Origin of the sequence: Variovorax sp. V35, assembly GCF_041154465.1 — a bacterium.
GTDB classification, from domain to species: domain Bacteria; phylum Pseudomonadota; class Gammaproteobacteria; order Burkholderiales; family Burkholderiaceae_C; genus Variovorax; species Variovorax boronicumulans.
The window spans coordinates 3,222,426-3,337,768 of the sequence record NZ_AP028666.1; the positions used below are offsets into that span (position 1 = coordinate 3,222,426).

Consider the following 115,343-nt stretch of genomic DNA (forward strand, 5'->3'; position numbering starts at 1 on the left):
TAGCGCCTGCCAGCGCCTCCTTCCGGGTCGCCGTCCTGAATCCCACGTTTGAATATCACTTGATATTTAGAAACGGTGAAGGTACATTCAAAACTCGTTTGATTTTTGAAGTTCGATTGATATGGAAAAACCGAAGCCCTTGAAGACCGCGTTCGTCACTGGTGCGACCGGCCTTCTCGGCAACAACCTCGTGCGCGAGCTGGTCGCGCGCGGCGTCTTCGTCAAGGCCCTGGTTCGCTCGAAGGCCAAGGGCCAGCAGCAGTTTGCGGGGGTGAAAGGCGTCGAGCTGGTGCTGGGCGACATGGCCGACGTGCCTGCGTTCTCCAGCGAGCTGCAAGCGTGCGACGTGGTGTTCCACACCGCCGCGTTCTTCAGGGACAACTTCAAGGGCGGCAGCCACTGGGCAGAGCTCAAGCGCATCAACGTGGACGGCACCCGGCAGCTCATCGAGCGGGCCTACGGTGCCGGCATCCGGCGCTTCGTCCAGACCTCGTCCATCGCGGTGCTGAACGGCGAGCCGGGCGTTCCCATGGACGAGACCTGCCTGCGCGACCTGGCGGATGCCAGCGACGACTACTACCGTAGCAAGATCATGGCCGACCAGGTCGTGCTGGCCTTTCTGGGCGCGCACCCGGACATGCACGCGAGCTTTGTCCTGCCCGGATGGATGTGGGGGCCGGCCGACATCGGTCCCACCTCGTCAGGACAGTTCGTCAACGATGTGGTGCTCGGCAAACTGCCCGGGCTGGTGCCGGGCAGCTTTTCCGTTGTCGATGCCCGCGACGTGGCCAAGGCGCAGATCTCTGCCGCGGAACGCGGCCAGCGCGGTGAGCGCTATCTGGCAGCCGGGCGCCACATGACGATGCAGGAACTGGTGCCCCTGGTTGGAAAGATCGCGGGCATCCGCACGCCGACACGCCACTTGCCCTTTCCGCTCCTGTACCTGCTGGCGGCAGTGCAGGAACTCTATGCGCGGGCCACAGGCAAGCCCATCTTGCTCAGCCTGGCCACCGTGCGGCTGATGCGCAAGGAGGCGGGGCGCAGCCATTTCAACCACACCAAGAGCGAGCAGAAGCTTCAGCTGAAGTTTCGCCCGATCGAGCAAACCGTGGCCGACACGCTCGCCTGGTATCGCGGCAATGGCTGGCTGCCTGGTGTGCCGACCCGAACCGAATCCTGAACAAGAGGAAAAACCGTGACGAACAGATTGATCCTGAAACTCTCGACAGCCTTCGCGGCTGTTCTTTGCATCGCGGCAACGCCGCAAGCATCTGCGGCCCGAAGTCTCCCGGCCGCCAAGACCGCGGACAGCATGGCCGAGTTCTGCAGCAAGGGGCAGGCGGAGTATCCGCAGGGCATCGCCCGCATGCACCCCTCGTTCAAATTCAACATCTGTTGGTGGCTCGAGGACGCCGGCATCGAAGCAAGCACCTTCGACGAAATCGCCGCAGCGCTGCCGGAACACGCCGGGCCGTCGCAGGCGATCTGGCAGGCGACGTTCAACCAGCCCGCCCAACTGCACCTGGAACGAGCCCGCGCCTCCGAAGCGCGAGGAAACAACGCTGCCGCATCGGTCGAATACAAGAAGGCCGCCTTCTACCTGCGGATGAACCGGCTTCCCAAGCGGGTTCCCACCGCCGATCTGCAGGCAACCGAACGAGCCCATGCGCTCATGGGAAAGCCGCTCCAGCGCATCGCCTTCAAGACCGGCGCGAAAGAATTTACCGGCTACTTCCGGGCGCCGCCTGCACGAACAAGTCGCAACGAGAAACTGCCGGTGCTGGTGATTCTCGGCGGCCTCGACAACCTGAAGACCGAGATGATCCGGCACAGTGATTACTTCATGGGTCGGGGCTTCGCCACCATCATTGTGGAAAACCCAGACACCGGGGAGAACCAGTTGGGGTTCCGGCCGGAGTCCCATGTGATGTTCGACGCCGTGGCGGACTACATCAAGGCCCGCAGCGACCTGGACGCAAGCCGGGTGGCCTTGTATGGATGGAGCATGGGCGGCTATCTGGGAACGCTTGGCGGGCTGAGCAACGACCTCTACAAGGCGGTGGTCAATGTGGGCGGCCCCAGCGATGCGAGCTTTGGACAAGCGCATTGCAAGGTGGCGCCTGCCTGGATCGTCGCGCCCTACACCGTGTTTGCGAACATGAATCCGCAGACCACACCGCGTGAAGCGATGTGCGAATACTACGAAGCCTTCCAGCTCTCGCGCCAGTTGAAGATGCCGACCGCGGCGCAGCTGCGCAAACCCATTCTCATGGTGAACGGCGCGCACGAAGATCTCGTCTCCAGAGACGAGCCCGCCGCTCTGGCAGCGCTAGGCTTCAACGTGACCCAACTGGTGTTCGGGGATGACGGCCACACGGCGGAATCGAACATGCGTGAGCACTTCGAGTTCACGGCAAACTGGCTCACGCGGCGACTAAAGATGGAAAATCTATCCGACCACTGACGACCATTTTTTGAGACCGGCTCTACCTGACCCTGCCTTGATTTCACGTACAGCAAGAAATTGATAACTTCAGAGGTACGGAGAATCGAGATGGGAGAAGGTAAGCTGCCTAAGAGGCAGTACAAAGGGGAATTCAAAGCCCAGGCTGTCAAGCTCGCGGCGTCGGTTGGTGGCCACGAGGCCGCACGACGTCTTGGTGTGCCGGTGGCCACGTTGGGCAACTGGTCCAGGCGAGGCATTGCATCGGCCGGTGCCAGCGACGCGGCAGTGTCTGGTGAGGCGCCTGCGCGTCGCCTAATCAGTGAACGGGAAGCTGAGAACATCCGGCTGCGCAGGGAATTGGCCGACGTGAAGCTGGATGTCGAAATCCTTCGAAAAGTGACGTCGTACTTCGCCAGGGGGCGCGATGAAGTACGCCTGGATCGACGAGCATCGCAACCAGTACGCCGTCAGCCGGCTTTGCCGAGTCCTGGGCGTGTCTCGCAGCGGCTATTGCCAATGGCGCGTGCGCCCGCCCAGCCCCAGCACACTGGCCAACCAGGCTCTGGACGCCAAGGTGGCAGTCATCCATGATGTCAGCCGCCGAAGCTATGGTCGCCCTCGGATCGTTCAGAGACAACAGGGCGAAGTCGTCAGTGCCGACCGTGAGGCGCGACGCCTCTCATCGGCGCCGGATGAACCGGGTCTGAAGCGCTGCGTAGCCTCCGCCCAGTGCGATCAGGCCCATGCCTGTCCAACTGGTCGCATCGGGCCAGTGGCCGAACACCATCCACCCGAGCAGGGCGGCCCACAGCATCTGTGAGTACGAAAACGGCGCGATCGCCGAGGGCGGCGCAATGCGGTAGGCCAGGAGCACCAGCCATTGCGCGGCGCACCAACTGAGCGACATGAGCGCCAGACGCCACCAGGCGGTGCCGATGGGCGACCAGTCCATGGCCGGGAGCAACAGACTCAGGCCCAGTACACCGATCGCGGATGAATAGAGCACCGTGGTCGCGGTGTGCTCTGCGGCGGACAGGCGGCGCGTGAGGATGACCGCGCATGCCCAGGACATTGATGACAACATCGGAAAGATCTCGGCACCGCCGAAGGCCAGCGTACCGGGCCGCACCACGACCAGCACTCCCGCGAAGCCGCACAGCACCGGCAGCCATCGCTGCAAGTCTGCGCGCTCACCGAGCACCACCCGCGCCAGCAGCATGACGAATAGAGGTGACGCGAACACCATGGCCGTCGCTTCGGCCTGCGGTATCGATCGCAGCGCGTAGAGAAAGAAGAGGGCGGAGCCAACCAGTGCCACTGCGCGCAGCACCTGCAGGCGCGGCTGGGCAGTGCGCAGCAAGGCGGGCCTGGTGAGCACCAGTGGCAACACCAGGGCGAAGAGGCCCAGGTAGCGGAACCAGGCCAGCAGGAACGGGGGAAAAGTGCTGGCCAGTCCCTTGGCCCACATGTCCGAGAGCGCGAAGCCGGCCATGGCCGCGACCAGCAGCGCGCCGCCCGCGGCGGGGCGATGGGAGGAGGTCACGGCAAGCTCAGGCCAGGTGCGCCTTGACGCGCATGCCCGCAGCGTCGTCGTCGTCCGCGCCCGCCCACTCGATGAGCCAGTGCTTGGCCGCGACGGTGGTGCCCGCCATCGTGGTATGAGGCCGCGCCCCCAGGTGCCAGCCCTGGTCGGAGCACGCCAGCACCTCGCCCTGCGCGACACCCTGGTCCGAGAACTCGATGGTGACCGTATCGCCGGCATGCAGGGCATGGCGCAGCGCCGGGTCCAGGCCCTGCATCCTCGCGCCGGGGTACAGATGCGTATTTCGGGCCGCGATGCGCCAGGCGTGCATGGGCAGTCGTCTCGGCGTCAGTCGTCGCGCAGCGCGTCCGCGACGATGCTCATCGTCGTCTGGATGTGCTCGCGCGTGGCGCGCTCCGCGCGCTCGCCATCGCGGTCCTTCAATGCCGAGAGGATCGCATGATGCTGCTCGGACGAACGACCCAGCTGGTCCTTCATGAAGATCACCGGCAGCCGCAGGTTCCAGTATTGAAACTGCGTGCGCTCGTGCAACTCGGCGAAGAAGGGGTTCTCCGAGAGTGCGACGATCTGCCGATGAAATGTCTGGTTGAGCCGATTGATTTCGCTGCGTGGCAGCTCCTCGCCGCGGTCCATCTCGGTGACCAACTGTTCGAGCTCATCGAGCGCCGCAGGCGTGGCGCGTTCGGCAGCCAGTCGCGTGGCATAGCCCTCGATGGCGATGCGGCTCTCGAAGATGGTCCGGAACGACGCAGGATCGCTGGCCTCGACGACCCAGCCGCGGTCGCGACTGACTAGGCCTTCGCCCTGCAGTCGAAGCAGCGCCTCGCGCACGGGCGTGCGGCCGGCTTCCAGCCAGGCCGACACCTCGTCCTCCACCAGCCGTGAGCCCGGCTTGATGTCCAGGGTCAGGATCTTTGTTCGCAGCTTCTGGAAAACATCTCCGGCGATCAGGTCGTTGCCGGTCTTCTTGAGTGCCATTCGGCCTCCTGCAATATTGTTCAAGCGCTCTTGCGCACTTCTAGTACCACCCCGGCCTGCGCACGCGTGTCGAAGTAGGCAAAGCCCGAGCCGTCCGCACGTGCACCCCGGGCGGTCACGCCAATGCCCCGTGCACGCGCGGCGGCCTCGGCTGCGTCGCGATCCGCAACCTCGAAGCCCAGGTGATACACGCCTTCACCATGCTGGTCCAGGAAGCGCCGCTGCGGCGAATCGAGTTCCGAAGGCTGGCAGATCTGGATCTGCACATTGTCGAGGTCGACGCATTTGTAGCGCATGGCATCGGAGGCCGCCCGGTTCGGCACATCGAATTCGACGTAGGGCCCCGCCTTGGGGTAGTCGAACCAGGGGCCCACGCCGAGCTTTTCGTAGTAGTTCACCGTCTTGTCCAGATCGTGCACGACGATGCACACATGGTGGAGGGTCTTGAAGAATTGTTTCATGAAGCCGTTGTTTCCAAAGAAGCGGGGGCGTCCGCGTGGTGCGCGAGGAACTGCTTGCTGCGCTCGTGCCGCGGGGCTTGGAAGAAGTCGCGTGCCGGCCGGTCCTCGACCAGCTCGCCATTGACCATGAACAGCACCCGATGCGCGAAATCGCGCGCCAGCGACATCTCGTGCGTGGCGATCATGAGCGTGATGCCGTCCAGCGCGAGCTGACGGATGGCGGCAATCACCTCATGCGACAGCTCGGGGTCCAGCGCGCTGGTGGGCTCGTCCAGCAGCATCAGCCGCGGCTTGAGCGCCAGTGCCCGCGCGATGGCTACGCGCTGCTGTTGGCCGCCTGAGAGCTGGTTCGGGTACGCGCCGGCCTTTTCGGCCAGGCCCACGCGGGACAGCAACTCCATCGCCAGTGCCCTGGCCTGGGCATTCGTCTGTCCCAGCACATGGACCGGACCGGCCATCACGTTGTCGAGAACGGTGATGTGGCGAAACAGATTGAAGCTCTGAAACACCATGCCGATGCGCCGGCGTTGCCGGCTGATCTCGCTGTCCGGCAACTCGATCAGCGCGTCGCCTCGTTCGCGATAGCCGATGAGTTCGCCGCTGACGAAGATCTTGCCGCCGTCGATGGTTTCCAAATGGTTGATGCAGCGCAGCAGCGTCGACTTGCCTGCGCCGGACGGGCCGAGCACAGCCACGACCTGGCCCTCGGACACATCGAAGCTCACGTCGCGCAGGACGGCCTGCGTGGCGCGATACTTGGTCACGCCGACCATGCGGACGGCCTGCGTGACGGGGCGGGAGGTGGGCGTAGTCATCGGTGTGGGAATCGCTTCTCGAGCGACGTTTGCAAGGCGGTGGCGAAGGCGGTCATGACCAAATACCAGAACCCGGCCACGGCCAGCAGTTCGACCACCCGGAAGTTAGCCGCGTAGATGTCGGTGGAGATGCGTAGCAGCTCGAGGTAGCCGATGGCAGAGGCCAGCGAGGTCGACTTCAGCAGCATGATGTACTGGTTGCCCGTGGCAGGCACGATGATGCGCGCCGCTTGCGGGATCACTACCTTGCGCATGATCATGCCGTGCGTCATGCCGATGGAGCGCGCTGCGTCGCGCTGGCCGTTGTCCACAGCGATGAATCCGCCGCGGATGATCTCGGCCATGTAGGCGCCTTCGGCCAGGCTCAGCCCGGCCAGGGCCGCCGCGTAGGGCGTGATGACCTGCGTCATCGGTAGGTCCAGCAGCACGAGGCCGGTGAACGGCACCACCAGATGCAGCTGCGGAAACATGATCGGGAACGCGTTGAACCAGAAGATCAGCTGGATCAGCATCGGCGTCCCGCGAAATAAGTACACGTAGCTGGCGGCGAAGCCCACGAGGATCGGGTTGCCGCTCACGCGCATCATGGCCACGATCAGCCCGACCGCCACCGCCAGCAGCAGCGCGATGGTGCCGAGCATCACGGAATGGCCGGCACCGATGAGCACGTTGCGGCTGAACACGTAGCTGGCGAACACGCCGACGTCGATCACCTTGGAGCCGACCGCGGCCGTGACCAGCCAGGCCAGCGCCAGCACCACGACCGCGCCGAAGCACCAGGCACCCCATTGGCGCCGGTGTACCACGCGGCGCACCGGCAGCGCAGCCGATGCAGAGGAAGTAGGAGTGGAGTTCACTTGCGCTTGCTGGAGGGCAGGTTGATGCTGATCGTCGGCAGCGCGGCGCCGCCGACATTCCACTTGTCCAGGATCTTTCTGTAGGTGCCGTCTTCGAGCATGCTCTGCGTGGCTTTCTGAACCGCATCGCGCAGGCCGGTCTTGCTCTTGGCGAAGCCCCATGAGGTGATGTAAGGCGTGAGCATGTAGTTGCCGCCCACGACCTTGTACTTGCCCGGGAACTGCGAGCCCATGTAGACGAGTGCCGGGTAGTCTCCGATGTAGCCGTCGACGCGCTTGAGATCCAGCTGCATGCGTGAATCGGGTGCGGTGGGCAACTGCTCAGCGCGGATCGGTGCCTTGCCGTTCTTCGTGCAGCGTTCCGAGGCCGCCTCCACGGCGGTCATGATGGTGCGTCCACCGAGCATCGTGGCGATCCCCTTGCCGCAGAAGTCATCGATGGTCGAGAGCTTGTCGGTGTTGGCGGACAGCACCAGGATGCTGCCGCCGGACTGCATGTAGTTCACGAAGTCGAGCTTCTGTTCGCGCTCCTCCGTGTCGCTGATGCCGCCGGAGGCGACGTCGAAGCGGTCGGCTTCCACGCCGGAGATCAGGGAGGCGTACTCGGACTGGATGTATTCGAGCCTCAGGCCCAGACGGCGCGCCACGTCCTCGAGCAGGTCGCGGCTCACGCCCGAGACGCTGGTGCCGCCGGGTTCACGAAACTCGACGGGAGGAAAGGTCTGCTGCGACCCCACGCGCAGCACGCCACGCGCCTTGACGTCGGGGGGCACGGCCCGTGCCGCTTCGGTGGCGGGTGATGCCGCGGGCTGGGCAAGGCCGCACAACGGCGACAACGCCGTCAGCAGCAGAGTTGCCCGAAGAGATGACATGAACGTTCGCATGATTTTCTTTCTCGGTGATTTCTTGAGATGCTGACGGCGTAGGCGCAGTCGTGGTTAACGCGAGTCGGCGGACTTGCCAGGGATTGCGGAAGGATTCGGGCGGTCCGCGCGTGGGCAGGGCGCTGCAGCTTCGTAGGTGGCCTGAACCTTGGCGATGTAGTCGGCGGAGAAGCCCTCGGACTTCAGACCGTCGGGAATGTGCTGCCAGTAGAAGTTCGGCGGGCGCATCGCCATGCCGGGCGAGGTCATGCGATAGGTCCAGCAGTTGTAGGTCTTGCCATCTTCCCCGAGGACGGTGATGGCGAAGCGCTCGAAATCGTCGTAGTCGTCGGTCAGGCCGTCGTCTTCGAACACGAGGCCTTCGCATTGTTCGCTCCACGCTTCGGGCAGGCCGTTCAGGTGGCACCAGCCGCGGTCGGTGCGGCCGGCAGCGGCATGGAATTCCAGGCGGTAGTTAGGCAGCACGGCCTTGGCAATCTTCTTGCATCCGGGCATGTAGCGTTTGATTTCCGGATCGTTGATCCAGGTGCAGTAGGCGAAGTAGTACATCAAATCTCTCTGGCAAATGAGGAACAAAGGCCCTGGCAAGAGGGCCCCCTGGCAGAAGAAAACCGCGTCCGGCTTCTTCATATACGCAAAGATATACGAAGAAATATACGAAAACAAGGCGGGGTTTACGCGCGCAACGCGGCTCGCCGGCGGAACGCCGCTGGAGTGGTCTTGCGCGATGGCGGCTCAGGTGGGCGGGTCGCTCCGCGCGCTGCGCTCGAAGCCGGCATCGATGCTGCAGACCGTGGCCTGCGAGGACGCGGCCGGGGGCCGGATGCATCGCCAACGCACGGCCGCACCGTGCTTTGTGTGGTGTCGATGCGCATCTTCGAAACAATGCTCGGCGAGGGATGCGTAGATTTGGTGTAGCCGGCCATGGAGTGTTGCCACAGAGGCATCCCCCTGCATTTCTTGCCGGCGCTTCCCTTATCGCCAGAGACTTTGCTGCCGGGGTCTTCCGTGCACGCAGCATCAACCCAGACTTCTCATGAACTCAGAATTTTCCAAAGCACAAGCCGGCTCGTACGCCTTCATCGGCGGCGGTCAGATGGCGACGGCCCTGATCAGCGGCCTGATCAGGGCGGGGCTGCCGCCCCGGGCCATCGTGGTGTTCGACCCCGACGCGGCGCAGCAAGAGCGCCTGCACGCCTCGCTGGGCGTCGATGTGGGAGGCCGCGTCGACGATCGTCTGGCGGGTGCCGAGGTGGTGGTCTGGGCCGTCAAGCCGCAGGTGCTGTGCCAGGCGGTGCAGCAGGCCAGCGCGCACCTGCGGGCACCCCTGCACATCAGCATCGCGGCGGGGATCCGCTGCGTCGAGCTGTCGGGTTGGCTGGCAAGCGCGCGCGTGATTCGCGCCATGCCGAACACGTCGGCCCTGATCGGTGCCAGCGTGACGGGCCTGACCGCCGCGCCGGAGGCGGCGCCGGCCGACCGACGCGTCGCGCAGGACGTGCTGGCCACGACGGGCCATTGCTTCTGGGTCGAAAACGACGAACGACTGAATGCTGTCACGGCCGTCAGCGGCAGCGGCCCCGCCTACGTGTTTCATTTTCTGGAGGCGTTCCAGGCCGCGGCCCAGGCGGTGGGCTTCGACGAGGTGACGGCGCGCGAGCTGGTCCTCAAGACCGTCGCTGGCGCCGTGCAGCAGGCGCAGTCAGGCGATGCATTCGGGACGCTGCGCGAGCGCGTGACGTCCAAGCATGGAACCACGGAGGCTGCGCTGGCGCAACTGGACGCGGCCCGGACTGCCCAGGCCCTGAAGGATGCCGTCGCCGCGGCCTGCACGCGGGCCGAGGTCATCTCCAGAGAGTTCGCGCAGCAGGCCTGAGCACGAACGCGTTGCACGGCCGCCTGGCGGGCACGCCGCACCGACAATGGCATGCCATGAAGCGTGCGCGACTCCCCTCCATCACGGCCCTGACAGCCTTCGAATCGGCTGCGCGACATCTGAACTTCCGGCGCGCGGCCGATGAGCTGCACTTGACGCAAGGCGCAGTGAGCCAGCAGGTGCGACAGCTGGAGGAGAACCTGGGCGTGGCCCTGTTCGCGCGTGTGCGCCAGCGGGTGCTGCTGACGGGGCCGGGCGCACGCTACCTGGAAGAGGTCCGGCGCATCCTGAAGGACCTGGGCGAGGTCACCAACCAGGCCATGGCCACGGGTGACAAGGAGATACTGAACCTCGCTTCGGTGCCGACCTTTGCCGTCAAGTGGCTGATCCCGCGGCTGCCCACGTTCCTGGCGATGCACCCCGAGGTCAACGTCAACCTGGTGTCGCGCAGCGCGCCGTTCGATTTCGCGAAAGAGCCTTTCGACGCTGCCATTCACTATGGTGAGCCCGCCTGGCCCGGTGCGGTCGCAACGCTGCTGATGGGCGAGGACATGATCCCGGTCAGCAGCCGGACCTACCGGCAGGCGCTGAAGCTGCGCACGCCGGCCGATCTTGGACGGGCCATGTTGCTGCAGCAATTCACGCGACCTTCCGCCTGGCAAGACTGGTTCCGCCATGTCGAGGTGGAGCCGCCGAACGCATTTCGCGGGCCGCGCTTCGACAGCTTCAACATGATCCTGGAAGCGGTGCTGGCCGACATGGGGGCAGCACTTCTGCCGCGCTTTCTGGTCGCGAGCGACATCGCACAGGGCCGGATCGTGCAGCTGTCCCGCTTTGGACTGCCGAGCTCGCGCGGCTATCACTTCGTGTGTCCCGAGGCGCGCCGCGACGCCCCGGCGGTGGCCGCCTTCCGCGAATGGCTGTTGGCGGCCGTCGTAAGTTGATGAGATAACCTCATCGGTTCATCAGTAATCGTCGCTTTCGCAATAGAGGTGAGCTTCGGAAAATAGCAAAGATTCGCAGCAAATCTGCACTTTGACCCTGAAGCCACCATGTCTGCCACACCTCCCGATCGCCGCTGGAAGCGACCCCTTGCGCCATTCCTGATCCAGCCGCACGCCGCGCCGATCGATGCCGCCTGCCTGGCGCAGCTGCGTGCGGCCGACGTCACCCGCCTGAGCGATCTGGTGGGGCGCATGTACACCTGCGCGCCCGAGGTGCGGCCCCTGGTGCTGCCGGCCCTCCCGATGGCAGGTCCTGCGTTCACCGTCAAGTGCCCCCCGGGCGACAACCTCGGCGTCATGGCCGCGATCCGCCGCATCCAGCCTGGCGACGTCCTCGTGGTGGACGGCCAAGCCTTCACGCGCTGGTGCATGGGAGGCTTCGAACTGCTCAAGGTGGCGCGCGACGAATACGGCATGGCCGGCCTGCTGGTTAATGGCGCCTGGCGAGACATGGCAGAGGCCCAGGAGGCCGGCATCCCGATCTACGGGCTGGGTATCTCCCCCCATTCGGGACCGAAGCTCGGGCCCGCCGAACTCAACGTGCCGGTGGCCTGCGGTGGCGTGATCGTCAGCCCGGGGGATGTGATCTGCGCGAGCGTCGAAGGCGTCGCGATCGTCCCGCGCCGCAGCATCGACGCGGTGTGTGCGGCGCTGAGCGTGCAAGTCGGTGGTCATGGCATCCATGGCTTTCTCGACGAGATGGAGGCGCACGTCGCCGCCTGGCAACCGCAGGGCGACGCCGCATGAGCGCCGCGTCCTGCGCAGGTGAAGCGGAGCAGCCTCAGGGCCTGACGCGCGCTTTCGCGGCCTTTGTCCAGTCCGCTGCCTTCGATCACATGCCCGTCTCTGTGCACGCCGAAGCGCAACGCGCGATCGCCGACTGCCTGGGGGGCGCGCTCGCCGGTGCCGGTGAGCCTGTCTCCATCCAGGCGGCCCGGCTGGCCGAGACCGGCACCGGGCCGTGCACCCTCTGGGCCCAGCCGCGGCGCGCCTCGGCGCGCGATGCCGCGCTCATCAACGGCTGCGCCGCGCACGCACACGCCATCGACGACACCAACGAATCCATGCGTGGCCATCCCTCGGCGCCGATCGTTCCGGCCGTGCTGGCGTTGGGCGAAGAGATCGGTGTCGCGGGGCCAGCGCTCATCGAGGCCTACGTGGTGGGCGTTGAAATCGCAGCCAAGCTCGGGCTCGCCGTCAATGACCGCCATTCGCAGCTGGGGTGGCACACCACCTGCACGCTGGGCGCCGTGGGGGCCGCCGCATCCTGCGCGAAGCTGCTGGGGCTCGACGAGATGCGCACCGTGCACGCACTGGGTATCGCGGCATCGATGGCGGCAGGCTTGCGCGTGAACTTCGGCTCCATGACCAAGCCGCTGCATGCGGGGCTGGCAGCCCACAACGGCGTGCTGGCCGCGCGGCTGGCCGAGGCGGGCGTCACCGCCAGTGCCCAGGCGCTGGAGGGGCACGAAGGATTCCTAGCCCTGTTCTGCGGTGACGACGCGCGACCGCAGCGCGCCCTGGCAGCCTTGGGCCAGCCGTTCGAGCTGGTGGCCCCGGGCATCGTCTACAAGCAGTACCCCACCTGTTCCTTGATGCATGCGCTGGTCGACATGGCGATCGAGACGCGGGCCCACCGCCTGCCCGAGTTGGTCGGTGCCAGCCGGATCCGCTGTGGCATCAGCACGCGGCTGGGCGCTGCGCGCAGGACGGTCTGGCCGACATCGGGGATGGAGGCCAAGTTCCATGTCGAATACTGCGTCGCCGTGGCGCTGCTTGGTGGGGCGCAGGGGCTGACGGATTTCGTGGATGCGGCGCTGGAGCGCCCCGACGTGCGTGCCTTGGCGCAGCGCATCGAAGTCGCACCGGGCATCGACTTCCCCGCGGGCAACGGCGACTTCGCCGAGCTTCATATCGAAGTGGATGGCCAGACGGTGTTCCATGACCGTCGCGCCAAGCCGCGAGGCCATCCATCGCAACCTCTGAGCGATGCCGAGCACCGAGACAAATTCATGGCCTGCGCGAGCTTGGCGATGGACGGCGCAGCGGCTGCCGAGCTGCTCAGTGCACTGCGCGGCACACCGTTTCCCGATGCGCGAACACTGGGCCGTCTGCTGGCTGCCACGCACTGACCGCCGCATTCGTTCATTCATCACATCGATTCTTCTGGAGTACCCGCCATGCCCACCATTTCACGCCGCCAACTGCTTGCCTGCGCCGCGTTGCCGTTGCTGGCCTCGAGCAAGCTCGCCCACAGCCAAGGTTCTAAGGACATGACGATCGTGGTGGGCTACCCCGCGGGGGGCTCGCTCGATGCCATGGCACGCGCGCTGGCCCAGAAGCTGTCCGCGCTGCGCGGCCATGGCGTCATCGTCGACAACCGGCCCGGATTTTCCGGGAACATCGGCGCCCAGTACGTGGCGCGCTCGCCGGCCGATGGCCGCACGGTGCTGATGTCCGCGCTGACCACCTACGCCATCAATGCCAACCTCATGGGCAGCAGCGCCGGCTATGACCTGATGAAGGATTTCGAGCACGTGGCCATCGTGGGCAACCTGCCGAACGTGATGGTTGTGCCGTCCTCGCTGCCCGTGAAGACGCTGCAGGAGTTCATCCAAGCCGCAAAGAAGAACCCTGGCGGCTATTCGTATGCGACCACGGGCAATGGCTCGCTCGAGCACGTCGCGGGCGAGATGCTCAAGCGCGCTGCGGGCATCGATCTGCTCGCAGTGCCTTACAAGGGGTCGACACCGGCCCTTACCGACCTGATCGGCGGCCAGATTCATGCCATGTTCGTCAACACCTCGACGGCCATCAACAACCTAAAGGGGGGCCGCATCAAGGTGCTGGCCATCGCAGGGCCGGCGCGAAGCCCTGCATTGCCCGATGTACCGACCTTGCGCGAGAGCGGCGTCAAGTTGACCAACGATGTCGTTTCCATCTTCGGCATCTCTGCGCCGCGCGGCACCTCCAAGGCTGTGGTGGATCAGCTCAATGCAGACCTCAACACTGCCTTGAAGGACTCGCAGGTGCATCAGCGGTTCGAGGCCTTGGGCATCGAGGTGGTCACGCAAAGCCCCGCTGAGGCACGCAAGAAGATCGGCAGCGAGGTGGCGACCTGGGCGAAGGTGCTTGGCGAGACCGGTATCACGCTCCAGTGAGATGGGTCGGCGCGGGCAGGGATGAGGTGCGTTCGAGCGTCGCGCACGCGGTAAACTGGGCAGGCTCGCCGTTGCAACAACGGCGCATGGCCCCGAGGGGCGCTTCCTCCACTTCAGCTCTTCCGCGCAGATGCCCAGTCCGTCGGATCCTTCTCCCGAGATCCCCTCGGAAACCCAGCAAACCAGGCGTCACGGCCATTCGTCGCTGTTCATCGGCTCGACGGAAAAGGCCTTCCATGTCCTGGATGCATTCAATGGAACGCGTGGTCACCTGACCATCGCAGACATTGCGCGCGCGTCCAACCTCGACCGCAGTGCGACGCAGCGCGTGGTCTACACGTTGGAGAAGATCGGCTACCTGCGCCGCATTCCCGACACGCGTCAATATGGACTCACGTCCAAGGTGCTGCAGCTGTCCTACAACTACCTGCGTGCCAATGCCTTGGTGGACAAGGCGTCGCCGTACCTGCTGGACATCAGTCGCACGCTCGGAGAGACCACCAACCTGCAGGAACTGGACGACACCGAGATCGTGTTCGTGGCCCGGTTTCCCGGCAAGCACCTGGTCAACGTCGACATCGCGGTGGGGAGCCGGCTTCCTGCCTTCTGCACCGCCTCGGGCACCTCCATCCTGGCGCGCATGGAGCCGTCGCAGCGCGTCGAGGTCTTGCAGCGCTCACGGCTGACGGCGATCACGCCTTATACCGAGACGCGCATGGATGAGCTCCTTGCGCGCATCGAACGTGCGGCCGAGCGCGGCTATGCCGTGATCACCAACGAGACGGTGATGGGGGACATCTCCATTGCCGCTGCGATCACCGATCATCGGGGAGTTGCCGTAGCCGCGGTCAACATCGCCGTGCCGACGACACGCTGGACGACCGAGCAGGTGGAGGCGCAGCTTGCACAGCACGTGCAGGTGGCCGCCACCTCCATCTCCAAGGCCAAGTTCGCGGGCTACGGCGAGTAGCGAGCGGCGACGCTCTGCAGGTATGCCGGCGATTCCGGCATGCAGGCCTCAGATCGTTCTCAGGCGTTCTTCCCATCCGGGCTGAAAGATCGAAGGCGTCAGTTCCGCCGCACGGGGACACCCGAGCAGGCGAAGGGTCGTTTCGCATTCGTTGCGCAGGATCTGCAGCACTTCGGACACGCCGCGGGGACCTCGCGCGGCCAGACCGTACAGCGGCGCGCGTCCGAGCAAGACGGCCTGCGCGCCCAGGGCACGCGCCTTGACGATGTCGCTGCCGCGACGGATGCCGCCGTCCATCATGACCGTCAATGCCGACCCCACCGCCTGGGTCACAGCCGGCAGCAGCTCGAGGGGACTGGGGGCGCTTTCCAGCTGACGACCGCCGTGGTTGGACAGCACGATGCCATCCACACCCGCCGCGCGTGCGCGCAGCGCATCGTCCACCGACAGGATGCCCTTCACCAGCACACGGCCCGACCAGTGCGCGCGCAACCAGTCGATGTCCTGCCAGCGCAGCGACATGTCCATCTGGCGGCTCATCGCGCCGGCCTGCGCGGCCAGGTTGACCGCCATGCCCGTGCTTCGTGCCAGGTTCACCAGTTGCGGTGAGCCGCCCTGGCGCAGCATGCGCATGCACCAGCGCGGATGGGTCATGACATCGGCCATCAGCCGCGGCGTGATGCGCAGGGGCATCTTGAAGCCATTGCGGATGTCGTGATCGCGCACACCGTGCACGGGCGTGTCGACGGTGAGCATCAGCGTGGTGTAGCCGGCGTCACGTGCGCGCTGCATCATGCGTTGGGCGATGCTGCGGTCACGTTGCACATACAGCTGCAGCCAGAGCTCGCCGTCGCTGGCGCGGCGCACGTCTTCCAGCAGCGAGGTGGAGGCCGTGGAGAGCACGAACGGCAAGCCGGCGCGATGTGCCGCGACGGCCAGTGCCTCCTCGGCGCGCGGGTAGTACAGGCCGTTCAGACCCGTGGGGCCCACCACCGCGGGCATGGCCAGATGCTGATCGAGCACGTCGACGCCCGCATCCACCGCGCTGACTTCGGTGAGCACGCGCGGCTTGAACAGCAGCGCGTCGTAAGCGCGCCGATTGCGCGTCAGCGTGCGTCCATCTTCCGCGCCACCCTCCAGGTAGTCGCCGGCGATGCGCGTGAGACGCTTGCGTGCCAGGACGCGGTAGTCCTGTACTGCAGCGAGTGCCGCCATGGCCGCTGCCGATCAGCGCGCGATCGCCAGTTGCCGCGACAACTCCGCGCGCATGGCCTGTTGCAGTTCGGGGGCGGGCGGCACCAGGGGCGCCAGCATCTCGGGGGCATTCACGCCGATCAGGTCCATGACGGACTTCATCGGCCCCGGGTTGGTCTCGGCGAATGCCAGGTTCATCAGCGGCATCAGGTCGCGGTGCAGGGACAGCGCCTCGTCGGTACGGCCCTCGCGCGCGGCGTCATAGATGTTGCGCCAGGCGCGCGGCAGCAGGCTGGCCGTCACGACGATCCCGCCGCGGGCGCCGGCCGCCACGTGCAGGGGGAACAGCGTGTCTTCGCCGCTGAGCACGGCAAAGGAGTCGTCGACGCCCGCGATGGTGCGCAGGAAGTGGTACATGTCGGTGTTGCACGCCTTCATGCCGATGATGCGTTCGTGGTGCGACAGTTCATGCAGGATTTCCGGTGCAATCGCAATGCGGGTGCGGTAGGGAATCTCGTAGATCATGATCGGCACTGGCGAGCTGTCGGCGTAGCGCAGGAAGTAGTCACGGATGCCGGCCTGCGTGGGGTTTGTGTAGTAGGGCGTCAGCACCAGCAGCGCATCCGCGCCGACATCGGCAAAGGCCTTGCCGGCATCCATCGCGTCGTGGAACCCGGGGTCGAGCACGCCGGGGATCACCGGCACCTTGCCCGCCACGGCCTCGACCGTCAGGCGTGCCATCTTGACGCGCTCGGCACGCGCCAATGCGCCGTACTCCCCAGTGCCGCCCAGCGGCAGCACGCCGTCGATGCCCTGCTCGAGCAGATGGGCCAGCAGCGCCTTGGTGGCGTACTCGTTGATCGTGTCGTCCGCGTTGACGGGGGTGGGGATGGCGGGAATGATGCCCCGCAGCTTGGATGCGTCGATGAAGCTCATGAGAAATGTCTTTGAAGTGGAATGGATGGAGGAGGGGCCGGTTCAGCGCGCCAGGCTGGCGCGGCGCAGCCGGTCAGCGACCCAGATCAGCGCCGCGATGAAGACAAACAGGCAGGTCGAGACCGCCGCGATGACGGGTGACAGCTGCAGCGTGACTTCGTCCCAGAATTGCTTGGGCAATGTCGAGTTCAAGCCTCCAGAGGCGAACAGCGAAATCGTCAGTTCGTCGAAGGACGTGGCGAACGCGAACAGGAAGGACGACAGCAGGCCGGCCGCTAGGATCGGGAAGGTCACATGCCGCAGCGTGGCCAGCGGGCCTGCGCCCAGGCTTTGCGCTGCCAGGTCGAGCCGCGTGTCGTAGTTGCGCAGCACGGCCATCATGGTCATCACGACATAGGGAACCGCCACCACCGTGTGGCCCAGCACGAGGCCGATCCAGGTGCCGACCAGGCCGACGCGCGCAAAGAAATAGAACATGCCAACGGCGATGATCATGCGCGGCACGATGATCGGCGACAGCACGAACGCCAGCATGGCCGACTTGCCGCGCATCTGCCCGCGCACCAGCAACAGGGCGGCCGGCGTGCCGATCAGCATCGACAGGAAGCCCGCGCCCAGCGCCACGGTGAGCGAGCGCACCACGGACTGCATCCACAGCGGCGAATCGAACATCTGCTGATACCACTGCAGCGAGAAGCCCTTAGGTGGCCATGCCAGGCCGGAGCCCCCGCTGAAGGACAGCGGAATCATCAGGAATGCCGGCACGCTGAGGAACACCAGAAGGGCCCAGACCAGCAGGTTCCAGCCGCGCGAAGGACCTTCTGCATGGGCTTGGCGGCGCGGCAGCCAGCTGATGAGAAGGTCGCAAGCGCGGCCCAGCGCGATAAGCAGCTCGCTGCCCTGGCGCTTGATCCAGCGGGTGCTGACCGAGTCGGCCGCGGGGCGCGTGCGGCTGGGCGCGCTGCCCGTCATGCTGGACAGGCCGAGCAGCTTGTCGTAGAGCGCGAACACCGCCAGCACCACCACCAGCAGCAGCACCGAGATGGCACCGGCAAAGCCCCAGTTCATCGTCTGCTGCACCTGGTCGATGATGATCTGCGTGATCATGGTCTCCTGGCGTCCCCCGAGCAGCGCGGGCACGATGAAGAACCCGATCGCGGTCACGAACACCATGATCGCCGCGGCCGCCACGCCGGGGAGCGACTGCGGAAAGTACACGGTCCAGAACGCCGTGCCCGGGGGCGCGCCCAGCGTGGCCGCGGCGCGCGGGAGGTTGCGGTCGATGTTCTCCATGACCGACAGCATGGTGAGCACCGCCAGCGGCATCAGGGCATGGACCATGCCGACCAGCACGCTGCCCACGCTGTAGAGCAGGTTGGCCGGCGCATCGATCACGCCCAGGGAGACCAGCAACTGGTTGATGACACCGTTGCGGCCCAGCAGAACCACCCAGGCGAAGGCACGCACCAGGAAGCTGGTCCAGAACGACAGCAGCACCCAGAACAGCAGCGTCGCCTTGCGTTTCGGTGACGATGCCGAGATGAGGTAGGCCACCGGATAGGCGGCCACCACGGACAGCAGCGTTGTCCACAGCGAGATCTTGAGCGTGATCAGCAGCACGTTGATGTACACCGACGAGGCGAACAGCTGCCGGTACGACGCGAGGCTGAAGCCTTCGTCGTTCTGGATGCTCAGCAGCAGCAGTTGCCCGACCGGATAGACCAGCAAGGCCAGCAACAGCAGCACCAACGGCGTGGCCATGAGGGCCTGCCGCCACGACGCGCCCAAGCGGAATCCGGGCGCCTTCACACGGTTGTTCATGGCATCACTCCGCGATCACGACGGCGTCGTTCGCATGCCAGTGCAGCGACAGCGTCTGGCCCGTCTCGTAGCGCTCGGCGGACTGGCAGGTCGGGAAGGCCGCCACGATCGGTTCGGCCTGCTGCGTCGCCTGCAGATAGAGCTTGGTCAGGCTGCCGGTGATCATGATGTCGATCAGCTGGCCCGATAGTTGGCCGGGCGCAGGCGCCGCCGAGGAGACGTTCAGGTTCTGGGGACGCACCATCACGCGCACCGCATGGCCGCGCGCCAGTGCGGTGCCGTTGGACACGCCGCGCGCCGTGATCTCGCTGCCGTTCAGGGCCACGTGCACGCCGTCGGCGTCGACCTCGGCGATGGTCCCAGGCAGCAGGTTCGATTCGCCGAGGAAGTCCGCCACGAACAGGGTGCGCGGGCGGAAGTACAGGTCGGCGGGCGTGCCCAGCTGTTCGATGCGTCCGCCGTTCATCAGGCAGATGCGATCCGACATCGTCATCGCTTCTTCCTGGTCGTGCGTGACGTAGACGATGGTCGTGCCCAGCTCGCGGTGGATGCGCTTGATCTCCAGTTGCATCTGGTCGCGCAGCTTCTTGTCGAGCGCACCCAGCGGCTCGTCCATCAGGATGATCGAGGGGCGGTAGACCATGCAGCGCGCCAGCGCGATGCGCTGCTGCTGACCGCCGGAGAGTTCGCGCGGATAGCGCTTGGCGACATGCGGCAGGCGGATCATCTCCAGCGCCTCGGCCACGCGCCGCCCGATCGAGGCCTGCTCCTGCCTGCGCATGCGCAGCGGGAAGGCGATGTTGTCCTCCACCGTCATGTGCGGAAACAGGGCGTAGTTCTGGAACACCATGCCGATGTCGCGCTCGTACGGCGCGCTGCGCGTGGCATCGACGCCGTCGATGAGCATCTGTCCCTCATCGGGCTGGGCCAGGCCGGCGATCAGGCTCAGCAGGGTGGTCTTGCCGGAGCCCGACGGGCCCAGCAGGGTCAGGAACTCGCCCTGGGCGACGTCGATGTTCGTCGGTGCGAGCGCAACGAAGTCGCCGTAGCGCTTGGAGAGTCCGGAAATTTTCAGACTGGTCTTGGACATGGTGCAGGAGCAGGCAGGTAAAGGATGGCAGGCGCAGCGGCGCTTACTTGAGAATCCAGGCGTTGAACTTCTCCAGCACCTGCGCCTGGTTCTCCTGCCAGTAGCGGGCATCGATCTGCAGGCCGTTCTTGATGTTGTCCGGGTGCGTGGGGCAGCCCTTTGCCAGTTCCGGCTTGACGAAACTGAAGGCGGCGGGCTGAGTCATGCCGGCCGGAAAGTACTCGGTGAGCGCGGCCATGCGCTTGGGGTCGGAGGCGAACTTGATGAATTCGCGGCAGGCGTCGGCGTTGGGCGAGCCCGCCAGGATCGACCAGCTGTCGCAGCCCCACAGGTTCTGGTTCCAGACGATCGAGACCGGTGCGCCATTGGCAATGGCCGATTGCGCGCGCGAGACCCAGGTGGCCACCATGTCGACCTCGCCGTTGCCCAGCATCTGCTCGACCTGCGCGCCGGATGTCCACCACACGTCGACGGCCGACTTGACCTTGTCCAGGCTGGCAAGGGCACGGTCCAGGTTGCACGGGTAGACCTGGCCGTTGGGCACGCCATCGGCCATCAGCGCTTCCTCGATGGTGTCGAACGGGTGCTTGCGCAGGCCGCGGCGGCCCGGGAAGTCCTTCACGTTCCAGAAGTCGGCCCACGAGGAGGGCGCCTTGCGGCCCTTGAACTTGTCGGTGCGGTAGGCCAGCACGGTGGAGTAGACGTTGTTGCCCACGCCGTAGGGCGACATGTATTGCGCCGGAATGGTGGCGACCATCGGGTCGGCTTCCAAGCCGTGCTTTTCCAGATAGATCTTGCTGCCGCTGGTCAGGGTGCGGATGGCGGGCTGGCTGATCTTTGCCATGTCCCAGGTGTAGTTCTTGGTCTCCACCATGCTGCGGATCTGGGCCGTGGGCTCAGCGTTGGCCTGCACTGCCACCACCTCGATGCCGGTCTTCTCTGTGAAGGGGCGATAGAACACCGCCCCGTAGGCCTTGGTGTAGATGCCGCCGTCATCGCGCACGACGATGCGCTTGCTGGCGGCCCGTGCGGGCGTCCAGATGGCGGGGGCTGCCAGGGCCACGAGCCCGGCGGCAGCGGACTTCAGGACCACGCGGCGCGAGGAGGGGTGATTGGTTTTCATGACAACTCCAGGATGAGAGTGATGGACGGAAGGAAGAAGAGAAAGAGCAAGAGATGAGAACGGGCGTGGACGGGGTTCACTCTGGCGGCAGCAGCCGGCCGGGGTTGAACAGGTGCGCCGGGTCGATGGCGCGCTTGATCGCATGCATCAGCCGCAACTCGACGGCGGGCTTGTAGCTGCGCATCTCCGCCAGCTGGGTGCGGCCGACACCGTGCTCGGCGCTGAAGGTGCCGCCCAGGGCGTGGGCGATGTCGTTGACGGCGTGGCGCACCGCCTGTGCCGCGCCCTCCTGGTCCGGCAAGGCGTTCCATTGCGCAAACGAATAGAAGGGAATGAAGTGCGCGTTCCCGTCCCCCAGATGGGCGACCACCGCGACCGGCATGTCCGGCACGATCGCGCGCACCGCCTGCGTGGCTTGCGCGATGAAGGCCGGCACCGCCGATACCGGCACGGCGCAGTCGGTGGTCAGGCCCATGCCGGCCTTCTTGTTGGCTTCCGACACGCTGTGCCGCACTTCCCACAGGGCCGCGCGCTGTGCCTCGGTCGTGGCCAGCACGGCATCGCCGAGCAGCCCCTTCTCGCTGGCGTCTTCGAGGACATCCTGGAGCACCTGGTCGAGCGCCGCCGAATCTCCGGTGTCGGCCAGCTCGACCAGCACATGCCAGGGGTGGGGTGACGGGAGCGGATTGCGACGCCCCGGCACATGGGTGAGCACCAGGTTCAACTGGTGCGCATCGATCATCTCGAACGCCGAGAGTTGCGAGCCGCAGCGCGCCTGGAACAGGCCCAGGACCTCGACGGCGGCCTGCGGATCGGTCGGCGCGAACCATGCCATCGCATGGCTCGTCGGCAGCGGGTGCAGCTTCAGGGCGGCGGCGGTGATGATGCCCATCGTGCCTTCCGCGCCGATGAACAGGTGCTTGAGGTCGATCCCGGTGTTGTTCTTGCGCAGCGCATACAGGCCGTCCCAGACCGTGCCGTCGGGAAGCACGACTTCCAGTCCGAGCACGTTGTCTCGCGTGCCGCCCCAACGCAGTACACCCGTGCCTCCGGCGTTGGTGGCGATGGTGCCGCCGATCTGGCAGGAGCCCTCGGCGCCCAGGCTGACCGGGTAGAGGCGCTGGACTTCCACAGCCGCTTGCTGGACTGCGGCGAGCACGCAGCCAGCTTCCACGACCATGGAGTTGTTGGCCGCATCGATCGAGCGCACCTTGCGCATGCGGTTGAGCGACACGATCACCGGCAGGGCCTGCGCCTCGTCCGGTACGGCGCCGCCGCACAGGCTGGTGTTGCCGCCTTGGGGCAGCACGGCGGTGCGGTGCTGCGCGCACAGGCGCACCACGGCGGCGACCTGCGCGGTCGAAGACGGCAACACGACGCAGGAGGCGGCCCCGCGATAGCGGTCGCGCCAATCCTGCGTGAAGCCTGCCGTGTCTGCTTCATCCTGGAGCACGGCGTCCCGGCCGAGCAGTTCTATCAGCGCGTCAACGAGCTTCATTTCGGGTCCTTTGCACTGTTTGAGGGATCGAAGGACGTCCAAGGACGCCTCGGCCTGACCTGAGCAATTAACAGGCCAGTAATTGCAATGCACTCTAGTTAATCGATATACGATTATTATTTCGACTTTAGGAAAATGGAATCGGGGTTAGCACCCATGACCGCCCAAAGCGACCCAGGTCGGGCGTTCGGAGTGGGAGGAGTGCGAACAAGGGCGCCTATGCGAGGCGGGCCCCGGGGTGGACATGCGCACGCGCAGCCCCGGCTGGTACGGTGCATGTGGACCGTGCTTCACTGAATGTCGTCGAGTGCGGGTGGCCAGTGGCGCTCGTCGCGAACGGTTTGCCCGGTGATGTCGTGGCATCGGTCGATGAAGCGAGGGTGCTCGCACACAAGCTGGACCCAGCCGTCCCGACCAGACGTGGGCGCACCTGCGCGGGCTCGCAGGCGGGTTCGCACAGGGCGCAGGCACCCTGTCGCAAGTGCGTTCGAAGTGTTCGGTCGCGGCTGTTCGGGCCGATGTGCTTCACGGCACTGGGCACCATTTCGCCGTGCCGGGTGGCGTTGTGCGCCAAACCCGTGCGCGGGGGGGCGACAGTGGCGCACGCCATGGCCCGACGTCGGGCGACGACGTGGTGTCCTCACGCCCATCACGCCGGAGCGCTTGCCACCCAAGGCCGCATGCTCAGGGAGCTGGAGTGAACCCCATCGACTGGACCACTGGGGAAAGATGAACTGATACGCTGGCTGGGCCTTCATAGAAGGAGAAGGTCCATGTCCGCAAGAGGTCCGTATCGCAGGCACTCTGCGCAGTTCAAGCTGCAGTTGTGTCAAGAAATTCGCTCTGGCGCCCTGGGTCGTCGCGACGCCCAGCGTAAGTACACCCTCTCAGCCAATCTCATCCAGATGTGGCTGACGCAGTTCGATCGCGGCGAACTCAGCAACGAGGAAGCCGAGGCCGCTGTTGTGGCTGACTACGAAGCGAAGATTGCAGCCTTGGAGCGCAAGGTCGGGCAACTCACGATGGAGCTCGAGCTGGTCAAAAAAACGCCGCGCCTGCGCCTCGTGAGCGACAACGAGAACTCCTCCATCATCAGCGGCCCGAAGCCTGCTCCATCCGACGGGGGTGCGAAGTGATCGAACTGCCGCGCAGCACGTTCTACTACCGAGCCAGCGAAGCCGGCAGCGTCCTGAGCGACCTGCAGGTGGTGCAGCTCATCGAAAGCATCCAGGACGAACTCCCAGACTACGGCTATCGCCGCGTGACACAAGAGTTGCGTCGTCGCGGGCTCCTCATCAACCACAAGCGGATCTGGCGCCTCATGAAGAGGCACGGCTTGGGGATCAAGCCGCGCCGACGCTTCGTTCGCACCACCGACAGCGACCACGACTCGCCGATCTTCCCGAACCTTTATCGCAACGTGATCCCGAGCCGTCCGGATCTCGTGTGGGTGGCGGACTTCACGTACATCCGCATCGAGACCGGGTTCTGCTATCTGGCAGTCATCCTCGATGCATGTAGCCGCAAGGTCGTGGGCTATGCGATCTCGCGGCGCATCGACACACCGCTTGCGTTGGCTGCACTGCGTTCGGCCGTCCGAAGCAGACAGCCGCAGCCGGGTTGCATCCACCATACGGATCGCGGTTGTCAGTACGCCAGCGAGACGTACCGACGCGCATTGCAAGAGGCCGGGCTTCGAGGCTCCATGAGCTCACCGGGCAATCTGTATCACAATGCCCAGGCCGAGAGCTTCATGAAGACGCTCAAGGTCGAGGAGGTGTACCTGGCTGGCTACGAGACGTTCGCTGACGTGGCAACACGGCTGCCGCGGTTCATCGAAGAGGTCTACAACGCCAAGCGGCTGCACTCGGCGCTCGGTTACCGTCCACCCAACGAATTCGAATCCCAACTCGCCCAGCAGGCGGCTTAGTTCTGACGACCCCAGTGGTCCAGTCGATGGGGTTCACTCCAATCTAGGGTCAGAGATCGGCGAAATCCAACAGTCGGGGCGCAATCGACCACGCCGCGGGATTGAGCATTTCACACCGATAGAACCGCGCCAGCTCAGACCTGCACTTCCGGCAGCTGAACAACGATGCCGTCCAACGCGGCCTGCATCTTGATCTGGCAGCACAGCCGGCTGCTTTCGCGCGGCTCAGGCACGCCCTCGAGCATGAAGGTCTCCGTCTCCGAGAGCGTGGGCAGTTTGTCGGCCCAGCGCGCATCGACGTATGCATGGCAGGTGGCGCAGCTGCAAGACCCACCGCAGTCGCCCAGGATGCCTGGCACTCCGTTGTCCAGGGCAATTTGCATTAGCGTGCGTTCGAGAGGGGCGGGCACAAGGTGCGTGGTGCCATCGTGCTCGATGAATGTCACTTGGAGCATGGTTTTCTTTACATCTCATAGAGGTTGATCGGGGGCCGTGAGGGCTGGTCCTGGGGCGGCCAACAAGGTCGCTTTGTGTTGTTGACATAGACCGTCCAGTCGGACTATTATCGACCCAACAACAGCGCATCGCAATGCATTTGCGCCTTGCAGAAACACTCTTCGTGAAGGTGACAACATGAGTACCTGTGCCCCGGTGATTCCCATCACCCGCGCCAATCCCGAGCCCCGCGCGTGGGGCGATCTGGTCCGAGAGAACGAGGTGCACGGTTCGCTCTACACCGACCCGGCGATCTTCGAAGAAGAGCTGCGCAAGATCTGGTTTCGCACCTGGGTCTATGTCGGCCATGAGAGCGAAGTGCCGCAGCCCAACGACTACGTGATGAAGTCGATCGGGCCCGAGCCGATCCTCATGACGCGTGACCGCGAAGGCCGGATCCATCTTCTGCACAACCGCTGTCCGCACCGCGGCAACCGGGTGTGCATGACCGAGAAGGGGTCAGCGCGTTCGTTCACATGCCCGTACCACGGCTGGACGTTCACCAACGATGGCGCGCTGCGCGGCTATCCGTTTCCCTCGGGCTACGAGGGCGTTGATCGCTCGGAGCTCGGGCTCGGCAAGGTGGCGCGTGTCGCTTCCTACAAGGGCTTCGTCTTCGGCTCGATGGCGGAAGAGGGGCCTTCGTTGGAGGAGCACCTCGGTGCGGCCATGGCGGCCATCGACGCGCTGTGCCTGACCTCGCCCGAGGGCGAGGTGGAAGTCACGGCCGGCTTCCTGAAACACAAGGTCAAGTCGAACTGGAAATTTCTGGTCGAGAACGAGACCGACGGCTATCACCCGTCGTTCGTGCACGCCTCGATTTTCGAAGTCGCGAAGAGCGGCATCGGCGCGCTCTACAGCAGCGACTCGACGGCGGTGTCGCGCTACTTCGGTCGGGGGCATTCCGAGAACGACCTGCGGCCCGAGTTCCGCAAGCGCGATGTGCCGATGAGCTGGTTCAACACCACAGCCGAGCGCCTGCCCGAGTACACGCAGCGCATGGAAGCCGCCTATGGCGTGGAACAGGCCCGCAAGATCATGATCGACGGCACGCCGCACATCATGATCTACCCGAATCTCTTCATTGCGGAGATCCAGATCTTCGTGATCCAGCCGCTGGCGTTCAACGAGTCGGTGCAGCACGTCACGGCGCTGCAGTTCAAGGGGGCGCCCGACCTGAACCGTCGCTTGCGTCAGCAAACGATGGGCTCGGTCGGCCCGGCCGGCTTCCTGCTGGCCGACGACGCCGAGATGTACGAGCGGACCCAGCTCGGGGTTCAGGCGAAGCGCCCCGAATGGTTGTATCTGGGCCGTGGCAAGCACCGCGAGCGCACGGACGAAAACGGTTACCTGATCGGCGACGCCACGGACGAGACGCCCACGCGCGGCATCTGGCGGCACTACCGCTCGCTCATGGAGGCGGCGTGAACATGAATGTCGAAGACCTGCTGCTTCACCACGAGGTGTCGCAGTTCATCTACCGCGAAGCGCGCCACCAGGACAACCACGAGTACGACGCCTGGGAGGCCTTATGGACCGACGACGGCGTCTACTGGATTCCCGCCAACGGTGAGGCCGGCGACCCGGAGCAGGAGATGTCCATCATTTATGACAACCGCTCGCGCATCGCGCTGCGGGTGCGCCAGTTCCACACCGGAAAGCGCTACAGCCAGTCGCCGCGCTCGCCGCTACGCCGGGTGATCTCCAACGTAGAGATTCTCGAAAACGACGGAACCGATCTGGTGGTCACCGCCAACGCGATCGTGTTCGAAGCGCATGCGCGCGGCGACACGATCTGGGGTTCTCGCAACGAATACAGGCTACGTCGCGAAGACGGCGTGTTGCGCATGGCCGGCAAGAAGGTGGTGCTGACCAACAACGAGCGAGCCCTCTATTCGATGGCCTTCCTGATCTAGATCCCTGAACCCGAGCCCGCATACCCCACGCCGCGAGGCAGGAGAAAAAACATGACTGGAGACACGCGAAGCGACGGCACCTCGATCGAGGTGCTGGTTGCCGAGGGACCGGCACGCCTGGAGCTGCATGCCGACGGCGTAGCCCACGTGCGGCTGAACCGACCCGAAGCCTCGAACGGCCTCAACATGGAGTTGCTCAAGGCGCTGCACGAGGTGCTGATGCAGGTGCACGGCGACGGCCGCGTGCGCGCCGTGCTGCTCACGGGGGAAGGCAAGAACTTCTGTGCCGGTGGCGATGTCCACACCTTCCTGTCGAAGGGCGAGGCACTGCCCGACTACATCCGCATGGCGACCTCCTACCTGCAGTTGGTGGTGGCGCTGCTGATGCGGCTCAACGCGCCGGTTGTCTGTGCGGTGCAGGGCTTCGCGGCCGGCGGCGGCGGCATGGGGCTCGTGTGCTCGTCCGACGTGGTCGTGGCGGGCGAATCGAGCCGCTTCCTGGCCGGTGCGACGCGCGTGGCGATGGTGCCCGACGCCGGCGTCTCGGTGACGCTCACGCAGCTGGTGGGCTTTCGCAAGGCCATGGACATCCTGCTGTTCAACCCGGTGATCGACGCCGCCGAGGCGCTGCGCATGGGGCTGATCTCGCGCGTGGTGCCCGACGAAGCACTGGCCGACGAAGCGCTGTCGTTGGCGCGCCAACTGGCGGCAGGTGCTCCGGCCGCACTGGCGGCCACCAAGCGGCTGCTGTGGAACGGGATTGGCCTCGGCGCCGAGGCTGCCATGCCCGAAGAGAACCGCACCCAGGCCCAACTGGCCGGCATGAAGGATGCGTTGGAGGGCCTGGCGGCGGTGATCGAAAAGCGCGCGCCGCGCTTCACCGGGCAATGAGCGCCATGCGCAGCGTGTTTCTCACCGGTGGTGCCAAGGGTATCGGCGCAGCCATCGCACGTCGGCTGGCGGCTGATGGTGCGCGCGTGACGATCGCCGACCTCGACATCGCGAGCGCGCAAGCGCTGGCCGCGGAGATCGGCGCTACCGCGGTGGCACTCGACGTGGCCGACCTCGAACGCGCGCAGCGCACGGTGCTGGAAACCGGGCCGCACCAGATCCTGGTGAACAACGCCGGCATCGACCAGCACGCCTATTTCACGCAGACCCAGATTGCCGACTGGCGCCGGCTGTTGGCGGTCAATCTCGAATCGGTGTTCGCCACCACGCACGCGGCCTTGCCCGCGATGCAGGCGGCGGGCTTCGGTCGCATCATCAACATCGCGTCCGAGGCCGGCCGCATGGGCTCGCGCGGCGCTGCCGTGTATGCCGCAGCCAAAGGCGGCGTGATCGCCTTCACGCGCTCCATCGCACGGGAGAACGGCCGCAAGGGCATCACGGCCAACGTGATCGCGCCGGGGCCGATCGACACACCGCTGCTGCGCGAAGCCGTGGCCGCCGGTGGCGACAAGCTGCTGGACGCCATGAAGGGCGCCACGCTGACCGGCCGCTTGGGCACGGCCGAAGAGGTGGCCGCGGCGGTCGCCTTCCTGGCGTCCGATGCGGCGGCGTTCATCACCGGCGAGACCCTGGGGGTTTCCGGCGGCATGGGGTGCGGCCAATGAGCGAGCGCAAGATCGCCGCTTCCGACGAACAGCTCGACGGCGTCATCCGCCGCGTGTTGTCGGTCTACCGAAGCTGGGGCCGCAACACCACGGTGGCGCAGATGCGCGCCGATTGGGACGCGCTCTTCGGCGGCAAGCCCGTGGAGGCCGCGGCGCAGCCGGTGACGATCAGCGGCCTGAACGCCGAGTGGATCGTCGTACCAGAGGCGGATCCACAGCGCGTGGTGCTCTACTTTCACGGCGGCGGCTTCCAGGTCGGGTCGGTGCATTCGCACCGCGAGTTGATGGCAGGAATTTCCGAAGCCACGGGCTGCCGCGTGCTGGGCCTGGACTACCGGCTCGCGCCCGAGCACCGCCATCCGGCCGCGCTCGACGACGCTTGCGCCGCGTACGACTGGCTGATGGCACAGGGCACGCAGCCCGCCGACATCGTCTTCGCGGGCGACTCGGCGGGCGGCAGCCTCGTGCTGGCTGCCTTGATCAAGCTGCGCGACGCAGGCCGCGCACTGCCCGCGGGTGCCGTGCTGATGTCTGCCTGGACCGACATGACGGCCTCGGGCGAGAGCTATGTCTCGCGCGCCCAGAGCGACCCGATCCACCAGCGTCCGATGATCCTCGCCATGGCGCGCAACGCCCTCGGCGCCGAGGGCGATCCCCGACATCCGTGGGTGTCGCCGCTGTTCGCCGAACTGCACGGCCTGCCTCCGCTGCTGATCCAGGTCGGCGACCGCGAGACCGTGCTCAGCGACTCGGTCGACTTCGCCGCGAAGGCGAAGGCGGCCGGCGTCGACGTGCGTCTGGAGGTGTGGGACCGAATGATCCACGTCTTCCAGCAATTCCCTGACGACCTGCCCGAGGCGCGCGAAGCCCGGCGCGCCATCGGCGCCTTCGTTCGAAGCCTTTTTTAACCCCTTCCTTCACGAGAAAGTCCTGACCATGTTCGGAATCGTCGGATACGGCGGCTATGTGCCCCGCCTGCGGCTTATGCGCCGCGCGGCGGCCGAGGCCAACGCCTGGTACGCCCCTCAGTTCGTCAACGCTGCCAAGGGCACTCGCGCCTTTGCTAACTGGGACGAAGACAGCATCACGATGGCGGTGGCCGCAGCGCGCGACTGCCTCGGCGCGGCGGATGATCGCTCGCGCATCGCCAGCGTGCTGCTGGCATCGGGCACGCTGCCCTTTGCCGAACGGCTGAATGCTGGTGTGGTGTGCGAGGCACTCACGCTGCGCGACGACGTGCAGGCGGCTGATGTCACCGGCTCGCAGCGCGCCGGCTTGTCGGCGCTCGCGCAGGCCGTGGCGCAGGTGCGCAGCGGCGGCGGCGATGTACTGGTGCTGGCATCTGACAACCGCAAGACACGTGCGGCCAGTTCGCAGGAACTTGACTTCGGCGATGGCGCTGCCGCGCTTCAGATCGGCCGCGACAAGGTGCTGGCCGAGTACCTGGGCGCCGGAACGGTCACGGTCGATTTCGTCGACCACTTCCGCGCCGCGGGAGAAGACATCGACTACGCCTGGGAAGAGCGCTGGGTGCGCGACGAGGGCATCACCAAACTCGTGCCGCGGGCCGTGAAGGCCGCGCTGGCCGAAGCGAAGGTCGAAGCTTCGCAGATCGACCACTTCATCTTCCCGACCACCTTCCAGAAGATGGACCAACAACTGGCCAAGGGCTGTGGCGTGCGCGCCGAGGCGGTGGTCGATTCGCTGGCCTCGCGCGTGGGCGACACCGGCCTGCCGCACGGCATGCTGCTGCTGGCCCACGTGCTCGAGCGCGCCGTGCCCGGCCAGCACATTCTGCTGGCCCAGTTCGGCAGCGGGGCACAGGCGATGGTGTTCCGTGTCACCGACGAGGTCCGCAACTTCCGCCCGGCCAAGGGCGTGAGCGAATGGGTCCGCCGCGGCGTCGAAGAAACGGCGTACACGCGCTTCCTGTCCTTCAAGGACCAGCTGGACCTGGAGCGCGGCATGCGCGGCGAACAAGACCGCAAGACCGCATTGTCCACTGCCTACCGCCATCGCAGCGCGATCCTGGGCCTGGTCGCCGGACGCTGCGAGGTGACCGGCAGCGTGCACTTCCCGCCGTCGCGCATCTCGTACGACCAGGGCAAGCCGCTGCAGGACACGCAGAAGCCCTACAAGCTGGCCGAGCGCCGCGGTTCCGTGCTGAGCTGGTCAGCCGAGTTCCTGTCGTTCCACCGCTCACCGCCGCACCGCTACGGGCAGGTCGACTTCGAAGGCGGTGGCCGCGTGCTGATGGAGTTCACCGACACCGGCGACGGCGAAATCGACGCCGGCAGCACGGTCGAGATGACGTTCCGGATCAAGGACATCGACGACCGCCGCGGCTACACCCGCTATTTCTGGAAAGCCACCCCGGTGCGCACCGCCGCAACGGAAAAAGGATCGGAGTAAATCATGGCCGCAGGTATTAAGGACAAAGTCGCCATCCTCGGGATGGGTTGCAGCAAGTTCGGCGAGCGCTGGGACGCGAGCCCCGAGGACCTCATGGTCGAGGCCTACAACGAGGCCATGGCCGACGCCGGCATCGCGCCCGAGCAGCTCGATGCTGCATGGTTCTCGACCCACATGGACGACGTCGGCACCGGCCGTGGCGGCACACCGATGGGCATTGCACTGCGCCTGCCCAACATCGGCGTGACGCGCGTGGAGAACTTCTGCGCCGGCGGCTCCGAGGCCATCCGCGCCGCGGTGTACGCGGTGGCCGCCGGCGCGTGCGACATCGCAATCGCGCTGGGCGTGGAAAAGCTCAAGGACACCGGCTACGGCGGCCTACCGGTGGCCACGGTCGGCACCTACATTCCGCAGTGGTATCCCAATGCGGTGGCGCCGGCCAACTTCGCGCAGCTGGCTTCGGCCTACCGCAGCAAGCATGGTGTCGATGCGGCGCTGCTCAAACGGGCGATTGCGCATGTCTCGGTCAAGAGCCATGCCAACGGCGCGAAGAACCCGAAGGCGCACTTCCAGAAGGCCGTGAGCGAAGAGACGGTGCTGAAGGCGCCGATCATCGCCGAGCCGCTGGGCCTGTTCGACTGCGCGGGCGTGTCCGACGGCGCGGCCGCCGTGATCGTCACGCGGCCCGACATTGCACGCAGCCTGGGCAAGCGCGACCTCGTGACCTTCAAGGCGCTGCAGATCGTGACCTCCAACGGCTGGGAGCTGCAATCCAACGAATGGGACGGCAGCTACGTGCACACCGCGCGCATCGCGGCGAAGCGCGCCTATGCCGAGGCCGGCATCACCCGGCCGCGCGAGCAGATCAGCATGACCGAGGTGCACGACTGCTTCTCGATCACCGAGCTGGTGACGATGGAGGACCTGGGCCTGTCCGATGTGGGCGGTGGTGTGAAGGACGTGCTCGACGGCATGTTCGATGCCGACGGAAAGATCCCGTGCCAGATCGATGGCGGCCTCAAGTGCTTCGGCCACCCGATCGGCGCCAGCGGCATCCGCATGCTCTACGAGATGTACCTACAGCTGCAGGGCAGGGCGGGCCCGCGCCAGCTGAGCAATCCCTCGGTGGGCCTCACGCACAACCTCGGTGGCCAGCCGTCGCAGAACGTCTGTTCGGTTTCCATCGTCGGCCTCGAAGGCGCCTGAGCGCCCGCCGTTCGCCCCCACCTCGTCCACGTGCAGATCATGACCGTCAGCATCACCCAATCCATCCACCGCGCTTTGCAGCAGAACCCGCAGCGCATCGCAACGATTGCCTACGGGCGTCGCCAGACCTACGCAGAGTTTGTCGGCCGCGTTCAGCATCTGGCCGGCGGCCTGCGCAGCCTTGGCGTCAAGAAGGGCGACCGGGTCGGCATCCTGTCGCTCAATTCGGACCGCTACCTTGAAGTCTTCATGGCGGTGTTCTGGCTTGGCGCGGCAATCAATCCGGCCAACACGCGCTGGAGTGCGAAGGAGCTCGCCTTCTCGTTCAACGATTGCGAGACCACGCAGCTCTTCGTGGACGACGCCCATCTGCCGCTGATGGACGAGGTGCGAGCTGAATCGCGCACGCTGCGCGAGATCATCTATCTCGGTAATGAGGCGTGTCCCGCGGGCATGGTCGACTATGAGCAGTTGATCGCGCAGTCCGACCCCGTGGACGACGTGGGCGCAGGCGGCGCCGACCTGGCAGCGGTGTTCTATACCGGCGGCACCACGGGTTTTCCCAAGGGTGTGATGGCCTCTCATGACAGCCTGATGGGTGCGGCTCTGAACCGGCTGGCCATGGGCTATCCCGTGGGCCCGGTGTACCTGCACGCCGCGCCCGTCTTTCACCTCGCGGGTGCCATGGGCGTCTGGTGGCAGTTCATTGCCGGCGGTACGCACGTCCTGCTGCCGACCTTCAACGCGCTGCAGTTCATGGAGACGGTCCAGAACGAGCGGGTGACCGACACGTTGCTCGTGCCGACCATGATCCAGATGGTGCTGGACCACCCCGAGTTCAGCAAGTTCGAACTGAGCAGCCTGAAGTTCATGGTGTACGGCGCATCGCCCATCGCCGAAACGCTGCTCGACCGCCTGACCGTCGCCTTCCCGCAGCTGGCACTGATGCAGGGCTACGGCATGACCGAGCTCTCGGGTTGTGTGAGCTATCTGCCGCCGCACTACCACACGGCCGACGGGCGTGCGCTGGGCAAGCTGCGTTCGGCCGGGCGTGCGGCGGCGTTGGCCGAGATCAAGATCGTCGGCGCCGACGGCAAGGAACTGCCACGCGGCACGGTAGGCGAGATCGCCGCACGGGGGATGTCCGCCATGACGGGTTACTGGAATCGCCCGGCAGACGATGCCATCACCCTGCGCGACGGCTGGGTGCACTCCGGCGACGGCGCCTACATGGACGAAGAAGGCTTCATCTTCATCGTGGACCGCATGAAGGACATGGTGGTCAGCGGCGGCGAGAACGTCTACTCGGCCGAGGTCGAGAACGCCGTCCTTAAGCACCCGGCCATCGCGGCGTGCGCCGTGATCGGCGTCCCGAGCGAGAAGTGGGGCGAGAGCGTGCATGCGGTGGTGGTACTCAAGCCGGGCCAGAGCGTGTCGGAAGCGGAGCTGATCGCCCATTGCAAGACGCTCATCGCGGGCTACAAGTGCCCGCGCAGCGTCGAGGTGCGCACGGAGCTTCCGCTGTCCGGCGCAGGAAAGATCCAGAAGAACAAGTTGCGCGAGTCGCACTGGGCCGGCCGCGGCCGCCAGGTCGCCTGAGCAGGCGCACCGACCCCTTCCTTTAAATGAAACGCCAAGGCATATGACTGTCCCTGCGAATCCGAACCCGGTGGTGTTGCTGGACCGGCCGGCCCCCCACGTGGCGCGCCTCCTGATCAACCGCCCCGACAAGCGCAATGCGATCGACCACGATGTGCGGCAAGCGCTCACCGCCGCGATCGCCGGCATCCGTGACGACGCCAGCGTGCGCGCGCTGGTGTTCGGTGGAACGGCGGGCGTGTTCTCGGCCGGCGGCGATGTGCCGAGCATGCTGGGCCTGGACGAGGCCGGCGCGCGGGCACGCATGCGGCACGTCGCGGTGCTGTGCCGCATGGTCGCGGCCTTGCGCATTCCGGTGGTCAGTGCCGTCGAAGGCATCGGCGCCGGCGCGGCTGTCGGCCTCGCGCTGCTGGGCGATCACATCGTCGTGGGGGCGGGCACCCGCATCCTGTTTCCCTTCCTCCAGCTCGGGCTGGTGCCGGACTGGGGGCAGATGCTCACGCTGCCGCGCCGTGTCGGCGTGCGCGAGGCCCGATGCATCCTTACGGCGGGCGTGCCTGTGCGCGGCGAGGAAGCGCAGCGCATCGGTCTGGCCGACGTGCTGGTGGCCGACGACCAGGTGATGGCCTGCGCCATCGAGAAGGCGAGTGAACTCGCGCGGCTCCCGATGGGGGCTTTTGCGCGGATGAAAGACCGGCTCACGCGTGTCTCTTCCTCGCTCGATTTCGAGCTGCAGCGCGAGGAAGACGACCAGGCGGTGAGCCTGACCAGCGACGAATTTCGCGAGGGCTACGACGCCTTCAAGAACAAGCGGCCCGCTGATTTCATCGCGATGCCGGGAGTGAAGGCATGACGGGCGCCGCCATCGGGCCGACACCGGAGGGCGTGCGGGTCGAGCGCGATGGCGCCGTCGGCATCGTCGTGCTGAACCGGCCGGAGAAGCGCAATGCTCTCGACATTGCCATGCGCCGCGCGATTGCCGAGGCGGTCATGGCGTTGGACCACGACGACGCGATTCGCGCCATCGTCATCACCGGCGGCACCGTGTTCGCGGCCGGCGCCGACCTGAACCTGCTGGTCGACAAGGGGGCGCAGCAGGTGGCCGGCATTGACCTGGGCCAGTACTGGGCGCCTGTGGCGCAATGCAGCAAGCCAACCATTGCAGCGGTCGCCGGGTTCGCACTTGGTGCGGGCTGCGAGTTGGCAATGATGTGCGACTTCATCGTGGCAGACCCGACCGCGCGCTTCGGCCAGCCGGAGCTGGCGGTGGGCATCATGCCCGGCGCCGGTGGCACCCAGCGCCTGCTGCGTGCAGTGGGCCGGCCGGTGGCTGCGATGCTCTTGCTGACCGGTGAGCAACTGACGGCCGATCGCGCCTTCCAGCTCGGCCTGGTGGCTGAACTGGTGGAGGAGGGCCAGGCACTGGAGCGCGCAACCGCGTTGGCCCGCAAGGCCGCGCGCATGCCGCCCAAGGCGGTCGCCGCTACGCGCCGCATGCTGCGCCAGGGCCCCGACCTGCCGCTCGACGCGGCCCTCGCGCTGGAGAACCGCGAGTTCCTGCTGCTCTTCGACACCCCCGACAAGACCGAGGGCATGCGTGCCTTCCTCGACAAGCGACGCCCGGAATTCACCGGCAAATGACCATGACAGACAAACTCAAGATCGCCGTCATCGGCGCCGGGACCATGGGTCGCGGCATTGTTCAGCTCTTCGCCCAGGCAGGGCACCGGGTGCATTGCTTCGACAGCTTCGAAGGCGCCGCAGGCAAGGCGGTGGAATTCGTCGTCGGCATGATCGGTCGCGGTGTCGAGAAGGGCCGCATCAATGCCGATGAATTCGAGCGTATCCGCGGTCAGATCCATGCCGCTGCGACGATGCAGGACCTGGCGGATTGCGACGTCCTGATCGAAGCCATCGTAGAAGACCTGGAGACCAAGCGCGCGCTGTTCCGTAGCCTCGAGGCTGTCGTGTCGCCGCAGGCGATCCTCGCGAGCAACACCTCGTCGCTCGTCGTGGCCGAGATCGCAGCCGCGTGCGCGCATCCGCAGCGGGTGGCGGGACTGCATTTTTTCAATCCGGTGCCGCTCATGAAGGTGGCCGAGGTGATTGCCGCGGTGCGTACCGCGCCGGCGATGGTGACCACCTTGCGCGACCTGGTCGCGGGAGCGGGCCATCGCGCGGTGGTTGCAGCGGACCAACCGGGGTTCCTCGTGAACCATGCGGGTCGCGGCCTGTACACAGAGGGGCTTCGCCTGCTCGAGGAGCAGTCGGCCAGCGTGGACCAGATCGACCTTGTGCTGCGCGAGGCGGCTGGCTTTCGCATGGGGCCTTTCGAGCTGCTCGACCTCACGGGGCTGGACGTGTCGAGCAAGGTGATGAGTTCGATCTACGAGCAGTTCCAGCAGGAGCCGCGCTTTCGTCCTTCGTCGCTGGTGCCGCCGCGGGTGGCGGCCGGGTTGTTCGGTCGCAAGACAGGGCAGGGCTGGTATGCCTACGAGGGCGATGCGCGACAGGTTCCAACGACGCCTCCAGTGCCGGCGCTGCCGGCCGGCCTTGAGGTCTGGGTGGCACCGGAGGCCACCGAGCGCGACGCATTGAAGGCGCTGGTGGAGGCCGCCGGCGCACGATGGGTCGAGCGCCCGACGCCCGAGGCTCTTCTGATCGTCCAGCCCTGGGGCGGCGACGCCACAGGCGAGGCGGTGGCGCTCGGGCTCGATGCTGCGTGTTGCGTCGCGATCGACCCGCTGCCCGGCCTGGGGCGCCATCGCACCCTCATGCTCACGGCGGCCACCGCGCCGGCCATGCGCGACGCCGCGCATGCGCTGTGCGCAAGCGACGGGGTGGGCGTCACGGTGATCAACGACAGCCCCGGCTTCATCGTGCAACGCGTGCTGGCGACCGTCGTCAACATCGCGGCACAGATCGCACAGCGCGGCATCGCATCGGTGGACGACATTGAAGACGCGGTGAAGCTGGGCCTCGGTTATCCGCAAGGCCCGCTGTCCTGGGGAGATCGTATCGGCGGTGCGCAGGTGCTCGCGATCCTGCGACGCATGCAGGCGGTGACGGGCGATCCGCGCTACCGACCCAGTCCCTGGCTCGAACGGCGCGTGGCGCTGGGCTTATCCCTGTGCACGGCCGAGGCCGCACGCCGATGACCGCTGTGCCGAAGGTCGGCACCGCTTACCCGCGCGCATCGCGCCGCGCCGCCGCCATGCCTTACCCAACGAATCCATCCACAGGAGAAAAATCATCATGAGCGAGACCGTGATTCACCCCATCAGCTACGACGCCGTCGTGATCGGCGCCGGTGCCGGAGGCCTCAGCGTGGCCGCGCGCCTCGTGGCCGCTGGCAAGAAAGTGCTGGTGGCCGAGAGCCTGAGCCGCGTGGGCGGCCGCGCCTCGAGCGAGCAGATCGACGGCTTCACCGTCAACATCGGCGCCATCGCGATCGAGAAGGGGTCCACCTTCGAAGAGACCTTCGCCTTGCTCGACGTCGAGCTCGACCTGCGCGAGCCCAACCCCGCGACCGTCTTCCTGATCGATGGCAAGATCATCAACGTCGCCAAGGGCGGCTGGGGTATGCTGCTGGGCGGTTTCACCAAGCAGGCGGCGAAGATCGGTGCCAAGTTCGCGGATGCGCGCGGCGGCGACCTGCCCGAGGCCAAGCTCACCACCAAGGAGTGGTTGTCGCAGTACACCAAGAACGAGACGGTGCATGCGATCTTCCGGAACCTGTGCGCGGCCATCTTCGCGGCCAACTCGGACGAGTTGCCCGCGCGGGCCTTCCTGACCTACTTCGCGGTCAAGGGTGCGTTCAAGCGCTTCGGCTTCTGCCCGCGCGGCACGGTCGGGCTGTGGAACGACCTGACCGATGCGATCCGCCGCCGTGGCGGCCAGGTCTGGCTCGACGCGCCGGTGGCGGCACTGAACATCGAGAACGGCCGAGCGACGGGCGTCGACCTGGTCAAGGACGGCGTGACGCTGCGCGTCAATGCGCGCGCGGTGATCAGTAACATCGGGCCGCATGCCACGGCGCTGCTGCCGGGCGCAGAAGCCTTCGGCGGTGAGTACATCGCGTTGGCGACCACCGGGCCGAAGCCGGCCGCCAACATCGTCATCAACTTCGCGACGCGCGAGCGCCTCTACGATGCGCCGGGCCTGCTCACCTTCGGGCGCACGCGCCGCCTGTGCAACATCGGTGAGCTGACCGCTACCTGCCCCGAGCTGGCGCCCGCAGGCTGGCACCAGTACGTGGCCTATGCCGTGCCGCACCCCGCGCTGGGCGACTTCGACAACGACGCCGAGGTTGAGGCCTCGCTGCAGGACCTGCGCGATCTTTTCCCGGGCTTCGCGAACGCGAAGATGCTGTCGGTGCGCGTCATGCGCGACGGCTGGCCGGCGCAGCGTTCCTGCGGTGGCTACGACCTGCCGCAGACCACGCCGCTGCCGAACTTCTGGCATGTGGGCGATGCGGTCAAGCCCTACGGCGACGGCGGCACGCAGGCCTGCGCGGACACAGGCCGTTCCGTGGCCAAGCTGGCGCTTGATGCGCTGGCCGCGGCGTGAGGCGGAACGCCATGGCCGCGAACCAAGACACCCAGGCCTGCGCGTCGCTGCTGGCGCGCTTGCGCCCGCTCTTCGAGCAGGCCACGCAGGCGCTGGCGCAATCCTGCGCCGAAGACGGCGTCTTCAGTGCGCATCGCTTCGATGCGCAGCAGGTCCCCAGCTACGAGCTGGCCTGGGCCAGTGCTGACTTGCTCGCGGCAGAAACGGCCATCCAGGGCGTCGGCAGCGGTGCGAATGCGCTTGAAACCGGCCTGGCGCTGGTCTTCGGCGTCGATGCCATCGGTTCGGTGCTGGCGCGCACGGAAATGCTCTTTCTCGAGCTCGGCCTGGACATCGCGCCGGTCCAGGCCTTTGCATCGGATGCCGCGTGGGCGGCCTTGCGCCGTTCGGCCGGCAGTGCGGCCGCGCTGCAGGCGACGGGCCGGGCGTTGGCCGATGCCGACGGCGAGGTCGGGGGCGTGGTGCTCGACGAGGCACATGCGATGGCGCAGGATGCTTTCCGCCGCTTTGCCGCCGATGTGGTGGCGCCGCAGGCGGAAGCACTGCACCGCCACGACCTCACGGTGCCCGAGAGCCTGCTACAGCCGCTGCGGGAGATGGGCGTGTTTGGCCTGTCGGTGCCCGAGCGCTTCGGCGGCCACGCGCCGAACGATCGCGACGACACACTGCTGATGGTGCTGGTCACCGAGGCCCTGTCCGAAGCGTCGCTGGCGGGCGCCGGCAGCCTGATCACGCGACCCGAGATCCTGAGCCGTGCGTTGATGGCCGGCGGCACCGAAGAACAGAAATCCCATTGGCTGCCGCGCATCGCGGCAGGTGATCCGCTGTGCGCGATTGCGATCACCGAGCCGGACTACGGTTCGGACGTCGCCAGCCTGATGCTGCGCGGTACGCGTGTCGAAGGCGGGTGGCGCCTGGACGGTGCCAAGACCTGGTGCACCTTCGCCGGCAAGGCAGGGCTGCTGATGGTGGTGGTGCGCACCGACCCCGATCGCTCGGCCGGCCATCGCGGACTGAGCCTGATGCTGGTGGAAAAGCCGTCGGACGACGGCCATGCATTCGCCTATCGCCAGAGTGAAGCGCAAGGTGGCGGGGGCCTGACCGGCAAGGCCATCGCGACCATCGGCTATCGCGGGATGCATTCGTTCGAGCTGTCGTTCGACCACTTGTTCGTGCCCGACAGCCATGTGATCGGCGGCGCGGCGGGTCTGGGCAAGGGTTTCTATTTCACGATGGCGGGCATGATGGGCGGGCGCATGCAGACCGCAGGGCGGGCTTCGGGCGTCATGCGCGCTGCCATCCGTGCCGCCTTGCGCTACACCGAGGATCGCAAGGTCTTCGGCGCGCCGTTGCTCGATTGTCCGCTGACGCTCGCCAAGCTGGCGCGCATGGGCGCGCGCTATGCCGCGTGCCAGCGGCTGGCCTACGCCGTGGCGCGAACCCTCGACGAGGGTGGAGGCCGCATGGAGGCCAGCCTGGTCAAGCTGCTGGCCTGTCGCTCGGCCGAGTGGGTGACTCGCGAGGCGCTGCAATTGCATGGCGGCAATGGCTATGCAGAAGAGAGCCCGGTGAGCCGCTACTTCGTCGACGCGCGCGTGTTGTCGATCTTCGAGGGCGCGGAGGAGACGCTGGCGCTCAAGGTCATCGCACGCAGCCTGCTCGAGCAGGCACTGGCCGACGCCACCCCTGCCCGATCGGTCGCCCCCGTGCATTGAGGAGCGGCGCGATGGACAACGCCAACCTGCTGGAGGACATGCGCGTGATCGAGGCCGCCGCCTTCGTGGCGGCGCCGCTCGGCGGCATGACGCTGGCCCAGATGGGCGCGGAGGTGATCCGCATCGATGCGCTGGGCGGCGGCCTGGACTACCGGCGCTGGCCGGTCACCCAGGACGGCACCAGCTTGTTTTGGGCCGGGCTCAACAAGGGCAAGAAATCCGTCACCCTCGATCTCGGCTCGCCCGAGGGCCGGGAGTTCGCGATGGCACTCATCGCTGCACCCGGTGAGGATGCGGGCATGCTGCTTACCAACTTCCCGCCGCGCGGCTGGCTGGACCACGGGAGCCTTCGCGAGCGGCGCAGCGACCTGATCCAGCTGACGGTGCAGGGCGACCGCCATGGCGGCTCAGCCGTGGATTACACGATCAACCCCCGCATGGGCCTGCCGTACCTCACCGGCAGAGGCGGGGCCGAAACGGTCATCAACCATGTGCTGCCGGCGTGGGACCTCGTCACCGGCCAGATGGCTGCGGCAGGGCTGCTGGCGGCGGAGCGGCATCGGCGGCGCCTGGGCGTGGGCCAACATGTGAAGTTGGCGCTCGAAGACGTGGCGCTCGCTGCCGTGGGCAGCCTGGGCTTTCTGGCGGAGGCGCAACTGGGGCAAGAACGAGGCCGCCACGGCAACCACCTGTTCGGTGCGTTCGGCCATGACTTCCCGACCTCGGACGGCGTGCGTGTGATGGTGGTCGGCCTCACAGGAAAGCAATGGCGTTCGCTCTGCGACGCACTGGCGATGGGGGACGAGATGGCCGCGATCGCGCAGCGCAGCGGGCTCGACCTTGCGCGCGAGGGCAACCGATTTCTCGCGCGCGAAGAGATCGCTGCCGTGGTCGCACGCTGGATGGGCGCCAGGCCGTTCGCGGACGTGGCCGCACAGCTCGATCGCCACGGCGTCTGCTGGGGCAAGTATCAAACCGTGACCCAGCTCGTGAGCGGAGACGAATCCTGTTCTTTGGCCAACCCGATGTTCGGCGAGATCGCGCAGCACGGCGTGGGTTCCCTGATCGCGCCGGGGCTGCCGCTCGATTTCTCTGCCGTGCCTCGGCGTGCAGTGCAGCCGGCGCCGCGGCTGGGAGCGGACACGGAGCAGGTGCTGTGCTCGGTGCTTGGCGTGGACAGCGCTGAGTTCGGTCGACTGCATGACAGAGGCGTGGTCGGCGGGTGATTTTCGACGTCCTCGCATGTGTGCCCCAACCCAATGAAGAACATCATGGAAAAAAAGTTTGCACTGCGTGTGCACGAGAGGTTCGCGCATGGCTGAAACCTCGCTTGCATTCGACACGCTGCGTTCGCTGCTGAGCGAACGCTACAGCTGCCGCGCGTTCCTGCCGGTGCCACTCGCACGCGGGCTGATCGAGCGCGTGCTCGATGCGGCCCAGCGCACCGCCTCCTGGTGCAACGCGCAGCCCTGGCAGGTCTACATCGCCAGCGGCCCGCGCTTGGAGCGGCTGCGCACGGCGCTGCTGGCCGCCGCGTCCGACGCACCTGCGCCCGACCTGTCGTGGCCGCGTGCGTACAACGGCATCTACCGCGAGCGTCGGCGCGAGTGCGCCATGGGTCTTTATGCGGCGGTCGGCATCGCAGAGGGCGACCGCGCGGCATCGGCGCGGCAGGCGAACGAGAACTTCCGGTTGTTCGGGGCGCCGCACCTGGTCATCGTGACGGCAGACGAGGCACTTGGCACTTATGGTGCCATTGACTGCGGCGCGTACGTCGCCAACTTTCTGACAGCCGCGCAAGCGCTGGGCATCGCGGCGATTCCGCAGGCGGCGGTGGCTGCACATCCCGCCGTGCTTCGTGCGCACCTCGCTATTCCGCAAGAGCGCCGCATCGTGTGCGGCATTTCATTCGGAATGGCCGACGCATCGCATCCGGCGAACGGCTTTCGCACCGCGCGCGCGCCGGTCAGCGACTGCGTGGTGTGGGTCGGCGAGGGTGACGAGGAGGGCAGTTGATCCCGCAGCTCAGCGCTTGGGCGGGGCAGGCGGCACGAAGCGCTGCCCTTTGAACCCGTACACGAACAACTGCGAGATGCGCGCGGCCAGTTCGCGCGGCGGTATCGCGCCGCTCTTCTCGTACCAGGTGAAGGTCCAGATGATCATGCCGAACAGCAGCATCGCGTAGGGGCCGCGTGGCGAGCGCGCGGGCATCAGCTCGGGGTTGATCTCGTGCAACACGCTCACGAGCAGGTCCACGATACGGTTCTCGAGCTTGCGCACTTCACGCCTTTGCGCGTCGGGCAGGAACTTGATGTCGTTCATCAGCACCAGGTGTTCGTTGCGCGAGTTGGCCCCCCGCGCAACGAAGGTCTCGACATACCGGTTGAAGCGCTCTTCGGCCGGTAGCGCCTGGGTCACAACGGTCTCGAGCTCGTCCAGTTGCGCCGTGATGTGCACGCGCACGATCTCGAAGAGCAGGTCTTCCTTGCGAGCGAAGTAGTGGTAGAGGTGCGACTTCGAGGCGCCGCAGGCTTGCGCGACCTCGATCATGGTGGATCCCTCGAAACCTTTGCGGGCGAACAGCGCCGCGGCCTGGTCCAGGATCGACTGTCGTTTGTCGTCGTAGTCGTCTGCGCGTACCCGTGTCATGGCTTGGTCCTGTGATGTGTGGATGCAGTGGCAGCGCTGGCCGCGAGTCCTCCGAGGAGACGCGGGCGCAGCTTGTCAATATTCCGCTGAGGTTCTATTATTAGACCGACGAGACGGTCTATATGCGATTTGTTTGGATGTGGATGGTCGAAATTCTTTGGGGACAGCATGCGTGAAAACGAAATTCTTCTGATCGTGGGTGCCGGTCATGCCGGTGCCGAGTTGGCGGTGGCTGCGCGGCAGCAAGGCTGGCTCGGTCGTATCGATTTGATCGGCGACGAGGCCATGCTGCCGTACCAGCGACCCCCGCTGTCCAAAGCATACCTGCATGGTGCCGCGAGCTTTGAGTCGCTTGCACTGCGGCCTGCGTCGGCCTATGAGGCGGCCAGGGTTCAAGTGCATTCGGGCGCGCAGCTCGTCCAGATCGACCGGGCGGGTCATCGTGTCCATCTCCAGGACGGCCGGGTCATGCCCTACACGAAGCTGGCGTTGTGCATGGGCGGGCGCCCGCGCACGCTCGTGTTGCCTGGGCTGGACGCAGGTGCGAAGCCGCGCAACCTGCACTACCTTCGAACGCTCACGGATGCCGATGCGATTCGCGCCGGGCTGAAAGAAGGCGCACGCCTGGTCGTCTTGGGCGGTGGCTATGTCGGACTCGAGCTGGCGGCGTCGGCGCGAAAGTTCGGCGCCGAGGTGACGGTGATCGAGGCACTGCCGCGTGTGCTTGCACGGGTGACCGGTGCGCAGGTGGCGGCCTTCTACGAAGCCGTGCATCGCGAGGCGGGCGTGCAGCTGCGCACCGGGCTGTCCGTCGAACGCGCAGAACTGGCGGACGATGGCGCAATCACCGCGCTGGTGTGTGCTTCGGGCGAACGCATTGCCGCCGACATCGTGGTCGCCGGCATTGGCATGCTCCCCAACGTGGAACTGGCGCAGGCGGCTGGACTCGCCATCGACGGCGGGATCGTGGTCGACGCGTTCTCGCAAACCTCCGACCCCGACATTTTTGCGGCGGGCGATTGCACCGCGCATCACAGTGCGCTCTACAACCGGCACATTCGCCTCGAGTCCGTACCGAACGCATTGGAGCAGGCCAGGGCCGCCGCCTCGGCGTTGTGCGGCAAGCCCAAGCCCAACCACGCGGTGCCGTGGTTCTGGTCGGATCAGTACGACCTCAAGTTGCAGATGGTCGGCTTGTCGCAGGGCCACGACGCCTGTGTGCTGCGAGGCGATCCCGCATCGCGGCGCTTCATCGCCTTCTACCTCAAGGAGGGGGTCGTGATCGCGGCCGATGCGGTGAACCGGCCAGCCGATTTCATGCTCGCGAAGCGGCTGGTTGCCGCGGGTGTGAGGGTGGATGGCCCCGCGCTGGGCGACGAATCCGTGTCCCTCAAAGATCGTCTGCCGGCTTCGCCAGCAGCGCCTGCGACTGTCGCGCAGCTGGGATAAGCCGCGGCGGCCCCTGTTGAGACCACTTTCCACTGACTCACTGCAACAACGAAATCACGAGGATGCCTATGAACATACTGATCGTCTACGCCCACCCGGAACCGAAGTCCTTCAACCGCGGCCTGCTGAACCGCTCGATACAGGTTCTGCAGGAGGAGGGACACCAGGTCGTGGTGTCCGACCTCTATGCCATGGGCTTCAATCCGGTCGCCAGTGCCGAGGACTTCCGCGAGCGGCGCTTCCCCGATGCGCTGCAGTACGACCGTGAGCAGAAGCATGCCCACGAACACCAGGCCTTCGCGCCGGACATCCAGGCGGAGATCGACAAGCTGCTCGCGTGCGACATGCTGATCCTGCAGTTCCCGCTGTGGTGGTTCTCGGTGCCGGCCATCATGAAGGGCTGGTTCGACCGCGTGTTCGTCAATGGCGTGGTGTACGGCAAGGGCCGGCGCTTCGACGCCGGCGGCATGAAGGGGCGGCGCGCGCTCGTGTGCACCAGCACCGCGTGCCTGCCCGGCATGGTCGAGCCCGACGGCCTGCTGGCCCATCTGGACGTGAATCTGTGGCACCTGCTCCATGGCACGCTGGCCTACGCGGGCTTCGAGGTACTGGCGCCGCATGCCTCGTGGTCCATCCACTACACCACACCCGAGACGCGCGCCGGCTACATCGATGCGTTCTCCCTGCGACTGCGTGGCATCGGCCAGGAAGCGCCAATGCCGTTGCACCGGCTCGATGAATTCGGTGCGGACTGGCGTCTAAAGCCGGGCATCGCACCGCGCACGAACGGCCATCGCCGGCCGGAGCTGACCGCGGAATGAACGACGCGGCTGTGGACAGCGCCCTCACGCTGGCGCAGCGAATGGCGTTGGACCGGATTGCGCCGCAGACCTGGCGCAGCCGCTACAGCGACTCGAACCAGAACGGCCGCTCCTATGGAGGTCAGTTGTTGGGGCAGGCGTTCCATGCGGCGTTGCTCGATGCGCCGCCGGAGCGAGAGCCCACGGCGATGCAATTCCTGTTTCTGCAGGGCGCGATGCCGGACCAACCGGTCGACTACACGGTGTCGGAGCTGCAGAACGGCAAGCGTTTTCACTCGGTCGGCGTGCGCGGGGCGCAGGGTGAGCGCACGGTGCTCCAGGCCCAGGTGAGTTGCGCGTTGCCTCTTGATGGGCCGACGCACGCGCGGCCAAGCCTGGCGCCCGCCGACGAAGCGCCCGAGCGCCTGTCTCGCCTGGCGCAAGTGTCGCCGACGCTGCGCGACCAGTTGGCGCTGATGGGCGGGTATGGCCGCGATGTCAACGACTGCATCGAGTTCCGCATTCCGGACGCAGAACGCCAACTGGACGGGGCCACGGCAGACCATCGATTCCGTTACTGGATGCGGGTGCCGCACAGCCTGCCCGATGCGCCGCGGGTGCAGGCCGCGTGCTTTGCCTATCTGTCCGATTGGTGGCTCAACTTCTGCAGCATGGCGCCGCATCTGAAGCGGGCGGGTGAGCGGCCGATCTACATCACCAGCCTCAACCATGGCGTGTGGCTGCACCGGGTGCCGCGCTGCGATGGCTGGCTGCACGTGGCGTCCGAGAGCCTGCATGCGGCACATGGGCGTGGACTCTCCATTGCCCATTACCACGACCTCGAGGGGCGTCATGTGGCAACGGCCACTCAGGACTGCCTGCTGGCCTACGCGGACTGATTGAGCGGCACGCAGGCATGTGCGGGAGACCGTGCAGGGCGCCAGATATTCCGATTCGCGAGAACACGGTCCCTTCGAGGGTAATCCCCAGCGTCGGGGCTCTTGAAGGCTCTCATAATTCGCGCATTATCAGACCGACGAGACGGTCTATAAAAGAGCATATTCCTTTTCACAAGGCCGGCGGTGCCGGCCTCAAATTTCTCGATGTATGGTCATCACTCAACCTTCAGGCGACCCCCCGAAGCCCGCGCTTGCCATCCACAACATCCAGGTGGTCTATGGCGGAGCCATCGAAGCCGTGCGTGACGTGTCGCTGGAAGTCCGGCCAGGTCAGATCGTGGCCTTGCTGGGCTCCAACGGCGCGGGCAAGTCCACGGTCCTCAAGGCCGTGTCGGGCGTGCTGGATGCCGAAGACGGCGAGATCGAGAAGGGCTCGATCCTGCTGAACGGCCAGGCCATCGAAAAGGCGCTGGCGCCCGCCATCGTGCGCCAGGGCATGGTGCAAGTGCCCGAAGGGCGCCGCTTGTTCGCCACGCTGACGGTGGAAGAGAACTTGATCGCAGGAGCGCATCTGCAGTCTGCAGCCAGCCTCGCGCGTGGGCGTGAGGAAGTGTTTGCGCTGTTCCCGCGGCTGGCCGATATGCGTGGCACTGTCGCGGGCTACCTCTCCGGTGGTGAGCAGCAGATGGTGGCCATCGGGCGTGCGCTCATGAGCCGGCCGCGCGTGCTGGCGCTCGACGAGCCTTCGCTAGGCCTGGCGCCGCTGATCGTCAGCGAGATCTTTCAGAGTATCCAGAAGCTGCGTGACACCACCGGCCTGACGATCCTGCTGGTCGAGCAGAACGCCAACCGGGCCCTGGCCATTGCCGACTACGCCTACATCATGGAGAACGGTCGCGTCGTGCTGGACGGCACCAGCGAGCAACTGCGCCGTAACGCCGACGTGCGCGAGTTCTACCTTGGCCTGAGCTCGCAGCCCGGGCGCACCAGCATGAAAGACGTCAAGCACTACAAGCGCCGCAAGAGGTGGCTGTCATGAGCACGCTCGCGCAAACCCCGGTCCTGGAGGCGATCGGCATCTCCAAGCGTTTCGGCGGCGTCAAGGCCGTGAATGGAGTCAGCCTGAAGGTGATGCCGGGCGAGATCGTGAGCCTGATCGGCCCCAATGGCGCCGGCAAGACCACCACATTCAACCTCGTCAGCGGCGTGTTGCCGCCCAGCGAGGGGCAGATCCTGTTCAAGGGCCAGGACACGGCGAGGCTCAAGTCTTCCGAGTTTGCCCGCCTGGGCATCGGCCGCACCTTTCAGAACCTGGCGCTCTTCCGTCAAGGCAGCGTGATCGAGAACCTGCTGGTCGGGCGCCACATCCACTTCAACTATTCCGTGTTGGAGTCACTCGCGTTCTGGGGCCGCCCCCGGCGCGAGGAGATCGCCGCGCGCGAAAAGGTCGAACAGATTATCGAGTTCCTGGAGATCGAAGAGTTGCGCGACAAGCCGGTGAGCCAGTTGGCCTATGGCCAGCAAAAACGTGTCGAGCTGGGCCGGGCGCTGGCCTGCGAGCCCAGCCTGTTGCTGCTCGACGAAATCGTGGCGGGCATGAACCGTGAAGAGAAAGAGGACATCGCCCGCTTCACCCTGGACATCCGCGACGAATTCGGCGTCGCGGTGCTGATGATCGAACATGACATGCAAGTGGTGATGGACCTTTCGGACCGTGTGTACGTACTGGATTTCGGTTGCCTGATCGCGCAGGGAACGCCGGCCGACGTGGCAGCGAACCCGGCCGTGCTGGCGGCCTACCTCGGAGAGGAGGGCAGCCATGTTTGAGCACGAGCAATTGATTCGCGGTGAAGGCACGCTGCCGGCTTTGCTGCGCGCGCATGCCCTGGAGTGCGGCGCGCAGGTGGCGCTGCGCGAGAAGGTCAACGGCATCTGGCGCACGCGCACCTGGGCCGACTACTATCGCGACGCGCGCCGCACGGCACTGGGCCTGATGAAGCTCGGCCTGCTGCGCGGCGACCGCATCATCATCGCGGCCGAAGGGCTCCCAGAGTGGTTCTATGCCGACCTCGGTGCCCAGATGATCGGTGTGCAGGTGGTGGGCATCTATCCCACCAACCCCTGGGCCGAGGTGCTGTACATCGCAGGCCACTGCCAGGCGAAGGTGGCGATCACCGGCGACCAGGAGCAGACCGACAAGGTGCTCGACGCGATGGCCAGCGAAGCCGGCTTGCCGCATCTGCAGCATCTCTTTTGCGTCGACATGAAAGGACTGCGCCGCTACGAGCCGGGCCGGCCGCACAGCTTCGCGCACCTGCTGGCGCTGGGTGACCAGCTCGCGGCCGAGGACGCCACGGCGGAAAAGCGGCTGGACGCCAGCATCGAGAGCCTGGTGCCGGATGACGTCAACATCCTGGTCTACACCTCCGGGACCACCGGGCCGCCGAAGGGCGCGATGCTCACGCACCGCAACTTCATCTATGGCACCTACGCTTACCGCGCGGCGCGGCAGATGCACGACCAGCCGTTCGAATCGGTGTGCTACCTGCCTTTGTGCCACGTTGCGGAGCGTGCCTACTCCACGGTGCAGCACCTGATCTCGGGCGGTTGCGTGAACTTTGCCGAGTCCGTCGACACGGTGGCCACCAACATCCGCGAGATCGCTCCAACCTTCTTTCTCGGCGTGCCGCGCATCTGGGAGAAGTTGCAGCAGGGCTTCGAGTTCAAGATGAAGGACAGCACCCGTCTGTCCCGCTGGGTCTACCGCGTCGGCATGAAGCGAGGGCGGGTGCTGTCCGATCGTCGTGCGGCCAAGGGCCGGCTCACGGCGCTGGGTGATCGGCTGGAATTCGGCTTCTGGTACGCCGCGCTGTTTCGCAATATGCAGCGCCACATGGGATTGAACCGCACCCACACCCGCATGTGCGGCGGCGCGTCGGTGTCGCCCGAGACCCTGCGTTTCTTCGACATCATCGGCGTGCCGGTGGGGCAGGGCTACGGACTCACAGAGTCGTGCGGACTGGGGTTCGTGCAAGTGCCGGGACGCCCTTTCCTGAATGCCAGTTGCGGACCCGCGATGCCAGGAACTGAATGGAAGCTTGGCGCGGACGGTGAAGTCTTCCTGCGCTCGCCCGGTGTCTTCAAGGGCTACCTGTTCGACGACAAGGGCACGAGGGAGATCCTGCAGGCCGACGGCTGGCTCGCCTCCGGCGACATCGTGGAACTGCGCGGCGAGGATGAGGTCGCGGTGGTGGACCGCAAGAAGGCCATCATCATCACCAGCGGCGGCAAGAACATCGCGCCCTCGGAGATCGAGAACGCGTTGAAGGACAGCCCGTACATCCGCGAGGCCATCGTGGTGGGGGAGGGCCGCAAGTTCCTGGGCGGCCTGATCCAGATCGACTTCGACAGCGTGGGCCGATGGGCCGCCGAGCGCGACCTGCAATACACCACGTTCAAGTCGGTGACGCTCCTGCCCGATGTCGTGGCGCTCATCCAGGGCGTGGTCGACGAGGTGAACTCGCGTTTTGCACGAGTGGAAAACATCCGCAGGTTCGTGCTCCTCGAAAAAGAGCTGGACCACGACGACGGCGAAGTCACCGCCACACAGAAGGTCCGCCGCGGCCTCATCAACAAGAAGTTCGCGCGCGAGCTCGAACAGATCTACGGGCAAGCGTCATGAGCTATTTCATCGAACTGGTCGTTTCGGGCCTGGCAATCGGTGCCATCTACGGACTGGTCGCGATGGGCTTCGCGGTGATCTACAAGGCCACCGGCATCGTCAACTTCGCACAGGGCGAGATGGGCATGCTCACCGCCTACACGTCCTGGTCGATCGCCGTCACCCTGGGCACCGGCGCCGTGCTGACGGTGCTCGTGGCGGTGGCGGTGGGCGCGCTCCTGGGCCTGATTTGCGAGCGGCTCATCATGCGACCCATGCTCGGCGAATCGGTGCTGTCCGTCGTGCTGGTGACGGTGGGCCTGTCCGTGATGCTGCGTTCCCTGGTGACCCTGATCTGGGGCGCCTCGCCGCAGAAGTTTGCGGTGGCGGGCGCGGACACCATCGTGCACGTGGGCGGGATCGGCATGCGTGTGAGCCAGATCGCCGTGATCGCCGTGCTGCTGCTGGCGCTGGCGGGCTTCTGGTTTTTCCTGAGCCGCAGCCGATTCGGTGTTGCCATGCGCGCGGTGGCGGCCGATGAGAAAACGGCGCGTCTGATGGGCGTGTCCACGGCGCGCGTGCAGGCGGTGGCCTGGGCGGCAGCGTCCGGCCTCGCCGGTCTCGCGGGCGCTTTCTTCGCGGTCATCTATGGCCTGGCGCCCACCATCTTCGAACTCGGCCTGAAAGCCTTTCCTGCCACGGTGCTGGGTGGCTTCGACGCAATCCTGGGCTCAGGGGTCAGCGGCCTGGTGATCGGCGTGCTGGAGAACCTCGTGGGCGGCTACCTGCCGAGCACGCTCAAGGAGATCGCCGGCTTCGTCCTGATTCTGGTGGTCCTGATGGTGCGGCCCTTCGGTCTGTTCGGTGAAAAAAGAATTGAGAGGGTCTGATGCGCAGCGGCTTCTTCAAACAAAAGTACAGCGATCTGGTGGTCCTGACGGATTCGCCCGCGGTGAAAGCCTGGGTGGCGGTCTTGTTGGTCGCACTGATCGGGGCGCCGTTCGTCATGAGCAACTACGTGTTGTCGCACATGACGGTGATCCTGTTCACGATCGTGGGCGCACTGGGCCTGATGGTGCTCACCGGGTTCACCGGACTGATCTCGCTGGGCCACGTCGGCTTTCTCATGCTGGGCGGCTACGCCTATGCGATCGGTGTCACGCGACTGGGCCTGCCGCCCGAGCTTGCGCTCGTGATGTCGGCCGTCGTGCCGGCAGCCTTTGGGTTGATCGTGGGCATTCCTTCGCTGCGATTGCATGGGCTCTACCTTGCAATCACAACCTTGGCGTTTGCGCACATCGTGAGCGCCGGCATCCTCGCGGGCGGCAAGTTCACCGGGGCGGGCAGTGGGATCGCCGTCGAGCGCCCGGTCATGCTCGGAATGGACCTGTCCAGCGACAGGGCCTTCTACTGGTTCTGCGTGGCGATGTGCGTGCTGGCGGTGATTGTGGTGTTGAACCTACGGCGCTCCTATGTCGGCCGGGCGCTGGTGGCGATCCGCGACAACGACATCGCGGCGCGCACCATGGGCATCAGCCTGGTGCGCTACAAGCTGCTGGCATTTCTCGTGAGCGCGGCGCTCACCGGTGTGGCCGGGGCGCTGATGGGCATGTACATGAGCATCGTCTCGGTGGAGGGCTATCCCTTCCTGCTGAGTATCGAAGCGCTGGCGGTGATCATCGTCGGCGGCATCGGCTCCGTGCTCGGTGCCGTGCTTGGCGCCGTGTTCATCGTCAGCATGCCCGAGGTGTTCTCGGCGCTGATGGCCGGCCTCGGCGGTCGCCTGGCCGAGCTGATGACGACCAGTGCGCATGAGATCAAGACCATTCTCTATGGCCTGGCCATCGTCGCCTTCCTGCGCTTCGATCCGCGTGGCCTGCGCGGCATGTGGCACGACCTGCGCCACGCTTGGGTGTTCTGGCCGCTTCGCTACTGAATTTCGCGAGTTTTCCCAACGGCTGATTGCCACAACTATCAGGAGACATTCATGAAGCACAAACTCTTGCGGCTTGCCGCCGCCAGCCTGTTGGTCGCCGGCGTCGCCGCGCCTGCATCGGCGCAGCAGCAGGGCGTGACAGATAGCGAGATCGTCATTGGCGACATTCTGCCGCTGACCGGTCCGCCCGCCATGTTAGGGGTGGCGCACAACCTGGGCGTGAAGGTCGCGGTCGCCGAGGTCAATGCCAACGGAGGCCTAAATGGTCGCAAGCTGCGCCTGGTCTCCGAGGACGACGGCTATGTGCCTTCGCGCACGATCCAGGGCGTTCGCAAGCTCCTGAACAGCGACAAGGTTTTCGCGTTCACCTCGATCTCGGGCACGGCCCAGGCCCAGGCTGCGATGTCGCTCTTCAAGCAGGCCGGGGTTCCCGCCATGGCGCCCATCACGACCTACGAAGGGCTGTACAAGCCGACCATCAAGAACGTGTTCGCCGTGGGCTACGACATGCGCGAAGCGGTCTACGGCCTGGTGGCCCAGATGGCGGAGCGCTACCCCGGGAAGAAATGGGCGTTGATCTCGCAGGACGACGATTACGGCGAGAACGTGCGGGACGGGTTCGAGCGAGCGGCCAAGGAAAAGAAGCTGGAGCTGGTCTCCAGCCAGATCTTCAAGAAGGGCCAGTCGGACTTTTCGTCGGAAATCCTCAAGGTCAAGCAGGCCGGCGCCGAAGCGCTGATGGCAGGCGGCGTGCTTGGCGAGAACGTCACCATGGTCAAGGAGCTCGAGCGCATCGGGCACAAGATCCCGGTCGGCGTGACCTACGTTTCGCGCGTGCCCGCCAGCGCCAAGATGATGGGTTCGGCCGGTGAAAACGTGTACACGGTGGACTACGTCTACCTGGAGAGCGCTCCGGAGGCCAAGGGCTTCATGGAGAAGCTGGACCGGCATCTTTCCGCGGAGGAGCGCACGCGCGTGAACCGCTACTCGTTCACCGGCTACGCTGCGGCGCGCGCGCTGTTCACGGCGATGGAGCGATGCGGCAAGGGGCTGACCTGGGACTGCACCAACGCTGAATTGGCCAAGGTCAGCAAGCTGGAAACGGGTGCCATGACACCGATCAGCTTCTCGGCGACGAACCATCTGGCGGCGCCCAAGCTGTTTCTGCTCAAGGCCGATCCGGTCACCTCGACCTACAAACTGGTGCCGTGAGAACGCAGGAGGGGCGCAGGGGGCGCCCCTCTCATCTCAACCCTTCTCTGCCAGGAAGCCGTTGAGAAACAGGCGCGCCATTCGGTCGCACAGTTCCTGGGGCTTCACCGGGCCTGTGGACGAATACCAGAAGTCGGTCCAGTTGAGCATGCCCACCAGCATCATGGTGTAGGGCTTGTACAGGTTGTCGGCCAGATGGGGGTTCAGCTCCCGCAACAGGCCCGCGATGAGTTCGGCCAGCTGGCGCTGCAGTGCAATGAGCGGCGCCTGCTTGGCCTTAGGAAGAAACTTCACATCGCTCATCGCGACCATGTGACGACGGCGCGACTGGACCGACTTCTGCATGTAGGCCTGGACCAGCCGTTGCATGCGCTCGCCCGGCTTTCCCTTGCCGGCCAGCGCTTCCTCCAGGGCCGCGATCAGCCGCTCCAGATGTTCTTGCAGCATCGCAAACAGGAGATCGTCCTTCCCCGGGAAATAGTGATAGAGCATCGACTTGGTCGCCCCGCACGCCTTGGCCACATCCTGCATCTTGGCCGCGGGGTAGCCCTCCTTGGCAAAAAGGGCGGCAGCGCAATCCATGATGGACTGGCTCTTGGATTCATAGTCGTCTGAACGTACGCGGGGCATGCGGTCCTCCTTGGGGCGGGAAGTGTAGCAAGCGATGCTTGCACAGAGCCACTTGCGTCAATAAAATAAACCGACGCGCCGGTCTATTAAATGATTCGGCACGCACGTTCTTCGAACTGAATCCATCACGCATCCACCCTTATGACCGAATTCGAATTTCTGGAACCCGACCTCCTCGACGAAGACCTGCGCATGGTGCGCGAGCAGGTGCGCCGCTTTGTCCGCGAGCGCATCGTTCCATGTGCCGATGCCTGGGAAGTCTCGGGTGAGATCCCGCGCGAGCTGTTCCGCGATCTGGGCCAGCTTGGGTTCCTCGGGATGCGCCACCCGGTCGAATACGGCGGTGGCGGCATGGGCCCGTTGGCTTCCGTCGTCCTCGGGGAAGAGCTGGCGCGCTCCGGCTACGGCGGCGTGGCGTCGGCCCTCACGGTACACAGCGACATGTCCATCGGCCACATCGCGCACCGCGGCACGCATGAGCAGAAACTGAAGTACCTGCCCGCGGCCTGCGCCGGAGAAAAGGTGGGCGCCGTGTGCGTCACGGAGCCGAACGCGGGCTCGGATGTCGCCGGCCTCAAGACGCGCGCGCAGCGAACGCCCGATGGCGGCTGGGTGGTCAACGGTTCCAAGACCTTCATCACCAACGGTGTGTACGGCGACATCTTCATCGTGGCGGCCCGCACCGATCCTGATGCGAAGGGCAGTCGCGGCATCTCGCTGTTCATCGTCGAGAAGGGGAACCCTGGCCTGAAAGTCGCGCGCCAGTTCGACAAGCATGGCTGGCGCTCGTCCGACACCGCCGAACTGTTCTTCGACGACATGAAGTTGGCGCCCGATGCGCTGCTGGGCGAGGAGGGCAAGGGCTTCTACTACATCATGAGCACGTTCCAGAACGAACGGCTGGTGGTGGGCGCGCTGGTCTCGGGAACCTGCGCCCGCGCCATCGAACTGACGGTGGACTACGTGCGCCAGCGCCAAGCGTTCGGCAAGACGCTGTGGGACCAGCAGGTGGTGCGCAACAAGCTTTCCTGGGTCGCGTCCAAGGCGGCGGCCGCGCGTGCGCTCACCTACCAGTGCGCCCAGATGATCGCCGAGGGCAAGGACACCGTGCGCGAGGTGTCGATGCTCAAGGCCTTCGCGGCCGAGACGCTGCAGGAAGTGGTCCACACCTGTCTGCAGTTGCACGGCGGCACCGGCTTCATCATCGGCACGCCGGTGGAGCGCATGGCGCGCGATGCCCGCATCCTGACCATCGGCGGCGGTGCCACCGAGGTGATGCTCGAAGAAGTCGCCAAGCGCATGTGAGCGGCGATGAACGGGACGGAATTCACCCCCTACGGATGGCCCGAACCGGGCGACCGCTACCTGGCGGCAACGGAGTTTCTGGACTTCGGCGCTCCTTCGGTCGCCCAGTTCGTGGCCGATGCAGTCCGGGACGCGACGACGCCGACACAGAAGGCCGTTCGGCTATTTGGCGCGGTGCGCGACCAGGTCCGCTATGACGCGGGCAATGTGCGGTTGACGCAGGCGTGTTTTAAGGCAAGCACTGTGGTGGCGGACGGCGAGGCCTTCTGCATCCCGAAGGCGGCGCTGCTGGTGGCCGCGGCGCGCTGCGCCGGCATCCCGGCCGCGATCGGCTTGTCGGATGTGGTCAATCATTTCAGCACGCCGAAGATGCAACAGGCCATGGGCGGGCGTGATGTGTTCATGCACCACGGCTGGGCCGCGCTTTACCTGGAAGGGCGCTGGGTGAAGGCCGTGCCCGCGTTCAACAAGGAACTGTGCGCGCTGATGGGCGTCCCGCCAACCGAGTTCGACGGCACGCAAGACGCGGTGCTCCAGCAGTTCAAGGCCGACGGATCGGTGCACATGGAATACCTGCGCGATCACGGCATCTGGTCGGACGTGCCCTTTCAACGCATCGAGGCCGACTGGACCGGCTACTACCCGCCGACGCTGTGGCGCGACAGCCGCGCTGACGCATGAATTTTTCTGCTCTCCCTTCTTTTCGAAAGCTGCGTCATGTCCGGGCCTCTCTCCCACATCACTGTCATTGAACTGGCCGGCATCGGCCCGGGGCCGTTCGCCTGCATGATGCTGGCCGATCTGGGCGCCACGGTCGTTCGGGTCGATCGCCTGCCCGGACCTCCTTCCAGGGGAGGCCTTGAAGACCTGATGCGCAACGACAGCATCGTCGACCGCGGCCGACGCTCGGTGTCGGTGAACATGAAGGACCCGCGCGGCGTCGAGGCGGTGCTCCGGTTGATGGAGCATGCCGACATCCTGGTGGAAGGGTTTCGCCCCGGCGTGGCGGAAAAGCTGGGCCTGGGCCCGTCGGTGTGCCATGCGCGCAATCCGCGACTGATCTACGGCCGCATGACCGGTTGGGGCCAGACCGGGCCGCTGGCGCAGGCGGCCGGCCACGACATCAACTACATCTCCCTGTCGGGCGCGCTCCACGCCATGGGCGAGGCCGATCGCCCCCCCGTGCCGCCGCTGAACCTGGTGGGCGACTACGGCGGCGGCGGCATGCTGCTGGTCGTGGGTGTGCTGGCCGCGCTGGCCGAGGCCCAGCGCTCGGGCAAGGGGCAGGTGGTCGACGCGGCCATGACCGACGGCGCGGCGCTGCTGATGGCTGCGCAGTACGGGCTCATGGCCAAAGGCTTCTGGCAAGACCGGCGGGAAAGCAACTTCCTGGACGGTGCAGCGCATTTCTACGGCACCTATGAATGCGCGGACGGCCGCTACGTGTCGATCGGCGCCATCGAGCCGCAGTTCTACAGCCAACTGCTGACGCTGTGCGGCATCGACGATCCGCAGTTCCGACAGCAATGGGCGCAGGGGGAATGGCCCGCGCTGCGCCGCAAGCTCGATGCCGTGATGCGCCAGCGCACGCGTGACGAATGGTGCGCGCTGCTGGAAGGCACCGATGCGTGTTTTGCGCCGGTGTTGTCGATGGCCGAGGCGCCCTTGCACCCGCACAACCGGGCACGTGGAACCTTCGTCGCCCCGCAGGGCGTCAGTCAGCCCGCGCCGGCGCCGCGATTCGATCGGACGCCTTCGGGGCTTCCACGGCCCGCACCCACGGTGGGGGCGCACACCGGGGAACTGCTTGCCCACGCAGGCTTTGCGCTCGAGGACATCCGCGCGCTGCACGAGGCCGGCGTCATTCATCTGGCCGGAGCTGTCGCATGAGCCTTGCACCACCGCCCTGCGCACGAACGCCGTTGCATTCCCGTCGTATCCATTGCGAAGGTTTCCGGCGTGAAGATGGTCTCCTCGAACTGGAGGCCACGCTGATCGATACCAAGCCCATGCCGCTGCAGCTGGTAAGCCGGCTGGTCCCGGCCGCAGAGCCCATTCACCAGATGCGGGTGCGCCTGGTGCTCAACGCGCAGCGCGAGATCGTGGATGCGGCCGCATTCAGCGAGCACACCCCCTATTCCACGTGCTCGGGCGTGGAAACCGGCTATCGCCAGCTGATCGGCCTGCGTATCGAGCCGGGCTTCACCCAGCAGGTGAAGCGCCTGTTCCGCGGCATCGCGGGCTGCACCCACATCACGGAACTCCTGCCCTTGATGGCGAGCACCGCCTTCCAGCTGTTCTGGGCCGATGGCAGCTTTGCCGAGCAAGACGCGCGCGCCAGCGAGCAACGCCAAACGCCGCTGGGCGGTTGCCATGCCCTCCGGCTGGACGGCGAAGTCGTCCGGACCTATTTCCCCCAATTTCATAGGAAACCTTCGCCATGAATGACGCTGTACTTTTCGATGTTCAGGACGGCGTCGCCACAATGACCCTGAATGAAGGCGCGCGGCTCAACCCGTTGACGCAGCCGCTGCTCCAAGGTCTGCTCGGCGGACTGCACCGCGTACGCGAAGACCCGAACATTCGCGCCTTGCTGCTGACCGCCAACGGCCGCGGTTTCTGCGTCGGGGCGGACCTGCAGGAATTCGGGCGCCGCGCCGCCGATCCGGCCAGCGGCACCTTGAGTGACTACGTCGGCCAACTGCTGCGTGAGCAGGCCAGCCCGATCATGCTGGAGATGCGCACACTGCCGGTGCCCGTCGTCTGCGCGATCAACGGAGTGGCCGCCGGCGGCGGTGTGGGATTGGCCTTGTCCGGCGACATGGTGCTCGCCGCGCGCTCCGCCTATTTCTACCTGCCTTTCATGCCCTCGCTCGGGCTGGTGCCGGACATGGGCTCCAGCTGGCTGGTGCCGCACTCCGTCAGCCCTGCACGTGCGCTGGGCCTGGCACTGACCGGCGAGAAGCTTGACGCGCAACGGGCTGCGGAGTGGGGATTGATCTGGGCGTGTACGGATGACGAGATCCTGCAAGAGGCGGCCCGGGCATTGGCGCTGCGCCTGGCGCGTCTGCCATCGCATGCGATCTTGGAGGCACGCGCACTCGCGTCGGCCGCCGGCCGCAACAGCCTGGAGCAGCAGCTGATCCTCGAATGCGAGCGCCAGCAGGCGCTGATCGATGGCGACTCTTTTGCGGAAGGCGTGCGCGCGTTCGCCGAGCGGCGTCCGCCTGTCTTTGCCGGGCGACGAAATGCGTAGAAGCCGCGAGGCGGCATGAGGCGTTCATGCGCCCGGAACGGACCCCGAAGCCCGGTGCAGTCGCACCGGGATTTTTCACTGCGGGCCCACATGCGGGAAAGCCCGCAGCGCGATGCCACGGGGATCGTCGGATACGACGATACCTCGCGCGAGGCCTCTCCTTAATGTCCATGGTGCGCCTGAACGAAGGGCGCGGCATTCGAACAACAGGCCCCGCACGCTCCCCTGGAGCTGACGATGGGGCCCCGATGGAGACACAGCTTGCTGGTATTGCAGATCATCGTCGCGGGCATTGCGCAGGGCTGTGTCTACGGCCTCATTGCCCTGGGCTTCGTGCTCATCTACAAGGCGACCGAGACCGTCAACTTTGCCCAGGGCGACCTGATGATGCTCGGCGCGTTCGCCGGCCTGGCCGGCATGAGCGTGCTGGGCTGGCCCTTTTGGCTGGCTGCGCTCGCGGCCGTCGCAGTGATGGCGCTGGCCGGCATGCTGATCGAGCGCGCGGTGATCCGCCCCGTGCTCGGCCAGCCGCAGTTCTCCATCGTGATGCTCACCTTCGGCCTGGGCTACATCGCCCGCGGCGGCGTCACCATGGTGCCGGGCATCGGCACCGACACGCATGCGCTGGCCGTGCCCTACAAGGGCAGCACGCTCGACCTGGGGGCTGTGGTGGTCGGCGGCGAGCAGATGGTGATCATCGGGGCCACCGCCGCGCTGTGCGGCGGCCTCTGGCTGCTGTTCCGCTACACGCGCGTCGGCATCGCAATGCAGGCCTCGTCGCAGAACCAGCTGGCGGCCTACTACATGGGCATTCCGGTGCAGCGCCTCAACGGCCTGGTGTGGGCGCTGGCCGCGGCCGCCGCCACGGTGGCCGGACTGCTGCTGGCCCCGATCACCTTCGTGCACGCCAACATGGGCTTCATCGGGCTCAAGGCCTTTCCGGCGGCCATCGTCGGCGGCTTCGGCAGCCTGCCGGGCGCCATCGTGGGCGGTTTGATCATCGGCGTGGTGGAGTCGCTCTCGGGCTTTTTCTTGCCCGAGGGCTTCAAGGACGTGATGCCCTACGTCGTGGTGCTGCTGATGCTGGCGATCAAGCCGACCGGGCTGTTCGGCGATCGCGCGCGCAAGAAGGTCTAGGACCGCAAGAAAACCAAGGCCACCCATGCGCTTCGTATTCAAGACCCGTTACGACCAGGACATCGCGCTCGCCCGCCACGGCGGCGACCGCTTCTGGTACTCACTGCTCGTGCTGGCGCTCGTCGCCGCACCCTGGCTATTGCCGGAGTACTGGCTGGCGCAGCTCAGCTTCGTGTTCATCTATGCCATCGTCGCCGTCGGCCTGATGCTCTTGGCCGGCTTCACAGGGCAGTTCTCGATCGGCCATGCCGCATTCATGGGCATCGGCGCCTACGCTGAGGCTTATCTGGCGGCGCGGGGCTGGCCGCTGGCGGCGAGCTTGGCCTGCGCGATGGCGCTGGCCGCGGCGGCCGGCGTGGTGGTCGGCTTGCCGGCGCTGCGCGTCAAAGGCATGTACCTGGCCATCGCGACCCTGTCCTTCGGTTTCATTGTCGAGGAAGCGCTGGCGCGCTGGGAGAGCGTGACTGGCGGGAATGCGGGCAAGTCGGTGCCGGCGCCGCAGGTGTTTGGCTATGCACTCGACAGCACCGAGAGCTTCTACTTCCTGTGCCTGGTGTGCGTGGTCGGTAGCACGCTGGTGGTGCTCAACCTCTTGCGCGCGCCGACCGGACGGGCCTTCGTGGCGATCCGCGACTCGGAAGTGTCCGCGCAGAGCATGGGCATCCAGCTGGCGCGCTACAAATCGCTCTCCTTTGCGATCTCGGCCGCGCTCGCCGGCCTGGGCGGTGCGCTCTACGGCCACAAGATGCAGTTCATCTCGCCCGAGCAGTTCAGTCTGGTGCAGTCGATCGACCTGGTGCTGATGGTGGTTATCGGCGGGCTGGGGTCGATTCACGGCGCCTTCTTCGGCGCGATCTTCCTGATCGGCATGCCGCAGCTGATCTCGCTGGGCAAGGATTACCTGCCGGCGGCGATCGGGCAGGCCACCGGCCTGCAGAGCGTGGTCTATGGCGCAGTGCTGATCGCCTTCGTGATGCTCGAGCCGATGGGCCTGTACGGGCGATGGCTCAAGGTGAGGACCTGGTTGGAGCTGTACCCCTTCTATCGGCGCGGCATGTTCAAGCGGCAGAAGTCCTTCCAGAAATCGGAGCGGTTGAAATGAGCGCCCCCTTGCTTTCGGTGCGCGATCTCAGCGTGCGTTTCGGCGGTCTGCTGGCGGTCAACAAGGTCAGCTTCGACGTCCATGCGGGCGAGGTTTTCACGCTCATCGGACCCAACGGTGCGGGCAAGACCACGGTGTTCAACCTGATCAGCCGCATCTACACCCCGACCGGCGGCACGCTCAGCTTCGACGGCCAGCGGCTCGACGCGGTGCCGCCGCACGGTGTGGCCGCGCTCGGCATTGCGCGCACCTTCCAGAACATCGAGCTCTTCGAGCATGCGACGGTGCTGCAGAACCTGCTGATCGGGCGCCACATCCGTCGCAGCACCGGCGTGTGGGCCGAGATGCTGTTCACGCCCGCGGTGCGCGAGGCCGAGCGCCGCACGCGCCGCAAGGTCGAGGAGGTGATCGACCTGCTCGAGCTGCAGCACTACCGCGATGCGCTGGTGGCGGGCCTGCCGTACGGCGTGCGCAAGGTCGTGGAGTTGGCGCGCGCGCTGTGCACAGAACCCAAGCTGCTGTTGCTGGACGAGCCCTCGTCCGGCCTGAACGTGGAGGAAACGGGCGACATGGCATTCTGGATCGAGGACATCCGGCGCGACCTCGGCGTGACCATCCTGATGGTGGAGCACGACATGGGGCTGGTGTCGAAGGTGTCGGACCGCGTGCTGGCGATGAACCAGGGGGCTGTGCTCGCCGTCGGTACGCCGTCCGAGGTGCAGGCGGACCCCGGCGTTGTCGAGGCCTATCTCGGGACTGTCGACGATGTGAGCAGCTTGCGGAGGAAGGCATGAGCGACGTCATCCTCCAACTTCTCAACGTCGAGAGCGCCTACGGCCCCATCAAGGCCATCCGAGGCGTGAGCCTCAAGGTGCGTGCTGGGGAGATCGCCACCGTGCTGGGCTCCAACGGCGCCGGAAAGACGACGATCCTCAAGACCATCTCGGGGATCATCGATCCGCGCAAGGGCAGCATCGAGTTCAAGGGCGGGAACATCACGGCGAAAGACCCCGCTCACATCGTGCAGCAAGGCCTGAGCCACGTGCCAGAGGGCCGCGAAGTCTTTCCGTTGCTGTCGGTGAAGGACAACCTGCTGATGGGCACCTACACCCGCCGCGACCGTGACGGCGTGGCGCGCGACATCGAGACCGTGTTCGGCTACTTCCCGATCCTGAAGGAGCGGGCTGCGCAAGATGCCGGCCTGCTGTCGGGCGGCCAGCAGCAGATGCTCGCGATCTCGCGCGCCATCATGGCCGGCCCCGAGATGATCCTGCTCGACGAGCCCAGCCTGGGCCTCAGCCCCAAGCTCACCAAGGAAATCTTCGAGATCGTGGTGCGCATCAACCGCGAGCGCGGCACCACCATCCTGCTGGTCGAGCAGAACGCCAACATGGCCCTCAACGCTTCGGACTACGGCTACGTGCTGGAGAACGGCCGCATCGTCATGGAAGACACCTGTGATCGCCTGCGCGAGAAGGACGACATCAAGGAGTTCTACCTGGGCATGAAGGAAGAGGGCGCACGCGGCGAGCGCCGCTGGAAAAAGAAGAAGACATGGCGATGAAAAAACCGATGCACATGCCCAGACTCTGGAACCTCGATCACCTGGCGCCGCACCACGACATCGTGACGCCGGGCGACACCGTGCCGCGCATGTTCTGGAACGCGGTCGCCGCGCGCGGCGACGCCGTGATGATGCGCCAGAAGGCCTTCGGACTGTGGCAGGCCTGGAGCGCGCGCGATGTCGGCGTGATCGTGCGCGAGCTTGCCATGGGCCTCGCGGCCGCCGGCCTGCAGCCGGGTGACTGCGCGTCGATTCTGTCGAACACGCGCGTCGAATGGGTCTGGTTCGACATGGCGGTGCTGAGCGCTGCGGGCATTTCGAACGGCATCTATCCGACCGACTCGGCGGGCCAGGTGCAGTTCCTCTGCGAGGACTCGGACACCGTGGTGCTGGTGGTGGAGGACGAGGAACAGCTCGACAAGGCGCTGGAAGCGCGCGCGCGTTTGCCGCGCCTGCGCAAGATCGTGCTGATCGACCCGACCGGCCTGTCCCGGTACAGCGACCCGATGGTGACGACCCTCGAGGCGCTGCGCCGCGAAGGCGCCGCCTACGACCAGGCCCATCCCGGCGAGTTCGATCGCCTGCGCGAGCTGCGCGGCCCTGACGAACTGGCCATCCTCATCTACACCTCGGGCACCACCGGAAAGCCCAAGGGCGCGATGCATTCGCACCGGGGCCTGCTGGTCGTGGTGCAGGGGCTGAACGTCTTCCTGCCGCAGGACGAGCGCGACGAGCGCATGTGCTTCCTGCCGCTGTGCCACGTGGCCGAGCGCGTGGTGGGCCTGTACGCCTCGATCTACACCGGCACGCGGATGAACTTCGTCGAGAACCCCGACACCGTGCCGGAGAACGTGCGCGAGATCGCGCCCACGGTCTTCGGCGGGGTTCCGCGGCTGTGGGAGAAGTTCTATTCGGCCGTGACCATCGCCGTGAAGGAAGCCGGCCCGCTGCAGCAGGCGCTGTATGCCTGGGCGTTGTCGGTGGGGCACGCAGTCGCTGAGCGCGTGCTCGCCGGTCAGCCGGTGGGCGGCTGGCTCAAGCTCAAATACCACCTGGCCGGCTTGGCCGCGCTGAACAACGTGCGGCGCTTCATCGGCATCCAGCGCTGCCGCTTCCTGGTCACCGGCGCGGCGCCGATCTCGCCCGACCTGATCCGCTGGTACTTGGCACTGGGCCTGCCGATGCTCGAGGCCTGGGGGCAGACCGAGTCCGGCGGCATCTCGACTTCGATGCCGCCGGGACGGATCCGCCTGGGCACCATCGGCACCGCCAGCGCCTACAACGAGGTGCGCCTCGACCCGGCCACGGGCGAGCTGCTGGTGCGCGGGCCCAACGTCTTCATGGGTTATCTCAACCAGCCCGAGAAGACCGCCGAGACCATCGATGCCGAAGGCTGGCTGCACACCGGCGATGTGGGCGCGGCCGACAGCGACGGCTTCTTCCGCATCACCGACCGCATGAAGGACATCATCATCACGGCCGGCGGCAAGAACATCACGCCCAGCGAATGGGAGAACGAGCTCAAGTTCTCGCCCTACGTGACCGATGCGGTGGTGATCGGCGACCGCCGCGCCTACCTCAGCGCGATCGTGATGATCGAGTTGGAGAACGTCGAGAAGTTTGCGCAGGACCACGACGTGCCTTTCTCCAACTACGCGAGCCTGGCGCGCGCGCCCGAGATCCTGGCCCTCATCCAAGCGGAGATCGAGACGGTCAACAAGAAGTTCGCGCGCGTGGAGCAGATCAAAAGGTTCTTCCTGCTCGAGACCCAGCTGAGCGCCGAGGACGAGGAGCTCACGCCGACGATGAAGCTCAAGCGCAGCTTCGTGCAGAAGAAGTACGCCGAGCAGATCGAAGCGATGTACCGCTGACTACAACCCCCGAAGGAGACAAGCACCATGAAGAAGATCATCCGCCACGCGCGCTGCCTGCTGGCCGTGTCCGCCGTCGCTTTCGCCGCAGCCGCGGCCGCCCAGACCCAGGGCGTGAGCAAGGACGAGATCGTGCTCGGCACGCTGCAGGATCTGTCAGGACCGCTCGCCGGTTATGGCAAGGACTTGCGCAACGGCATGCTGCAGCGCGTCGCCGAGGCCAATGACAAGGGCGGCGTGCACGGCCGCAAGATCAGGCTGCTGGTCGAAGACAGCGGCTACGACCCCAAGAAAGCCGTGCTCGCGGCGCAGAAGCTGGTCAACCAGGAAAAGATCTTCGTGATGGCCGGCTCGCTGGGCACCGGCGTGAACAACGCCGCGCTGCCGGTGCAGAACGCCAAGAACGTGATGAACTTCTTCCCGGCGGCGCTGTCGCGCGACATGTACGAGCCCATCAGCAAGCTCAAGTTCGCCTTCCTGTCTTCGTACTACGACCAGATCGCGCCGGCGTCGGCACGCCTGTTCAAGGAGAAGAAGGCGCAGAAGCCCTGCATCATTTACCAGGACGACGAGTACGGCCTGGAGATCCTGCGCGGCGTCGAGGCGGGGCTCAAGACGGTCAATGCGGCGCTGGTCGAGAAGACCAGCTTCAAGCGGGGCGCCACCGATTTCTCTTCGCAGGTGGCGCGCCTGAAGGCCGCGGGATGCGACTTCGTGGTCACCGGCACGCTCATCCGTGAGACCGTGGGCACGATCAACGAGGCGCGCAAGCTCGACTTCAACCCGACCTTCCTGGGCGCCTTCGGCACCTACACCGATCTGATCCACAAGCTGGGTGGCAAGGCGATGGACGGCTTCTACTCGACGATGACGGTGCAGCACCCTTACGAGGACACGGCGCCCGAGGCGCTCAAGCCCTGGATGGCCAGCTATCGCACCCGCTTCAACGAAGCGCCCTCGGCCTACTCGATCTACGGCTACGTGATCCTGGACCGGCTGGTGCGGGTGATGGACAAGGCCGGTCCCCAGCTCGACCTCGACACGCTGGTCAAGAGCCTCGAGTCGTTCAAGGTGCCGGCCGACATGTTCGGCATGCCCGAGATGAGCTTCGGGCCGGACCAGCACCTGGGCTCCAACAAGGCGCGCCTGTCGCAGATCCAGGACGGCCGCTGGAACGTCGTGCTCGACTACGACCAGGCGAAGTGATCTCTCTCACCTGACAAACTGGAGCATTCCATGCATATCGACCGGATCGCGCGCTTCGGCGCCGCGGCTGTGCTGGGTCTTGCGGGCGCCGCTGCGTCGGCCCAGACCCAGGGCATCGGCAAGGACGAGATCACCCTGGGCAGCGTTCTGGACCTTTCGGGCCCGGTCGCGGGCTACGGCAAGGACGTGCGCAACGGCCTGCTCATGGGCGTGGCCGAGTTCAACGCGCAGGGCGGGGCGCACGGGCGCAAGCTGCGCCTGCTGGTCGAGGACAACGGCTACGACCCCAAGCGCACCGTGCTGGCGGCCCAGAAGCTGGTGAACCAGGACAAGGTGTTTGCGCTCGTCGGCACCTTCGGCACGCCGCACGCGCTGGCGGCGATGCAGGTGCAGGCGCCCAAGGGCGTCTTCAGCCTGTTCCCGATGGCGCTGTCGCGTGACATGTACGAGCCGCTGAGCAAGCTCAAGTACGCGATGCTGCCGTCGTCGGTGGACCAGATCCGCGGCGTGGTGCCGGGGATCTATCAGCGCAGCAAGGCGCGCAAGGCCTGCACCCTGTACCAGGACGACGACTACGGGCGCGAGGTGGTGCAGGGCGCCGAGGCCGGCTTGCAGTCGATCGGTGCGGTGCTCGCCGAGCGCACCAGCTACAAGCGCGGCGCCACCGACTTCTCGTCGCAGGTCGCGCGGCTGAAGTCGGCCGACTGCGACTTCGTGGTGCTCGGCACCGTGATCCGCGAGACGGTGGGTGCGATCGCCGAGGCGCGCAAGCTGCAGTACGCGCCGACCTTCGTGGCAGCCTCGACCGCCTACTCGGACCTGATCCCGAAACTGGGCGGCAAGGATATGGACGGCCTCTACGCGGTGACCACCGCGCAGCAGCCCTACCTCGACGATGCATCACCGGCCATCGCCGCCTGGGCGGCACGCTACCAGGCGAAGTTCAAGGAAGCGCCGACCGTCTTCTCGGTCTATGGCTTCACGATGATCGAACTGCTGGCCAAGGGCCTGCGCAAGGCCGGCGGCGATCTCGACGCCGAGCGTTTCGGCAAGGCGATGGACAGCATCGGCGATGTGCCGGGCGACATGTTCGGCAATCCGCCCATGCATTTCTCGCCGACGCGGCACCTGGGCTCGGACCGGTCGCGTCTTTCACAACTGCAGGGCGGCCGCTGGAAGGTCGTGCTGGACTACGACCAGATGCAATGAAGGGATGCCGATGAACCGCAAGGTGATTGTTGCCGGCGTGGGCATGCTGCCCTTCGCCAAGCCCGGGGCCAGCGAGAGCTACCCGATGCTCGGCGCGCGCGCCGCCAAGGCTGCGCTGGACGATGCGCGGGTCGACTACCAGTCGGTGAACCAGGTCTACGCCGGCTACGTCTACGGCGACTCCTGCAGCGGGCAGGCGGCGGTCTACCACGTCGGGCTCACCAGCGTGCCGGTGATCAACGTCAACAACAACTGCGCCACCGGCTCCACCGCGCTCTTCCTGGCGCGCCAGGCGGTGGCCAGCGGCGCGGCCGAGTGCGTGCTGGCCCTGGGGTTCGAGCAGATGGCGCGCGGCGCGCTGGGCGTGCATTTCCAGGACCGTCCCGACCCCTCGCAACGCCTGCTCGACACCATGCAGCAGATTCAGGGAACGGACGTCGGAGCGCCCATTGCGGCGCAGCTATTCGGGGGCGCAGGGCGCATGCACATGCAGCTCTACGGCACGCGCGCCGACACCTTCGCCCGCATCGCGGTCAAGGCGCGGCGCCATGCGCAGAACAACCCCAACGCGATCTTCCGCCAGCCCCTGACACTCGATGAAGTGCTGGCCTCGCCGGCCGTGTTCGACCCGTTGACCCGGTTGCAGTGCTGTCCGCCGACCTGCGGCGGTGCCGCCGCCGTGCTGTGCTCCGAAGACTTTGCACGTCGCCATGGCCTGGACGCCCGCGTCCGGATCGCGGCACAGGCCATGAGCACCGACGGCAACAGCAGCTTCGACGAGAAGGACATGCGAAAGCTGGTCGGCTACGACATGACGCGCCGGGCGGCACAGCAGGTGTACGAGGCAGCCGGCATCGGCCCCGAGGACGTCCCGGTGGCCGAGCTGCACGACTGCTTCACCACCAACGAGCTGCTGAGCTACGAGGCGCTTGGCTTCGCGCCCGAGGGCGGCGCTGAGCGTTTCGTGCTCGACGGCGACAACACCTACGGTGGTCGCGTCGTGACCAATCCTTCGGGCGGGCTGCTGTCCAAGGGGCACCCGCTGGGTGCGACCGGGCTGGCCCAATGTGCCGAGCTGGTGTGGCAGCTTCGCGGGCAGGCTGGTGCCCGGCAGGTCGAGGGCGCGCGTGTCGCTCTGCAGCACAATCTGGGGCTCGGCGGCGCCTGCGTGGTGACGCTCTACCAACGGGACTGAGGCCGTGCACGGCGATGGAACCCTGACCCCGGTCCGTCGCCGCGGCGGCGCGGACGTGACGAACCTCGAGGAGCCTGCCATGCCGACCGGCACACCCGGTCACACAGACGGTCCCACCCGCCAGAGTGCCACGCTTCCGGTTGCCGTGCCGCAGCCCGCGCCGCGGGCGTTCCCGCTGGCCGGCAAGCTTCGCCCACCGCTTGCCACTGCGTTCGAGCTGCAGCGCACCGAGATCTGCGAGCGCATATTCAATGCCGGGGCTGCGCGGCTGGTGTTGTTGCGCGCGCCTGCGGGCTTCGGCAAGACCACGGTGATGCTGCAAGTGCGTCGGCGCTTCGAGGAAACCGGACTGCAGCAGGCCTGGCTCACGCTCGATCGCGCCGACAACGATGTCGGGCGCTTCCTGGCGGCGTTGACGGCTTCGCTGGAGCCGCTGATTCCTGCGCTGCGCAAGCTGCAGCCGCTCGAAGGGCAGGGGCCGGACGAACTTGCCTTCGCCTTGATCGACACAGTGGCGGCGCATCCGGCACCGCTGGCGCTGTTCCTTGACGACTTCGAGGTGCTGCAGAGCCCTGTCGTGCTCGGCCTGGTCCAGGAGTTGATCGATCAGCTGCCGCGCGGCGCGCAGCTGATCATCGGCTCGCGCGGGGTGCCCGAGCTGGGGCTGGGCCGGCTTCGCGCACGGGGTCGGCTGCTCGAAGTCGAGCCGACACAACTGCGCTTTTCCGAGGCCGAGGTCGATGGGTTCCTGCGCCAGCAGCGCGGCCTCACCTTGCAGCCGGAGGACATCCGTCGCCTGCACCGCAGCACAGAGGGCTGGGCTGCGGCGCTGTGGCTGGCGTCCGTGACGCTGGAGCATCGCGACGAGCCCGGCCGCTTCATCGCCGGCTTCTCGGGGTCGAATGCGGCGGTGGTCGACTACTTGGTGGAAGACGTGCTCTCGCGGCAGTCGGACGATGTGCGCGGCTTCCTGCTGCGCACCAGCATCCTGGCGCAGCTCAACCCGTCGTTGTGCGATGCCGTGTGCCAGCGTGACGACAGTGCGGCCATGCTGCGCGCACTCGAGCAGGCCCACCTGTTCCTCATCCCGCTGCAAGCCGACCACAGCGAGTACCGCTACCACGGCATGTTCGCGGAATTCCTGCGGGCCCAGCTGGCCCGACAGCACGCGCAGGAGATTCCGGCGCTGCACAGTGCCGCCGCGCAATGGTTCCTGGGTGTCGGGCGCCCCGTGCCGGCGATCGAGCATGCGCTCGCGGCCGGGGACCTGGCGCTTGCATTTCCACTGCTCGAGGCCGAGGCCCAGTCGTTGCTCGACCAGGGGCGTGTCAGGCTGCTGTCGCGCTGGCTCGATCCGCTGCTTGAGGCCGGGCAGCTGGCCGACCGTCCGATGCTCCAGGTGCTGCACGCCTGGGCTGTCTGCCTGGCGCGCGGACCGCGGGCCGCGGCCCCGTTGCTCGAGCGGCTGGAGCAGCGCACCGACGATGATGTCGAGGTGCGCGCCCACCGGCTCGCGATGAAACCCTTGCTGATGGTGCTGACCGACCGCATCGACGAGGCAATGCCGCTGACCACCGAACTGCTGGTGGCGCTGCCCGTCGAGGCCACCTTCGCGCGTGGCTTCCTGGAAGTGGTGCTGGCCAACCTGGCCATGATCGCCGGGCGTTACCACGAGGCCCTTCGCCTGGTCGATGCGGCGCGCAGTCGCCAGCCCGAGCACAGCAGCAGTTTTAACTTCGCCCTGTCCGAGGCGGCAGAAGGGGCGGTCGACCTGACGCAGGGCCGTCTGCGCAAGGCCATCGCACGCCTGCGGCTGGCGGTGAGCGCGGGCACGGTCGACCCTTCGCGCGCCACCAACGGCAACGCCATGGCCGGCGTGCTGCTGGCCGAGGCCTTGTACGAAGCCGACCAGTGCGAGCAAGCCGAGCGCCTGCTGGCGGTCTACATCCCGCTGATCTGCCGAGTAGGCATTCCGGATCAGCTGATCTGCGCGCACGTGATCATGGCCCGCATCGCGCTCGACCAGGGCGATGCCGACCGCGCGCAGCAGTTGCTCACCGAACTCGAGCACATCGGACACCGCGACGGGCTGTCGCGCGTGGTGGCGAGCGCGCGGCTCGAACGCGTGCGCATGGCCGTGGTGGAAGGCCGGCTAGCGCGTGCCAGGGCCGAGCTCGATCGCTGCAACGACAAGCTGCTGTGGGCGCGTGTCTCGCGCCTCTCGTTGCGTGCCAACGTGGTCGAGACCTACGACGTGGCGCAGGCGCGCTGGTCGATCGCCAGCGGCCACGCTGCAGAGATGGTTGCTCCGCTGCGTCAGGAACTCGACGCCGCCGAACGCGCTCAGCGCGAGCGCCGGGCGCTCACATTGCGGCTCCTGCTGGCCCAGGCCCTCTACCGGGACGAGCAGCGCAACAAGGCGATGCGCGTGCTGGCCAAGGCCGTTCGTCTCGCGGCCGCCGAAGGGTACGTGCGCGCCTTCCTTGACGAAGGCCCGCTGGTGCTGACGATGCTGCGCGACCTGCGCACCGTGCCCAACGCGCTGCTGGACGAGGATGCTGCTGCTTCCGACGATGCCCCGTTGGCTTTCATCGACCGGATGCTGCGCGAGCCTGCCACTGCCATCGCGGGCAGCGAAGCGATCGCGGCCGAAGCGGGCCAGCGCATGGGCGCATCGGCGCCCAGCGAGCTGCTTACCCGCAAGGAGATTCAGGTCATGCGGCTGGCGGCCGAGGGCCTGTCGAACGACCAGATCGCGGAGCGTCTCTTCGTCGCCGAGACCACGGTGCGTACGCACCTGCGCAACATCAACGTCAAGCTCGATGCGCGCAACCGGATGGAGGCGATCGCGTTCGCGCGGCGCGCCGGACTCATCGCCTGAGCGTCCCGGCTTTGCGTGGGGAAAAGTGCCGGCGCAATCTCGTCGGATGCGACGATATCGAGGCGCCATGCCGATTGCACACTCGGCGCCGTGTCGCGAGGACCTCTGCGGCGCGACCCCACAAGAATCCGGAGACTTCCATGCCCCTCACCCTGGCGTTACACAAGGCACGCCGTGAAAATCCCGACCGGCTGGCCGCCATCTGCGGCGACCGGCGCACCACCTACGCGGAGCTGCATGCGCAGGTCGCGCAACTGGCGGGCGGCCTGCACGCCGCGGGCGTGCGCCGCGGCGACCGCGTGCTCGTGCTGGCGCCCAACTCCGACCGCTTTCTGGCCGTGGTCTACGCCACATGGTGGCTCGGCGCCGTGCTGACGCCACTCAATTGCCGCTGGAGCGTGGACGAACTTGCCTTTGCGCTGGCCGACAGCGGCGCCAGCGTGCTGCTGCTGGACGACGTCTTCGTGCCGCTGCTGCCGGCCCTGCGCCAGAAGTCGCAGTCGATGCCAACCGTCGTCGTCATCGGCGAGTCTGGCAAGGTGCCCGAAGGCGCGTGGCGCTACGAGGAACTGCTCGGGCATGGCGCTCCCCTGGACGACGCCTACGTCGGGGGCGATGCGCCGGCGGTGCTGCTCTACACCGGCGGCACCACGGGTCGCTCGAAGGGCGTGCTGCTGTCGCACGGTGGACTCCTGGGCAACACACTCGCGTCCATCGCCATCGGCGAGCGCGTGCCCGGGGCGATCTGCCTGCACGCGCTGCCGATGTTCCACGTCGGCGGCCTGGCCGTCGTGCTGCAGGCCATGGTGGGCCAGTGCACGCAGCTGATGCTGCCGGTCTTCGACCCGGCCGTATTCCTGGCGCTGATCGCGCGCGAACGCGTGACCGAGGCGGCGCTGGTGCCCACCATGATCAAGCGTGTGGTGGACCACCCTGACATTCGCAGCCGCGACCTGTCGAGCCTGAGGCGCCTGTACTACGGCGCTTCGCCGATCGACGGCACGCTGCTGGAGCAGACCATCGCATGCCTGCCCGATGTCGGGCTCACCCAGTTCTATGGCATGACCGAGACCGCGGGCATCGCGGTGGCGTTGCCGGCCTGGTGCCACAGCGCCGAGAGCCGTGCGCGAGGCCGCCACTTGGCCGCGGGCCTGCCGACGCCCTGCATGGAAGTGCGGGTCGTGGACCCGGAGGGAAATGATCTGCCCGCCGATGCAGTGGGGGAGGTCTGGCTGCGCGGCCCGGGCATCATGCTGGGCTATTGGAACCTGCCCGAGCAGACCGCGCAGGTGCTGCACCAAGGCTGGATGCGCACCGGCGACGGCGGCCGGCTCGACCCAGAGGGCCTGCTGCACATCGTCGACCGGCTGAAGGACATGATCGTCAGCGGCGGGGAGAACGTCTACTCCACCGAAGTCGAGAACGCGATCCTCGCGCTGCCCGGCGTGGCCCAGTGCGCGGTGCTCGGCGTGCCCGACGCCGACTGGGGCGAGCGCGTGCACGCGGTGCTGGTGCTGCAACCCGGCGCGCAGATCGACGGGGCCCGCGTCATTGCGCATTGCAAGGAGCGGATCGCCGGCTACAAGTGCCCGCGCGGCGTCGAATTTCGCAGCGAGTTGCCGGTGTCTGGCGCCGGCAAGCTGCTCAAGCACCAGCTGCGCGAAGCTTACTGGCAAGGCCGCGAGCGCCGTGTCGCCTGAAGGAACACCACCCCATGAACCGAAACCTCTTCCGTCCCGAGCACGAACTCTTCCGCGACAGCGTGCGTCGCTTCCTGCAGCAGCATGTCGGTCCGAAGCTCGAGAGCTGGGCCGAGCGCGGCTGCTTCGACCGCGCGGTGTTCAGCATCGCCGGGGAACTCGGCCTGCTGTGCCCGACCGTGCCTGAGGCCTATGGCGGCCCCGGCGCCGACTTGCTGTACTCGGCCGTGGTGCTCGAGGAAGCCGCGCCGTACAGCAACTTCGGGTTGTCGCTGACGATGCACTCCGAGATCGTCACCAACTACTTCCTGCACTTCGCCAGCGAGACGCTGAAGGCGAAGTGGCTGCCGCGCATGGTCAGCGGCGAAGCCGTTGCGGCGCTCGCTATGACCGAGCCCGACGGCGGCTCCGACGTGAAAGCGGTGCGTGCCACGGCGCTGCGCGAAGGGGAGCACTACCGGCTCAATGGCGCCAAGACTTTCATCTCGAATGCCACCACCTGCGACCTCGTGGTGGTGGTCGCCAAGACCGACCCGGCTGCCGGGGCCAAGGGCGTCAGCCTGCTGGTGGTCGACACCACGCTGCCGGGCGTGAAGAAGGGCTCGCCGCTCAAGAAGATTGGCCTCAAGGCGCAGGACACCGGTGAGCTGTTCTTCGAAGACGTCATGGTGCCCGTTGACCACCTGTTGGGCGAGGAGGGGCGTGGCTTTGCGTACCTGATGCAGGAATTGCCCTGGGAGCGGCTGCAGATCGCGGTGTCGGCCATCGCCGCCGCGGAAGACGCCTACCGCATGACGGTCGAGTACGTGCGCGGCCGCCGGGCCTTCGGCCAGGCTGTCGCGGATTTCCAGAACACCCGCTTCGTGCTGGCCGAATTGAAGACCGAGATCCGCATCGGTCGCACGTTTGTCGACAGCTGCCTGCAGCAGCTACTGCAGGGCGAGCTCGACGCCGAGGCCGCCTCGATGGCCAAGTACTGGTGCAGCGACCTGCAGTGCAAGGTGGTCGATGCCTGCGTCCAGCTGCATGGCGGCTACGGCTTCATGGCCGAAGTGCCGATCGCTCGGGCGTACGTCGACGCGCGCGCCCAGCGGATCTATGGCGGCACCAACGAGATCATGAAGGAACTCATTTCGCGCAATCTCTGAGCGGGCCGAATTCGTCGGATGCGACGATACCGGGCGGGTTCGCTGCGGCGACAGTTCCAGGCATGGGACATCAACCGCACAACGGCATCGCAGTGGCCGGCATCACACTGCAACTCCAGGACGCGGTCGCCACGATCGCGATCGACCTTCCCCAACCCAAGAACAGCTTTCGCGTCGAGAACGCAAAGGCCCTCGGCGCTCAGCTCGATGCTGCGCTCGAAGGCGGCGCGCGCTGCGTGGTGCTGCGCGGCGCCGGTGCGGTGTTCTCGGCGGGTTGGGACATCGGCTCTATCGATCCCGCAGCAGACAACCCGATGGCCATGATCAGTCAGGTGGTCGGCCCGCTGTGCCAGCGGCTGCGGGCGCTGCCCGTGCCCACCATCGCCGCGGTGGCGGGGCCCGCGCTGGGCTTCGGCTTCGGATTGGCGCTGTGCTGTGACATGGTCCTGGCAGAAGAAGAAGCGCTCTTCGGCAGCCCGTTCCGGCACATCGGCATGGTGCCCGACACCGGCGCCCACCACATCCTGCTGAGCCGCACGGGCTTCGCACTGGCCTCCGAGCTGATCTACACCGGTCGCTTCGTGAACGGCGCCGAGGCCGCCGCGCTGCGCCTGGTCAATCGAGCGGTGCCCACGGGGGCCGTGGCGGAAGAGGCGCAGAAGCTGGCGCAGAACATCGCGAGCGGGCCGACCGCGGCCTTCCGCCTGTCGAAAGAGGTGTTGCTGGAAGGCGGCGATTTCGATTCGATGCTCGCCCACGAAGCACGCCAGCTGCAGAAGGTGTTCGCCACCGACGACCTGAAGGAGGGCATTGCAGCCTTCCAGCAGCGCCGTCGCCCCGCTTTCACGGGCCGCTGATTCGCGCGCCGAGGCACTCCACAACCAACGACAAGAACCCCAAGGACGACAGATGACAGAAGCCTACATTCTCGACACCGTGCGCACGCCGCGCGGCCGCGGGCGCGCCAACGGCGCGCTGCATGAAGTCGCACCGGCGCGCCTCGCCGCCCAGGTGCTTCAACAGATCCGTGATCGCAACCGGCTGGACACGGCGCTGGTCAACGATGTGATCCTCGGTTGCGCCGAGCCGGCGCTGGAACAGGCCTCGAACATCGGCAAGGCCGCGGTGTTCGCGGCCGGCTACGACCATACGGTGCCAGGCGTGCAGCTCAACCGGTTCTGCGGCTCGGGGCTGGAGGCCTGCAATTTCGCCTCGGCGCTGGTCAAGTCGGGCCAGGCCGAGCTGGTCATCGGCGGCGGTGTGGAGAGCATGTCGCGCGTGCCCATGTTCGTCGGCGGCGGGCCGTGGATCACCGATCCGCAGATCACCATTCCGAACCGCATCGTGCCGCAGGGCGTGTCGGCCGACCTGATTGCCTCGCTGTATGGTTTCAGCCGCCACGACGTCGACAGCTACGCCGTGGAAAGCCAGTGCCGCGCGGCCGCAGCCTGGACCGAGGGCCGCTTCGCGAAATCGGTGGTGCCCGTGCGCGACCTGAACGGCGTGGAGATCCTGGCGCAGGACGAGCACGTCCGCGCCGACACCACGATGGACACGCTGGCCAAGCTCGAGGCTTCCTTTTCCGTGCAAGGCGAGAAGATGGGCTTCGACGCGATGGCGCTTCAGCGCTACCCGGAGCTCGGTGCGATCACGCATGTGCACCACGCCGGCAATTCGTCGGGCATCGTCGATGGCGCTTCGGCGGTGCTCATCGGCTCGCGCGAAATGGCCGATCGGCTCGGGCTGAAGCCGCGCGCGCGCGTGGTGTCCTTCGGCACCATCGGCAGCGAGCCGACCATCATGCTGACCGGCCCCGCGCCGGCCGCCGAAGCAGCGCTCAAGCGGGCCCGCATGAGCGCCGGAGACATCGATCTGTTCGAGTGCAACGAGGCCTTCGCCGCGGTGGTGCTGCGCTTCATGCAGGCGCTGCGCGTTCCGCACGACAAGGTCAACGTCAACGGCGGCGCCATTGCGATGGGCCATCCGCTGGGGGCGACCGGCGGCATGCTGCTGGGCACGCTGCTTGACGAACTCGAACGCCGCGACTTGTCGACCGGCCTGGTCACGCTGTGCGTGGGCGGCGGCATGGGTTCGGTGATGGTGATTGAACGCGTCTGACGCAGGAGCAAAAAAAATGATCGACTACACGCTCGGTGCCGACGGCATCGCCACCCTGACCTGGAACGTGGCCGACCGGCCGATGAACGTGCTGAATCTGGCGTCCATCGCAGCCTTCGACGCTGCGGTCCAGCGCGCCATCGGCGACAGTGCCGTGAAGGGCGTCATCGTCACCTCGTCGCGGCCCGAATTCGTGGCTGGCGGCGACCTCGACCTGATCCGCCGCATTCGCACGGCCGAGGAATCGATGGCCAGCTCCGGCCCCTTCAGCCGCACGCTGCGAACGCTCGAGGCCTCGGGCAAGCCATTTGTCGCCGCGATCAACGGCACGGCGCTGGGCGGCGGGCTTGAGATCTGCCTGGCCTGCCATCGCCGGATCGTTGCGGACGACGCGAAGATCCAGCTTGGCGTGCCTGAAGTCTCACTGGGCCTGCTGCCCGCCGCTGGCGGCACGCAGCGCCTGCCGCGCATGATCGGCATCAAGGCCGCGTTGCCCTACCTGCTCGAAGGCCGCAAGGTCGCACCGGCGCAGGCACTCGAAGCCGGCATCGTCGACGAAGTGGTGCCGGCCGATCAGCTGCTGGCGCGCGCCAAGGCCTGGCTGTTGGCCGAGGGCCCGCAAGCCACCGTCAAGCCCTGGGATGCCAAGGGCTTCAAGTTTCCGGGCGGTACGCCGCAGACGCCGGGACCGACGCAGCTGTACTTCGGCATTGCCGGCAACCTGCTGGGCAAGACGCAGGGCCTGTATCCCGCACCCGAGGCCATCCTGGCGTGCGTGTACGACGGCTGCCAGGTCGGCATCGACGCCGGCCTGAAGATTGAGCAGCGGCAGTTCGCGCACCTGGCGACCTCGTCGGCGACCAAGAACATGATCCGCACGCTTTTCTATTCGATGGGCGAGGCCAACCGGCTGGCGCACCGGCCCAAGAACGTAGCCAAGCGCGACTACGGGCGCATCGGCGTGCTGGGCGCCGGCATGATGGGCGCGGGCCTGGCGCACGTGAGCGCACTGGCCGGCCTGCAAGTGGTGCTGCTGGACACCAGTCTCGAAGCGGCCGAGAAGGGTAAGGCCTACGGCGCGAAGATCCTTGACGCCCAGGTCGCCAAGGGCCGCATGGCCGCCGACAAGCGCGACCGCACGCTCGCGCTGATCGAACCGACCACAGACTACGCGGCGCTGGCGGACTGCCAGATCGTGATCGAGGCGGTGTTCGAAGATCGCGCCGTCAAGGCCGAGGCCACCCGCCGGGCCGAGGCCGCGATGGCGCCCGACGCGATCTTCGCGTCGAACACCTCGACGCTGCCGATCACCGGGCTGGCCGAGGTGTCGTCGCGGCCTGCGCAATTCGTCGGCCTGCATTTCTTCTCGCCGGTCGAGAAGATGCCGCTGGTCGAGGTGATCCGCGGTAAGGCGACCGCCGAGGCCACCATTGCCCAGGCACTCGACTTCGTGAAGCGCATCCGCAAGACGCCGATCGTGGTCAACGACTGCCCGGCGTTCTATGCCAACCGCGCATTCGGCATGTTCCCCTACGAGGCCATGACGATGCTGGTCGAAGGCGTGAACCCGAACCTGATCGAAAACGCCGGCCGCATGGCGGGCATGCCGATGCCGCCGTTGGCGCTCATCGACGAGTTCTCGGCCGAGCTGCTCTACAAGGCACTCAAGCAGAGCCGCCTGGACCAGGGCACCGCCTACCGCGAGCAGCCGCAAGACGCTGTGCTCGTGACCATGGTGGAGAAGCTCGGGCGACTAGGCCGCAAGGTGGGCAAGGGCTTTTACGACCATCCGGCCGACGGAAAGAAGGCCCTGTGGCCGGGCCTGGCGGAGCTCTATCCGCTCGCCGCCGAACAGCCGGACGTGGAGCAGGTGCGCCGGCGCCTGATGCATGCGCAGTCGCTCGAGGCGGCGCGCTGCTTGGCCGAGGGCGTGGTTAGCGCACGTGATGCCGATGTCGGTTCGTTGCTGGGCTGGGGATTTCCGGCGGCCCTGGGCGGCGCGGTCAGCCACATCGATACCTTGGGTGCGGCGCGCTTTGTTGAGGAGTGCGACCACCTGGCGCGTCATCACGGTGAACGCTTCGAGGTGCCATCGGCACTGCGCGAGTTGGCGGCTGCGGGTGGCCGCTATCTGGAGGCTTGAAGTGGCCGCGCTTCTTCATGGCGTGAGCTTCGTCGCGCTGGCCGGCAAGGGCTGACATGGACTACTCCGGCCGATACCGCCCGGTTCGCCCGTTGCGACCGGAGGACGACTTCAACCATCCAGTCGAAGCGCATCCCTTCTTCAACGAGAGCCGCTACGTCCATCTGATCGATGGACGTCAGCGCATCGGCGGCTGGTTCCGGATCGGACAGCGCGCGAACCAGGGCTTGTCCGAGATGACCGTGTGCCTGTACCTGCCGGACGGACGCGTGGGCTTCATGTTCGCGAAGCCCGGGACGGTCAGCCAGGACGGCGTCGAAGCCGCCGGGCTGCGCTTCGACTTCGATCAGCCTATGCAGCGTTCGCGCTTGCACTACGCTGGGCCGGTCCACGTGATGGCGGATGGTGCGGCGATGGAGAACCCGCGAGCCGCCTTCACACCGCAATCACAGGTAGATGCCGAGATCGCGTTGGTCTTCGAAGCCGTGGCACCCGCTCACGGCGGTGAATTGCTGGGCGACGAGGGCGAGCCCTTCGACGAAGGGGAGGGGCGCTACTTTGCACGGGCGCACTACGACCAGTCAGTGAGAGGGCAGGGCACGCTGCGCGTCGGAGAGACCTCCTGGGAGATTGCAGGCCATGGCCTGCGCGATCATTCCTGGGGTCCACGGCTGTGGCAAGCGATTCCGTGGTATCGCTGGTTTCCCTGCACGTTCGACGATGGCTTGGCGATGTGCGTGATCGTGGTTCAGAAGGGCGATGGCGAACTGCTGGAAACGGGCTACGTGCACGACGGCAGCGGCCGCCTGCGCCATGTGCACTGCGTCCGGCTGCAGACGCGCTATGACGCGCGAAGCTATCCCACGGGGTTCTCGCTGAGTTTCGAGAACGAAGTGGGCCAGCAGTACGACATCGAGGGTGAAGTGCTCGCCAGCGTGCCGTGCCGTCATTGGCGTAAGCTGCCCGACGGGCGTACTGACAAGGCGCGCATCATGGAGTGCATGACACGCTATCGTTTGGGCGAGCGTGTCGGCTTCGGCATGGCGGAGTATCTCGACCATCAGGATTCCGCTGACGGTGAGGCGTTCGAAGGCATCCGTGCAGGCCGCTGACGCAGATCGGTTGTTGATGGCGCTGCGTCGCCACCGCCCCGACGTGTCGGCCATTGCGGCGCTGAGCGCGGTTTCCGGCGGTGCGAGCCAGGAGATCTGGTCTTTCGATGCCTTGTCGCCGAGTGGCGCGCAGGGCTTGATCTTGCGGCGCACCCGCCAATGGAGCGAAAACGGCCAGCAAGGTAGCGCAGGCATGGCCGCCGAGGCCGCGCTGTTGCGACCTGCCCTGGAGGCCGGTGTGCCGGTGCCCGAGGTGATCGGCGAACTGTTGCCATCCGATGGGCTGGGCGATGGCTACCTGATGCGACGGGTGGAGGGCGAGTCGTCGGCTCGCGCCATTCTTCGCGATCCGGAGCTTGCGCAGGCACGGCGCACCCTGGCCGCCGAGTGCGGCGCACTGATGGCTCGCATCCATGCGATGCCGCAGGCGAAGTTACCTGCTCTTCGCTGCGGCGGTGCCGCGCATGAGCGTCGACATTGGGAAGCGGCACACCGCGCTAACGGTACGCCGCGGCCGGTGTTCGAGCTGGCGCTTCGCTGGCTCGCGGAACATGAGCCCGCGTACAGCGATCCAGCGGTGCTCGTTCACGGAGATTTCCGCAACGGCAACCTCATCGTAGGCGCGGAGGGCGTGCGAGCGGTGCTTGACTGGGAGCTCGCGCACCTCGGCGACCCTATGGAAGATTTGGGGTGGTTTTGTGTCAATTCCTGGCGCTTCGGCAACGTGGAGCTGGAGGCCGGAGGCTTGGGCACACGGGCGCAGCTTTTCGCAGGGTACGAGGCCGAATCGGGCCGACGCGTGGATGCGGCGCGCGTTCACTATTGGCAGGTTCTGGGCACCTTGAAGTGGGGCATCACCTGTGACGCGATGGGGCTGGCCTGGCGCAATGGGAGCGACCGTAGGATCGAGCGGCTCGCCATCGCGCGGCGTGCCTCGGAAGTCGAGGTCGATCTGCTGGTTGCGATGGGCGAGATTCGGTCGACGCTCTTGTGGGAGCGAGCAGACGATGAAATTGGCGTCTGCGAACGGGACGACCCAGAGCCGTTGCCAGCCTCCGCCGACGAGCTCACCATCGCCATTGCTGAGGTGCCACTTGCCTCCACCGCAACCGACGAAGGCAGAACGAATCGCGACGCGCGTATCGGCATCAGCCTGCAGTCCACGCTGGCACGCGAGCGTGAGATGGGCGCACGCCTGGCGAGCGAAGAGGCCGATCGAATCTGTCGAGTGCTCGGCGTGCAAGCTGATCTGGAGCGGCTTCGCGCCGCGCTTTGCACGGCCATCCGAAGCCGAAGTTCGGCCTGCGATGCTGCAGCGTTGAACGCCCATTTTTGGACTACCGCCCTGGGTCAACTGGCTATCGATCAGCCGCGCTATCGGTGGCGCCACATAAATTGAGGTCTGAATGCGACCAATCTTGAGCACTGTCCGAATGCTCTGGAAGTCGCGCGCGAAGATGAATGAGCATCAGCGAACTGGCTCATTGCGGCGCGCTCGAAGCAGCCTGGGCCAAACTGCTCCTCTCGGGCGGCCCATGTAGACCGATTCAATGACACTTCTTCACCTCGACAAGAAAATCTTGTTCGGCGAACGTCCTGCCATGACTGTCAGTGCCGCTTGTGGATTCAGCACGCCCGACACCACATCGATGAAGTAGACCGACACGTTGTTGTCAGTGTTGTCCGCCACATACGCGAACTTCCCGTTCGGTTCTATAGCAATCGAGGCGGGACGATTTCCTGTGGGAATGGTTGGCGTCACTGCGGGTGCCAGCGCGCCGGTCAAGGCGTCCAGGGTATAGGCCGACACGTCATGGCTGTCCAGGTTCGCTACGTAGGCAAAGCGTCCCTTCGGGTCCACGGTGATGCTGAATGGAGCGCGACCTGTCGCAGGCGGTGTTGTTGCGAGCGGCGCCAGTGCGCCCGACACGGGATCGATGGAGTAGGCCACGATGTTCCGGTCGCCCTGGTTCAACACGTAGGCGAAGCGGCCCGAGGGATCCACGGCAATATCGCGGGCCCCGGACCCGGCCGCCACGGTGGGGATCGCCATGGGGCTCAGCGCACCGGACGTGGCATCGATGTTGAATGCCGACACGGTGGCATCGTTGATGTTCGCCACATAGGCGAAGCGGCCCGTGGGGTCGATGGCAATACCGTAAGGCAGACTGCCGGTCGCCACGGACGGCACCGCCATCGCGCTCAGCGCACCCGTCTCGGGGTCGATGTTGAAAGCCAGCACGCTGTTGCCCACCAAATTCACGAAGTAGGCGAAGCGACCAGTGGGATCCACCGCCATCCCCGCTGATACTCCCCCCGTCGCCACGGTTGGGGCGGCGATGGGGTGCAGGTCGCCCGTCGTGCGATCGATCGCGTACGCCGACACGCCGTTGCCCAAAGCGCTCGACACGTAGACGAATCGGCCCGAGGGCTCGATGGTCAACGCGTACGGACTTGGCACCGACAGCGTTGCTGCCGGGCGCAGCGTGCCGGTCGTCGCATCGACGGCGTAGGCCGACACGCTGTCGCTGTTGCCGTTCGACACGTAGGCAAAGCGTGAAGGAGGCTCGGCGCAGACGACCTGCACGTCGCTCACCGTGGTCGCCGCGATCGTTCCGCTTCCGTTGCTGACGGTGCACACGCGCGTCAGGATCTTCGACTGGGATTTGATCGACACAGCGTAGCTCGCACCATCGGCAAGCGGTGTCACAAAACTGAAGTGGCCATCGGTGGCGATGGGCAGGTCGTCACCTGCGTTGTTCTGCAGCACAAGCCCCGCGCCGAGCAGCCCCGTGACCTTGCCGCCGATCGCATAGGTCGGTGCGGGGGGAGTTGGGGCTGAGGGCGCTGGGGCAGGAGAGGGCGCGGGGGCGGAGGGCGGCACCGAGATCAGGGAGATCGGGAAAAAGCCGCCACCTCCACCCCCGCCGCACCCTGAAACGACTAGCGCCACCAGCGCGCCTGCGACGCGGAGAAGAATTTCGCTTGAGTGGAGCCGAGGCTCCGATCCGTGCCATCTCATGTTCTCGCAAGGCCCTGCCATTTGTTACGGCCGGCGATGTTAGTGAGCAACAGCGCAAACGGCCATACCCGAGAACTGGTAGACGTACCCTCGCAGGTTGCCCCTCAGGTCGGGGACGGCGGCGCCACGCCAAGGTGACTGGCGGCTGCCTGAAGCGCCAGCTGCCGACGAGGTGTTGCAGTACTTGCGCGTCGAGATACCTCTTAACCTCGCGTCAGAAGTTCGAGCCTCTGACGAGAAGGCAGGCGCTGGTAGCGGATTTCCAGGTCACCGCGCCTGTGGCCGATTCATCGGGCCCGAAAGTCAAGAGGCGACTGCCTCGAATGTAGGCATTCCAGCGATGACCCGCATGAGTGTTGGCGCCGCCGAAGTTGTCCATGAGTTATCCACAAAGATTTCCACTGACTCATGGAACAACTTCCGGTCTGGTTGCCGGGAAGCCTTTCAGGTCGACGATCCGAGTTGTTCAGGTCTTCCTCGGATCGCAGGGGCAATCATTCTGGTGATGTCGGGGCGCAGTTTCCCGCTGCTTGATTCTTCGCCCCATAGGGCGGTAGCTCAGAGCCGGGCAGCCGGCTGCGCGGAGGCTGCAGCCCGTCCACGCGGGGGAACCCGCATGACAAGCGCGAAGCGCTCAGCGGCGTGGAAACCACCCACGGCCAGGCGGTCCTTCGAGAGAACTCTCCATAGACACGGGATCCAGCCGAACACCTTCGCGCTGTCGCCCTCGAGCCGCACCAGATAGACATTGGTGAAGTCGATCACCTTCTGCGCGCCGTCGACCTTGTAGATCGCTCTCCACGCCACGCGGGTGAGCCCGTGCAATTCGTCGATCGCCGAGATGTCCAGGTTACGCACGTTCATCCGCTGCACGCCGGTGTCGCGGTAATGCTGGAACCCCTTCGCGGACACGCGCCTGAGTTCTTCATCGTTCTTGCCCGTGAAGACGCCGGCGGGCGAGGCGGCAATGAAGCACGCGGCGTACAACGCCGCCACGGCTTCGAGGTCGGCTTCGCCGGTCAGTCCCGCATTGAATTCCCGCTCATAGCGGTCGAACAACGCGCGCGTCGCGGATTGGATCGGGTGGGCTTCGGCTCCGTTGAGCATGATGGCGGGCACTCCTTGTCGATGGCGTTTCCGACCGGATGCCCGTCATGTCATGCCCGTATCAAGGTCGAATTTCGGTGACCTTCGCACCCTGCACCGACGCACCCGCCTCCAGGCCCACATTGGTCATCACGAAGGCGACCACGGGTTGCCGGAAGGTGCTGCTGTCGACGACGCCGTTGGCACCGTAGCGTGCCAGCGCCACCGTCGCGTCGACGCCCACCGTCCAGCCCCGGCTCTGACGGAACTTGTCCAGCGCCTCCCTGGAGGTGAACACGTAGAACACGGCCTTCGACTGCGCACCGGCCTGGAAGCCGATGGAGCCGGCGGTCGTGCTGTAGTAGCTCTGCGTGCGGCCGCCGCTGCGCAGGGCACCGCGACCATAGTCGGCGCCGATGCCGAAGCTTCCGCCCACCACGGACGGGAAGACCAGCACGCCCTGCGCGCCAGCGACGAGCGCGCGCGAACCGGCGACGGTGTCATAGAGGCGGGCCAGCGATGCATCGACCTGGGCGTCGATGGCCGATGCCGACGAGGCCGGGATGTCGTTTGCTGCGCCGCTGGGGCGGGTGACCGTGCAACCGGTCACGGCGAGGCTCGCCGCGATGGCGGCGGCTGCGAGCAGGTGGAAAGGTGCGACGTGCATGGCAAGTCCTCCAGGAAGAAAGGGAAGGGACAGTGAATCGGGGTGAAGGACCTCGCCTGGTCAGACCTTCTCAGGCCTCGACGGGTTGCGAGATGCCGCACAGCGCCTCGGCGGCTGGCTTGACCTTGGGCTCCTTCACCGCGACATCGGCCAGCGCCAGGATGCCCACCAGCCGCTTGTCGCGGTTGACGATGGGCAGGCGCCGGATCTGGTGCTCGGCCATGAGCTGCGCCGCATGATCGACGGCGTCGTCCTCATAGGCCCAGCGGATGCCGTCCGACATGACGTCGCGCACCTTGGCGTTGCCGTCGTGCCCTTCGGCGATGCCGCGCACGGCAATGTCGCGGTCCGAGATCGCGCCGATCATGCGGTCGTTCTCGCCCACCGGCATCATCCCGAAGTCGCCGTCGCGCATGCGCCTGGCGGCCTCCGCGAGGGTGGCGTCGGGACTGATGACCTCGACATCGCGGGTCATCACAGCGTTGACTTTTCGCATCTGGAATCCTTTGAAGAAAAAGTAAGTTGGGCGGCCGTGGTTCATGGCAGGAAAAGGGGTGCGCACGGCACTGATCCGGCGCAGCTACAGGTCTAGTCTTCTGCGCGGCCCAAGGTGTAGGACAACCGCCGAAAAGCCGGTGGTGCAAAGGAAGAACGCGCGCATGCCGCAGCCTGGGCGTGTCCCCATGTCGCGAAGGGCATAGGGCTCGCCGGGGTTGATGACCGTCGCTGATGCGTGCCCGCCACATCGCCCCCGCGGCGGCTGTGACCAATCGCGGCAATATCGTTACGGCCTGTTGAACCCGACGCGGAAGCCGCGTTGTCGACGCCGCGCGCGCAGGGGGCCGCTTCATCGGACCTCGCCCTGCGCCATGCCCGCGGGCCTTCGAGACAAACGCGATCACGCGCTGTTCCGCGCGTGCCCACACGCCCGGCCCGTGTCAACCCCCACCGCCGCAACACCTATGTAGGACTTCGCCCGGTCCGCGGCCGAAAAGTAGATGTGAAGTTCGCACATCTTGTTTCTCCCGGAAGCAGGACGGGCCGCGCTTTGGGCGTACCTTTATTGCACCGCAGCACGAAAAATCGAAGGCGCGGACCGAGGGATCGGGAGGGTTGAGTCAAGTCTCTTTCTTCACCAGACGGCATGCCGTTCGCCGGCATGCCGTCGATGTTTCCAAGAGGTGGTTATGCGAGTGTCCAGACCCATTCCTTTTCCGTCGGAACCGGGCCGACCGCGCGCCCCGGGTGCCGGACGGGCCCGGCGCCAGCGGGGCGCCTTCGTTCCCAAGCTGGCGGCCTATGCGCTGCTGGCCTTCGTGCTGTGGCTGATGGTGGCCACGCTGGTCGAGCCGCTGCTGTCCTCGCAGGCCACGCGGGCCGTGCTGCAGGCGCCGGTCGGCATCGTCACGTCGCCGATCAACGGCGTGGTGACGCAGATGGCGGTGCGCACGCGCGATGCGGTGGCGCCCGGCACGCTGGTGGCCACGGTGCGCAACCCGACCGTCAGCCAGGAGATCCTCACCACGCTGACCACGCAGCGCCTGGCCCTGCAAAGCCAGTTGTCGCAGCTGGGCAACCAGTACAAGTCCGACAGCCAGGAGATGCGCTCCATCGGCCAGCAGGCGCAGGTGACCCGTAAGGCCTCGCTGGCGCAGACCTGGGACGCCTGGGAGATCGCGCAGCGCCAGCGCGACGTGGCGCACAGCGTGGTGGCCGAGCAGGAGAACAAGGTGCGCACCAACGAAGCGCTGCTGAAAGAAGGCGCCATCAGCGAACAGGTGATGAACGCGTCCGAGGCCCAGCTGAGCACCGCGCGTGCCAATGCGGCGGTGGCCGAGCAGGCCTTCGCGGGACAGGCGCAGACGGTGGCGAGCGCGGGGCAGGGCGCCTTCGTGGGCACCAGCGGCAACAGCCTGTTCCAGACGCTCGCGAGCCGGCGTGAAGCGCTGCGCAACAGCAGCGACCGCGCGCGCCAGGACGGCACCGCGATCGTCAAGCAGCTCGCGCAGATCACGCAGCTCGAGGACGAAGAGCGCCGCCGCGTCGACAAGCTCGCCGCCTACGAGGTCAAGGCGAGCCAGCCCGGCATGGTGCACACGGTGCTGGCGCCCGAGGGCGCGTATGTCACGGCAGGCTCCTCGCTGGTGCGCGTGACCGACTGCAGCCGGATCGGCGTCGTCGCCGTGTTTCCCGCGCGGCTGGCCAAGCGGTTGAGCGTCGGCTCCAAGCTCGACGTGAAGGTGGCGCAGAACGTCGACGTGCATGCGCGCGTCGAGCAGCTGCTGCCCGTGGCCTCGGATGCACTGCAGAGCACGTACAGCGTGCCCTTCCCCTTTGCCGAGCAGGGCTCGATCTATGCGGTGGCGCGCATCGAGGCGCCCGAGCCGCCGCCCTCGGAAGACGGCAGCCGCCAGACCCTGTGCGTGCCGGGCAAGGTGGTCTCGGCCAGCCTCGCCAAGGCGTGAGAAAGCATGTCGCGCAGCCCACCGAGAACGCCATGTCGATCCCTTTTTCTTTCCGTGCCGTGGCACGGTGCGCCGCCGCATCGATGGCGCTTGCCGGCGTCGCTGCTGCTGCGCCTCCCTCTTCACCCGGTGGCACGCAGCAGGCCCTCGCCCGCGAGAGCTGCGACGGCCTGCGCCGCGCCGTCGCGCACGACCAGGGCGGCGCGACGTCGGGGCCGCTGTTCCTGACCAGCTACCGCCCGGCGAATGCACAGGGCGAGCCGCCGTTCGAGCCCGCGCTGGCGGGCGCCAGCTTCACCTACGACAACGCGCTGGCCGGCATCGCGCTGCTGGCGTGCGGCGAGCGCGCCGCCGCCCGGCGCATCGGCGACGCCGTGGTGCGCGCGGTGGCGCACGACCAGACCATGCCCGACGGGCGCGTGCGCAATGCCTACCGCGCCGGGCCGGTCACCGAGGAAAAGCCCGCGCTGCCCGGCCGCTGGGACGCGGGGCGCAAGCAGTGGATCGCCGATGCCTATCAGGTCAGCACCGCCACCGGCAACGTGGCCTGGGCCGCGCTGCTGCTGCTGAACCTGCACCAGGCCGAACCCACGCCTGCCTACCTGGCGACCGCGCGCCGGCTGCTGGCCTGGACCGAGCAGAACACGCGCGCCCGGAACGGCCCCGACGGCTATAACGGCGGGCGCCACGGCTGGGACAACGCCCAGCGCGCGCAGACCTGGAAGTCGACCGAGCACAACCTGGACATCGCCGTGGCGGCGGCGTGGACCGCACGGGCCGTGCGCGCCGACGGCCAGCCGGACGGACCCGAGCCACGCCAGGCGCGCACCGCGCTCGACTTCGTGGGCCGCATGTGGAACCCGTCGGAGCAGCGCTTCCACATCGGCACCAAGGAAGATGGCGCCACCATCTCCACCGAAGGTTCCGGCCTCGATGCGCAGCTGTGGCCGGTGCTCGCGGCGCCCGAGGGCTCCTGCGCCTGGGTGCGCAGCCTCGACTGGGTCGAGAAGCACCACCGCGTCGGCGCGGGCTACGGCTTCTCGCGCGAGCCTGACGGCATCTGGACCGAAGGCAGCGCACAGGCCGCCGCCACGCTGGTGGCCCGCAAGGGCGCGGCGCCCGAGGCGCTGTGGCAGCTGCTGGCCTCGCAGCGCGCCGGCAACGGCCTGTACTACGCCACGCCGAGCGCGCGCATTGCCACCGGCCTGGCCATCGGCCCCGATTCGACCGGTGCCGATTTCTTCTACTACCGCTGGCCGCACCTGGGCGCGACCGCCTGGATCGCCCTGGCCGCCACGGGTTTCAACCCCTTCACCGGCAAGACCGCCGCATCGGAAGTCCCCTCATGTCCAGCCTGATCGCCACACCGGAATTCCAGCTCAACGCCTTGGTCGGGGGGCTCGCCTTGCTCCTCATGACCTGGGCCAGGGTCGAGCGCATCACCCACCGCGTGCTGTTCGGTGCGCTCACCGCGTTGCTGCTGCTGCGCTACGCCGTCTGGCGCGTGGTCGCCACGATGCCGCCTTCGGACCTGGGCTTCGAAACCCTGTTCGCCTGGGTGTTCCTGGGCTTCGAGCTCACGGCCATCGTCTACACGCTGATGTCGATCCACATGCTCATGCGGCGCCGCGACAACCGCGCGCAGGCCGACCGGGGCGAGGCCGCGCTGCGCGAACGCCATGCGCGCGGCGAGGAGGTGCCGGCCGTCGATGTCTTCATCTGCACCTACAACGAAGAGCTGGCCGTGCTCGAGAAGACCATCATCGCCGCGCAGGCCATCGACTACCCGCGGCTGAACGTCTGGGTGCTCGACGATACGCGGCGCGACTGGCTGCGCGCGTACTGCGAGCGCCGCGGCGTGCACTACGCGCGGCGGCCCGACAACCGCCACGCCAAGGCCGGCAACCTCAACAACGGCCTGCGCCTGTCCGCGGGCGTGACCGACGCGCCGTTCATCCTCGTGCTCGACGCCGACTTCGCGCCGCAGCGCCAGATCGTCTACCGCATGCTGGGCCTGTTCGAGGACCGCCGCGTGGGGCTGGTGCAGACGCCGCAGTTCTATTACAACGCCGACCCCATCCAGCACAACCTGCGCGCCACCGACAGCTGGGTCGACGAGCAGCGCGTGTTCTTCGACGTGCTGCAGCCCGCCAAGGACGCGGTCGATTCGGCGTTCTGCGTGGGCACCTCGTTCATCGTGCGGCGCGACGCGATCACCGAGGCCGGCGGGTTCCCGGTGGGCAGCGTGTGCGAAGACATCCACACCACCTACCTGCTGCTGCGCCACGGCCGCATCACGCGCTGGCTGGGTGAGCGGCTGTCCAACGGGCTGTCGGCCGAGAGCATCATCGACTACATCAACCAGCGCAGCCGCTGGTGCCTGGGCACGGTGCAGCTCGCGCTGCTGCCCGACGGCCCCCTGCGCGGCCCGGGCTACAGCCTGTCGGCGCGGCTGCACTTCCTGCACGGGCTGCTGCACTGGCTGGGCAAGCCCTTCATGGTGCTGGTACTGCTGGCACCGGCGCTGTACTGGTATGCCGGCGTCTCGGCCTTCCATGCCACGCCGCAGGCCTTTGCGGCCTACGGCCTGCCGTCGCTCGTGATGTTCTGGGCCTACAGCTACTGGGTCAGCCAGCGGCGCTGCCTGCCCGTGTTCAGCGAGGTGAGCCAGCTGGTGGCGGCGATGGCCGTGAGCGGCACGCTGGCGCGCGCGATGCTGAAGCCCTTCGGCCATCCGTTCAAGGTGACGGCCAAGGGGCTGGACCGCTCGCGCACCGTGGTGCACTGGAAGCTGGTGGCCGTCTTCGGCGGCCTGCTGGTGGCGCTGCAGGGCGCGGCCGCGATGGCGACCCTGGGCGGCGAGGCGCTCACACCGGGCGACCAGCTCAACCTCGTGTGGACCGGCATCGCGCTGGTGCTGTGCCTGAGTGCGCTCATGGCCTGCGTCGACCTGCCGCGCCCGCAGCAGGAAGAGCGCTTTCCCTGGCGTGCGCGGGCACGGGTGCGCACGGCGGCGGGCGAGGGCGAGTCGCGCTTCGTCAACATCGCGGCCGACGGCGCGCTGCTCGAAGGCCGGGGGCCGCTCAAGCGCCTGCGCGTCGGGCAGCCGCTGGAGGTGCATGTCGAGCCGGTCGGCTGGCTGGCGGCCCATCTTGCCGCGCGCGGCAGGGCGGGCGCCGAGCTGAAGTTCGCCGCCACCGAGGCGCAGCGTGAAGACCTGGTGCGCCACGTCTTCAACGTGCCGCCGAGCCACGTGGCCGTGCAGGTGCGGCCGTGGCAGGCGGCGTCGGCGCTGTTCGCGAGTGCGGGCATGCGCGCGCCGGGCGCGGGCTTCGCGCGGCTGTCGCTGCGCCTGCTCTTCGCGGTGCTGGCCGTGTGCATCGTGCTGGTGACGACCGGGTGCAACCTCACGCCGCCGCTCAAGGACCCCGACCTGACGGTGCCTTCGCAATGGCCTGCGGGCGCGACGGCGCCGGGCGCGCAGCCCGTGGACTGGCGCAGCTTCGTGCAGGACGAGGAGCTGCGCGGCCTGATCGCCACGGCGCTCGAACAGAACCGCGACCTGCGCGCCTATGCCGCGAAGGCCCGCGAGGCGCGCGCGAACTATGCGGGCAACCGCGCTTCGCTGTTCCCGGCGCTGGGCCTGTCGGCGCATGCCCAGCGCGCGCAGACCACGCCGCAGGGCTCGCTCAGCCCGGTCGGCAACCTGCCATCGGACGGGCGCGTGTCCAACAGCTTCGACGTGCAGGCGGGCGTGATGTCGTACGAGCTCGATTTCTTCGGCCGGCAGCAGAGCACCGCGCAACAAAGCGGCGCGCTCGCCGAGGCCGGAGACAAGGACCACGCGGCCGCGCGCATGAACCTCGTGGGCGAGGTGTCGAACGCCTACCTCACGCTGCGCGCCGACCGCGCCTTGCTCGCGCTGGCCGAGTCCAACGAGGCCGCGCTGAACGCCAATGCCGACACGATCGGCCGCGCCCGCGCCGTGGGCGGCGCCGCGCAGCTGGACGTGTACCGCGTGCAGTCGCTGCTGCAGACCGCGCGCGTGCGGCAGGAGGAATACCGCATGCGTGTCGCGCAGGACCTGCAGTGGCTCAACGTGCTGGTCGGGCGCCCCGTGCCGCCCGAAACGGGCAGCGCGCGGCCCTGGCCCGAGCGTTCCACGGCGCAGGTCGCGGCCGGGTTGCCGTCGAGCTTGCTGCAGCGCCGGCCCGACCTGCTCGCGGCCTATGCGCGCGTCGAGGCCGCCAACGCCGGCGTGGGCGCGGCCAAGGCCGCGATGCTGCCGACCATTTCGCTCACGGCGCTGGCCGGCGGTGTCAGCAAGGAGCTGTCGACCCTGCTCAGCAGCGGCAACAGCAGCTGGGCCGGCGTGCTGGGCGTGTCGCTGCCGATCTTCGACTGGGGCCGCCGGTCGGCCAACGTGAGTGCCAGCGAAGAGCGGCTGGCCGCCGCGATGGCCGGCTACGAATCGGCGGCGCAGGTCGCCTTTCGCGAGGTGGCCCACGCGCTGATCGCCAGCGATCACCTGCAGCCGCAGCTGGAGGCGCAACAGGCGCGCGTGCAGGTGCTCGAGAAGGTGGCCGGCATCTCGCGCACGCGCTTTCGCAGCGGCATGGAAGACTACTTCTCCAGCCAGGATGCGCAGCGCGAGCTCTACACCGGGCAGCAGCAGCTGATCGAACTGCAGCTCAAGGCGGCGGTGAACACCGTGAACCTGTACAAGGCCCTGGGCGGGGGCTGGGGCAGCGCGTAGCGGGGGGCGTCGGCGGAGGGCTGATCCGGTCGCGTGCGTGCGACCGGCGATTCAGTTCACTGCACCTCGTCGCACCACACCCTGAACCCATCCAGCTCGTTGGGCCCGAAGGTGTTGGACAGCGCGACGTCGCTGGCGTCGCGCCCTTGCGCGATCAGCACGCGGCCGATGCGGGGCACGTTGTTGCGCGCGTCGAAGGTGTACCAGCGGTCGCCCAGGAAGGCCTCGAACCAGCCCGCGAAGTCCATCGTGCCGTGCGGCGGCGGCGTGCCGACATCGCCGAGGTAGCCGCTGCAATAGCGCGCCGGAATGTTCAGGCAGCGGCACAGCGTGATGGCCAGGTGCGCATAGTCGCGGCACACGCCTTGCCCTTCCTTGAAGGCTTCGAACGCCGAGCGGGTGCGCCGCGCATGCGGGTAGCCGAACTCGATGTGCTGGTGCACGAAGTCGCACACCGCCTGCACGCGGCCCCAGCCGGTCGGGCCGTTGCCGAAGCGCTGCCAGGCGAAGTCGGACAGCAGGTCGGTTTCGCAGTACCGGCTGCCCAGCAGGTAGAGCAGGGTGGACTCGGGCAGGTACTCCACCGGCACCTGCGGCGCCGAGGGCACGACGATGTCGGGTGCGCCGCTGTCGTGGACCACGGTGTCCGTGCTCAGCACGAAGCGGCCCGCGGGGGCGACCAGGCGTGTGCACCAGTTCCCGAACAGGTCACGGTACGCGGTGGTGGGAACGGCCGGTTTCGTGAGCAGATGGTCCGGGCGCAGGAGGTCCGAGGCGCGCGAGTAGTGAATGCTGAGGGCCAGGATCATCGGCGTCGGCCGGGGAAACTGGTAGGCGATCTCGAAACCGAGCTGGATGTTCATCGGCCCATGATGCGCCTTCAATCGCGGGCGTGCTGGAATTCGCGGTGCGATGCCAGCGCGCGGCGGCTTTCAGGGGGCGTCGGCGGGCCCCGACGTGGCGTGGCGCTGCTCGGCATAGGCCTTCAGCGACCGCATGGTCCGGGGCAGTCCCTGTCGAACCTGCTTGGCGACGCCCGGCCCGAACAGGAAGGCCAGGGCGCCGGTGAACCACACGCGGTGCACCACGTCCGAGCCGCTGTCCGTTGCAGACACCGTGTGCTTGAAGTGCATGCGGAACAGGGGGATGTAGCCCTGCGCGGTGAACGACTGGCCCTCGGAGCGCTCCGTGACCACCATCGGGACGCCCATGCCTTTTTGCGGAACGATCCGGCCCTTGGTGCCCACGGCGAAGGGGCCGTCGAGCCGGGCCTGCTTGGTGTCCGGGTCCCACAGATGCCACCGGTCGACTTCGCTCCAGATGCGGTCGATGACGCGGGGCGGGACGGCGATGTGGATGCGTTCTTCGATGTGCATGGGAGGCGGGGTTGAAGGGATCGGGGAGCCTAACGCATGCCTTGCGGCGCCAGTCGTCAGCGCTCCTTGCGCAGGATGGCTTCCAGCGCCTCCATCGCTTGCGATGCCGAGGGGCTGAGGTAGCCGCCGGCGCGCCGCACGATGCCCACGCGACGGGTCGATCGCCATCCGCCGACGGGGCTGACCGGCACGAACTGCGCCGCGACCGGCGGCTCTTTCAGCACCGAACGCGGCACCGGCATCAAGGCGCCCAGCGAGCGCACCAACGCCAGCTCGCGCTGGGACGAACGCGAGGTGCCCACCGGCTCGGGCGGGTCGAGCCGGTGCGCGCGGAAGTTCGCTTCGAACTCGGTGTGCGTCGAGGTGCCGGGCGCCATGACGATCCACCGCGCCTGCGCCAGTTGGTCCCAGCCCACCTCGCGTCGGGTGCGTGCCAGCGGATGGCCGATCGGCGCCATGGGCAGCAGCGGGTCGTCCCGCAGGCCTTCCCAAGCCAGCGCGGCCGTCGGCTTCTTGTGCAGGCCGGTCAGGGCGAACTCCAGCTCGCCCATGGCGACGGCCCGCGTGAGCGAGTCGGAGTTGCCACCCGACAGGTCCACGCGGATCCCGCGCTCGATGAGCGCGGCCACCACCGGCAGCACCCAGCGGTCGGGAATGCCGTCGCCGACACCGCAGCGCAGCACGCCGGCGCGCGCCTGCCGCAGGTCGCGCAGTTCCGCATGCAGGTCGGCGGCGTCCAGGTCGATGCGCTGCGCCCGCTTCAGGAAGGCCTGGCCCAGCTCGGTGGGGCGCATGCCCCGGGCCAGCCGTTCGAACAGCTTGACCTTGGTGGCGCGCTCGAGCCGCGTCACGGCCTTGCTCAGGGTGCCCGGTGAAATGCCGAGACAGGCCGAGGCATGGCTCAGCCCGCCTTCGCGCGCGATCACCACGGCCAGATGGAGGTCGTTCAAGTTCATGGTTTTCCAAAGTGGAAAAGGTCGCCACGGAATGTAGGTTGCTGCGCGCCGGGCGGCAACCTATCGTTCAGCCCGGACACCACCAGGAGACACACCCCTCATGCTTCGCAGTTCTTTCTTCCTGGGCGCCCTGTGCGCCTTCTGGGCCCTGGGGACTGCCTCGGCCTGCGCACAGGCGGCCTATCCTTCGCGCCCCATCACGCTGGTGGTTCCGTTCGCCGCGGGCAGCGGCACCGACATCGGCGCGCGCGTGCTGGCCAAGGACCTGACGGACATCCTGAAGACGCCCGTCATCGTCGACAACAGGCAGGGCGCGAACGGCGCGCTGGGAACGGCGGCCGCAGCGCGCGCGAAGCCCGACGGGTACACGCTGCTGATCGGCTCGGCCACGACCAACGCCGTCAATTTCTCGTTCTTCCCGGCCAGGCTTGGCTATGAACCCGGGTCGTTCGAGATGGTGGCGGGCCTGGGCGCCAGCCCGATCTCGCTGTACGTCGCGGCCAACGCCAAGTGGCGCAACCTGGCCGACCTGATGGCCTACGGCAAGGCCCATCCGAACGCGCTCAGGTGCGGCAGCGGCAACGCGGTGACGCAGGTGGCCTGCGAGATCTTTCGCAAGTCGGCGGGCATCGACGCCTTCACGGTTCCCTACAAGTCGAACCCGCAATCGCTGGCGGACCTGGCCGGCGGTCACATCGACTTCGCGTTCTCCGACGCGTCGGTGGCCAAGGTCTTCATCGACGGGAACAAGCTGAAGCCGCTGGCCGTGGCCGCCGCGCGGCGCTATCCGGCCACGCCGGACGTCGGCACGTTCCGCGAACAAGGCATTGCCGATTTCGAGATCACCGGATGGACCGCCGTGTTCGTGCCCGCGGGCACGCCCGCGCCCATCGTCGAGACGCTGCATGCGGCCATCCGCAAGTCGTCGGCGTCGCCGGAGTCGGTGCAACTGCGCGCCAGCAGCGGAACGCAGCCGCTGGCGTTCACTCTCGAAGAGGGCCGCCGCTTCGCCAGGGAAGAGATCGCCCGCTGGGCGCGTTATGTGAAGAACAGTGGCGTCAAGCCGGAGTGACGCGATGACATCGACCTCCACACCCCTGGCCGGCTTGCGCGTCATCGACTGGACCCACGTGCTGGCCGGCCCCTTCGCCGGCTACCAGCTCGGCCTGCTCGGCGCCGAGGTGATCCGCATCGAGCGCGCCGACGGCGACGACATGATTCGCGCCAAGGGCCTGGACGCCGAACTGACCGCGCTCGGACTGGGCGAGACCTTCGTGACGCAGGGCGCGGGCAAGCGCTCGCTGGCCATCGATGCGCGCGACCCGCGAGCGAAACAGGCGCTGGCCGAACTGATCGGCAGCGCAGATGTGCTGCTGGAGAACTTCCGCCCCGGCAAGCTGGCGGCGCTCGGCTTCGATCCGCAGCAACTGATCGCGCGCCATCCGCAGCTGGTCGTCTGCTCGATCACCGGCTTCGGCCCCGCATCGGACCGGCGCGCCTACGACCACGTGATCCAGGCCGCGAGCGGGCTGATGGCAGCCAACGCCGACCGCGACGGCAAGCCGCAGCGCGTGGGTTTTCCGCTCGTCGACTACGCCGTGGGCCAGCAGGCGGCGCTGGCGGTGATGAGCGCGCTCTACCGGCGCGACCGGCTGAGCGGCGAGGCGCGCGTGCGCGGCGAATGGCTCCAGGTGTCGATGATGGGCGCGGCGCTCACGCTGATGGCGCCCACCTACGCCGGGCCGCTGGTCAGCGGCATGGAGATGCCGCGCAGCGCATCGACCGCGTTTTCAGGCAGCCCGCTGTCGGGCACCTTCGAGGTGGCCGACGGCCAGCTGGCCATCGTCTGCAATGCGGCCGATCAGGCGAGAGGGCTGCTGGAAGCGCTGCACGAAACCGGCTCGGACGCCTCGCTGCTGTCGGCACTGCACGAGGCCGCCGAGCTGCGCGACGTGCCGCGCGCGCAGGCGCTGCTGGGCCAGGCGCTGGGTGGAAGAACCACGGCCGAATGGGATGCGCTGCTGACCCGCCACGGCGTGCCCGCCACGCCGGTGATGCGCCCCGCACAGGCGGCGGCACAGATGGCGCGCGACTGGCCGCACGTGGAACTGCCGTTGCCGAACGGCGCGCGGCGGGTGCCGGTGCCAGGCATCGGCTTCACGTCCAGCGAGCCGCTGACACCTTCGCTGCGCGCGCCCGTGCGTCGCGGCGCGGACACGCGCCGCCTCCTGGCCGAAGCCGGGTTGGAGGCGCCGACCATCGCGGCCATGCTCGCCGACGGCGCGGCGAGCGAGCCCTCGGACTGAGCGCCGCGGTGGTCCCGCCAGGGCAGCGGCGCGTCCTGATTCGGCGCCGAAAGTGTGGCGAAAACGCCGAGAAAAATATTTCTCCAGGTTTTTCAACGTCGCTGCCTGTTTCGCAGGCACCGTGTTGCAGGCCCCGCCAGGCAAGGGTTTCGCGCGCTGCGCACACGGTTTTCCACAACATTGTCCCCATCGGGATTGGAAAACCCGTCACTTCGATGTGCTAGAGGCGTGAACCGGGCAGGGGCAGCCGCAGCCAGACGGTGGTGCCGGCACCGGGCGTGCTGTCCGCGCCCAGGGTGCCGTTGTGTTTCTGGACCACCGCACGCACGACGGAAAAGCCCAGGCCCATGCGCCGTGTGCCCGTGCCTTTCGTCTCGCCGGGGGCGGCTTCCGGGGCGGTGGGCGCGCGCCGGCCGCGCGGTGCGTGGAGCAGGGCGTCGAGCTGTCCGGGCGTCATGCCCGAGCCCTGGTCGCTGACGGAGATCCGCACGCTGGCCGCGTCCGCGCCGTTGGCGCCGGGTTCGATGGCCATGCCCAATTCCACGCGGCGACCGGACGGGCTGTGGCGGATGGCGTTGTTCAGCAGGTTGACGATGGCGCGGGTCAGCAAGGCCCCGTCGGCGCGCAGGATCGTGTCGCCGGCGGCGTCGTCGATGCGCGCTTCGACGCGCACGCCATGGGCCTGCGCGTAGTGCCACACCTGATCTCTGGCATCGAGCAGCACGGCGCCGACGTGGGTGTCCGCAAAGCGGTAGTCGTCCGATTCGGCCAGCGCGAAATCCATGAAGCCCTCGGCCATCGCGAGGGTGCGCTCGGCTTCGCGGCCGATGGCCGAACGCATGTCGGCATCGGCGGTGGGGTGCATCGACAGGATGCTGAGGATCGTGACCTGCGGGCTGCGCAGGTCGTGCGACAGGAACTGGCGCCACTCGTCGCGCTGGCGCTGCGCTTCGCGCTCGGCCGTGAGCTCGGGCAGCATCACGACCCAGCCCCGGTCTTCGGGCGCGTCGCCGCTGAAGGCCGCGGCCTCCAGGCGGAACACGCGCGCGTCGGGGGTCGCGTACTCGCCCTGCAGCCGGTCGGTCCAGTGGGTGGCGTCCGTGCGGGCCGGCGCACCGCTGGCGGGCGGCACGGCCAGCGGCGCGATCAGCTCGGGCAGGCGCACGCCGCGCAGCGCGGGCGGTGCAATGCCATCGTCGTCGTGCGATGGCATTGCATCGCCGACCAGCAGCCGGAAGGCCGCCGCGTTGCCTGACCCGATGCGCCCCTCTTCGTCGCAGATCAGCATGGCCACCGGCATCGCCTGCATGGCCTTGTCCATGAGTTGCTGCATGCGCCGCAGGCGTGCAATGGCGCGGTCGAGCGCCTGCTTGGGATGCTCCGCCGGGTCGGCGGGCGCCGGTGAGCGGGCCGGCATGACTTCGAAGGTGCCGCCGGGCAGGGCGTCGAGCACCTGCGCGCGCTTGCGCAGGTAGACGAACTGCGATTCGAGACGGCGCCAGCTCCACAGCAGGTAGAGGATGGCCAGGCCGAGCATCGGCGCGACAGGCGGCAGCCAGTGGTGCCACGCCAGCATGGCGACGCCGCTGATCAGCAGGCACGCGCTCGCGAGGCCGGCGGCGATCGGCAGCGCGTGCCGGCCCCGCCGGACCAGCAGCCACAGCGCGAGCCACAGCGGCACCACCGTCCAGGCTGCGTGCCACAGCGGGGGCGACACGCTCACGTTGCGCCCGTGCATCAGGTTGTCGATGGCATTGGCATGCACTTCCACGCCGGGCAGCACGCCGCGGATGCCGGCGTTGGGCGTGAGCGTCTGGTCGCCGAGGCCGGGCGCGGTGGCGCCCACGAGCAGCAGCTTGTCGCGCAGCAGTTCGGCGGGCACTTCGCCGCGCAGCACGCTCACGTAGGGCACGGTGCGGTAGCTGCCGCGCGGGCCGGCGAACAGCAGGCGCAGCGGGCTCTGGCGCAGCCAGTCGACCGGCGTCGCTTCGGAGTCGACCACGGCCGGCGGGACGCGCTGCGCCATCAGCGCGCCCACGTAGGGCTGCAGCTGGTTCGGATAGCCCTCGAGCAGGTACAGCGTGCGCGCCACGCCGTCGGTGTCGGGCGCGAGGCCGGCATGCCCCACGCCGCGGGCGCGCTCGGCAAAGTCGGGCAGCGGCGGCAGGAAGCCCGGCCATTCGTGGCTCGTGAAGGCCAGGGGGCTCGCGTGCAGCAGCGGCAGGTACACGGGCAGCAGGCCCATGGCCCGCGCCAGGTGCGCGTCTTCGCGCGGGTCGGCGCTCGGCTCGGTCAGGAAGAGGTCGAGCAGCACCGCGCGCGGTGCCGCCGGCGCGAGCCGTTCGAGCAGGCGCGCGTGGGTCGCGCGGCTCCAGGGCCAGCGACCGAGTTCGCGCAGGCTGTGTTCGTCGATGGCGATGATCAGGATGTCGGCCGACGCCCGGTGCGAGGCCAGGATCAGCAGGCGGTCGTGGATGTAGGCATCCATCTGCAGCAGGCCCGGGCGGTGTGCGAGCCCGAGCATGGCCAGCGGCAGCAGCAGCGCCATCAGCAGGCGTTCGACGACGAGGCGCATGCGCGTGGCCCCGCTTCAGCGCGCCGGAATGTCGAAGCTTCCGCCGAAACCGGTCGCTGCGGACGCAGCACCGTCGGGGGTGGCCTGGCGCGCGCGCCAGTGGTAGCGCCCGCCGAGCGCGAAGGGGCCGACCGTCATGCCGGTGGCGTAGACCGCGGGCTCGTTCACCAGCAATACGGCGAAGTCAGGGCTGCGCGAGAGTTCGAAGGTGTAGCGCTGGCCCGCGATGCCCGGCCAGCGGACCTCCACGCGCCCGTCGGGCAGTGCGGTCGACGTGCTCTGACCGCCCGCGCCGCCTTCGACCGTGGGCAGGTAGACCGTGCCGTCGCCCGGCAGCCCTTCGAGCCGGGCGGCATCGAAGGCCGTGAGGCGCAGCTGGTAGAGGCCCGATGGCAGTTCTGCCGGCACCGTGAAGGAAGGTCCCGGGCCGCGTTGTTCGTGCACCGGCAGCAGGAAGCGCTCGTCGCGCGCCAGTTGCAGGCGGTAGGTTTGCGCGCCCGCAACGGGCGTGAAGCGGAACGTGCGGTCGTTGCGCGCTGTCGTTTCGGGCACCAGCTGGGGCGCCGGCAGCAGGCCCTGCGCTTGCGACGGTCCGCTCTCCAGCAGCACCGCGCCGCGGCCTTCGCGCAGCACGAGCGGCGGTTCGGCCTGCGCGGTGCGCTGCACCACCACTTCGCCCGAGATCACCTCGCCCGTCAGCACGCCGTCTTCGTCGCGCACGCGAAAGTGCGTGCCGCGCACGCCCAGGCCCATCGACCGCGCGCGGATCTCGAACTGCTGGTTCGGCTGCTGCTTGTGCACCTGCGATTCGACGCGGCCTTCGATGAGCCGCAGCCGCACCGTATTGGCATCGATGGCCAGCACCTCCAGCGCGCTGCGCGAGGGCAGCACGACGCGGCTGCCGCCCGCCACCCCGAGGGTCACGAAGGCATCGGTGCCGGTGATGAGCGTGTCGCCGGCCTGGATCGGCAGGCCGGGCGTGAGGACCTGTTCAGGCACACCCGCGCGCTTGCGCGAGGCCCGGCCTTCGACCGCGGTGACCACCGCCGCGCCCTCGGGCACGAGCCGGCCGTCGGCAAAGTACAGCACCGTGCCCGGTTGCAGCAGGCGTGGCTCGCCCACCTGGTTGCGCTGCTGCACTTCGGGCCAGCGCAGCGGCGTGTCCAGCTGCTGGCCCGAGATGCCCCACAAGGTTTCGCCGGGCTTCACCACGTGCGGCGACTGCGCGGTCGCCGCCGTGGCGACGAGCAGCGCGGCGCAGGCCAGCAGGCGGTGCGGGCGGAACGGGGGGTGGTGCGTCGTCGCCATCAGGAATCCGCCTGCGGTGCGTGTTGCGTGGCCTCGAGCCGGTAGCCGCGGCCATACACCGTGCGCAGGCTCAGTCCGCTTTCGGCTTCGAGGCCGAGCTTGCTGCGCAGCCGGTAGATGTGGCTGTCCAGCGTGCGCGAAGGCAGCTCTTCGTTGCTGTAGCCGGCGCTTTCGAGCAGATGCGCGCGCGACACCGTGTCGCCCATGTGCTGGAACAGCGTCAGCGCGAGCTTGAATTCGCGGTCGGTGAGGGCATGCCGCTGCGGCGCGGCGTCGTCGCCCGGGACCGGGTGGATCAGGACGCTTTGCGACACCCGTTCGAACTCCCAGCGGCCGAAGCGCTCGCCGTCGGACGGCGCGAGCGGCACGCGCCGGGCCATCAGGCGCTGCACGCGGGCGCGCAGTTCGAGCGGTCGGAAGGGTTTGACGATGTAGTCGTCGGCGCCGAGGTTCAGTGCCTGCACCACGTCGTGCTCGGAAGCGCGCGAACTCAGCATGAGCACCGGCACTTTGTCGGTCTGCCACTTGCGCAGCCACTGCAGCAATTCGACGCCGGCCAGGCCGGGCACGTTCCAGTCGAGCACCAGCAGATCGAAGCTTTCGCGCCGCAGTGCCTGTTGCAAGGTCGACCCGTTCGAAAACGTGATGCAGGTCACATTCGTCTCGCCAATTGTTAACAGCTGCTCGAGTGTCCGCACGAGATGCGAGAGCTGGTTCGGGTCGTCTTCAAGGATGGCGATGCGCATGGACTCCAAGGGTGGCGGCGGCAATTTTGACAGTGAATCCACACCCGAAATCTGACGAATTCCGTAGCGTGAACGTTAGCAACATTGTTGGCGATGGTTATGAAGTAGTAAAGAAATTCACAAATGCAGCCTAAAGCTGGCCGCAAATCTGACCAAACCTCACGCCGGCCCTTCGACCCTCGAAGGCCGTCGACATCATCCGCCCCCTGTAGCGCCACCCGGCGCTCCGATCACTCCACATCTCCGGTCATCTCCGCTCGCCATGTCGCGATCCTGCGGGGTACAGCCGGCTTGCATCCGAGGAACAGGGGAAATGAACAAGTCTTATCGATCCATCTGGAATGAGGCGCTGGGCGCCTGGGTTGCCGCGTCGGAAATTGCTTCGGCTCGAGGCAAGAGCTCCCGCAGCAAGAAGGTGCTTGCTGCTGTCTCGTTGGTCCTGGCCGGCATGTCGGGGGGCGCTCTGGCGGAGTTTTCGCAGGGGCTCGAGGGACAGTTCTGCAGCCGCCCTGTCAGGGGCTCCGGCACATGGACCTGCAATGTGCCCAACGCTACCGGCGGCTTTGCCACGGTGAGCGGTGTTCCCGACCTGGGGCCCAACCCCGATTTCACCGCCCTGACGGCCTGGGTGTCCGCCAACCTGGGTGCGAACGCCATTGCTCTCGGCTCGCAGGGGACGAAGGCCAGCGGCGCCAATGCCATTGCCATCGGTACCGACGCCGTTGCGACGGGCGACGGATCGACCGCGATCGGCTATGGCAGCAGCGCCAAGTATGCGAATGACGTTGCGGTCGGTCGCGCCAATGTGGCGGTCGGAAATTCCATGAATACCGTCAGGCCGGCCGTTGCGATGGGTTTCAACAACAAGGCGCTCCAGACAGACGCCGTGGCGCTCGGCTCGGGGAACAACGCCTGGGGAGAGAGCGGTGTGGCGGTCGGCCACAGCAACGCGGCGGGCAATGCCGGCTCGGCCTTCGGGTATGGGAATGAAGCGACAGGTGACTTGACGCTTGCCATGGGCGTGTTTTCCCGCGCGACGAACCTTTATTCCATGGCGGCCGGGGCGCAAAGCGTTGCGGAAGGCGTCTACGCGACCGCACTCGGCGGCGCCAACGTGGCTCGCGGCGACAACGCGACCGCGGTAGGTACAGGCAATGCCGCCGACGGCGAGTCAAGCACCGCCGTGGGCAAATGGAACACTGCCAATTCAAGCAGCGTGGACTCCACCGCCATCGGCTCCGGCAACACGCTGGGCTTGTGGAACGGCGGCGGCACGCTGCCCGAAGGCGGTGAACGCTCCACTGCCGTCGGCTATGGAAACACCGTGAAGGCCAATGAGGCCGTCGCCCTCGGCGCGAACAACACCATCGACCAAGGCGCGGACCGGGCGGCGGTACTGGGGTCGAGCGCAACGGCCAAGGTGGCCGACGGCGTGGCACTGGGCTCGAGCGCGGTGGCCGACATCAAGTCCTTCACCGACGATGCGACCCGCGCGGGTTACGTGCCCGCTGGCGCAACTGCGGCTCAGAAGACGGCCATCAATGCGACCAACAGCACGTTGGCGGCGGTGAGCGTGGGCGATGCCGCCAACGGCAAGTACCGCCAGATCACCGGTGTGGCAGCCGGCACCGAGAACGGCGATGCGGTGAACGTGGCGCAGTTGAAGGCAGCACAGGCAGCCGCGACCACGCATTACTACAGCGTGAACGACAACGGCGTTGTGGGCGGTAACTACGACAACAAGGGCGCCACGGGCCTGAACGCCATCGCCTCGGGCGTCGATGCCAAGGCCGGTGGGGACCATGCGACCGCCATGGGCCACGGCGCGACGGCCGGCGGCCACTATGCGATTGCGCAGGGCTACCAGGCCAACGCGGCCGGCGCGAACGGCGTGGCGATCGGAACCCAGGCCTCTGCCGCCAAGGGCGGCACCGTGGCAATCGGCGCAAGCGCGGGCAAGGATTCGACCGTGCTGACGGGAACCTTCATCGGCTCCGGTGCCGGCAACAAGAGCGCGGGCGCGGACATCACCGCCATCGGCAACAACGCAGGGCAGGCGGCGTCGGGCAACAGCAACACCTTCATCGGGGCAACGGCCGGCAGCTCGTCGGAGGGCGACCTGAACAGCTTCATCGGCGCGGGGGCGGGCATCTTCTCCAAGGGCACCGCCAACTCGGCCTTCGGCAACCTGGCGGGCGCAAACACCGAGGGCGACAGCAATGCCGCATGGGGCTTCGCCGCGGGCGCGTTCGTGAAGGGCGACGGCAACATCGGCATGGGCACTTCGGCGGGCGCCAGCGTCGTGGGGTCGGGCAATGCCGCGATCGGACAAGGGGCGGGGCTTGGTACCCACGGTGATGCGAACCTCGCCATCGGTGCGGGGGCGGGCTCGAACGCCAAGGGCAACGGCAACGTGGCGCTGGGCCAGAACGCCGGTCTTGCCGCCGACGGCAACGAGAACATCGCGCTCGGCCAGACGGCAGGGGCCCTGGTGAGCGGCAACCGCAACCTGGCGATCGGCTCGGCCGCGGGCCTTGCCGGCGATGTGGCCGCCGGGAACATCACGCCGACGACGGCGAGCGACACGATCGCCCTGGGCACCCAGGCATTTGCCAATGCCGAGCGCGCGATCGCGATCGGCACGGGCGCCCAGGCGCTGGGCACGCAGTCGATCAGCATCGGCACCGGCAACGTCGTCAACGGCAACAACAGCGGCGCCATCGGCGACCCGACCGTGATCGATGGTGCCAACAGCTACAGCGTCGGCAACAACAACACGCTGGGCGCTGCGGCGAACAACACTTTCGTGCTGGGCAACAACGTCAAGGTCAACGTGGCCAATGCCACGGCACTGGGCGATTCGACCAGCGTGACAGTGGCCGACGGCGTGGCGCTGGGCAGCAAGTCGGTGGCGAGCACGGACAAGGGCGTGGCGGGCTTCGACCCGGCCACGGGCCTGGCCTCGACGGACACCTCGGCCACGTGGAAGAGCACGCTGGGTGCGGTGAGCGTGGGCGGCAACGGGCAGACACGCCAGATCACGAACGTGGCGGCGGGCACGCAAGCCACCGACGCGGTGAACGTCGCGCAGCTGAAGGCGGGACAGACGCACTACTACAGCGTGAACGACAACGGCGTGCAGGGCGGCAACTACGCCAACGACGGCGCCACCGGCATCAACGCACTGGCGGCGGGCGTGGGCGCCCAAGCCAACGGCGAGCGCAGCGTGTCCATCGGCTATCTGGCCGGCGTGGGCGCCAGCGCCGGCCTGGCCGGCCAGAACAACGTGGGCATCGGCACCGAAGCGGGTGGTGGTGTCGTGGGTTCCAGCAACACCGCCGTGGGTTCCGCTGCGGGCAAGGACGTGGCTGGCAGCTCGAACGCGGCGTTCGGCATCGCGGCGGGCCAGGGCGTCCAGGGCGACTACAACCTCGCGATGGGTGTCTACAGCGGCATCGGGACCAAGGGCACCTACAACACCGCGATCGGCGGCAGTGCGGGCCAGGCCGTGAACGGCAACGACAACATCGCCATGGGCGACCTGTCGGGCTCCTCCGTCGTCGGCGATGCAAACATCGGCATCGGTGCCCTGGCCGGCGCTGGAACGACAGGCAGCAGCAACATCGCCATCGGCAGCCTGGCGGGCATCGTCGACACCGCGACGTTTGCCGGCATCACTGCCAACAACACAGTGAGCATCGGCAACAGCGCCGTGGCCAGCAAGGACGACGGCGTTGCCGTCGGTCATGGCGCGCAGGCTGCCGCCGTCAACAGCGTGGCGCTGGGCGCGGATTCGAAGGCGACGCAGGACGCAGCCGCACTGGCGCTCAAGAACGCCTATGTGCCGGCAGGCGCGACGGCCGTGGCCGGCACCGCGCCGGTGGGCGAGGTGTCGGTGGGCAGCGCGGGCAAGGAGCGGCGCATCACCAACGTGGCCGCCGGGTCGGACGACACCGACGCAGTGAACGTGAGCCAGCTCAAGGGCGCGCAGACGCACTACTACAGCGTGAACGACAACGGCACGCAGGGCGGCAACTACGACAACAAGGGCGCGACCGGCATCAATGCGATCGCGGCAGGCGTGGATGCCGTGGCCGCGGGCGTGGGCACCGTGGCGGTCGGCAACTTGGCCGGCTCGGGCAGCACGGCGGCTGGCAATTCGCACAACACCTTCGTCGGGTACGGCGCGGGCCGGCAGGTTGCGGGAGCGGACAACACGGCCGTCGGCAACAGCGCCGGTGTGTCGGTGACGGGCGGGAACAACACCGCGCTCGGGTTGAGCGCGGGCGCCCGCGTCACCGGTGACTCCAACATCGGCATCGGCGTGAACGGCGGGGCGGTCACGACCGGTTTCTCCAACGTGGGCATCGGAAGTTCCGCGGGGCAGGGCACCAACGGCGCCTTCAACGTGGCGCTGGGCGGTCTTGCCGGCGGCGGGGTCCAGGGCAGCGCCAACGTCGCGATCGGCTTGAACGCGGGCGAGAACATCAGCGCCAGCAACACCGTTGCCATCGGCAACCGTGCCAAGGCCACGGGCGACAGCGGTGTCAGCATCGGCACCGATGCCAGCGCCACCTACGCGAACGCGGTGGCGCTCGGTGCCAACAGCACCACGGCCACGGACCTGGCGACGCTGAACGCGAACGCGGCCTATGTGCCGACGGGCGCGACGTCGGTCGCCGGCGCGACGCCGGTGGGCGAAGTGTCGGTGGGCGGCGTGGGCACCGAGCGGCGCATCACCAATGTGGCGGCCGGCGCGGTCGATACAGATGCGGTGAACGTGAGCCAGCTCAAGGCCGTCGATGCGACCGCCAACGCGGGATGGAATGTCGCGGCCAACGGTGAAGCCACGGGCGGCAATGTCGCACCGGGCGCCAAGGTCGACTTCAGCAACTCCGACAGCAACATCGCGATCACGCGCACCGGTACGAACCTCGACTTCAAGCTGGCTGACGATGTGAAGATCAACAACAGCGTGACGGTGGGGCAGAGCGTGCTGAACACCACGGGACTGACAGTCAACAACGGCACGACGACCACGGCGGTCGCGGCAGGCGGCGTGACCAGTGGCTCGGTCAACCTGAGTGGCGTGACCAACGACATCCAAGGGCTGAGCAACAAGACGCTGACCGATCCGAGCTTTGCGACGGTGGGCCGTGCGGCCACTGAAGAGCAGCTCAAGATCGTCAACGACACGGCCAGCGCAGGCTGGAACGTGGCGGCCAACGGCGAGGCCACGGGAGGCAATGTGGCGCCTGGCGGCAAGGTGGACTTCAGCAACTCGGACAGCAACATCGCGATCACGCGCGCGGGCACGAACCTCGATTTCAAGCTGGCGGACGACGTGAAGGTCAACAACAGCGTGACGGTGGGACAGAGCGTGCTCAACACCACGGGCCTGACGGTGAACAACGGAACGACCACCACCGCAGTCGCGGCAGGTGGCGTGACCAGTGGCTCGGTCAATCTGAGTGGCGTGACCAACGACATCCAAGGTCTGAGCAACAAGACGTTGACTGATCCAAGCTTCGCGACGGTGGGCCGTGGGGCTACGGAAGAACAGCTCAAGATCGTCAATGACACGGCCAGCGCAGGCTGGAACGTGGCAGCGAACGGTGAGGCCACGGGTGGCAATGTGGCGCCTGGCGGCAAGGTCGACTTCAGCAACTCCGACAGCAACGTCACGATCACCCGCAGCGGTACGAACCTCGACTTCAAGCTGGCGGATGACGTGAAGGTCAACAACAGCGTGACCGTGGGCCAGAGCGTGCTGAACACCACCGGTCTGACTGTAAACAACGGCACGACGACCACCGCCGTTGCAGCCGGCGGCGTGACCAGCGGGACGGTCAACCTGAGCGGCGTGACGAACGACATCCAGGGTCTGAGCAACAAGACGCTGACCGACCCGAGCTTTGCGACCGTGGGCCGTGGGGCCACGGAAGAACAGCTCAAGATCGTCAATGACACGGCCAGCGCAGGCTGGAACGTGGCGGCGAACGGCGAAGCCACGGGAGGCAACGTCGCACCGGGCGGCAAGGTCGACTTCAGCAATTCGGACAGCAACGTCACGATCACGCGAAGCGGTACGAACCTCGACTTCAAACTGGCCGACGACGTCAAGGTCAACAACAGCGTGACCGTGGGCCAGAGCGTGCTCAACACGACGGGCCTGACGGTGAACGACGGCGCGGGCAACGTCACGACGACGTCGGCGACGGGCACCACCGTGACCAACGGCACGACCACGACGGCGATGGCTGCTGGCGGCGTGACCAGCGGCACCGTCAACCTGAGTGGCGTGACGAACGACATCCAGGGCCTGAGCAACAAGACGCTGACCGATCCGAGCTTCGCGACGGTAGGCCGTGCAGCGACTGAAGAACAGCTCAAGATCGTCAACGACACGGCCAGCGCAGGCTGGAACGTGGCAGCGAACGGTGAGGCCACGGGCGGCAATGTGGCGCCTGGCGGCAAGGTCGACTTCAGCAACTCCGACAGCAACATCGCCATCACGCGCACCGGCACGAACCTGGACTTCAAGTTGGCGGATGACGTCAAGGTCAACAACAGCGTGACCGTGGGCCAGAGCGTGCTCAACACCACGGGCCTGACTGTGAACAACGGCACCACGACCACGGCGGTTGCCGCCGGCGGCGTGACCAGCGGCAGCGTGAACCTCAGCGGTGTCACCAACGACATCCAGGGTCTCAGCAACACGACATTGACCGACCCGAGCTTTGCGACGGTGGGCCGTGCGGCCACCGAAGAGCAACTGAAGAAGGTCAACGACACCGCTGGCGCAGGCTGGAATGTCGCGGCCAACGGCGAGGCCACGGGCGGCAACGTCGCGCCGGGCGGCAAGGTGGACTTCAGCAATTCGGACAGCAACATCGCCATCACGCGAAGCGGTACGAACCTGGACTTCAAGCTGGCCGATGACGTCAAGGTCAACAACAGCGTGACTGTGGGTCAGAGCGTGCTGAACACCACCGGTCTGACTGTGAACAACGGCACGACGACCACCGCCGTTGCAGCCGGCGGCGTGACCAGCGGAACCGTCAACCTGAGCGGCGTGACGAATGACATCAAGGGCCTGAGCAACAAGACGCTGACCGATCCGAGCTTCGCCACCGTGGGCCGTGGGGCGACCGAAGAACAGCTGAAGATCGTCAATGACACGGCCAGCGCGGGTTGGAACGTGGCGGCCAACGGCGAGGCTACGGGCGGCAATGTCGCTCCTGGCGGCAAGGTCGACTTCAGCAACTCCGACAGCAACGTCACGATCACGCGCAGCGGCACGAACCTCGACTTCAAGCTCGCTGACGACGTGAAGGTCAACAACAGCGTGACGGTGGGGCAGAGCGTGCTCAACACCACGGGTCTGACGGTGAACGATGGCACGACCACCACGGCTGTTGCAGCCGGCGGCGTCACCAGCGGCACCGTCAAGCTCAGCGGCGTCAGCAATGACATCCAAGGCCTGAGCAACAAGACACTGACCGACCCGAGCTTCGCGACCGTGGGCCGCGGGGCCACGGAAGAACAGCTCAAGATCGTCAATGACACCGCCAGCGCAGGCTGGAATGTCGCAGCCAATGGCGAAGCCACGGGCGGCAATGTCGCTCCAGGCGGCAAGGTCGACTTCAGCAACTCGGACAGCAACATCGCCATCACGCGCACCGGCACGAACCTCGACTTCAAGCTGGCCAACGACGTGAAAGTCAACAACAGCGTGACCGTGGGCCAGAGCGTGCTCAACACCACGGGCCTGACCGTGAACGACGGCACGACCACCACGGCCGTCGCGGCGGGTGGCGTCACCAGCGGCACCGTCAAGCTCAGCGGCGTCAGCAATGACATCCAGGGCCTGAGCAACAAGACGCTGACCGACCCGAGCTTTGCGACCGTGGGCCGCGCGGCCACCGAAGAGCAGCTCAAGCTGGTCGATGCCACGGCCAGCAAGGGCTGGAACCTGAGCGCGAACGGCGAGGCGACGCCGCAGAACATCGCACCGGGCGGCACGGCCAATTTCGCCAATGGCGACAACATGGTCGTCACCCGCAACGGCAACACGCTGACCGTGGCCACGGCCAAGGACGTGAAGTTCGACAGCGTGACCACCGGCGACACGGTGATGAACAACGCCGGCGTGACCGTGGGCCCGAACGTCACCCTCGGCGCCACCGGCCTGACCATCGTCGGCGGTCCGAGCGTGACCACGGCGGGGGTCGACGCGGGCGGCAAGGTGATCACCAACGTGGCGCCCGGCGTGGCCGGCACCGACGCGGTGAACGTCAGCCAACTGAAGGACACGGTCGCCGAGAGCAAGACCAAGTACTACAGCGTGAACTCGACCGGCGGCGGCAACGAGAACAACGACGGTGCCACGGGCGCCGACGCGATCGCCGCGGGCAAGGACGCACAGGCGACGGCCGTCAACGCGGTGGCGATGGGCACGGCGGCGCAGGCCGCGGGCGTCAGCGCCACGTCGATCGGCAATGCCGCCTGGGCGATGGGCGACCGCAGCACGGCGGTGGGTTACTTCTCGACCGCGGACGGCATCGACAGCGCGGCCTTCGGCGCCTGGGCGCGGGCTGCAGGCAACGGCAGCGTGGCCGCGGGCGCGGCCTCGAACGCCTCGGGCGTGGCAAGCGTCGCGATGGGCGCGGCGAGCGCCGCTGTCGGCGATGTGAGCGTGGCAGTAGGTGCAGGCAGCACAGCCACAGCGACGGGTGGTGCGGCATTGGGCGCAGGCTCGGTGGCCGACCGCGCGGCCGGCGTGAAGGGCTATGTGCCGCCGGAGGCGACCACCGCGCAGGCGGACGCCATCGCCGCCACCACCAGCACCGTGGGTGCGGTCGGCGTGGGCGACGCGGCCCACGGCGTGTTCCGCCAGATCACCGGCGTGGCCGCCGGCTCCGCACCGAGCGACGCCGTGAACGTGGCGCAGCTGCAGGCGGTGGCCAGCCAGGCCGCAGCGGCGGGCAGCAAGTGGATCACCGGGTCGCCGACGACCTACGTGGCGCCCACGTCCACGGGCACCGACAGCACGGCGGTGGGCTCGGGCGCGGCCGTCAAGGCCGACCAGGGCGTGGCCATCGGCACCGGCGCCGTGGTCACCACGAAGAACAGCGTCGCGCTGGGCAACGACTCGACCACGGCGGAGGCCAAGCCCACCAAGGAGGTCACGCTCCAGGGCACGACCTACCAGTTCGCCGGCACCAAGCCGGTGGGCGTGGTCAGCGTCGGTTCGAAGGATGCCGAGCGCCAGCTCACCAACGTCGCGGCCGGCGAGATCAGCGCCACCAGCACCGACGCGGTGAACGGCAGCCAGCTGTACGCGACGAACCAGGCGATCAACAACATGACCACCGGTGGCGGCGGCATCAAGTACTTCCACGCCAACTCGAAGGCGGCCGACTCGAACGCCGCCGGCGCCGAGAGCGTGGCCATCGGCCCGAACGCGGTCGCGCTGGGCAACAACGCCATCGCCACCGGCAACAACGCGCAGGTCAAGGCGGCCGGCAGCATCGCGCTGGGTGCCAACAGCACGGCCAGCACGGCCAACAGCGTGGCGCTGGGCGATGGCGCGGTGGCCAACCGCGCGGGCATGAACGGGCAGCGCGAGATGTTCTCGAACACCGTGGTGCAGTCGGCGCAGGGTGCGGTGTCGGTCGGTTCGGCCGGCAACGAACGCCAGATCACCAACGTGGCCGGCGGCACGCAGGCCACCGACGCGGTGAACGTGCGCCAGCTGCAGGCCGTGCAGCAAAGCGCGGTGCGCTACGACACGAACGTGGACGGCAGCGTCAACTACAACAGCGTGACCATGGGCAACGGGGCCTCCACCGGCCCGGTCACGGTGCAGAACGTGGCGCCGGGCGTGGCGCCCACCGACGCGGTCAACGTGCAGCAGCTGAACCAGGCCGGCGCCGCCGGCATGGCCTACACCGACGCGCGCACCAACGCGCTGGGCAACGAGCTGCGCAACACCGCCAAGAACGCGTATGCCGGCGTGGCCGCCGCCATGGCCGTGCAGATGCCGGGCACCTCGGTGCCGGGCAAGACGGTGATGCGCGTGGGCTACGGCACGTTCAAGGGCGAGAGCGCGGTGGGCATCAGCTTCCGCCGCACGGCCGAGAACAACGGCTGGAGCGTGACCGGCGGCGTGGGCATGAGCCGCGCCGGGGCCGCGGCCACGGTCGGCGCCGAGTGGGTCTTCAATTGAAGCGGGAGAGAAACAGAATGAAGCAGATGAACCGAACCCTGTCCGCCGTCGCACTGGCGGCCTTGCTTGCGGCCCTGCAGGGCTGCGCCTCGCCCGGCGCCGCCATCGACAAGGACGCGCAGGCGCGCGCCGCGGCCGAGAAGCCCGCGGCGCCCAGGCCTGAGGAGTTTCCGGTGCTGGACAGCGCCAAGTGGAAGCAGGGCGCCTTCCCGGGCACCGAGAAGTTCCAGCGCGTGCGCCCCGGCATGGGCAAGGACCAGCTGCGCGAGCTGCTGGGCTGGCCGCATTTCAGCGAAGGGCTGTGGGGCGTGCGCGAGTGGAACTACATCTTCCACTTCTACACGGGCAAGGGCAGCGAGCACGTCACCTGCCAGTACATGGTGCGTTTCAACGGCAGCGAGCTGATGACCGGCGGCTGGTGGAAGAACCCCGACTGCGCCTTGCTCGCACAGCCGCCGGCGGCCACGCCGATCCCGGCCAGCACCAAGCTGGCGCCGCCGCAGAAGGTCACGCTCAACGCAGACGGCCTGTTCCGCTTCGACGGCGCCTCGCTCACCGACCTGCAGCCCGCGGGCCGCACGCGGCTGGAGCACCTGGCCGTCGAGCTGCGCAACAACTTCCGCTCGCTGCACTACATCGTGGTGACCGGCCACACCGACCGGCTGGGCGGCGACGCCTACAACGAGGCGCTGTCGCTGGAGCGCGCCAACACCGTGCGCGACCTGCTGGTGCAGCAGGGGCTGGACCGCAAGCTGATCCGCACCGCGGGCATGGGCAAGCGCCAGCCGGTGGTGTCCGACTGCGAAGGCAGCCGCAGCACGCCGGCGCTGCTGCAGTGCCTGCAGCCCAACCGGCGCGTCGAGCTCGACATCGCAGGGGAGCAGTGACGATGAACGCGCCTGCTCCCTCGGGGTACCGGATCGCGCTGGTCGATTCCGACGCCTTGCAGCGCGCCTGTACCGGCAACTCGCTGACGGCGCTGGGGGCCGACTTCATTCCCTTCGTGCGCATCGCCGACCTGATCCAGGCGCTGGAGGTGGGCCAGCGCTTCGATGGGGTCATCGTGGGGCTGCACGCCGACGCGCAGAAGACGGTGGCGCGCGTGCCCGCCATGCACCAGGCGGCCGACTGGATGCTGCCGCTGCTGTACCTCACGCACCGCTCGGAGCTGGAGAGCGTGGAGTCGGTGCCCGTCGCGGTGCGCGCGCAGCGTTCCTTCGAGCTGCTGCTGACGCCCGTGTCGAACGAAGACCTGGGCGCCTGGCTGGCGTCGCTGGACGGCCGGCTGAAGCCGGCGCGTCTGATTCGCGTGGGGGCGGACGCCTGACGCGCCCCCGGGGCCCGGCCCGATGCAGGGCCGGGCCTGTCAGCAATTCACGGCAAGGGCGGCATGGCGTGGCCGGCCTCTTCGCGTGAACTCCCTCTCCTTGACGGGTTCGCGCCCAGGCAACACCGACACCAGCCGGTAGCCCTGCTTGTAGACCGCGCGCAGCTCGTAGCCGTTCGCGGCGCACAGGTCCAGGCGCTTGCGGATGTTGGCCGCGCACACGTCCAGCACGCGCGTGCCTTCGTAGGGCGTGGTCTTGTCCCAGATCGACTGCCACAGCCACTCGCGCGTGATCACCTGCCCGGCGTTGCGGAACAGCGTGACGGCGAAGGCGTACTGGCGCGGCTGCAGGCGGATGCGCCGCTCGTGCAGCAGCACCGTGTGGGCCATGTCGAGAAAGCGGTAGGGGCCCCAGCTCGCCGCGCCGAGGGCGGCGGTCTGCGCGGCCTGCCGGGCGCGCAGCAGCAGGGTGCGCATGCGCCAGGCCAGTTCGTTGATGGCGTCGTCGATGCCGGCGCCGTGCAGCTCGATGAAATCGTCCCAGCCCGGCGCGTCGCGCCAGGGCATGAGCTGTTCCCAGCGCCTGTCGCGCACGATGAGCAGCGTCGGGATGTTCAGCGCCCGGCAGGCGGCGAAGAGGCTGCGCGAAGCCAGCTCGTTCTCGACCACCAGGAGCAGCAGGTCGATCAGTTGGCCGCTGTCCAGCAACGCAAAGAAGTCGCCCGCACTCGAGAACCGCAGGGTGTCGTAGCCCAGGCGGGGCAGGCTGTGCAGCAGCTGGGGTCCGGTGGTGCCTTGCGGGTCGAGCAGGGCCACGCGCGTGGTCACCGGCATGGCTCAGGACGCCTTCTTGCCGTCCCGGACCGCCAGCACCACGATGCCCACGGCGCACGCCGCGAACAGCACGCCCGTCGGCACGGCGCCCAGGGTGCCCATCAGCCAGCCGTACAGGTCGGTCAGCATGGCGATGAGCCGGTTGCCGCTGGTCTGGCGGCTCAGGTCGTTGGCGATGAATGCGTTGAACGACAGCACTGAGAAAACCAGCGCCACGAAGCCAGCCACGATCCACTTCACGATGTTTTGCTCCCTTGGGTCCCCGGCGCGGCGCAGGCTGGCCGCCCGGGTCGTTCGATGCTAGCGGGGGCTTCGGGATGGGAGTCTGATGAATTCTTTCAGCGCCGTTCGGGGCGGCGGCGGGCGGGGCTCGGAGGGGAAAACGGGCGGGAAAAATATTTTTCCGGGTTTTTTACCTTCGCTGCCTCTTTCGCAGGCACCGCGTTGCAGGCCCCGCCAGGCAAGGGTTTCGCGCGCTGCACACACGGTTTTCCACAACATTGTCCCCACCGGATTGGGAAAACCCGTCATGGCGATGTGGTAGGGCGACGGCCGGCCCGGTGGCGGGCAAAAAAATACCCGCCGGAGCGGGTATCTCGAGGGGCCCCCGAAGGGGCGCGCTCTAAGGCAAACAGAGAGCTCTTCTTTTGCGGCCCTGTTGCGTGACAGCAAGTGCATCCTCGGCGAGGACGCGCGCCCAGCATGTCAGCTGAAAAATGTCGTAACCGTAGGACAAGTTAAAAAGTGTGAAGAATTTGGCACTTTTTCGAGCTTCCGGGGATACCCGCGGTTCGCACGATCGTGCAGAACTGTCGGTGTTGTCCGACAAGCCGGGGGCGGCCCGGGCCCTAAATTTTGCGGACTCGCTTCAAGTGCGGGTTCTCTGTGCGTGACAGCAATCCAGAGATTCAGCCCAGCATCGTGCTGGGTTTTTTTTGCGCGTTTTCCGGCGTTTTCTGGGGTTTTGGCCCGTCAGCGCAGGAAGACATGCTCCATGAACTGCCGGATCGGGTACTGGATCACCGTCTGCACCCGCGCCGGCAGCTCCAGCGGGCGCATCAGCATCTTCAGCGTGGCGGCGGGGCTCAGGTGGGTGCGGATGGTGCGGTTCATGTGCGCGCTCAGCTGCTGCACGTAGGCCGCGTCGCCGGCGCGGTGCGGGGCGCGGGCCTGCAGCACGTGGCGGACGGCGCAGTCGGCATCCTCGCTTTTCAGCTCCAGCGTGCGCCGGCCGATGGTGCCCATCACGCGGAAACGGTTCAGCCGCTCCTGCGCGCGGTAGCGGCGAAAGAACCGGTAGAAGTGCTTGTAGTGGTTGACCTCGTCGGTCGCGATGCGGGTGGCCAGGTCGCGCAGCACCGGCTCGGTGGTGCTGCGGGCCATGGCCCGGTAGTAGGTGGCGGTGCCGGTCTCGACCACGCAGCGGGCGGTCATTTCCAGGGCGCGGGTCGGGGCCAGCAGCTCGACCTTGCAGTAGGTGGCGTACTCGTCGAGGAAGCCGCGGTAGGCGGTCTCCCAGGGAAATTCGGGCCAGACGTAGTCCACGTAGGCGCGCAGGGCCCGGCCGTGCTGCAGCTCTTCCTGCTCCCAGTGGTTCGACAGCCACTCGGTGACCTCGTCGTCGCCCCGGAAAAAGTCGACCAGGTTCTGCGTGTACAGGTCGGAGCCGCTCTCGATGAAGGAGGCCGACGCCACCAGGTAGAAGAGGTTTTCGTCCGTGCGCACCTGCTCGCGTGCGATGCGGGAGAAATCGAGGTCTTCGATCTTCCAGTGTTCCGACGCCTGACCCGCCATGCGTGCTCCTTGATTCATGTTGCCGATGAAAACAGGGAAGAAACAGGCTGCAGCCGGGGAGGGCGCGCACCGCTTCAGCCGTCCATATTAGCCCCGGCTCCCGGATCGCGCGTGCGCAAGGCCCGCGGCGGGCCCGGGCACCATGCGCAAACCTATAATCGATTGTTCAAGCAAATCAAGCAGTTAGGCCGGTTCAACGCAGTGGTTTCGACGCAGGGTCGCCATCGCCAGGCCGCCCCCGACAGCAGACGAAATCCAAAGATGAGCCAGCCCACATTCACGGTCGCGGACATCCGCAAGACCTTTCTCGATTTCTTCGCCTCCAAGGGCCACACGGTGGTGCCTTCGAGCTCGCTGGTGCCGGGCAACGACCCGACGCTCATGTTCACGAACTCGGGCATGGTCCAGTTCAAGGACGTGTTCCTCGGCGAAGACAAGCGCCCCTACGTGCGCGCCGCCTCGGTGCAGGCCTGCCTGCGTGCCGGCGGCAAGCACAACGACCTCGAGAACGTGGGCTACACCGCGCGCCACCACACCTTCTTCGAGATGCTGGGCAACTGGAGCTTCGGCGACTACTTCAAGCGCGACTCGCTGAAGTGGGCCTTCGAGCTGCTGACCCAGGTCTACAAGCTGCCGGCCGAGAAGCTCTGGGCCACCGTCTACATCGAGGACGACGAGGCCTACGACATCTGGACCAAGGAAATCGGCCTGCCGCCCGAGCGCGTCGTGCGCATCGGCGACAACAAGGGCGGACGCTACATGTCCGACAACTTCTGGATGATGGCCGACACGGGCCCGTGCGGCCCGTGCTCCGAAATCTTCTACGACCACGGCCCCGAGATCCCCGGCGGCCCGCCCGGCTCGCCCGATGAAGACGGCGATCGCTACATCGAGATCTGGAACAACGTGTTCATGCAGTTCGACATGCAGCCCGACGGCTCGGTCAAGAAGCTGCCCGCACCCTGCGTCGACACCGGCATGGGCCTGGAGCGCCTGGCGGCGATCCTGCAGCACGTGCACAGCAACTACGAAATCGACATCTTCGACGCGCTCATCAAGGCCGCCGGCCGCGAAACCGGCACGCAGGACCTGTCGAACAACTCGCTGCGCGTGATCGCCGACCACATCCGCGCCACCTCGTTCCTGGTGGCCGACGGCGTCATTCCGTCGAACGAAGGCCGCGGCTACGTGCAGCGGCGCATCGTGCGCCGCGCCATCCGTCACGGCTACAAGCTGGGCCAGAAGAAGCCCTTCTTCCACAAGCTGGTGCCCGACCTCGTGAAGCTGATGGGCGACGCCTACCCCAAGCTGGTGGCCGACGAGAAGCGCATCATCGACACGCTGAAGGCCGAAGAAGAACGCTTCTTCGAAACGCTCGCCAACGGCATGGAAATCCTCGACGCGGCGCTGGCCGGCGATGCCAAGGTGCTGCCGGGCGACGTCGCCTTCAAGCTGCACGACACCTACGGCTTCCCGCTCGACCTGTCGGCCGACGTGTGCCGCGAGCGCGGCCTGAGCGTCGACGAAGCGGGCTTTCACGCCGCGATGGAAAAGCAGAAGGCCGCGGGCCGTGCCGCCGGCAAATTCAAGATGGAC

General features: G+C 67.1%; 94 protein-coding genes and 2 pseudogenes (1 of these 96 only partly in view). 66 read left to right on the top strand and 30 right to left on the bottom strand.

Annotated features, from left to right (window positions below):
- The first annotated feature begins 121 nt into the window (after positions 1-121).
- The 3 genes and pseudogenes from ACAM42_RS14915 to ACAM42_RS14925 all read left to right on the top strand — a co-directional run.
- Positions 122-1,180, top strand: coding sequence for an SDR family oxidoreductase (locus tag ACAM42_RS14915; protein ID WP_369632482.1), 1,059 nt, complete (start codon positions 122-124; stop codon positions 1,178-1,180).
- Between the two features lie 15 nt (positions 1,181-1,195).
- Positions 1,196-2,464 (top strand): alpha/beta hydrolase family protein, encoded by a 1,269-nt coding sequence (locus ACAM42_RS14920; protein ID WP_369632483.1) that lies wholly within the window; start codon positions 1,196-1,198, stop codon positions 2,462-2,464.
- A 90-nt stretch (positions 2,465-2,554) separates the two neighbouring features.
- Positions 2,555-3,110, top strand: a pseudogene (locus tag ACAM42_RS14925) (transposase); the annotation flags it as partial.
- Between the two features lie 15 nt (positions 3,111-3,125).
- Here the strand turns inward: ACAM42_RS14925 and ACAM42_RS14930 are convergent.
- Genes ACAM42_RS14930 through ACAM42_RS14965 form a run of 8 tightly spaced genes read right to left on the bottom strand, consistent with a single transcriptional unit; the run spans position 3,126 to position 8,533 of the window.
- Complete coding sequence (locus ACAM42_RS14930) at positions 3,126-3,989, bottom strand: DMT family transporter (RefSeq protein ID WP_070064064.1); 864 nt, start codon at positions 3,987-3,989, stop codon at positions 3,126-3,128.
- A 7-nt stretch (positions 3,990-3,996) separates the two neighbouring features.
- Complete coding sequence (locus ACAM42_RS14935) at positions 3,997-4,299, bottom strand: hypothetical protein (RefSeq protein WP_175497133.1); 303 nt, start codon at positions 4,297-4,299, stop codon at positions 3,997-3,999.
- Between the two features lie 17 nt (positions 4,300-4,316).
- The gene (locus tag ACAM42_RS14940; RefSeq protein ID WP_062472295.1) at positions 4,317-4,967 is read right to left on the bottom strand and encodes a GntR family transcriptional regulator; all 651 of its coding nucleotides are present in this window, start codon (positions 4,965-4,967) and stop codon (positions 4,317-4,319) included.
- A 20-nt stretch (positions 4,968-4,987) separates the two neighbouring features.
- Positions 4,988-5,428, bottom strand: coding sequence for a VOC family protein (locus tag ACAM42_RS14945; protein ID WP_062472293.1), 441 nt, complete (start codon positions 5,426-5,428; stop codon positions 4,988-4,990).
- Positions 5,425-6,243: an amino acid ABC transporter ATP-binding protein gene (locus ACAM42_RS14950; protein ID WP_369632484.1), complete on the bottom strand. Its 819-nt coding sequence runs from the start codon at positions 6,241-6,243 to the stop codon at positions 5,425-5,427. Before ACAM42_RS14950 ends, ACAM42_RS14945 begins: the two co-directional genes overlap by 4 nt.
- On the bottom strand, positions 6,240-7,100 hold the full coding sequence (locus ACAM42_RS14955; RefSeq protein WP_223301492.1) for an amino acid ABC transporter permease: 861 nt from the start codon (positions 7,098-7,100) through the stop codon (positions 6,240-6,242). Before ACAM42_RS14955 ends, ACAM42_RS14950 begins: the two co-directional genes overlap by 4 nt.
- Positions 7,097-7,984 (bottom strand): ABC transporter substrate-binding protein, encoded by an 888-nt coding sequence (locus ACAM42_RS14960; RefSeq protein ID WP_217493493.1) that lies wholly within the window; start codon positions 7,982-7,984, stop codon positions 7,097-7,099. The genes ACAM42_RS14955 and ACAM42_RS14960 overlap by 4 nt, the downstream gene beginning before the upstream one ends.
- A 54-nt stretch (positions 7,985-8,038) precedes the next feature.
- Complete coding sequence (locus tag ACAM42_RS14965) at positions 8,039-8,533, bottom strand: gamma-glutamylcyclotransferase family protein (RefSeq protein WP_062472286.1); 495 nt, start codon at positions 8,531-8,533, stop codon at positions 8,039-8,041.
- Between the two features lie 487 nt (positions 8,534-9,020).
- Here ACAM42_RS14965 and proC point away from each other — a divergent pair, with 487 nt between their 5' ends.
- The 6 genes from proC to ACAM42_RS14995 all read left to right on the top strand — a co-directional run bounded on the left by proC (position 9,021) and on the right by ACAM42_RS14995 (position 14,995).
- Positions 9,021-9,860 carry a pyrroline-5-carboxylate reductase gene (gene proC, locus ACAM42_RS14970; protein ID WP_369632485.1) on the top strand — a complete coding sequence of 280 codons (840 nt, stop codon included), beginning with the start codon at positions 9,021-9,023 and terminating at the stop codon, positions 9,858-9,860.
- A gap of 56 nt (positions 9,861-9,916) precedes the next feature.
- A complete protein-coding gene (gcvA, locus tag ACAM42_RS14975) occupies positions 9,917-10,804 on the top strand; it encodes a transcriptional regulator GcvA (RefSeq protein WP_369632486.1) in 888 nt (295 codons plus the stop codon).
- 108 nt (positions 10,805-10,912) lie between these two features.
- Positions 10,913-11,611 (top strand): RraA family protein, encoded by a 699-nt coding sequence (locus ACAM42_RS14980; protein WP_369632487.1) that lies wholly within the window; start codon positions 10,913-10,915, stop codon positions 11,609-11,611.
- On the top strand, positions 11,608-12,996 hold the full coding sequence (locus tag ACAM42_RS14985; RefSeq protein WP_369632488.1) for an MmgE/PrpD family protein: 1,389 nt from the start codon (positions 11,608-11,610) through the stop codon (positions 12,994-12,996). Before ACAM42_RS14980 ends, ACAM42_RS14985 begins: the two co-directional genes overlap by 4 nt.
- 48 nt (positions 12,997-13,044) lie before the next feature.
- Entirely contained in the window at positions 13,045-14,025 is a 981-nt protein-coding gene (locus ACAM42_RS14990) for a tripartite tricarboxylate transporter substrate binding protein (RefSeq protein WP_062472273.1), read from the top strand.
- A 130-nt stretch (positions 14,026-14,155) separates the two neighbouring features.
- The gene (locus tag ACAM42_RS14995) at positions 14,156-14,995 is read left to right on the top strand and encodes an IclR family transcriptional regulator (protein WP_062472270.1); all 840 of its coding nucleotides are present in this window, start codon (positions 14,156-14,158) and stop codon (positions 14,993-14,995) included.
- Positions 14,996-15,043: 48 nt separating this feature from the next.
- Here ACAM42_RS14995 and ACAM42_RS15000 read toward each other — a convergent pair whose 3' ends face one another.
- The 6 genes from ACAM42_RS15000 to ACAM42_RS15025 all read right to left on the bottom strand — a co-directional run bounded on the left by ACAM42_RS15000 (position 15,044) and on the right by ACAM42_RS15025 (position 22,657).
- Positions 15,044-16,210 (bottom strand): alpha-hydroxy acid oxidase, encoded by a 1,167-nt coding sequence (locus ACAM42_RS15000; protein WP_369632489.1) that lies wholly within the window; start codon positions 16,208-16,210, stop codon positions 15,044-15,046.
- Between the two features lie 12 nt (positions 16,211-16,222).
- A complete protein-coding gene (dapA, locus tag ACAM42_RS15005) occupies positions 16,223-17,125 on the bottom strand; it encodes a 4-hydroxy-tetrahydrodipicolinate synthase (RefSeq protein WP_369632490.1) in 903 nt (300 codons plus the stop codon).
- A 42-nt stretch (positions 17,126-17,167) separates the two neighbouring features.
- Positions 17,168-18,946 carry an ABC transporter permease subunit gene (locus ACAM42_RS15010; protein WP_070064075.1) on the bottom strand — a complete coding sequence of 593 codons (1,779 nt, stop codon included), beginning with the start codon at positions 18,944-18,946 and terminating at the stop codon, positions 17,168-17,170.
- Positions 18,947-18,950: 4 nt separating this feature from the next.
- Complete coding sequence (locus ACAM42_RS15015) at positions 18,951-20,036, bottom strand: ABC transporter ATP-binding protein (RefSeq protein WP_062472258.1); 1,086 nt, start codon at positions 20,034-20,036, stop codon at positions 18,951-18,953.
- 43 nt (positions 20,037-20,079) lie between these two features.
- On the bottom strand, positions 20,080-21,159 hold the full coding sequence (locus tag ACAM42_RS15020; RefSeq protein ID WP_062472255.1) for an ABC transporter substrate-binding protein: 1,080 nt from the start codon (positions 21,157-21,159) through the stop codon (positions 20,080-20,082).
- 76 nt (positions 21,160-21,235) lie between these two features.
- The gene (locus ACAM42_RS15025; protein WP_369632491.1) at positions 21,236-22,657 is read right to left on the bottom strand and encodes an FAD-binding oxidoreductase; all 1,422 of its coding nucleotides are present in this window, start codon (positions 22,655-22,657) and stop codon (positions 21,236-21,238) included.
- Between the two features lie 773 nt (positions 22,658-23,430).
- On the opposite strand from ACAM42_RS15025, the gene ACAM42_RS15030 reads away from it, so the two are divergent.
- Both ACAM42_RS15030 and ACAM42_RS15035 read left to right on the top strand, forming a co-directional pair.
- Positions 23,431-23,793: a transposase gene (locus ACAM42_RS15030; RefSeq protein WP_369632492.1), complete on the top strand. Its 363-nt coding sequence runs from the start codon at positions 23,431-23,433 to the stop codon at positions 23,791-23,793.
- Positions 23,772-24,587, top strand: coding sequence for an IS3 family transposase (locus tag ACAM42_RS15035; RefSeq protein ID WP_369632767.1), 816 nt, complete (start codon positions 23,772-23,774; stop codon positions 24,585-24,587). Before ACAM42_RS15030 ends, ACAM42_RS15035 begins: the two co-directional genes overlap by 22 nt.
- Positions 24,588-24,721: 134 nt before the next feature.
- Here the strand turns inward: ACAM42_RS15035 and ACAM42_RS15040 are convergent, their stop codons facing one another.
- Positions 24,722-25,042, bottom strand: a complete 321-nt coding sequence (locus tag ACAM42_RS15040; RefSeq protein WP_369632493.1) for a 2Fe-2S iron-sulfur cluster-binding protein — start codon at positions 25,040-25,042, stop codon at positions 24,722-24,724.
- 178 nt (positions 25,043-25,220) lie between these two features.
- Between ACAM42_RS15040 and ACAM42_RS15045 the strand changes: the two genes are divergently transcribed.
- The 15 genes from ACAM42_RS15045 (at position 25,221) to ACAM42_RS15115 (ending at position 42,131) form a co-directional block, all read left to right on the top strand.
- Positions 25,221-26,510, top strand: a complete 1,290-nt coding sequence (locus ACAM42_RS15045; protein ID WP_369632494.1) for a Rieske 2Fe-2S domain-containing protein — start codon at positions 25,221-25,223, stop codon at positions 26,508-26,510.
- Between the two features lie 2 nt (positions 26,511-26,512).
- On the top strand, positions 26,513-26,998 hold the full coding sequence (locus tag ACAM42_RS15050) for an aromatic-ring-hydroxylating dioxygenase subunit beta (RefSeq protein ID WP_139701834.1): 486 nt from the start codon (positions 26,513-26,515) through the stop codon (positions 26,996-26,998).
- Positions 26,999-27,049: 51 nt separating this feature from the next.
- Positions 27,050-27,889, top strand: a complete 840-nt coding sequence (locus tag ACAM42_RS15055) for an enoyl-CoA hydratase/isomerase family protein (RefSeq protein WP_369632495.1) — start codon at positions 27,050-27,052, stop codon at positions 27,887-27,889.
- 5 nt (positions 27,890-27,894) lie between these two features.
- Positions 27,895-28,614, top strand: coding sequence for an SDR family NAD(P)-dependent oxidoreductase (locus tag ACAM42_RS15060; RefSeq protein ID WP_369632496.1), 720 nt, complete (start codon positions 27,895-27,897; stop codon positions 28,612-28,614).
- Positions 28,611-29,522: an alpha/beta hydrolase gene (locus ACAM42_RS15065; RefSeq protein WP_369632497.1), complete on the top strand. Its 912-nt coding sequence runs from the start codon at positions 28,611-28,613 to the stop codon at positions 29,520-29,522. The genes ACAM42_RS15060 and ACAM42_RS15065 overlap by 4 nt, the downstream gene beginning before the upstream one ends.
- A gap of 28 nt (positions 29,523-29,550) precedes the next feature.
- The gene (locus tag ACAM42_RS15070) at positions 29,551-31,026 is read left to right on the top strand and encodes a hydroxymethylglutaryl-CoA synthase family protein (protein ID WP_369632498.1); all 1,476 of its coding nucleotides are present in this window, start codon (positions 29,551-29,553) and stop codon (positions 31,024-31,026) included.
- Between the two features lie 3 nt (positions 31,027-31,029).
- Positions 31,030-32,232 (top strand): acetyl-CoA acetyltransferase, encoded by a 1,203-nt coding sequence (locus ACAM42_RS15075; RefSeq protein ID WP_369632499.1) that lies wholly within the window; start codon positions 31,030-31,032, stop codon positions 32,230-32,232.
- 39 nt (positions 32,233-32,271) lie between these two features.
- On the top strand, positions 32,272-33,831 hold the full coding sequence (locus tag ACAM42_RS15080) for a long-chain fatty acid--CoA ligase (protein ID WP_369632500.1): 1,560 nt from the start codon (positions 32,272-32,274) through the stop codon (positions 33,829-33,831).
- 43 nt (positions 33,832-33,874) lie between these two features.
- On the top strand, positions 33,875-34,684 hold the full coding sequence (locus ACAM42_RS15085; protein WP_369632501.1) for an enoyl-CoA hydratase/isomerase family protein: 810 nt from the start codon (positions 33,875-33,877) through the stop codon (positions 34,682-34,684).
- Positions 34,681-35,472, top strand: coding sequence for an enoyl-CoA hydratase-related protein (locus ACAM42_RS15090; protein WP_369632502.1), 792 nt, complete (start codon positions 34,681-34,683; stop codon positions 35,470-35,472). Before ACAM42_RS15085 ends, ACAM42_RS15090 begins: the two co-directional genes overlap by 4 nt.
- 2 nt (positions 35,473-35,474) lie before the next feature.
- Positions 35,475-36,989, top strand: coding sequence for a 3-hydroxyacyl-CoA dehydrogenase (locus tag ACAM42_RS15095; protein ID WP_369632768.1), 1,515 nt, complete (start codon positions 35,475-35,477; stop codon positions 36,987-36,989).
- Between the two features lie 97 nt (positions 36,990-37,086).
- Entirely contained in the window at positions 37,087-38,400 is a 1,314-nt protein-coding gene (locus ACAM42_RS15100; protein WP_369632503.1) for a phytoene desaturase family protein, read from the top strand.
- A gap of 59 nt (positions 38,401-38,459) precedes the next feature.
- The gene (locus ACAM42_RS15105) at positions 38,460-40,115 is read left to right on the top strand and encodes an acyl-CoA dehydrogenase family protein (RefSeq protein WP_369632504.1); all 1,656 of its coding nucleotides are present in this window, start codon (positions 38,460-38,462) and stop codon (positions 40,113-40,115) included.
- Between the two features lie 11 nt (positions 40,116-40,126).
- Entirely contained in the window at positions 40,127-41,341 is a 1,215-nt protein-coding gene (locus ACAM42_RS15110) for a CoA transferase (protein WP_369632505.1), read from the top strand.
- An 88-nt stretch (positions 41,342-41,429) separates the two neighbouring features.
- Positions 41,430-42,131, top strand: coding sequence for a nitroreductase (locus ACAM42_RS15115; RefSeq protein ID WP_369632506.1), 702 nt, complete (start codon positions 41,430-41,432; stop codon positions 42,129-42,131).
- Between the two features lie 9 nt (positions 42,132-42,140).
- Here ACAM42_RS15115 and ACAM42_RS15120 read toward each other — a convergent pair whose 3' ends face one another.
- Positions 42,141-42,764, bottom strand: a complete 624-nt coding sequence (locus tag ACAM42_RS15120; RefSeq protein WP_369632507.1) for a TetR/AcrR family transcriptional regulator — start codon at positions 42,762-42,764, stop codon at positions 42,141-42,143.
- A 168-nt stretch (positions 42,765-42,932) separates the two neighbouring features.
- Between ACAM42_RS15120 and ACAM42_RS15125 the strand changes: the two genes are divergently transcribed.
- From ACAM42_RS15125 to ACAM42_RS15165, 9 genes are all read left to right on the top strand, one after another.
- Entirely contained in the window at positions 42,933-44,213 is a 1,281-nt protein-coding gene (locus ACAM42_RS15125) for an NAD(P)/FAD-dependent oxidoreductase (protein ID WP_369632508.1), read from the top strand.
- A 68-nt stretch (positions 44,214-44,281) separates the two neighbouring features.
- Positions 44,282-45,034: an NAD(P)H-dependent oxidoreductase gene (locus ACAM42_RS15130; RefSeq protein WP_185993583.1), complete on the top strand. Its 753-nt coding sequence runs from the start codon at positions 44,282-44,284 to the stop codon at positions 45,032-45,034.
- Complete coding sequence (locus ACAM42_RS15135; RefSeq protein WP_139701764.1) at positions 45,031-45,912, top strand: acyl-CoA thioesterase II; 882 nt, start codon at positions 45,031-45,033, stop codon at positions 45,910-45,912. Before ACAM42_RS15130 ends, ACAM42_RS15135 begins: the two co-directional genes overlap by 4 nt.
- Before the next feature lie 208 nt (positions 45,913-46,120).
- Entirely contained in the window at positions 46,121-46,951 is an 831-nt protein-coding gene (locus ACAM42_RS15140) for an ABC transporter ATP-binding protein (RefSeq protein WP_369632509.1), read from the top strand.
- Positions 46,948-47,739 (top strand): ABC transporter ATP-binding protein, encoded by a 792-nt coding sequence (locus ACAM42_RS15145; protein WP_139701762.1) that lies wholly within the window; start codon positions 46,948-46,950, stop codon positions 47,737-47,739. The genes ACAM42_RS15140 and ACAM42_RS15145 overlap by 4 nt, the downstream gene beginning before the upstream one ends.
- Entirely contained in the window at positions 47,732-49,594 is a 1,863-nt protein-coding gene (locus ACAM42_RS15150) for a long-chain fatty acid--CoA ligase (RefSeq protein WP_369632510.1), read from the top strand. The genes ACAM42_RS15145 and ACAM42_RS15150 overlap by 8 nt, the downstream gene beginning before the upstream one ends.
- Positions 49,591-50,463: a branched-chain amino acid ABC transporter permease gene (locus ACAM42_RS15155; RefSeq protein ID WP_369632511.1), complete on the top strand. Its 873-nt coding sequence runs from the start codon at positions 49,591-49,593 to the stop codon at positions 50,461-50,463. The genes ACAM42_RS15150 and ACAM42_RS15155 overlap by 4 nt, the downstream gene beginning before the upstream one ends.
- Entirely contained in the window at positions 50,463-51,509 is a 1,047-nt protein-coding gene (locus ACAM42_RS15160) for a branched-chain amino acid ABC transporter permease (protein WP_369632512.1), read from the top strand. The genes ACAM42_RS15155 and ACAM42_RS15160 overlap by 1 nt, the downstream gene beginning before the upstream one ends.
- Before the next feature lie 66 nt (positions 51,510-51,575).
- Complete coding sequence (locus ACAM42_RS15165) at positions 51,576-52,721, top strand: ABC transporter substrate-binding protein (protein ID WP_369632513.1); 1,146 nt, start codon at positions 51,576-51,578, stop codon at positions 52,719-52,721.
- Between the two features lie 36 nt (positions 52,722-52,757).
- On the opposite strand, the gene ACAM42_RS15170 is transcribed toward ACAM42_RS15165, so the two are convergent.
- Positions 52,758-53,351 carry a TetR/AcrR family transcriptional regulator gene (locus ACAM42_RS15170; protein ID WP_139701757.1) on the bottom strand — a complete coding sequence of 198 codons (594 nt, stop codon included), beginning with the start codon at positions 53,349-53,351 and terminating at the stop codon, positions 52,758-52,760.
- A 141-nt stretch (positions 53,352-53,492) separates the two neighbouring features.
- Between ACAM42_RS15170 and ACAM42_RS15175 the strand changes: the two genes are divergently transcribed.
- The 21 genes from ACAM42_RS15175 to ACAM42_RS15275 all read left to right on the top strand — a co-directional run bounded on the left by ACAM42_RS15175 (position 53,493) and on the right by ACAM42_RS15275 (position 79,697).
- Positions 53,493-54,656 carry an acyl-CoA dehydrogenase family protein gene (locus ACAM42_RS15175; RefSeq protein ID WP_139701756.1) on the top strand — a complete coding sequence of 388 codons (1,164 nt, stop codon included), beginning with the start codon at positions 53,493-53,495 and terminating at the stop codon, positions 54,654-54,656.
- A gap of 6 nt (positions 54,657-54,662) precedes the next feature.
- The gene (locus tag ACAM42_RS15180; protein ID WP_369632514.1) at positions 54,663-55,337 is read left to right on the top strand and encodes a transglutaminase family protein; all 675 of its coding nucleotides are present in this window, start codon (positions 54,663-54,665) and stop codon (positions 55,335-55,337) included.
- Between the two features lie 36 nt (positions 55,338-55,373).
- Positions 55,374-56,546 (top strand): CaiB/BaiF CoA transferase family protein, encoded by a 1,173-nt coding sequence (locus ACAM42_RS15185; protein WP_369632515.1) that lies wholly within the window; start codon positions 55,374-55,376, stop codon positions 56,544-56,546.
- Entirely contained in the window at positions 56,543-57,100 is a 558-nt protein-coding gene (locus ACAM42_RS15190; protein WP_369632516.1) for a DUF2889 domain-containing protein, read from the top strand. The genes ACAM42_RS15185 and ACAM42_RS15190 overlap by 4 nt, the downstream gene beginning before the upstream one ends.
- Positions 57,097-57,912, top strand: coding sequence for an enoyl-CoA hydratase-related protein (locus tag ACAM42_RS15195; RefSeq protein ID WP_139701752.1), 816 nt, complete (start codon positions 57,097-57,099; stop codon positions 57,910-57,912). The genes ACAM42_RS15190 and ACAM42_RS15195 overlap by 4 nt, the downstream gene beginning before the upstream one ends.
- 261 nt (positions 57,913-58,173) lie before the next feature.
- The gene (locus tag ACAM42_RS15200; protein ID WP_139701751.1) at positions 58,174-59,049 is read left to right on the top strand and encodes a branched-chain amino acid ABC transporter permease; all 876 of its coding nucleotides are present in this window, start codon (positions 58,174-58,176) and stop codon (positions 59,047-59,049) included.
- Positions 59,050-59,074: 25 nt separating this feature from the next.
- Complete coding sequence (locus ACAM42_RS15205) at positions 59,075-60,151, top strand: branched-chain amino acid ABC transporter permease (protein ID WP_139701750.1); 1,077 nt, start codon at positions 59,075-59,077, stop codon at positions 60,149-60,151.
- Entirely contained in the window at positions 60,148-60,945 is a 798-nt protein-coding gene (locus ACAM42_RS15210) for an ABC transporter ATP-binding protein (RefSeq protein WP_369632517.1), read from the top strand. Before ACAM42_RS15205 ends, ACAM42_RS15210 begins: the two co-directional genes overlap by 4 nt.
- Positions 60,942-61,715, top strand: a complete 774-nt coding sequence (locus tag ACAM42_RS15215) for an ABC transporter ATP-binding protein (protein WP_369632518.1) — start codon at positions 60,942-60,944, stop codon at positions 61,713-61,715. Before ACAM42_RS15210 ends, ACAM42_RS15215 begins: the two co-directional genes overlap by 4 nt.
- Before the next feature lie 14 nt (positions 61,716-61,729).
- On the top strand, positions 61,730-63,586 hold the full coding sequence (locus ACAM42_RS15220) for a long-chain fatty acid--CoA ligase (RefSeq protein ID WP_369632519.1): 1,857 nt from the start codon (positions 61,730-61,732) through the stop codon (positions 63,584-63,586).
- A gap of 27 nt (positions 63,587-63,613) precedes the next feature.
- Entirely contained in the window at positions 63,614-64,792 is a 1,179-nt protein-coding gene (locus tag ACAM42_RS15225; protein ID WP_369632520.1) for an ABC transporter substrate-binding protein, read from the top strand.
- Positions 64,793-64,822: 30 nt separating this feature from the next.
- Positions 64,823-66,001: an ABC transporter substrate-binding protein gene (locus tag ACAM42_RS15230; protein WP_369632521.1), complete on the top strand. Its 1,179-nt coding sequence runs from the start codon at positions 64,823-64,825 to the stop codon at positions 65,999-66,001.
- A 10-nt stretch (positions 66,002-66,011) separates the two neighbouring features.
- Positions 66,012-67,196 carry a lipid-transfer protein gene (locus ACAM42_RS15235; RefSeq protein WP_369632522.1) on the top strand — a complete coding sequence of 395 codons (1,185 nt, stop codon included), beginning with the start codon at positions 66,012-66,014 and terminating at the stop codon, positions 67,194-67,196.
- A 79-nt stretch (positions 67,197-67,275) separates the two neighbouring features.
- Positions 67,276-70,077 (top strand): LuxR C-terminal-related transcriptional regulator, encoded by a 2,802-nt coding sequence (locus ACAM42_RS15240; RefSeq protein WP_369632523.1) that lies wholly within the window; start codon positions 67,276-67,278, stop codon positions 70,075-70,077.
- A 140-nt stretch (positions 70,078-70,217) separates the two neighbouring features.
- Entirely contained in the window at positions 70,218-71,777 is a 1,560-nt protein-coding gene (locus ACAM42_RS15245; RefSeq protein WP_369632524.1) for a class I adenylate-forming enzyme family protein, read from the top strand.
- Between the two features lie 14 nt (positions 71,778-71,791).
- A complete protein-coding gene (locus ACAM42_RS15250) occupies positions 71,792-72,925 on the top strand; it encodes an acyl-CoA dehydrogenase family protein (protein ID WP_369632525.1) in 1,134 nt (377 codons plus the stop codon).
- Positions 72,926-72,987: 62 nt separating this feature from the next.
- Entirely contained in the window at positions 72,988-73,782 is a 795-nt protein-coding gene (locus ACAM42_RS15255; protein WP_369632526.1) for an enoyl-CoA hydratase/isomerase family protein, read from the top strand.
- A gap of 52 nt (positions 73,783-73,834) precedes the next feature.
- Entirely contained in the window at positions 73,835-75,043 is a 1,209-nt protein-coding gene (locus ACAM42_RS15260) for an acetyl-CoA C-acetyltransferase (RefSeq protein WP_369632527.1), read from the top strand.
- 16 nt (positions 75,044-75,059) lie between these two features.
- On the top strand, positions 75,060-77,186 hold the full coding sequence (locus tag ACAM42_RS15265; protein ID WP_369632528.1) for a 3-hydroxyacyl-CoA dehydrogenase NAD-binding domain-containing protein: 2,127 nt from the start codon (positions 75,060-75,062) through the stop codon (positions 77,184-77,186).
- Positions 77,187-77,242: 56 nt separating this feature from the next.
- Positions 77,243-78,298 carry a hypothetical protein gene (locus ACAM42_RS15270; RefSeq protein ID WP_369632529.1) on the top strand — a complete coding sequence of 352 codons (1,056 nt, stop codon included), beginning with the start codon at positions 77,243-77,245 and terminating at the stop codon, positions 78,296-78,298.
- Positions 78,285-79,697: a phosphotransferase family protein gene (locus ACAM42_RS15275; RefSeq protein WP_369632530.1), complete on the top strand. Its 1,413-nt coding sequence runs from the start codon at positions 78,285-78,287 to the stop codon at positions 79,695-79,697. The genes ACAM42_RS15270 and ACAM42_RS15275 overlap by 14 nt, the downstream gene beginning before the upstream one ends.
- 162 nt (positions 79,698-79,859) lie before the next feature.
- Here the strand turns inward: ACAM42_RS15275 and ACAM42_RS15280 are convergent, their stop codons facing one another.
- The 4 genes from ACAM42_RS15280 to ACAM42_RS15295 all read right to left on the bottom strand — a co-directional run bounded on the left by ACAM42_RS15280 (position 79,860) and on the right by ACAM42_RS15295 (position 83,569).
- Positions 79,860-81,068: a lactonase family protein gene (locus tag ACAM42_RS15280; RefSeq protein ID WP_369632531.1), complete on the bottom strand. Its 1,209-nt coding sequence runs from the start codon at positions 81,066-81,068 to the stop codon at positions 79,860-79,862.
- Between the two features lie 810 nt (positions 81,069-81,878).
- Positions 81,879-82,427, bottom strand: a complete 549-nt coding sequence (locus tag ACAM42_RS15285) for a nuclear transport factor 2 family protein (RefSeq protein WP_369632532.1) — start codon at positions 82,425-82,427, stop codon at positions 81,879-81,881.
- A 61-nt stretch (positions 82,428-82,488) separates the two neighbouring features.
- Positions 82,489-83,073, bottom strand: a complete 585-nt coding sequence (locus tag ACAM42_RS15290) for a YSC84-related protein (RefSeq protein ID WP_095744962.1) — start codon at positions 83,071-83,073, stop codon at positions 82,489-82,491.
- Between the two features lie 70 nt (positions 83,074-83,143).
- Positions 83,144-83,569 (bottom strand): CBS domain-containing protein, encoded by a 426-nt coding sequence (locus ACAM42_RS15295; protein WP_062480639.1) that lies wholly within the window; start codon positions 83,567-83,569, stop codon positions 83,144-83,146.
- A gap of 697 nt (positions 83,570-84,266) precedes the next feature.
- Between ACAM42_RS15295 and ACAM42_RS15300 the strand changes: the two genes are divergently transcribed.
- From ACAM42_RS15300 to ACAM42_RS15310, 3 genes are read left to right on the top strand one after another with little or no spacing between them, the layout of a single operon-like run.
- Entirely contained in the window at positions 84,267-85,538 is a 1,272-nt protein-coding gene (locus ACAM42_RS15300) for an HlyD family secretion protein (protein WP_369632533.1), read from the top strand.
- A gap of 32 nt (positions 85,539-85,570) precedes the next feature.
- Entirely contained in the window at positions 85,571-86,896 is a 1,326-nt protein-coding gene (locus ACAM42_RS15305; protein ID WP_369632534.1) for a hypothetical protein, read from the top strand.
- A complete protein-coding gene (locus tag ACAM42_RS15310) occupies positions 86,884-90,294 on the top strand; it encodes an efflux transporter outer membrane subunit (RefSeq protein WP_369632535.1) in 3,411 nt (1,136 codons plus the stop codon). The genes ACAM42_RS15305 and ACAM42_RS15310 overlap by 13 nt, the downstream gene beginning before the upstream one ends.
- A 56-nt stretch (positions 90,295-90,350) precedes the next feature.
- Here the strand turns inward: ACAM42_RS15310 and ACAM42_RS15315 are convergent, their stop codons facing one another.
- From ACAM42_RS15315 to ACAM42_RS15325, 3 genes are all read right to left on the bottom strand, one after another.
- Positions 90,351-91,157: a transglutaminase family protein gene (locus ACAM42_RS15315; RefSeq protein WP_070060310.1), complete on the bottom strand. Its 807-nt coding sequence runs from the start codon at positions 91,155-91,157 to the stop codon at positions 90,351-90,353.
- 69 nt (positions 91,158-91,226) lie between these two features.
- Positions 91,227-91,670, bottom strand: coding sequence for an SRPBCC family protein (locus ACAM42_RS15320; RefSeq protein WP_369632536.1), 444 nt, complete (start codon positions 91,668-91,670; stop codon positions 91,227-91,229).
- A 56-nt stretch (positions 91,671-91,726) separates the two neighbouring features.
- The gene (locus ACAM42_RS15325) at positions 91,727-92,626 is read right to left on the bottom strand and encodes a LysR family transcriptional regulator (RefSeq protein ID WP_369632537.1); all 900 of its coding nucleotides are present in this window, start codon (positions 92,624-92,626) and stop codon (positions 91,727-91,729) included.
- Between the two features lie 100 nt (positions 92,627-92,726).
- On the opposite strand from ACAM42_RS15325, the gene ACAM42_RS15330 reads away from it, so the two are divergent.
- Together ACAM42_RS15330 and ACAM42_RS15335 are read left to right on the top strand one after the other, a co-directional pair.
- Positions 92,727-93,698: a Bug family tripartite tricarboxylate transporter substrate binding protein gene (locus tag ACAM42_RS15330; protein WP_369632538.1), complete on the top strand. Its 972-nt coding sequence runs from the start codon at positions 92,727-92,729 to the stop codon at positions 93,696-93,698.
- A 4-nt stretch (positions 93,699-93,702) separates the two neighbouring features.
- Positions 93,703-94,932, top strand: a complete 1,230-nt coding sequence (locus ACAM42_RS15335; protein ID WP_369632539.1) for a CaiB/BaiF CoA transferase family protein — start codon at positions 93,703-93,705, stop codon at positions 94,930-94,932.
- 220 nt (positions 94,933-95,152) lie between these two features.
- Here ACAM42_RS15335 and ACAM42_RS15340 read toward each other — a convergent pair whose 3' ends face one another.
- The 3 genes from ACAM42_RS15340 to ACAM42_RS15350 are packed head-to-tail and all read right to left on the bottom strand — an operon-like array spanning position 95,153 to position 99,561.
- Entirely contained in the window at positions 95,153-97,507 is a 2,355-nt protein-coding gene (locus ACAM42_RS15340; RefSeq protein WP_369632540.1) for a CHASE2 domain-containing protein, read from the bottom strand.
- A 15-nt stretch (positions 97,508-97,522) separates the two neighbouring features.
- The gene (locus tag ACAM42_RS15345) at positions 97,523-98,815 is read right to left on the bottom strand and encodes a FecR domain-containing protein (protein ID WP_369632541.1); all 1,293 of its coding nucleotides are present in this window, start codon (positions 98,813-98,815) and stop codon (positions 97,523-97,525) included.
- A complete protein-coding gene (locus ACAM42_RS15350) occupies positions 98,815-99,561 on the bottom strand; it encodes a response regulator transcription factor (RefSeq protein WP_159277240.1) in 747 nt (248 codons plus the stop codon). Before ACAM42_RS15350 ends, ACAM42_RS15345 begins: the two co-directional genes overlap by 1 nt.
- A 313-nt stretch (positions 99,562-99,874) precedes the next feature.
- Between ACAM42_RS15350 and ACAM42_RS15355 the strand changes: the two are divergent.
- The 4 genes and pseudogenes from ACAM42_RS15355 to ACAM42_RS15370 form a co-directional block, all read left to right on the top strand.
- A pseudogene (locus ACAM42_RS15355) lies at positions 99,875-99,940 on the top strand (ESPR domain-containing protein); the annotation flags it as partial.
- A gap of 162 nt (positions 99,941-100,102) precedes the next feature.
- Positions 100,103-109,792 carry a hypothetical protein gene (locus tag ACAM42_RS15360; protein WP_369632769.1) on the top strand — a complete coding sequence of 3,230 codons (9,690 nt, stop codon included), beginning with the start codon at positions 100,103-100,105 and terminating at the stop codon, positions 109,790-109,792.
- 26 nt (positions 109,793-109,818) lie between these two features.
- Complete coding sequence (locus ACAM42_RS15365) at positions 109,819-110,679, top strand: OmpA family protein (protein ID WP_369632542.1); 861 nt, start codon at positions 109,819-109,821, stop codon at positions 110,677-110,679.
- A 2-nt stretch (positions 110,680-110,681) separates the two neighbouring features.
- Positions 110,682-111,119, top strand: a complete 438-nt coding sequence (locus ACAM42_RS15370) for a hypothetical protein (RefSeq protein WP_095744971.1) — start codon at positions 110,682-110,684, stop codon at positions 111,117-111,119.
- A gap of 39 nt (positions 111,120-111,158) precedes the next feature.
- Here the strand turns inward: ACAM42_RS15370 and ACAM42_RS15375 are convergent, their stop codons facing one another.
- The 3 genes from ACAM42_RS15375 to ACAM42_RS15385 form a co-directional block, all read right to left on the bottom strand.
- Positions 111,159-111,953: a winged helix-turn-helix domain-containing protein gene (locus ACAM42_RS15375; RefSeq protein WP_369632543.1), complete on the bottom strand. Its 795-nt coding sequence runs from the start codon at positions 111,951-111,953 to the stop codon at positions 111,159-111,161.
- Between the two features lie 3 nt (positions 111,954-111,956).
- The gene (locus ACAM42_RS15380) at positions 111,957-112,193 is read right to left on the bottom strand and encodes a hypothetical protein (protein WP_159272152.1); all 237 of its coding nucleotides are present in this window, start codon (positions 112,191-112,193) and stop codon (positions 111,957-111,959) included.
- Between the two features lie 732 nt (positions 112,194-112,925).
- On the bottom strand, positions 112,926-113,747 hold the full coding sequence (locus tag ACAM42_RS15385; RefSeq protein WP_369632544.1) for a ferritin-like domain-containing protein: 822 nt from the start codon (positions 113,745-113,747) through the stop codon (positions 112,926-112,928).
- A 261-nt stretch (positions 113,748-114,008) separates the two neighbouring features.
- Here ACAM42_RS15385 and alaS point away from each other — a divergent pair, with 261 nt between their 5' ends.
- Positions 114,009-115,343, top strand: the 5' portion of a protein-coding gene (alaS, locus tag ACAM42_RS15390) for an alanine--tRNA ligase (protein WP_369632545.1). The gene runs 1,290 nt beyond the window's last position; the window shows 1,335 of its 2,625 coding nt (coding positions 1-1,335); the start codon lies at positions 114,009-114,011; its stop codon lies beyond the right edge, outside the window.

Excerpts from the sequence above, each read along its gene's own strand:
- ACAM42_RS14915 (WP_369632482.1), top strand. The coding sequence starts at position 122 with ATGGAAAAACCGAAGCCCTTGAAGACCGCGTTCGTCACTGGTGCGACC.
- ACAM42_RS14935 (WP_175497133.1), bottom strand. The coding sequence starts at position 4,299 with ATGCACGCCTGGCGCATCGCGGCCCGAAATACGCATCTGTACCCCGGC.
- ACAM42_RS14940 (WP_062472295.1), bottom strand. The coding sequence starts at position 4,967 with ATGGCACTCAAGAAGACCGGCAACGACCTGATCGCCGGAGATGTTTTC.
- ACAM42_RS14945 (WP_062472293.1), bottom strand. The coding sequence starts at position 5,428 with ATGAAACAATTCTTCAAGACCCTCCACCATGTGTGCATCGTCGTGCAC.
- ACAM42_RS14950 (WP_369632484.1), bottom strand. The coding sequence starts at position 6,243 with ATGACTACGCCCACCTCCCGCCCCGTCACGCAGGCCGTCCGCATGGTC.
- ACAM42_RS14960 (WP_217493493.1), bottom strand. The coding sequence starts at position 7,984 with ATGCGAACGTTCATGTCATCTCTTCGGGCAACTCTGCTGCTGACGGCG.
- ACAM42_RS14965 (WP_062472286.1), bottom strand. The coding sequence starts at position 8,533 with ATGTACTACTTCGCCTACTGCACCTGGATCAACGATCCGGAAATCAAA.
- proC (WP_369632485.1), top strand. The coding sequence starts at position 9,021 with ATGAACTCAGAATTTTCCAAAGCACAAGCCGGCTCGTACGCCTTCATC.
- gcvA (WP_369632486.1), top strand. The coding sequence starts at position 9,917 with ATGAAGCGTGCGCGACTCCCCTCCATCACGGCCCTGACAGCCTTCGAA.
- ACAM42_RS14980 (WP_369632487.1), top strand. The coding sequence starts at position 10,913 with ATGTCTGCCACACCTCCCGATCGCCGCTGGAAGCGACCCCTTGCGCCA.
- ACAM42_RS14985 (WP_369632488.1), top strand. The coding sequence starts at position 11,608 with ATGAGCGCCGCGTCCTGCGCAGGTGAAGCGGAGCAGCCTCAGGGCCTG.
- ACAM42_RS14990 (WP_062472273.1), top strand. The coding sequence starts at position 13,045 with ATGCCCACCATTTCACGCCGCCAACTGCTTGCCTGCGCCGCGTTGCCG.
- ACAM42_RS14995 (WP_062472270.1), top strand. The coding sequence starts at position 14,156 with ATGCCCAGTCCGTCGGATCCTTCTCCCGAGATCCCCTCGGAAACCCAG.
- ACAM42_RS15000 (WP_369632489.1), bottom strand. The coding sequence starts at position 16,210 with ATGGCGGCACTCGCTGCAGTACAGGACTACCGCGTCCTGGCACGCAAG.
- dapA (WP_369632490.1), bottom strand. The coding sequence starts at position 17,125 with ATGAGCTTCATCGACGCATCCAAGCTGCGGGGCATCATTCCCGCCATC.
- ACAM42_RS15010 (WP_070064075.1), bottom strand. The coding sequence starts at position 18,946 with ATGAACAACCGTGTGAAGGCGCCCGGATTCCGCTTGGGCGCGTCGTGG.
- ACAM42_RS15015 (WP_062472258.1), bottom strand. The coding sequence starts at position 20,036 with ATGTCCAAGACCAGTCTGAAAATTTCCGGACTCTCCAAGCGCTACGGC.
- ACAM42_RS15020 (WP_062472255.1), bottom strand. The coding sequence starts at position 21,159 with ATGAAAACCAATCACCCCTCCTCGCGCCGCGTGGTCCTGAAGTCCGCT.
- ACAM42_RS15025 (WP_369632491.1), bottom strand. The coding sequence starts at position 22,657 with ATGAAGCTCGTTGACGCGCTGATAGAACTGCTCGGCCGGGACGCCGTG.
- ACAM42_RS15030 (WP_369632492.1), top strand. The coding sequence starts at position 23,431 with ATGTCCGCAAGAGGTCCGTATCGCAGGCACTCTGCGCAGTTCAAGCTG.
- ACAM42_RS15040 (WP_369632493.1), bottom strand. The coding sequence starts at position 25,042 with ATGCTCCAAGTGACATTCATCGAGCACGATGGCACCACGCACCTTGTG.
- ACAM42_RS15045 (WP_369632494.1), top strand. The coding sequence starts at position 25,221 with ATGAGTACCTGTGCCCCGGTGATTCCCATCACCCGCGCCAATCCCGAG.
- ACAM42_RS15050 (WP_139701834.1), top strand. The coding sequence starts at position 26,513 with ATGAATGTCGAAGACCTGCTGCTTCACCACGAGGTGTCGCAGTTCATC.
- ACAM42_RS15055 (WP_369632495.1), top strand. The coding sequence starts at position 27,050 with ATGACTGGAGACACGCGAAGCGACGGCACCTCGATCGAGGTGCTGGTT.
- ACAM42_RS15060 (WP_369632496.1), top strand. The coding sequence starts at position 27,895 with ATGCGCAGCGTGTTTCTCACCGGTGGTGCCAAGGGTATCGGCGCAGCC.
- ACAM42_RS15065 (WP_369632497.1), top strand. The coding sequence starts at position 28,611 with ATGAGCGAGCGCAAGATCGCCGCTTCCGACGAACAGCTCGACGGCGTC.
- ACAM42_RS15070 (WP_369632498.1), top strand. The coding sequence starts at position 29,551 with ATGTTCGGAATCGTCGGATACGGCGGCTATGTGCCCCGCCTGCGGCTT.
- ACAM42_RS15075 (WP_369632499.1), top strand. The coding sequence starts at position 31,030 with ATGGCCGCAGGTATTAAGGACAAAGTCGCCATCCTCGGGATGGGTTGC.
- ACAM42_RS15080 (WP_369632500.1), top strand. The coding sequence starts at position 32,272 with ATGACCGTCAGCATCACCCAATCCATCCACCGCGCTTTGCAGCAGAAC.
- ACAM42_RS15085 (WP_369632501.1), top strand. The coding sequence starts at position 33,875 with ATGACTGTCCCTGCGAATCCGAACCCGGTGGTGTTGCTGGACCGGCCG.
- ACAM42_RS15090 (WP_369632502.1), top strand. The coding sequence starts at position 34,681 with ATGACGGGCGCCGCCATCGGGCCGACACCGGAGGGCGTGCGGGTCGAG.
- ACAM42_RS15095 (WP_369632768.1), top strand. The coding sequence starts at position 35,475 with ATGACAGACAAACTCAAGATCGCCGTCATCGGCGCCGGGACCATGGGT.
- ACAM42_RS15100 (WP_369632503.1), top strand. The coding sequence starts at position 37,087 with ATGAGCGAGACCGTGATTCACCCCATCAGCTACGACGCCGTCGTGATC.
- ACAM42_RS15110 (WP_369632505.1), top strand. The coding sequence starts at position 40,127 with ATGGACAACGCCAACCTGCTGGAGGACATGCGCGTGATCGAGGCCGCC.
- ACAM42_RS15115 (WP_369632506.1), top strand. The coding sequence starts at position 41,430 with ATGGCTGAAACCTCGCTTGCATTCGACACGCTGCGTTCGCTGCTGAGC.
- ACAM42_RS15120 (WP_369632507.1), bottom strand. The coding sequence starts at position 42,764 with ATGACACGGGTACGCGCAGACGACTACGACGACAAACGACAGTCGATC.
- ACAM42_RS15125 (WP_369632508.1), top strand. The coding sequence starts at position 42,933 with ATGCGTGAAAACGAAATTCTTCTGATCGTGGGTGCCGGTCATGCCGGT.
- ACAM42_RS15130 (WP_185993583.1), top strand. The coding sequence starts at position 44,282 with ATGAACATACTGATCGTCTACGCCCACCCGGAACCGAAGTCCTTCAAC.
- ACAM42_RS15135 (WP_139701764.1), top strand. The coding sequence starts at position 45,031 with ATGAACGACGCGGCTGTGGACAGCGCCCTCACGCTGGCGCAGCGAATG.
- ACAM42_RS15140 (WP_369632509.1), top strand. The coding sequence starts at position 46,121 with ATGGTCATCACTCAACCTTCAGGCGACCCCCCGAAGCCCGCGCTTGCC.
- ACAM42_RS15145 (WP_139701762.1), top strand. The coding sequence starts at position 46,948 with ATGAGCACGCTCGCGCAAACCCCGGTCCTGGAGGCGATCGGCATCTCC.
- ACAM42_RS15150 (WP_369632510.1), top strand. The coding sequence starts at position 47,732 with ATGTTTGAGCACGAGCAATTGATTCGCGGTGAAGGCACGCTGCCGGCT.
- ACAM42_RS15155 (WP_369632511.1), top strand. The coding sequence starts at position 49,591 with ATGAGCTATTTCATCGAACTGGTCGTTTCGGGCCTGGCAATCGGTGCC.
- ACAM42_RS15160 (WP_369632512.1), top strand. The coding sequence starts at position 50,463 with ATGCGCAGCGGCTTCTTCAAACAAAAGTACAGCGATCTGGTGGTCCTG.
- ACAM42_RS15170 (WP_139701757.1), bottom strand. The coding sequence starts at position 53,351 with ATGCCCCGCGTACGTTCAGACGACTATGAATCCAAGAGCCAGTCCATC.
- ACAM42_RS15175 (WP_139701756.1), top strand. The coding sequence starts at position 53,493 with ATGACCGAATTCGAATTTCTGGAACCCGACCTCCTCGACGAAGACCTG.
- ACAM42_RS15180 (WP_369632514.1), top strand. The coding sequence starts at position 54,663 with ATGAACGGGACGGAATTCACCCCCTACGGATGGCCCGAACCGGGCGAC.
- ACAM42_RS15185 (WP_369632515.1), top strand. The coding sequence starts at position 55,374 with ATGTCCGGGCCTCTCTCCCACATCACTGTCATTGAACTGGCCGGCATC.
- ACAM42_RS15190 (WP_369632516.1), top strand. The coding sequence starts at position 56,543 with ATGAGCCTTGCACCACCGCCCTGCGCACGAACGCCGTTGCATTCCCGT.
- ACAM42_RS15195 (WP_139701752.1), top strand. The coding sequence starts at position 57,097 with ATGAATGACGCTGTACTTTTCGATGTTCAGGACGGCGTCGCCACAATG.
- ACAM42_RS15205 (WP_139701750.1), top strand. The coding sequence starts at position 59,075 with ATGCGCTTCGTATTCAAGACCCGTTACGACCAGGACATCGCGCTCGCC.
- ACAM42_RS15210 (WP_369632517.1), top strand. The coding sequence starts at position 60,148 with ATGAGCGCCCCCTTGCTTTCGGTGCGCGATCTCAGCGTGCGTTTCGGC.
- ACAM42_RS15215 (WP_369632518.1), top strand. The coding sequence starts at position 60,942 with ATGAGCGACGTCATCCTCCAACTTCTCAACGTCGAGAGCGCCTACGGC.
- ACAM42_RS15220 (WP_369632519.1), top strand. The coding sequence starts at position 61,730 with ATGCCCAGACTCTGGAACCTCGATCACCTGGCGCCGCACCACGACATC.
- ACAM42_RS15225 (WP_369632520.1), top strand. The coding sequence starts at position 63,614 with ATGAAGAAGATCATCCGCCACGCGCGCTGCCTGCTGGCCGTGTCCGCC.
- ACAM42_RS15230 (WP_369632521.1), top strand. The coding sequence starts at position 64,823 with ATGCATATCGACCGGATCGCGCGCTTCGGCGCCGCGGCTGTGCTGGGT.
- ACAM42_RS15235 (WP_369632522.1), top strand. The coding sequence starts at position 66,012 with ATGAACCGCAAGGTGATTGTTGCCGGCGTGGGCATGCTGCCCTTCGCC.
- ACAM42_RS15240 (WP_369632523.1), top strand. The coding sequence starts at position 67,276 with ATGCCGACCGGCACACCCGGTCACACAGACGGTCCCACCCGCCAGAGT.
- ACAM42_RS15245 (WP_369632524.1), top strand. The coding sequence starts at position 70,218 with ATGCCCCTCACCCTGGCGTTACACAAGGCACGCCGTGAAAATCCCGAC.
- ACAM42_RS15250 (WP_369632525.1), top strand. The coding sequence starts at position 71,792 with ATGAACCGAAACCTCTTCCGTCCCGAGCACGAACTCTTCCGCGACAGC.
- ACAM42_RS15255 (WP_369632526.1), top strand. The coding sequence starts at position 72,988 with ATGGGACATCAACCGCACAACGGCATCGCAGTGGCCGGCATCACACTG.
- ACAM42_RS15260 (WP_369632527.1), top strand. The coding sequence starts at position 73,835 with ATGACAGAAGCCTACATTCTCGACACCGTGCGCACGCCGCGCGGCCGC.
- ACAM42_RS15265 (WP_369632528.1), top strand. The coding sequence starts at position 75,060 with ATGATCGACTACACGCTCGGTGCCGACGGCATCGCCACCCTGACCTGG.
- ACAM42_RS15270 (WP_369632529.1), top strand. The coding sequence starts at position 77,243 with ATGGACTACTCCGGCCGATACCGCCCGGTTCGCCCGTTGCGACCGGAG.
- ACAM42_RS15285 (WP_369632532.1), bottom strand. The coding sequence starts at position 82,427 with ATGCTCAACGGAGCCGAAGCCCACCCGATCCAATCCGCGACGCGCGCG.
- ACAM42_RS15290 (WP_095744962.1), bottom strand. The coding sequence starts at position 83,073 with ATGCACGTCGCACCTTTCCACCTGCTCGCAGCCGCCGCCATCGCGGCG.
- ACAM42_RS15295 (WP_062480639.1), bottom strand. The coding sequence starts at position 83,569 with ATGCGAAAAGTCAACGCTGTGATGACCCGCGATGTCGAGGTCATCAGT.
- ACAM42_RS15305 (WP_369632534.1), top strand. The coding sequence starts at position 85,571 with ATGTCGATCCCTTTTTCTTTCCGTGCCGTGGCACGGTGCGCCGCCGCA.
- ACAM42_RS15310 (WP_369632535.1), top strand. The coding sequence starts at position 86,884 with ATGTCCAGCCTGATCGCCACACCGGAATTCCAGCTCAACGCCTTGGTC.
- ACAM42_RS15315 (WP_070060310.1), bottom strand. The coding sequence starts at position 91,157 with ATGAACATCCAGCTCGGTTTCGAGATCGCCTACCAGTTTCCCCGGCCG.
- ACAM42_RS15320 (WP_369632536.1), bottom strand. The coding sequence starts at position 91,670 with ATGCACATCGAAGAACGCATCCACATCGCCGTCCCGCCCCGCGTCATC.
- ACAM42_RS15325 (WP_369632537.1), bottom strand. The coding sequence starts at position 92,626 with ATGAACTTGAACGACCTCCATCTGGCCGTGGTGATCGCGCGCGAAGGC.
- ACAM42_RS15330 (WP_369632538.1), top strand. The coding sequence starts at position 92,727 with ATGCTTCGCAGTTCTTTCTTCCTGGGCGCCCTGTGCGCCTTCTGGGCC.
- ACAM42_RS15335 (WP_369632539.1), top strand. The coding sequence starts at position 93,703 with ATGACATCGACCTCCACACCCCTGGCCGGCTTGCGCGTCATCGACTGG.
- ACAM42_RS15340 (WP_369632540.1), bottom strand. The coding sequence starts at position 97,507 with ATGCGCCTCGTCGTCGAACGCCTGCTGATGGCGCTGCTGCTGCCGCTG.
- ACAM42_RS15345 (WP_369632541.1), bottom strand. The coding sequence starts at position 98,815 with ATGGCGACGACGCACCACCCCCCGTTCCGCCCGCACCGCCTGCTGGCC.
- ACAM42_RS15350 (WP_159277240.1), bottom strand. The coding sequence starts at position 99,561 with ATGCGCATCGCCATCCTTGAAGACGACCCGAACCAGCTCTCGCATCTC.
- ACAM42_RS15365 (WP_369632542.1), top strand. The coding sequence starts at position 109,819 with ATGAACCGAACCCTGTCCGCCGTCGCACTGGCGGCCTTGCTTGCGGCC.
- ACAM42_RS15370 (WP_095744971.1), top strand. The coding sequence starts at position 110,682 with ATGAACGCGCCTGCTCCCTCGGGGTACCGGATCGCGCTGGTCGATTCC.
- ACAM42_RS15375 (WP_369632543.1), bottom strand. The coding sequence starts at position 111,953 with ATGCCGGTGACCACGCGCGTGGCCCTGCTCGACCCGCAAGGCACCACC.
- ACAM42_RS15385 (WP_369632544.1), bottom strand. The coding sequence starts at position 113,747 with ATGGCGGGTCAGGCGTCGGAACACTGGAAGATCGAAGACCTCGATTTC.